Annotated in this window: 96 protein-coding genes, 1 tRNA gene and 1 riboswitch (1 of these 98 running past the window's edge); of the genes, 33 read left to right on the top strand and 64 right to left on the bottom strand. The window is 64.5% G+C overall.

Going from position 1 to position 115,343, the window contains the following annotated elements:
• The 3 genes from QQM37_RS07875 to QQM37_RS07865 form a co-directional block, all read right to left on the bottom strand.
• Positions 1-1,090, bottom strand: partial view of an NAD-glutamate dehydrogenase gene (locus tag QQM37_RS07875; RefSeq protein WP_285726286.1) — the beginning only. The gene continues 3,908 nt to the left of window position 1, outside the view; the window shows 1,090 of its 4,998 coding nt (coding positions 1-1,090); the start codon lies at positions 1,088-1,090; its stop codon lies off the left edge, out of view.
• A gap of 102 nt (positions 1,091-1,192) precedes the next feature.
• A complete protein-coding gene (locus tag QQM37_RS07870) occupies positions 1,193-2,635 on the bottom strand; it encodes a CpaE/TadZ family protein (protein WP_285726285.1) in 1,443 nt (480 codons plus the stop codon).
• Positions 2,632-3,291 (bottom strand): hypothetical protein, encoded by a 660-nt coding sequence (locus QQM37_RS07865; protein WP_285726284.1) that lies wholly within the window; start codon positions 3,289-3,291, stop codon positions 2,632-2,634. The genes QQM37_RS07870 and QQM37_RS07865 overlap by 4 nt, the downstream gene beginning before the upstream one ends.
• Positions 3,292-3,512: 221 nt before the next feature.
• Here QQM37_RS07865 and QQM37_RS07860 point away from each other — a divergent pair, with 221 nt between their 5' ends.
• Positions 3,513-3,746 (top strand): helix-turn-helix domain-containing protein, encoded by a 234-nt coding sequence (locus tag QQM37_RS07860; protein WP_285726282.1) that lies wholly within the window; start codon positions 3,513-3,515, stop codon positions 3,744-3,746.
• Positions 3,747-3,752: 6 nt separating this feature from the next.
• Here the strand turns inward: QQM37_RS07860 and QQM37_RS07855 are convergent, their stop codons facing one another.
• Complete coding sequence (locus QQM37_RS07855; RefSeq protein ID WP_285726280.1) at positions 3,753-4,334, bottom strand: hypothetical protein; 582 nt, start codon at positions 4,332-4,334, stop codon at positions 3,753-3,755.
• Positions 4,335-4,534: 200 nt separating this feature from the next.
• Between QQM37_RS07855 and QQM37_RS07850 the strand changes: the two genes are divergently transcribed.
• Positions 4,535-5,362, top strand: coding sequence for a LysM peptidoglycan-binding domain-containing protein (locus QQM37_RS07850; protein ID WP_285726278.1), 828 nt, complete (start codon positions 4,535-4,537; stop codon positions 5,360-5,362).
• 46 nt (positions 5,363-5,408) lie between these two features.
• The gene (locus QQM37_RS07845; RefSeq protein ID WP_285726276.1) at positions 5,409-5,885 is read left to right on the top strand and encodes an Rv3235 family protein; all 477 of its coding nucleotides are present in this window, start codon (positions 5,409-5,411) and stop codon (positions 5,883-5,885) included.
• 35 nt (positions 5,886-5,920) lie between these two features.
• On the opposite strand, the gene secA is transcribed toward QQM37_RS07845, so the two are convergent.
• The 7 genes from secA to mtrA all read right to left on the bottom strand — a co-directional run bounded on the left by secA (position 5,921) and on the right by mtrA (position 16,321).
• Complete coding sequence (gene secA, locus QQM37_RS07840) at positions 5,921-8,743, bottom strand: preprotein translocase subunit SecA (protein ID WP_285726274.1); 2,823 nt, start codon at positions 8,741-8,743, stop codon at positions 5,921-5,923.
• A gap of 183 nt (positions 8,744-8,926) precedes the next feature.
• Positions 8,927-10,198, bottom strand: a complete 1,272-nt coding sequence (locus QQM37_RS07835) for a winged helix-turn-helix domain-containing protein (protein ID WP_285726273.1) — start codon at positions 10,196-10,198, stop codon at positions 8,927-8,929.
• Between the two features lie 99 nt (positions 10,199-10,297).
• Positions 10,298-11,017 carry a ribosome hibernation-promoting factor, HPF/YfiA family gene (gene hpf / locus QQM37_RS07830; RefSeq protein WP_285726271.1) on the bottom strand — a complete coding sequence of 240 codons (720 nt, stop codon included), beginning with the start codon at positions 11,015-11,017 and terminating at the stop codon, positions 10,298-10,300.
• Between the two features lie 116 nt (positions 11,018-11,133).
• On the bottom strand, positions 11,134-12,015 hold the full coding sequence (locus tag QQM37_RS07825; RefSeq protein ID WP_285726268.1) for a ComF family protein: 882 nt from the start codon (positions 12,013-12,015) through the stop codon (positions 11,134-11,136).
• 104 nt (positions 12,016-12,119) lie between these two features.
• On the bottom strand, positions 12,120-13,892 hold the full coding sequence (locus QQM37_RS07820) for an LpqB family beta-propeller domain-containing protein (RefSeq protein ID WP_285726266.1): 1,773 nt from the start codon (positions 13,890-13,892) through the stop codon (positions 12,120-12,122).
• The gene (mtrB, locus tag QQM37_RS07815; protein WP_285726265.1) at positions 13,889-15,643 is read right to left on the bottom strand and encodes an MtrAB system histidine kinase MtrB; all 1,755 of its coding nucleotides are present in this window, start codon (positions 15,641-15,643) and stop codon (positions 13,889-13,891) included. The genes QQM37_RS07820 and mtrB overlap by 4 nt, the downstream gene beginning before the upstream one ends.
• A 3-nt stretch (positions 15,644-15,646) precedes the next feature.
• Positions 15,647-16,321, bottom strand: coding sequence for an MtrAB system response regulator MtrA (mtrA, locus tag QQM37_RS07810; RefSeq protein WP_285726263.1), 675 nt, complete (start codon positions 16,319-16,321; stop codon positions 15,647-15,649).
• Between the two features lie 434 nt (positions 16,322-16,755).
• Here mtrA and QQM37_RS07805 point away from each other — a divergent pair, with 434 nt between their 5' ends.
• Genes QQM37_RS07805 through QQM37_RS07785 form a run of 5 tightly spaced genes read left to right on the top strand, consistent with a single transcriptional unit; the run spans position 16,756 to position 22,145 of the window.
• Positions 16,756-17,862 (top strand): DUF7847 domain-containing protein, encoded by a 1,107-nt coding sequence (locus QQM37_RS07805; RefSeq protein ID WP_285726261.1) that lies wholly within the window; start codon positions 16,756-16,758, stop codon positions 17,860-17,862.
• On the top strand, positions 17,859-18,602 hold the full coding sequence (locus QQM37_RS07800; RefSeq protein ID WP_285726259.1) for a DUF4129 domain-containing protein: 744 nt from the start codon (positions 17,859-17,861) through the stop codon (positions 18,600-18,602). The genes QQM37_RS07805 and QQM37_RS07800 overlap by 4 nt, the downstream gene beginning before the upstream one ends.
• On the top strand, positions 18,599-19,828 hold the full coding sequence (locus QQM37_RS07795; RefSeq protein WP_285726258.1) for a DUF4350 domain-containing protein: 1,230 nt from the start codon (positions 18,599-18,601) through the stop codon (positions 19,826-19,828). The genes QQM37_RS07800 and QQM37_RS07795 overlap by 4 nt, the downstream gene beginning before the upstream one ends.
• Before the next feature lie 9 nt (positions 19,829-19,837).
• Positions 19,838-20,845, top strand: a complete 1,008-nt coding sequence (locus QQM37_RS07790) for an AAA family ATPase (RefSeq protein WP_420030139.1) — start codon at positions 19,838-19,840, stop codon at positions 20,843-20,845.
• 7 nt (positions 20,846-20,852) lie between these two features.
• Entirely contained in the window at positions 20,853-22,145 is a 1,293-nt protein-coding gene (locus QQM37_RS07785) for a DUF58 domain-containing protein (protein WP_285726254.1), read from the top strand.
• 87 nt (positions 22,146-22,232) lie between these two features.
• Here the strand turns inward: QQM37_RS07785 and QQM37_RS07780 are convergent, their stop codons facing one another.
• The 10 genes from QQM37_RS07780 to QQM37_RS07735 all read right to left on the bottom strand — a co-directional run bounded on the left by QQM37_RS07780 (position 22,233) and on the right by QQM37_RS07735 (position 34,488).
• Complete coding sequence (locus QQM37_RS07780) at positions 22,233-23,327, bottom strand: uroporphyrinogen decarboxylase/cobalamine-independent methonine synthase family protein (RefSeq protein WP_285726252.1); 1,095 nt, start codon at positions 23,325-23,327, stop codon at positions 22,233-22,235.
• A gap of 40 nt (positions 23,328-23,367) precedes the next feature.
• Positions 23,368-23,763: a chorismate mutase gene (locus QQM37_RS07775; protein WP_285726250.1), complete on the bottom strand. Its 396-nt coding sequence runs from the start codon at positions 23,761-23,763 to the stop codon at positions 23,368-23,370.
• A gap of 80 nt (positions 23,764-23,843) precedes the next feature.
• Positions 23,844-25,568 carry a dipeptide ABC transporter ATP-binding protein gene (locus QQM37_RS07770; protein ID WP_285726248.1) on the bottom strand — a complete coding sequence of 575 codons (1,725 nt, stop codon included), beginning with the start codon at positions 25,566-25,568 and terminating at the stop codon, positions 23,844-23,846.
• On the bottom strand, positions 25,565-26,623 hold the full coding sequence (locus QQM37_RS07765; RefSeq protein WP_285726246.1) for an ABC transporter permease: 1,059 nt from the start codon (positions 26,621-26,623) through the stop codon (positions 25,565-25,567). The genes QQM37_RS07770 and QQM37_RS07765 overlap by 4 nt, the downstream gene beginning before the upstream one ends.
• Position 26,624: 1 nt before the next feature.
• The gene (locus QQM37_RS07760; RefSeq protein WP_285726244.1) at positions 26,625-27,710 is read right to left on the bottom strand and encodes an ABC transporter permease; all 1,086 of its coding nucleotides are present in this window, start codon (positions 27,708-27,710) and stop codon (positions 26,625-26,627) included.
• 110 nt (positions 27,711-27,820) lie between these two features.
• Complete coding sequence (locus QQM37_RS07755; RefSeq protein WP_285726242.1) at positions 27,821-29,461, bottom strand: ABC transporter substrate-binding protein; 1,641 nt, start codon at positions 29,459-29,461, stop codon at positions 27,821-27,823.
• A gap of 246 nt (positions 29,462-29,707) precedes the next feature.
• A complete protein-coding gene (locus QQM37_RS07750) occupies positions 29,708-30,943 on the bottom strand; it encodes a hypothetical protein (protein WP_285726240.1) in 1,236 nt (411 codons plus the stop codon).
• Between the two features lie 342 nt (positions 30,944-31,285).
• Positions 31,286-32,002, bottom strand: coding sequence for a type 1 glutamine amidotransferase (locus tag QQM37_RS07745; RefSeq protein WP_285726239.1), 717 nt, complete (start codon positions 32,000-32,002; stop codon positions 31,286-31,288).
• Between the two features lie 6 nt (positions 32,003-32,008).
• Entirely contained in the window at positions 32,009-33,208 is a 1,200-nt protein-coding gene (gene mnmA, locus QQM37_RS07740) for a tRNA 2-thiouridine(34) synthase MnmA (protein WP_285726236.1), read from the bottom strand.
• Positions 33,205-34,488 carry a cysteine desulfurase family protein gene (locus QQM37_RS07735; protein ID WP_285726234.1) on the bottom strand — a complete coding sequence of 428 codons (1,284 nt, stop codon included), beginning with the start codon at positions 34,486-34,488 and terminating at the stop codon, positions 33,205-33,207. Before QQM37_RS07735 ends, mnmA begins: the two co-directional genes overlap by 4 nt.
• Before the next feature lie 117 nt (positions 34,489-34,605).
• Here QQM37_RS07735 and QQM37_RS07730 point away from each other — a divergent pair, with 117 nt between their 5' ends.
• Positions 34,606-35,835, top strand: a complete 1,230-nt coding sequence (locus QQM37_RS07730; protein WP_285726233.1) for an MFS transporter — start codon at positions 34,606-34,608, stop codon at positions 35,833-35,835.
• 23 nt (positions 35,836-35,858) lie between these two features.
• Here QQM37_RS07730 and QQM37_RS07725 read toward each other — a convergent pair whose 3' ends face one another.
• The gene (locus QQM37_RS07725) at positions 35,859-36,584 is read right to left on the bottom strand and encodes a hypothetical protein (RefSeq protein WP_285726230.1); all 726 of its coding nucleotides are present in this window, start codon (positions 36,582-36,584) and stop codon (positions 35,859-35,861) included.
• 84 nt (positions 36,585-36,668) lie between these two features.
• On the opposite strand from QQM37_RS07725, the gene QQM37_RS07720 reads away from it, so the two are divergent.
• Positions 36,669-37,469 (top strand): SGNH/GDSL hydrolase family protein, encoded by an 801-nt coding sequence (locus tag QQM37_RS07720; protein ID WP_285726228.1) that lies wholly within the window; start codon positions 36,669-36,671, stop codon positions 37,467-37,469.
• Between the two features lie 26 nt (positions 37,470-37,495).
• Here QQM37_RS07720 and metX read toward each other — a convergent pair whose 3' ends face one another.
• Entirely contained in the window at positions 37,496-38,656 is a 1,161-nt protein-coding gene (gene metX / locus QQM37_RS07715; RefSeq protein ID WP_285726226.1) for a homoserine O-acetyltransferase MetX, read from the bottom strand.
• A complete protein-coding gene (locus QQM37_RS07710; RefSeq protein ID WP_285726224.1) occupies positions 38,653-40,032 on the bottom strand; it encodes a bifunctional o-acetylhomoserine/o-acetylserine sulfhydrylase in 1,380 nt (459 codons plus the stop codon). The genes metX and QQM37_RS07710 overlap by 4 nt, the downstream gene beginning before the upstream one ends.
• Before the next feature lie 74 nt (positions 40,033-40,106).
• Positions 40,107-40,219: riboswitch (SAM riboswitch) on the bottom strand.
• 196 nt (positions 40,220-40,415) lie between these two features.
• Here QQM37_RS07710 and QQM37_RS07705 point away from each other — a divergent pair.
• Positions 40,416-41,054, top strand: coding sequence for a VOC family protein (locus QQM37_RS07705; protein WP_285726222.1), 639 nt, complete (start codon positions 40,416-40,418; stop codon positions 41,052-41,054).
• Positions 41,055-41,073: 19 nt separating this feature from the next.
• Here the strand turns inward: QQM37_RS07705 and QQM37_RS07700 are convergent, their stop codons facing one another.
• The gene (locus tag QQM37_RS07700; RefSeq protein ID WP_285726220.1) at positions 41,074-41,874 is read right to left on the bottom strand and encodes a CPBP family intramembrane glutamic endopeptidase; all 801 of its coding nucleotides are present in this window, start codon (positions 41,872-41,874) and stop codon (positions 41,074-41,076) included.
• A 157-nt stretch (positions 41,875-42,031) separates the two neighbouring features.
• Between QQM37_RS07700 and QQM37_RS07695 the strand changes: the two genes are divergently transcribed.
• Entirely contained in the window at positions 42,032-42,709 is a 678-nt protein-coding gene (locus QQM37_RS07695; protein WP_285726218.1) for a histidine phosphatase family protein, read from the top strand.
• Between the two features lie 18 nt (positions 42,710-42,727).
• Here the strand turns inward: QQM37_RS07695 and QQM37_RS07690 are convergent, their stop codons facing one another.
• Genes QQM37_RS07690 through QQM37_RS07670 form a run of 5 tightly spaced genes read right to left on the bottom strand, consistent with a single transcriptional unit; the run spans position 42,728 to position 47,278 of the window.
• The gene (locus QQM37_RS07690; protein ID WP_285726216.1) at positions 42,728-43,534 is read right to left on the bottom strand and encodes a DeoR/GlpR family DNA-binding transcription regulator; all 807 of its coding nucleotides are present in this window, start codon (positions 43,532-43,534) and stop codon (positions 42,728-42,730) included.
• Between the two features lie 2 nt (positions 43,535-43,536).
• Positions 43,537-44,373, bottom strand: a complete 837-nt coding sequence (locus QQM37_RS07685) for a class II fructose-bisphosphate aldolase (protein ID WP_285726214.1) — start codon at positions 44,371-44,373, stop codon at positions 43,537-43,539.
• Positions 44,374-44,399: 26 nt separating this feature from the next.
• Positions 44,400-45,341 (bottom strand): 1-phosphofructokinase family hexose kinase, encoded by a 942-nt coding sequence (locus tag QQM37_RS07680; RefSeq protein WP_285726212.1) that lies wholly within the window; start codon positions 45,339-45,341, stop codon positions 44,400-44,402.
• Positions 45,338-46,339, bottom strand: coding sequence for an ROK family protein (locus QQM37_RS07675; RefSeq protein WP_285726210.1), 1,002 nt, complete (start codon positions 46,337-46,339; stop codon positions 45,338-45,340). Before QQM37_RS07675 ends, QQM37_RS07680 begins: the two co-directional genes overlap by 4 nt.
• A gap of 21 nt (positions 46,340-46,360) precedes the next feature.
• Positions 46,361-47,278, bottom strand: a complete 918-nt coding sequence (locus QQM37_RS07670; RefSeq protein WP_285726208.1) for an SIS domain-containing protein — start codon at positions 47,276-47,278, stop codon at positions 46,361-46,363.
• Between the two features lie 164 nt (positions 47,279-47,442).
• Between QQM37_RS07670 and QQM37_RS07665 the strand changes: the two genes are divergently transcribed.
• Positions 47,443-47,595, top strand: a complete 153-nt coding sequence (locus QQM37_RS07665; RefSeq protein WP_285726206.1) for a hypothetical protein — start codon at positions 47,443-47,445, stop codon at positions 47,593-47,595.
• A gap of 2 nt (positions 47,596-47,597) precedes the next feature.
• Entirely contained in the window at positions 47,598-48,158 is a 561-nt protein-coding gene (locus QQM37_RS07660; protein ID WP_285726204.1) for a hypothetical protein, read from the top strand.
• Positions 48,159-48,160: 2 nt separating this feature from the next.
• Here the strand turns inward: QQM37_RS07660 and QQM37_RS07655 are convergent, their stop codons facing one another.
• Together QQM37_RS07655 and tdh are read right to left on the bottom strand one after the other, a co-directional pair.
• Positions 48,161-49,378 (bottom strand): glycine C-acetyltransferase, encoded by a 1,218-nt coding sequence (locus QQM37_RS07655; RefSeq protein ID WP_285726202.1) that lies wholly within the window; start codon positions 49,376-49,378, stop codon positions 48,161-48,163.
• Positions 49,379-49,425: 47 nt separating this feature from the next.
• The gene (gene tdh, locus QQM37_RS07650; RefSeq protein WP_285726200.1) at positions 49,426-50,472 is read right to left on the bottom strand and encodes an L-threonine 3-dehydrogenase; all 1,047 of its coding nucleotides are present in this window, start codon (positions 50,470-50,472) and stop codon (positions 49,426-49,428) included.
• A 124-nt stretch (positions 50,473-50,596) separates the two neighbouring features.
• Between tdh and QQM37_RS07645 the strand changes: the two genes are divergently transcribed.
• Positions 50,597-51,550, top strand: a complete 954-nt coding sequence (locus QQM37_RS07645; RefSeq protein WP_285726197.1) for a LysR family transcriptional regulator — start codon at positions 50,597-50,599, stop codon at positions 51,548-51,550.
• 13 nt (positions 51,551-51,563) lie between these two features.
• Here QQM37_RS07645 and QQM37_RS07640 read toward each other — a convergent pair whose 3' ends face one another.
• The 17 genes from QQM37_RS07640 to QQM37_RS07560 all read right to left on the bottom strand — a co-directional run bounded on the left by QQM37_RS07640 (position 51,564) and on the right by QQM37_RS07560 (position 70,841).
• A complete protein-coding gene (locus QQM37_RS07640; protein ID WP_285726195.1) occupies positions 51,564-52,565 on the bottom strand; it encodes a DMT family transporter in 1,002 nt (333 codons plus the stop codon).
• A gap of 172 nt (positions 52,566-52,737) precedes the next feature.
• Complete coding sequence (locus QQM37_RS07635) at positions 52,738-53,511, bottom strand: SseB family protein (RefSeq protein WP_285726193.1); 774 nt, start codon at positions 53,509-53,511, stop codon at positions 52,738-52,740.
• 207 nt (positions 53,512-53,718) lie between these two features.
• Complete coding sequence (locus tag QQM37_RS07630) at positions 53,719-55,158, bottom strand: GntP family permease (RefSeq protein ID WP_285726191.1); 1,440 nt, start codon at positions 55,156-55,158, stop codon at positions 53,719-53,721.
• An 83-nt stretch (positions 55,159-55,241) separates the two neighbouring features.
• Positions 55,242-55,721: a LacI family DNA-binding transcriptional regulator gene (locus QQM37_RS07625; protein WP_285726189.1), complete on the bottom strand. Its 480-nt coding sequence runs from the start codon at positions 55,719-55,721 to the stop codon at positions 55,242-55,244.
• A gap of 199 nt (positions 55,722-55,920) precedes the next feature.
• A complete protein-coding gene (locus tag QQM37_RS07620; RefSeq protein ID WP_420030138.1) occupies positions 55,921-57,102 on the bottom strand; it encodes a Gfo/Idh/MocA family protein in 1,182 nt (393 codons plus the stop codon).
• A 55-nt stretch (positions 57,103-57,157) separates the two neighbouring features.
• A complete protein-coding gene (locus QQM37_RS07615; RefSeq protein ID WP_285726185.1) occupies positions 57,158-58,903 on the bottom strand; it encodes a DUF4091 domain-containing protein in 1,746 nt (581 codons plus the stop codon).
• Between the two features lie 40 nt (positions 58,904-58,943).
• Positions 58,944-59,792, bottom strand: coding sequence for a carbohydrate ABC transporter permease (locus tag QQM37_RS07610; protein ID WP_285726183.1), 849 nt, complete (start codon positions 59,790-59,792; stop codon positions 58,944-58,946).
• Positions 59,785-60,741 (bottom strand): carbohydrate ABC transporter permease, encoded by a 957-nt coding sequence (locus tag QQM37_RS07605; protein ID WP_285726181.1) that lies wholly within the window; start codon positions 60,739-60,741, stop codon positions 59,785-59,787. The genes QQM37_RS07610 and QQM37_RS07605 overlap by 8 nt, the downstream gene beginning before the upstream one ends.
• Positions 60,738-62,054, bottom strand: a complete 1,317-nt coding sequence (locus QQM37_RS07600; RefSeq protein ID WP_285726179.1) for an ABC transporter substrate-binding protein — start codon at positions 62,052-62,054, stop codon at positions 60,738-60,740. The genes QQM37_RS07605 and QQM37_RS07600 overlap by 4 nt, the downstream gene beginning before the upstream one ends.
• Positions 62,055-62,257: 203 nt before the next feature.
• The gene (locus QQM37_RS07595; protein WP_285726177.1) at positions 62,258-63,256 is read right to left on the bottom strand and encodes a LacI family DNA-binding transcriptional regulator; all 999 of its coding nucleotides are present in this window, start codon (positions 63,254-63,256) and stop codon (positions 62,258-62,260) included.
• The gene (locus QQM37_RS07590) at positions 63,256-64,110 is read right to left on the bottom strand and encodes a hypothetical protein (protein WP_285726175.1); all 855 of its coding nucleotides are present in this window, start codon (positions 64,108-64,110) and stop codon (positions 63,256-63,258) included. Before QQM37_RS07590 ends, QQM37_RS07595 begins: the two co-directional genes overlap by 1 nt.
• Before the next feature lie 7 nt (positions 64,111-64,117).
• Positions 64,118-65,626, bottom strand: coding sequence for an Asp-tRNA(Asn)/Glu-tRNA(Gln) amidotransferase subunit GatB (gatB, locus tag QQM37_RS07585; protein WP_285726173.1), 1,509 nt, complete (start codon positions 65,624-65,626; stop codon positions 64,118-64,120).
• Positions 65,626-67,152: an Asp-tRNA(Asn)/Glu-tRNA(Gln) amidotransferase subunit GatA gene (gene gatA / locus QQM37_RS07580; protein WP_285726171.1), complete on the bottom strand. Its 1,527-nt coding sequence runs from the start codon at positions 67,150-67,152 to the stop codon at positions 65,626-65,628. The genes gatB and gatA overlap by 1 nt, the downstream gene beginning before the upstream one ends.
• Positions 67,153-67,155: 3 nt before the next feature.
• Complete coding sequence (gene gatC, locus QQM37_RS07575; protein WP_285726169.1) at positions 67,156-67,452, bottom strand: Asp-tRNA(Asn)/Glu-tRNA(Gln) amidotransferase subunit GatC; 297 nt, start codon at positions 67,450-67,452, stop codon at positions 67,156-67,158.
• A 205-nt stretch (positions 67,453-67,657) separates the two neighbouring features.
• The gene (locus tag QQM37_RS07570) at positions 67,658-67,846 is read right to left on the bottom strand and encodes a hypothetical protein (RefSeq protein ID WP_285726168.1); all 189 of its coding nucleotides are present in this window, start codon (positions 67,844-67,846) and stop codon (positions 67,658-67,660) included.
• A 571-nt stretch (positions 67,847-68,417) separates the two neighbouring features.
• Positions 68,418-69,203, bottom strand: coding sequence for a hypothetical protein (locus QQM37_RS07565; protein WP_285726166.1), 786 nt, complete (start codon positions 69,201-69,203; stop codon positions 68,418-68,420).
• A 180-nt stretch (positions 69,204-69,383) separates the two neighbouring features.
• Positions 69,384-70,841, bottom strand: a complete 1,458-nt coding sequence (locus QQM37_RS07560; protein WP_285726164.1) for a CitMHS family transporter — start codon at positions 70,839-70,841, stop codon at positions 69,384-69,386.
• A gap of 186 nt (positions 70,842-71,027) precedes the next feature.
• On the opposite strand from QQM37_RS07560, the gene QQM37_RS07555 reads away from it, so the two are divergent.
• The 6 genes from QQM37_RS07555 (at position 71,028) to QQM37_RS07530 (ending at position 76,897) form a co-directional block, all read left to right on the top strand.
• A complete protein-coding gene (locus QQM37_RS07555; RefSeq protein ID WP_285726162.1) occupies positions 71,028-72,788 on the top strand; it encodes a sensor histidine kinase in 1,761 nt (586 codons plus the stop codon).
• Positions 72,785-73,471 carry a response regulator gene (locus tag QQM37_RS07550; RefSeq protein ID WP_285726161.1) on the top strand — a complete coding sequence of 229 codons (687 nt, stop codon included), beginning with the start codon at positions 72,785-72,787 and terminating at the stop codon, positions 73,469-73,471. Before QQM37_RS07555 ends, QQM37_RS07550 begins: the two co-directional genes overlap by 4 nt.
• A 66-nt stretch (positions 73,472-73,537) precedes the next feature.
• Positions 73,538-74,539: a J domain-containing protein gene (locus QQM37_RS07545; RefSeq protein ID WP_285726159.1), complete on the top strand. Its 1,002-nt coding sequence runs from the start codon at positions 73,538-73,540 to the stop codon at positions 74,537-74,539.
• 71 nt (positions 74,540-74,610) lie between these two features.
• On the top strand, positions 74,611-75,084 hold the full coding sequence (locus QQM37_RS07540; protein WP_285726157.1) for a tRNA (cytidine(34)-2'-O)-methyltransferase: 474 nt from the start codon (positions 74,611-74,613) through the stop codon (positions 75,082-75,084).
• Complete coding sequence (locus QQM37_RS07535; RefSeq protein WP_285726155.1) at positions 75,084-75,968, top strand: class I SAM-dependent methyltransferase; 885 nt, start codon at positions 75,084-75,086, stop codon at positions 75,966-75,968. The genes QQM37_RS07540 and QQM37_RS07535 overlap by 1 nt, the downstream gene beginning before the upstream one ends.
• Before the next feature lie 140 nt (positions 75,969-76,108).
• Positions 76,109-76,897, top strand: coding sequence for a MerR family transcriptional regulator (locus tag QQM37_RS07530; protein ID WP_285726152.1), 789 nt, complete (start codon positions 76,109-76,111; stop codon positions 76,895-76,897).
• A gap of 36 nt (positions 76,898-76,933) precedes the next feature.
• Here QQM37_RS07530 and QQM37_RS07525 read toward each other — a convergent pair whose 3' ends face one another.
• The 3 genes from QQM37_RS07525 to QQM37_RS07515 all read right to left on the bottom strand — a co-directional run bounded on the left by QQM37_RS07525 (position 76,934) and on the right by QQM37_RS07515 (position 80,679).
• Positions 76,934-77,914, bottom strand: a complete 981-nt coding sequence (locus QQM37_RS07525) for an electron transfer flavoprotein subunit alpha/FixB family protein (RefSeq protein WP_285726150.1) — start codon at positions 77,912-77,914, stop codon at positions 76,934-76,936.
• 87 nt (positions 77,915-78,001) lie between these two features.
• Positions 78,002-78,808, bottom strand: a complete 807-nt coding sequence (locus QQM37_RS07520) for an electron transfer flavoprotein subunit beta/FixA family protein (protein WP_285726314.1) — start codon at positions 78,806-78,808, stop codon at positions 78,002-78,004.
• A 191-nt stretch (positions 78,809-78,999) separates the two neighbouring features.
• Entirely contained in the window at positions 79,000-80,679 is a 1,680-nt protein-coding gene (locus QQM37_RS07515) for a S1C family serine protease (protein WP_285726148.1), read from the bottom strand.
• A 352-nt stretch (positions 80,680-81,031) separates the two neighbouring features.
• Here QQM37_RS07515 and QQM37_RS07510 point away from each other — a divergent pair, with 352 nt between their 5' ends.
• From QQM37_RS07510 to QQM37_RS07495, 4 genes are all read left to right on the top strand, one after another.
• Positions 81,032-83,128, top strand: coding sequence for a TPM domain-containing protein (locus tag QQM37_RS07510; RefSeq protein ID WP_285726146.1), 2,097 nt, complete (start codon positions 81,032-81,034; stop codon positions 83,126-83,128).
• A gap of 164 nt (positions 83,129-83,292) precedes the next feature.
• A complete protein-coding gene (locus QQM37_RS07505; protein ID WP_285726144.1) occupies positions 83,293-84,093 on the top strand; it encodes a PspA/IM30 family protein in 801 nt (266 codons plus the stop codon).
• A 166-nt stretch (positions 84,094-84,259) separates the two neighbouring features.
• A complete protein-coding gene (locus QQM37_RS07500; RefSeq protein WP_285726142.1) occupies positions 84,260-84,589 on the top strand; it encodes a hypothetical protein in 330 nt (109 codons plus the stop codon).
• A 152-nt stretch (positions 84,590-84,741) separates the two neighbouring features.
• Entirely contained in the window at positions 84,742-85,512 is a 771-nt protein-coding gene (locus QQM37_RS07495) for a YidC/Oxa1 family membrane protein insertase (RefSeq protein WP_285726140.1), read from the top strand.
• A gap of 957 nt (positions 85,513-86,469) precedes the next feature.
• Here QQM37_RS07495 and QQM37_RS07490 read toward each other — a convergent pair.
• From QQM37_RS07490 to QQM37_RS07465, 6 genes are all read right to left on the bottom strand, one after another.
• A complete protein-coding gene (locus tag QQM37_RS07490; protein ID WP_285726138.1) occupies positions 86,470-87,444 on the bottom strand; it encodes a class C sortase in 975 nt (324 codons plus the stop codon).
• 99 nt (positions 87,445-87,543) lie between these two features.
• The gene (locus tag QQM37_RS07485; RefSeq protein WP_285726136.1) at positions 87,544-89,013 is read right to left on the bottom strand and encodes a SpaH/EbpB family LPXTG-anchored major pilin; all 1,470 of its coding nucleotides are present in this window, start codon (positions 89,011-89,013) and stop codon (positions 87,544-87,546) included.
• Positions 89,014-89,089: 76 nt separating this feature from the next.
• Positions 89,090-91,534: a hypothetical protein gene (locus QQM37_RS07480; protein ID WP_285726134.1), complete on the bottom strand. Its 2,445-nt coding sequence runs from the start codon at positions 91,532-91,534 to the stop codon at positions 89,090-89,092.
• Between the two features lie 304 nt (positions 91,535-91,838).
• Positions 91,839-91,912: transfer RNA gene (locus QQM37_RS07475), tRNA-Met, on the bottom strand.
• A 106-nt stretch (positions 91,913-92,018) separates the two neighbouring features.
• Positions 92,019-95,051 (bottom strand): UPF0182 family membrane protein, encoded by a 3,033-nt coding sequence (locus QQM37_RS07470; protein WP_285726132.1) that lies wholly within the window; start codon positions 95,049-95,051, stop codon positions 92,019-92,021.
• Positions 95,052-95,108: 57 nt separating this feature from the next.
• Complete coding sequence (locus QQM37_RS07465; RefSeq protein ID WP_285726131.1) at positions 95,109-96,245, bottom strand: YlbL family protein; 1,137 nt, start codon at positions 96,243-96,245, stop codon at positions 95,109-95,111.
• 268 nt (positions 96,246-96,513) lie between these two features.
• Between QQM37_RS07465 and QQM37_RS07460 the strand changes: the two genes are divergently transcribed.
• The 5 genes from QQM37_RS07460 (at position 96,514) to QQM37_RS07440 (ending at position 100,499) form a co-directional block, all read left to right on the top strand.
• Positions 96,514-97,893, top strand: coding sequence for a zinc-dependent metalloprotease (locus tag QQM37_RS07460; RefSeq protein ID WP_285726129.1), 1,380 nt, complete (start codon positions 96,514-96,516; stop codon positions 97,891-97,893).
• Between the two features lie 56 nt (positions 97,894-97,949).
• A complete protein-coding gene (locus QQM37_RS07455) occupies positions 97,950-98,549 on the top strand; it encodes a helix-turn-helix domain-containing protein (RefSeq protein WP_285726127.1) in 600 nt (199 codons plus the stop codon).
• A gap of 200 nt (positions 98,550-98,749) precedes the next feature.
• Positions 98,750-99,442 carry an EamA family transporter gene (locus tag QQM37_RS07450; protein ID WP_285726124.1) on the top strand — a complete coding sequence of 231 codons (693 nt, stop codon included), beginning with the start codon at positions 98,750-98,752 and terminating at the stop codon, positions 99,440-99,442.
• 69 nt (positions 99,443-99,511) lie between these two features.
• Positions 99,512-99,925, top strand: a complete 414-nt coding sequence (locus QQM37_RS07445; protein WP_285726122.1) for a hypothetical protein — start codon at positions 99,512-99,514, stop codon at positions 99,923-99,925.
• Between the two features lie 7 nt (positions 99,926-99,932).
• Entirely contained in the window at positions 99,933-100,499 is a 567-nt protein-coding gene (locus QQM37_RS07440; protein ID WP_285726120.1) for a hypothetical protein, read from the top strand.
• Here the strand turns inward: QQM37_RS07440 and QQM37_RS07435 are convergent.
• Genes QQM37_RS07435 through nudC form a run of 3 tightly spaced genes read right to left on the bottom strand, consistent with a single transcriptional unit; the run spans position 100,496 to position 104,287 of the window.
• A complete protein-coding gene (locus tag QQM37_RS07435) occupies positions 100,496-101,104 on the bottom strand; it encodes a M48 metallopeptidase family protein (protein ID WP_285726118.1) in 609 nt (202 codons plus the stop codon). The two genes, QQM37_RS07440 and QQM37_RS07435, sit on opposite strands and share 4 nt — an antisense overlap.
• Complete coding sequence (locus QQM37_RS07430) at positions 101,101-103,236, bottom strand: ATP-dependent DNA helicase UvrD2 (protein ID WP_285726117.1); 2,136 nt, start codon at positions 103,234-103,236, stop codon at positions 101,101-101,103. Before QQM37_RS07430 ends, QQM37_RS07435 begins: the two co-directional genes overlap by 4 nt.
• A 28-nt stretch (positions 103,237-103,264) precedes the next feature.
• On the bottom strand, positions 103,265-104,287 hold the full coding sequence (gene nudC / locus QQM37_RS07425; RefSeq protein WP_337250244.1) for an NAD(+) diphosphatase: 1,023 nt from the start codon (positions 104,285-104,287) through the stop codon (positions 103,265-103,267).
• Between the two features lie 171 nt (positions 104,288-104,458).
• Here nudC and QQM37_RS07420 point away from each other — a divergent pair, with 171 nt between their 5' ends.
• Positions 104,459-105,595: a phosphotransferase gene (locus QQM37_RS07420; RefSeq protein WP_285726113.1), complete on the top strand. Its 1,137-nt coding sequence runs from the start codon at positions 104,459-104,461 to the stop codon at positions 105,593-105,595.
• A gap of 20 nt (positions 105,596-105,615) precedes the next feature.
• On the opposite strand, the gene QQM37_RS07415 is transcribed toward QQM37_RS07420, so the two are convergent.
• Genes QQM37_RS07415 through QQM37_RS07405 form a run of 3 tightly spaced genes read right to left on the bottom strand, consistent with a single transcriptional unit; the run spans position 105,616 to position 112,675 of the window.
• Positions 105,616-108,894, bottom strand: coding sequence for an ATP-dependent DNA helicase (locus QQM37_RS07415; protein ID WP_285726111.1), 3,279 nt, complete (start codon positions 108,892-108,894; stop codon positions 105,616-105,618).
• Complete coding sequence (locus tag QQM37_RS07410; RefSeq protein WP_285726109.1) at positions 108,891-112,241, bottom strand: ATP-dependent helicase; 3,351 nt, start codon at positions 112,239-112,241, stop codon at positions 108,891-108,893. The genes QQM37_RS07415 and QQM37_RS07410 overlap by 4 nt, the downstream gene beginning before the upstream one ends.
• Complete coding sequence (locus QQM37_RS07405) at positions 112,238-112,675, bottom strand: MGMT family protein (RefSeq protein WP_285726108.1); 438 nt, start codon at positions 112,673-112,675, stop codon at positions 112,238-112,240. The genes QQM37_RS07410 and QQM37_RS07405 overlap by 4 nt, the downstream gene beginning before the upstream one ends.
• Before the next feature lie 571 nt (positions 112,676-113,246).
• On the opposite strand from QQM37_RS07405, the gene QQM37_RS07400 reads away from it, so the two are divergent.
• Positions 113,247-113,990, top strand: coding sequence for a 3'-5' exonuclease (locus tag QQM37_RS07400; protein ID WP_285726106.1), 744 nt, complete (start codon positions 113,247-113,249; stop codon positions 113,988-113,990).
• Positions 113,991-114,240: 250 nt separating this feature from the next.
• Positions 114,241-115,167, top strand: a complete 927-nt coding sequence (locus QQM37_RS07395) for an ABC transporter substrate-binding protein (RefSeq protein WP_285726104.1) — start codon at positions 114,241-114,243, stop codon at positions 115,165-115,167.
• Positions 115,168-115,343: the final 176 nt, after the last annotated feature.

Genomic DNA, 115,343 nt, shown 5'->3' with positions numbered 1-115,343 from the left:
AGGAGTTATAGGCAGTAGAGGCGAAGAGGCCGATGAATCGCCGCTCCCCGGTCACATTGCCCTGGGCGTCAAAGGACTTGACGCCCACATAGTCAAGGTACCCACTGCGGTGCACTGTGGAGCGGGAGTTCGCTTTCGTGATCACCAGAGCCTGACGCTCCCGGGCCTTGCGACGCCCCGCCTCGGTCAGTCGATGCACCTGCTTGGCGGTCGCGGCCGCCTCCGCCCGGCTCTGGTGCAGCACACCGAGTCCACTGCCTTGCTTGGTGACCAAGGCGTCCTGGCCCTGATCACTGATCAGCTCATACTCGCGGTACCCCAGGAAGGTGAAGTTGCCCGCTTCCATCCAGCGCAGCAGCTCCTGGGCTTCGCCCAGCTCGGCAATCTGGTCCCGGCCCGGCGCCTGTTCCAGGCTCGCTGCGCACTCCAGCGCCATCTGCCGCATGGACCGCCAGTCATCCACTGCAGCACGCACATCGGCAAGCACATTCGTCAGACCGGTGGCGAGCTGCTCCCGGCGTTCCAGGCCCAACGGTGCCAGTTCGATGGCGATCCAGGACTCCAGGGCCGCCGAGCCTCCAGCCTGGGGCAGGACGGCGGCCAGGTCAGGCAGCGCCGCAGTGTCACCGCTCGCCATTCCGCCCTGGGACGGCACGGGAATGACCTGTTCCAGAGCACCGTCCTGGTCCCGTCGAACCACAAACACCGGATGGACCACCAGATTGATCGCCCCGTACTGACGCACGATTTCGGCGGTGACCGAGTCGACCAGGAAGGGCATATCGTCCGTGACGACGTAGACCATGCTGGCCAGCGAGACTCCGCTGCCGCTGGCATCGGGGAGCTGATCTTCCACTACCGAGACCATCGCAGTGTGCGGCAGGCGCCGCGCAGCCAGTTGCCGATGTGTAGCAGCGCGACGGTCCAGTGTCTGCGGATCGAAGTGGGCAAATTCGTCCTGGGCCACCTGTGCGTAGTACTCATCACGGAAGCGTGCATTCGCCTCGGGGCTCAACCTCGTTTCCGACGGAACGGTGCTCTCCGAACTCGGGGTGGAACTCGATGCGGCCTCGCCGGACCCTGTGGACATGTCAACGCCTCCATAGGTGGTAGTCAGCCGCGTCATTGCAGCCCTCTTCACTGTAGTCCGTGAACGCCCAGCCGATTGATGGGCATATGACCTACAAAATTCTTATTTTTTGTTGATCTGCCCAACGGCCTTGACGAGTTGTCGCTGCTGCCGTCGGCGACCTCGCCCGGCGGAGGCAAGGCGCCCGGTATCGGCGGCTGTTTTCGCACCGGAAGTACCGGCACCCGAAACCTCCGCCGCCAGTCGGAGAAGTGCCTGTCTCAACGGAGCATCCGCCGCAGCCTCCAGCAGGACCTGACCGCTGAGCAAGGCTCTGTCCATGGAGGCCGGATCCCAGGGCAGGAAGTGGACGATGTCCCGCTGCGGGCCGAAACGGGCCCAGGCCTCGCGCAGCGCCGACTCCGGTGAACTCCCCACGGATCCGGTGCGAAGCTTGTTGACCACCACACTGACCTGGTGCGCTGGAAAGAGTTGATCGAGCTCATTCAGGGCTCTGATCATCCGCGGAATTCCGATGCTGTCCGCGCCAGCGACAGCCACAATCTGATCTGCCGCATTCAGTACGGTGAGAGTGGCGGCGTTGCGGCGCGGCGCCATCGTGTCATAGCTGAGTTCTTCATCATTTTCGAGTGAAAAACCGCAGTCGATCACCACATGACGGCAGAGCTGCCTGGCCTGTTCAACCACCTCAGTCAGGGCTGCAGAGCGCAGTTCAGGCCAGCGATCCATCCGGGTCAATCCCGTGAGCACCCGGAAACTTCCGCCCCGGAACATCACCTCGGGCGCAATCCGGGCCAGCGTATCCGGCGCCAGGACACCTTGATCAGCCAGCCGACAGGCCTGCGCAATTCCTGCAGTTTCATCGAGCAGGCCGAGTGTGCCGGCCACACTGGCTCCATAGCTGTCGGCATCCACCACCATCACCCTACGACCCGTGGCCGCCAGCTCAGCTGCCAGGTTGACCGCGACCGTGGTGCGACCGGGCGAACCGATCGGTCCCCAGACCGCGATGACGCGACCCTGCGCGGGCTCCAGAGCGCCGCCCCCTCCCGAGCCGGCCGGGGCGTCAAGCGGTCGGTGAACCTGCGGACCGGCCTGCGGGTACGCCGGGAGCTGCGCTGTCCTGACATCAGCATGCCCCCAGGCCGCGCCGTGCGGTCCCGCGAGGTCCCGGCGTTCAGAGTTCGCGGCCGCAAAGTTTCTGTGGGAGACCGTGTCGCTGATGCTCGCCGCCAACTCCTCGGCCCTAGCCTCGCAGGCGATAACCACCGCGCCCAGCGAGGTGACCCGCTTCGCCTGCTGGACGTCATCGGTCATCACCAACAGACTGACACCCAGCGTGGCCAGCTGTTCCAGCAGCGTCGCTGTCAGGTCTTCCACGCCATCTGCGATCACGGCAGCCTGGGCCAGGCCGCTCTGGCAGGCCGCCACCGCCTCCGCCAGATCGGCGCAACGGCGCACCACAGTCACGGGCCCATGCAGTCGTTCCAGGCCACCGACCATCGGAGCGATGGCCTCGCCGACGGTCACCACTGGAATGGTCATCCGCGTGCGCCCGCCGGATTCCAGACCACGGAAATGGTTGCCTTGCTGGCGAGCGCCGTCAGGATCTGGGGTAGCTGTTGTTCAGGCACGAGGACATAGATCGTGGTGCTGGAGTCCGCCCCGAGGCCACTCCCCGCCGCCTTGATCTCGCTGATTTCCGCAGCATTGAGCATCTTCTTCGACTCTGAGGAGGCAGATCCGGCCGGGCTACCCGCTTTAGCATCCGGTCCAAGCACCCAGACGTCCACCAGGCTGCCCTTACGGACCCCGGTGGGCAGTGGGGTTTCCAGTTTCAGCGCCACCGGCTTGCGGTGGAGCGCATCCGTCTGGCCCACGCTGTCCCTAGCGACCAGTTGCCCCTGACGAATCGCCTGCACGGCGACAGAGTCGGTGGGAACATCCTCGGCACTCAACAGGTACGAACCCTGGAGATCGCCGAGTTGCACCTTGACCTTGAGCAATACGCTTTGATCGAGCTTCTGCCCGACGCCGATGTCCTGGGCGGCGGCGTACACGCTGACGGTACGGTCCACGTTGCCTACCAGGGCGACGACGCCCGCCACCGAGGCCAGAACCAGCAGAAGACCGATCAGCAACCGTGGGTCCTTCCACGAAGGCCGCTTCAGCCGGTTAGCCGGGTTTGCACCGATCGTCATGCCTGCATCCTTTGCGCCATCAGTGCAGGGGCTTCCCAGAAAGTCCCCGCACTCCATCCAAGAGCAGAGCCAGCATCACACCGACCCTGTGAAACGACTATGCGTCGAATCTCCGACATCAGGATAAGGCCACACGTCTGAATAATTAAGTGTTGCCGGACCACTTGTGGATAACTTGGTCAAAGCTACTCAAGTGAGTACAAAAGTGACAAAATAAGACCATGCCTCGATTCCTGACCCTCGCCGACGTCTCCGAGCAACTGCAGATCTCCTCCCCTGCGGCGTATGCTCTGGTGCGCAGCGGCGAGCTCCCGGCGATTCAGGTGGGTGGACGCGGCCAATGGCGCGTCGAAGAGACCATGCTGGAGCAGTACATCCAGGATCGGTATGCAGATACACAGCGGCTGGTGGCACAGCATCAGGCAGCACAGAACAGGGACCCCGCCACGCACTGATCGGAGCTACGCCTCGCGAGGAGGCGAAAGAAGCGTCTGGATGCCGGAAAACGGCACCGTGCGCCGGGTCACGATATGCCCCTCCCGCCGCAGTTCGCCATCACGCAGCACGGCTACATCACAGTGATCCGACCCCACACCGTCAATGACTGCGGTGAATCTCTCCGGCACCGACCCACCTAGCTGGAACGTCACCACGGAACGATCCCGGGCCAGAAGGCGCAGGATCGAGGCAAGGCTGCGCCGAATCGCACCCGATGGGCGGATGGCCGTCCGGCCAAGCCCTTCCACACTGAGCACAGCATTCAGCGGGACGACGGCTGAGCGCTGGTCCACCCGCAGCATGAGCCAGTCGTCTCCCACCAGATGCAACACCCCAGCCAGGGCGGCACTACCTGCAGAACTCGCGCCAGCCGCTCCACCGAAACGGAGCTCGAGCCGGTCGCCTACCGCGCCACGCAGGCGATCCAGCAAGGTCACCGACGCCGCCTCCGCGCGTGCCCGCTCGGCAACTTCCGCCTCCCAGTCCAGAATTCGCGCGGCATCAACCTGCGCCTCCATATCGGCAAAAAGTGCTTCCCATCGCATCAGCACAGAGTAGGGCGCACAGCAGATCGGGTCAACCCACAAAAAATCAGATCAAATACAACTAAACATAGACAAATAGAATCTATGGTGCTTCACTTAGCTTTATGAACATCAAACACGTTCAAACAGCATCAAATCGAAGGAAAGCTATCGAACATGCCCGGGGAACAGCCCGGCAACACTTTGCTGCCGATCTGGGCATGACCCTGAGCATCCTGCTGCTGGGTGCCGCTCTCCTGTTCTGTGGCTCGGTGACGATGCCCAGGTTTGGGCGCACGAATCTCTGGAACACACTCGAGCTGGCTGACGTCGTCGCGGCGATCGCCATCGTGAGTGGACTCGCCGTCACACTCTGGTGGGTGCTGTCCCTGATTGTCTCGCTCAGTTGGGCGATTGCCGCGAAGCGTCATCCGGGCCGGAGTCCCAGGGTTGTACGGATAGCGCCGACCTCCATGCAACGTACCGTTGCCGTGCTCGTCGGCCTTCAGCTGGCTTTGGCGCCCAGCGCACAGGCCGGCATTCCGACTCTCGCGGCACCCACCTCTCCCGCCTGGACCGCCAGTTCCAGCGACTCCTCGAGCTATCCCCTGTGGAAACCGAGCCCCAGTGGAGGGACAGATCCCAGCTGGCATCTCGCTCCGCAAGCGAATCCCAGTCCCAGCTGGAAGCCAAGTCCCGGCGAAGCATCGTCCCCTGCCCGGCCGGCATCGCCGTCCACACCCCCGAAAGCGGACACCAACCCAGCCGTGGGAGCCAGCCCGCTCTGGCAGCCTTCAGCCCCTGCTACCACACCAGGTCTCCTGGCGCCTGCCCCACAGCGCCCCGTCATCGGCGCAGAGCAGAGCCATGTGGTGCGTCCCGGCGACTCGCTCTGGTCCATCGCGGCCCGGGCGCTGGGTCCACTGGCGGACGATGCCGAAATCGCCCGGGCATGGCCGCTCTGGTATGCGCTCAACCGATCAGTGATCGGCGAGGACGCCCATCTGATCCAACCCGGACAAATTCTCCTCGCCCCACCTGCACGCTGATGAACGCTGTGCATCCACCTCAACCCATCTCACACCAGGAGGCATCATGTCCGCCGTCACCGCTGAAGAATCATCCTCAGGACCGGAACCCCGGCGACTGCGGGTGGCTGGAAATTCAGCAGAATCCGCTCGTGAACAGCCCCAGGGCGAGGTCGTTGACCTTGCCGCTTCAGAGGCCCGCAAGGTGCGCCAGTTCGCCGCCACGGTGGCCCAGGCCGCCCTTGAAGTACTCGCCGGAGTTCGCCCGGTCTCGCAAGTGCGCCCGTACCTGGACTCCAAACCCCTGCGGAATCTGGAGATCAGGCTAAACCTGACGCAGCGAGCCTTGCGAACCGCCCGCCCACCACTGGCAGACAAACCGCATCACGCGCTCAAACTGCGCAGTGTTCACTACTGCAAGCTCGCACCCGGTGTCTACGAACTCAGCGTCGTCATCGCTGAACGGATTCGCCACCGTGCAGTGGCGCTTCGGGTGGAGCAACGGGCAAATGCCTGGCGCGTCATGGAGTTACAGATCATCTGAAGGTGCCAGACGCTGTCCCCACTGGGGCAGCCTCGTCAGCGGCGCTTCTTCCGCTTGGCGTTCGTTCTGGTGGTCTTCCGGGCCGATGGCGGCAGATTGGTTGAGGAGCCCTTGCCTGCCGATTCCTTAGCCGCAGCGGTGCGCTCCACCCGGGTCTGCGCTTCGCCCGAGGCATCGGGCGAAGTGAAGCTCAGTGTGGTCGGCTGGGCTGGGGCCTGGAGCCCCGGTGCGCTCAGAATTGCCGACGCTCCAGAGGACTTTCCCTCAGCAGGCTCAGCATCCCCGGACGATGTCCCGGCCACCCGGTCCGCCAAGGCGGACTGCTCCGCCTGGACGCCCACCGAGGCGGCTGGCGACTCTTCGACCTGAACGTCGAGGTTGAAGAGGAAACCGACGCTTTCTTCCCGGATGGCTCCCGTCATCGCCTGGAACATCAGGAAACCCTCGCGCTGGTACTCGACCAACGGATCACGCTGTGCCATGGCGCGCAGTCCGATGCCCTCTTTCAGGTAGTCCATCTCGTAGAGGTGTTCCTGCCACTTGCGGCCCACCACCGAGAGCACCACCCGACGCTCCAGCTCTCGCATGGTCTCCGAGCCCAGGGACTCCTCCCGGCGCTGGTACGCAAGCCGGGCATCGGAGAGGATCTCATCACGCAGGATCTCAGAGGTGATCGCGCCCTTACCGCCCACCTCTTCAGCGATGTCATCGATGGTCAACGAGATCGGGTACAGGGTGCTCAGATTGGCCCACAGCGCCTTATAGTCCCAGTCTTCGCTGTGCCCTTCGGCCGTTACTGCATCGATCGACTCGGTAATCGTGTCTTCGAGGAAGTGCTGCACCTTCTCGTGCAGATCATCGCCTTCCAGAATATGGCGACGATCGCTGTAGATCGCCTCACGCTGACGGTTGAGCACGTCATCGTACTTGAGCACGTTCTTGCGCTGCTCAGCGTTGCGGCCTTCCACCTGTGCCTGCGCCGAGGCGATCGCCTTGGAGACCAGCTTGGACTCCAGCGCGGCGTCATCGGGCATCACCGAGCGGCCCATCAGTCGTTCAGCCGCACCGGAGTTGAACAAGCGCATCAGATCGTCGGTCAGCGAGAGATAGAACCGCGATTCGCCCGGATCGCCCTGACGACCGGAGCGGCCACGGAGCTGATTGTCGATGCGCCGCGACTCATGGCGTTCGGTGCCCAGCACGTAGAGACCGCCGAGTTCAACGACCTCGTCGTGCTCAGCCTTGACGTCTTCCTTGGCCTTCTCGAAGGCCTCTGCCCAGGCCGCCTCGTATTCTTCGGGTGTCTCTTCAGGGCTCAGCCCACGCTTGGCCAACTCCGCCACAGCATGGAATTCAGCGTTGCCACCGAGCATGATGTCGGTACCACGACCAGCCATATTGGTGGCAACCGTCACCGCGCCTTTACGCCCGGCCTCCGCGACGATAGCGGCTTCACGAGCGTGGTTCTTGGCGTTGAGCACCTCATGCTTCACGCCACGCTTGGCCAGCTGTTTGGAGAGGTATTCGCTCTTTTCAACGCTCACCGTGCCGACCAGCACCGGCTGACCCTTTTCGTGACGTTCCACGATGTCGTCCACCAGAGCTTCGAACTTCACGACCTCGTTTTTATACACCAGATCCGGCTGATCGATCCGGATCATCGGCTTATTGGTCGGGATCGGCACCACACCGAGTTTGTAGGTGCTCATGAATTCTGCAGCTTCGGTCTCTGCGGTACCGGTCATCCCCGAGAGCTTTTCGTAGAGCCGGAAGTAGTTCTGCAGGGTGACGGTGGCCAGCGTCTGGTTCTCCGCCTTGATCTCGACGCCCTCTTTGGCCTCGATGGCCTGATGCATGCCTTCGTTGTACCGACGGCCCGCCAGAATACGGCCGGTGTGCTCATCGACGATGAGGACTTCACCATCGAGGACCACGTAGTCCTTGTCCCGCTTGAACAGTTCCTTGGCCTTGATGGCGTTGTTCAGGAAGCCGATCAGCGGGGTATTGGCGGATTCGTAGAGGTTCGTGATGCCCAGGTAGTCCTCGACCTTTTCAATCCCGGGCTCCAGCACACCGACGGTGCGCTTCTTCTCATCGACTTCGTAGTCCTTCTCCTCGGTCAGCCGGAGCACCACCTTGGCGAATTCCCCGTACCACCGGTTGGCGTCCCCGGACGCCGGGCCGGAAATGATGAGCGGAGTCCTGGCCTCATCGATCAGAATGGAGTCGACTTCATCGACGATGGCGAAGTGGTGGCCGCGCTGAACCAGTTCCTCCGCGCTCCACGCCATGTTGTCGCGCAGGTAGTCGAAGCCGAATTCGTTGTTGGTTCCATAGGTGACGTCTGCCGCGTACTGTTCGCGACGCACCGCGGGTTCCTGCTGGGAGAGGATGCAACCGCTGGTCAGACCCATGAAGCGGTGAACACGACCCATCAGCTCCGACTGATAGCTGGCCAGATAGTCATTGGTGGTCACAATGTGCACACCTTTACCGGAGAGTGCGTTGAGGAAGGCCGGGGCCGTGGCCACCAGCGTCTTGCCTTCACCGGTCTTCATTTCAGCGATGTTGCCCAGGTGCAGCGCGGCACCACCCATCAGCTGAACATCGAACTGTCGCATACCCAGGGTGCGGCGGGAGCCCTCTCGCACCGCGGCAAAGGCTTCCGGAAGTAAGTCATCCAGGGATTCACCGTCGGCATGACGGGCCTTCAGCCGATCGGTCTCCTCGCGCAGCTCAGCGTCCGTGAAGGTCTCGAAAGACTCTTCCAGCGCGTTGATGGCGTCCGCGTAGACGTGGAGACGCTTGAGCGTCTTGCGGTCGCCCGTACGGAGGATCTTCTCAAGCAGTGAAGCCACGTGTCTGTACTCCCGGTTAGCTGCGGTTGTGCGGCCCAGGCCGCTGCCGGAGCCCTGCGGCTCCCGGCGGTCAATAGTCTACGTGAGACACGATTAGCCGGGCGCATGCGTTCCCCGAGCTGGCTGACAGGCAGGTGGAAGACCGTGAGGTGGAAGATCATGAGGGTGAGGACAGCACAGCGCTCAGCCTGCGGCGACAACCGCCCTCGCCAGGTCCGGTGCAAGGTCACCGACCTGTTCGACCAGCACATCGTTCAGGCCCAGCCAGTCGGCCATCAGCCGAAGTTCGGCAGCCAGCTCGATGGCGGTATCCACCGGAGCCTCCGGCTCGCGGAAAGCGGTGCGAACGATCAGTCTGCCGTGCGTCCGGTCAGCTTTGAGGTCCACCCGGGCCACCATCTGCTCCCCTAACAGGAAAGGCAGCACGTAGTACCCGTGGGTGCGCTGCCCGGCCGGGGTGTAGATACCGATGCGATAGTGCATGCCGAAGAGATCAGCGAGCCTACGACGCTCAAACACCACCGAGTCAAAGGGGCTCAGCAGCGCCCGGGCCCTGCTGAAACGCGGCCGGGCAGCCTCTCGATGAAGGTAGAGTCGGGCATCCCAGCCACGAACCACGACCGGTTCCAGCACACCATCACCGACCAGCCGGTCCACCGCCTGTGCAGCACTGCGCACCGGCAATCTGAAGTAGTCCGCAAAACAGCGCGCCGTTCCGATTCCATGCGCCCTGGCGGACGCCTCGATGAGCATATCCAGCGCCTGCTGACGCTCGGCATCATCGAAAGACGCCACCTGCAGACTGTGCGGAGCAGGATGGATGACCCGTTCAACCGGCGTGTATAAGCGCTCGAACTGTTCAGTACGACCCGCCACTCCGACGGTGCCGGCGATGAACAGTTTTTCCAGGATCTGCTTGACCGGATGCCAGTTCCAGCCCCAGCCGCTGCGATCTACCTCTGCCTCATGGCCGATCCGATCGCTCACCTGCCGGGCCGTCATCGCGCGCCCTGCAGACAGCGCCGCGAGGACGTCGGCAGCCAGGGCTTCCTCCGAGGTTCGATCGAGCGGGTTCCGGCCGAACCAGGACCGCCGCTGCCACTGCTGGACGGCGGTGAAATGCCCGGGGTGAATAAAACTGGCCTCATGAGCCCAGTACTCGACCATCTTCCGCGGGTGCCGTGAGGCCAGCCGGTCCAGCGCAGAACGGTCATAACTGCCCAGACGGGCAAAGAAGGGCAGGTAGTGGCTGCGGGAAAGCACGTTCACTGAGTCGATCTGCACCAGTTGCAGAGTGTCAAAGGTCTTGATCAGGGCCCGGGTTGATGCCCCACCCGATGCCGCAGGCTTTCCCCGATGCAGACCCTGCGCGGCGAGCGCGATTCTTCGGGCCTGGCCCAGGGTCAGGGGTGCGGAAGCGGTCATCTGTCCAACGCTCATCAGGCCAGCACTCATGAGGCCAGCCTAGGAGCAAGGGCCGACAATCAAGAATCTCTCGAACCCTACGCCCCCAGGCTGGCCTGGTGGTTGTTTACTTCATGTGGTCAATGCTGATCAACCGACGCTGGCCGCCCGGTCATCTGAGCGATACGCCAGGATCTGCTCACTCACGGTGGAGCTACTCGGCATGGTGCCGTCTGCATCATTGAGCGAGATGACCCCGTAGGTCCAGCCACGACGGCGGTACACCACGGAGGGCGCATTCGTCGTGGAGTCGACGAAGAGGTAGAAATCGTGGCCGACGAGTTCCATGTTGTCCACCGCGTCATCGACGCACATGACCTCCGCCGGGAAGATCTTCCGGCGGATCAGGACCGGCGAATCTCCGGCAGGGACGTCGGCTTCACTCTCATATGGCTCCGGGGCGGCCACGGGGGTGGGCGCGGGCTCCGGATCCGCCACCAGGCCGAGGGGCACTGTGGGCAGGCCGGCCGTCGCTTCGTGAACCGCCACAGGTGTATGGCGACCACGGTGAATTTTCTTTCTGTCCTTGGCGCGACGCAATCGTTCAAGGAGCTTGGCATAAGCGGCGTCAAAAGCGGCGAACTTGTCATCGCCATGAGCTTCTGCGCGAATCACCGGACCACGACTCTGCACCGTCAGCTCGACTGCGAGCACCTGACTGGCTGAGCGCGATGCCGCAATTTTGGAGATTTTCGCGTCAATGCGCTGGATCTTGTCGGCAAGGACTTCCAGTTTGGAAATCTTTTCCGAGGCGTACTCCCGGAAGCGATCCGAGATGGAGAGGTTGCGTCCGTTGATGGTGAATTCCATAGTGCCCTCCAGAGATCTTGGTGACACAGCGGTCGACATTTCGGTGCATACACCGGACCGCCGACGGGTCCCGATCCTCAAGGGATGCCCGTTCACCCACGTTAGTCCAAAGCGGGTCAGGAATCACGCAGATCCCGGGAAGGGTTTTCCTGGGTTTTTGGTATGTCCGGTTCCCAGGCCGCTCCGCCAGCAGAAACTGCCCCGGAAACCGCTGCCACCACGGCTCCACCGAGAACCTCGCACCCCGTGGCAGAAAGGACCCGATGCGCCTCAGCCAGGGTTGCCCCAGTGGTCAGGACGTCATCGATCAGCACAATTGGCCTGCCGCGCAGCCGTGGGATCTGGTGCGAGCGCACCGCCAGACTGCCCCGGGCATTGCGGCCACGCGCCGCGCGGCCGAGCAGTTTCTGGCTGTGCCGGGCCCAGGCAGGCCGCCATCGCGGGCGCAACAATCGCACCGCGTCCAGGCCAAGATGCCTGATCGCCGGTTCGGCCAGGATGAGGGCCACCGGATCATAGCCGCGTCGGCGAAACGCTGCGCCCGTGGTCGGAATCGGCACCAGTACGGGCGCCGGGCATGCATGATCAGGAGGCAGACAGAGCTCCTGAACCGCCACCTCCACGGCACGGGCCAGCGCAGGCGCAAGCTGCCGTGCCAATACTGTTCTGCCCTGCTGTTTGAACCCGAGGAGGACGGCAGAGACCACCGCGCCGTACCGGGCCGCAGCGATCACCGGCAGAAGAGGCTCTCCGTTCAATTCCTGCAGGGCAGGAGCACCGTGCGAAGCCTGCCAGGGTTCCCGGTCAGCCTGACGCAGATGCCGGGCACAGTCCTGGCATAACGATGCGTCGGCCGCCTCGCAGGCGACGCATCGCATCGGAAAGACCACCAGACTCAGCTCCGTCAGGAGCCTGCACACCGTTTCCACCAGCCACGCCCATCCGCTGGTGGGCGGGGAACGATGCCCGCGCACCGGCATCGTCGGGTCCAGATCCATTCAGCCATCCTGGCCCGCGGATGGTCCGGTACCGGGAGAACCACCCGCCTCCGGGCCCGCTTGTGAACAAAAAGGCGCTCAATGGCCACTGTGGAGGAGGAGTCTCAGCCCGGGAAAGCCAGCTGGGTGATCCCCTGGGCGGGCTGCTGCTGCCAGACATTACCCACCCTCAGGTAGAGCGCCCCGGAAGTGCTCTGGGTGTACACATCGTTGAAGGAACTGCCCACGCTGAGCCAGCTGGTGTCCGCCAGCGTGGGCATCACCACTGGATCAGCGGCAAGCGACCACTCCAATAATGCGGGTGCGGTGGTGCCCGGCGTCAGCAGCACCACCGATTCCGGTCCGGACCAGAAGGCCTGGCTGACCTGAGCGGCTGGGTAAAGGATCATCGGTGGGGCCAGGTCCCGCGGGGTGCTCCCCGCACTTCCGTCCTGCTTGAGAATCCCGGCAAATTCGAGAGTGGTCACCCCATTCGCTGAAGAGACCACCAGCAGTCGGGTGCCGTCACGGGAGACCCGCAGGGAGGAAACAGTACGGCCCTTGAGCCAGTCCGGGGTGAGCGTCACCACCGCCCCCTGACCTGCCGGCTGCGCTGCGAAAACCCGACCGCTGCCGTCGGTGGCAGCCGTCCAGACCCATCCGCCGGGTGAAAACGATGGCGCCGACAGCGGGACGCCGTCGATCTTCCGGACCGGTTCCTGCCCGGGCACCATGGTGTACAGCGACCGCAGCTCGGCGGTGAGGAAGGCGAGCGCGACGCCCTTGTCATAGGACTGGGCGGGCTGGGCTGGGTGCAGCGCCGCCACCGACGGGAACCCCGTCAGCGATGACACCGCTCCACCCTCCAACCAGGCGAGTTCCCCCTTCGAGATACCGACCTGACGGGCCGCGACCGTGGGCTGATGAGCCACGCCGGTCGTCGTCGGATCCGCGCTGTCCGGGGTGATGCTGGTGGTGTCGGCGCGCATCTGCACGCTGGTCACCGTATTAAGGCCCTTCTGCAAGGTCTCCTGCAGCTGAGCCTGCATCTGTGCGCGCGCTGCCGAGCTGGCTTCCAGAAGGGATTTGGCGGTCAGATCGACGGTGGCCTGCGAATTATTGATCGGTACGGTGGGCCGCAGAAGATCGGTGCCGTCCGGGAAGGCGCTGGCCACGGCACCCTTCAGATACGGTGCGGGGCCGCCCAGCAGCGCGCGCACCATCGCCGTGGCGCGGGAGTTGCCCTGCGCCACGGAACTCTGCCCGGCAAACCAGCGCAGGTCGGGAACGAGGTAGCTGAAGGTCGGATCGTAGAAGTAGATATCGCGCGGGACGAAGAGCGAATTGAAGTAGTCCTGGGACAGCAATACCCCATTGGGTGGCGAGCTGATCCGCCACTGGCCGTCCACCTTGCTCAGGCTCAGGCTCATCGATTCCACGGCTCCGGTGGAGGCTGCCGTCATCACTCCGGTCGAATCCACCACGCCTTTGACGTCGACATCGACCTTGTACTGCGTATCAGATCCGTCACGGGAGATCCGGGGGTCTCCCTGGTAGACCACCGTGCGGTTATTGCCCTTCCAGGTGTTTCCCAGATCGGTGGTCAGGTACGTCCGTGCCACCTGGAAGTTATTCACCACGCCGCCCACCGAGGCTGCGATGAACCCACTGATGATCTGGGTCTGATCAGCGTTGTCTGCCGGAGGAACCGCATTGAACACGATGTCCTGCGCCTGCTGATTCTGCTGGTCAGCCGTCACGTCGCTGCGGCTCACCGGCCCGCCGGTGGGAATGCTGGAGCAGGCCGTGAGCATGGCCAGGAGAAAACAGAGGACGCTCAGAACGCAGGCCAGCCACGGCACACGATGACGTCGGGCGGCGGAGAGGGGCCGATTCATCGCTTCTCCTTCGATGCAGACGTGGTCCCTCCCTGTGGAGAGGCGGTCCCGGAGGTCAGCTCAGCCAGAGCTGAGAACGATGGCGCCCGGGCCACGGTGGCCAGAATTCCGGTGGGCGGAAACGCGATGGGTCCGCCCGCTTCGGTACCGGGTGGCATATCGAGCAGCGTGTGGTCGATGACGTCGCCCTGATGTCGGGGCAAGGTCAACCGGAAGCACGAGCCCTTGCCGGGGCTCGCCCAGACTTCGAGCCGCCCCCGGTGGAGGTTGGCGTCCTCGGTGGCGATGGCCAGTCCCAGGCCGCTGCCCCCCGTGGTACGTGCGCGGGCCGGATCGGCACGCCAGAAGCGGTCGAAAACACGCACCAGATCTTCTTCGGCCATCCCGATGCCGTAGTCCCTGACGGCAATGGCTGCGACCTCCTCATCGGCAGCAATATGCACTTCCACCGGGTGTCCCTCACCGTGCTCGAGCGCGTTAACCACCAGGTTGCGCACGATCCGTTCGATCCGGCGCGGATCCATTTCGACCACACAGTACCGATCCGACATCGAGCTCAGAATGCGCAGTTCCGAACCGATCTGCTCCGCGAGCGGTGCAGCCTGGTCCACCACCTGTTGGATGACGGCAAACAGATCGCCGGGCTCCGCATCCAGCAGTGCCGCACCAGCGTCAAACCGGGAGATCTCCAGCAGGTCCGCCAGAAGCGCCTGGAACCGCTCCACCTGGTGGTACATGAGTTCCGCCGAGCGCTGGCTGACCGGGTCGAAGCCGTCCCGGGCGTCGTAGAGCACCTCTGCGGCCATCCGGACGGTGGTCAGCGGGGTCCGCAGCTCATGCGAGACGTCAGAGACAAAATTGCGCTGCATCTCGGAAAGCGCCGCCAGCTGGGTGATCTGATCCTGCAACGCAGCCGCCATTTTGTTGAAGGACAGCGACAGGCGGGCCATCTCATCCTCGCCGCGGGCATCCATTCGTTCCTGCAGACCGCCGGCGGCCAGCTTTTCCGCCACCGTGGCAGCGGCACTGACCGGGGTGACGACGCTGCGCGTCACATACCAGATGATGCCGCCGATCAGCAGCAGCAGTGCAGCACCGGAGATGAGCAGCACCGACTGGATGTAGTTGAGCGTGTCCTGCGTCTTGTTCAGGTCATAGACCATGTAGAGCTCATACGTGGTGCTGGAGAGCCGGACGAGAGTACCGATGGCGATCGCCGGATGCGTGCCGCTGCTGCCGACCGGAAGGGCGATCGACTTCCAGAGCTGGACGCCGAGCTGATTGGTGGGCAGCGCCCTGACCTGACTACGCAGATCGTCCGGGATGGCTGTGGCGGGAAATCCGTCGCTGGACAGCGAGGCCACGGACAGCGGATTGGTCTGACCGGGCACCACGGTCATCAGATACAGACGGCTGTTATCCGACTCGCCGGTGTTCAGGGAGCTGAGGACGCCGCGGGCCAGCACTGACAGGCCGGCCTTGTCCGAGACCTGGGCGGCATCGAATGCGTCCTGCACCATGGTGACGCCGCGCAGGTTATCCGTGGTCGCCTGCTGCAGTCGCTCCTTGAAGAGCCCCTGGGCGATCTGGTTGGAGAGGAAGATCCCGAGCACACAGAACACCAGAAACGCTGCCAGCATCGTCACCGAGACGGTGCGGAACTGCAGTGACCGGCGCCAGCGGCTGAAGACCCAGGCGAATTCGCGCTTGGTCCAGGCCCAGCCGCGTCGCCACCACGACGGAACAGCCATCAGTTACTGACCTGCTTTGTACCCAACGCCGCGAACTGTGAGCACGACCTCGGGAGCCTCGGGGTCGCGTTCGATCTTGGAACGAAGACGCTGGACGTGCACATTGACCAGCCGGGTGTCGGCAGCATGCCGATATCCCCAGACCTGTTCCAGAAGCACCTCACGGGTGAAAACCTGCCACGGTTTGCGAGCCAGCGCCACCAGCAGATCAAACTCCAGCGGGGTGAGGGAAATGCGCTCCCCGGCACGCGTGACGGAGTGGCCGGCGACGTCGATCGTCACGTCGGCAATGGTCAGGGTTTCCGGCGGCTTCTGGTCACCGGGGCGCAGACGGGCGCGGACCCGCGCTACGAGTTCCGCCGGTTTGAAAGGCTTGGGCACATAGTCGTCGGCACCGGATTCCAGCCCGCGGACGATGTCGGCCGTGTCCGATTTGGCGGTCAGCATCACCACCGGGACATCGGACTCGTTGCGGATCTGACGGCACACTTCAATGCCGTCAATGCCGGGCAACATGAGATCCAGGAGCACCAGGTCCGGTTTTGCGCCACGGAAAACGTCCAGGGCCTGACTGCCGTCGGCGCAGAAAACGGGATCAAAACCGTCGTTGCGCAGAACGATGCCGATCATCTCCGAGAGTGCCTCGTCGTCGTCGACCACCAAAATACGAGCCTTCATATACCTATCGTCGCCTATCGAGTCAATCTTCGCCCCATCGACCTGCCCGGAGGGCGCAAATAACCTGTCACCGGGCCTGATGGCCCGCCATCGATCCTTTGGATAGGCTGTGTGCACCGGCAACAGGTCGCCCCGGCTCGCACCGAACGCGATCGTGTGGAACGTCGTCGTCGTCAGGAGGCTGTGTGAGCGATCAGGGAGGTGCGCCTTTCCAGCCACCACTGCCACCACTGCCACCAAATGTCGCACCCGGGTCCTCCTCTGCACCGGTGGCACCGGCGCCATCCGCGGGCTGGGGTGCGCAACCACAATGGGGGCAGCAAGCGCCTCCCGCATCCGCCTGGGGGCAGCAAGCGCCTCCCGCATCCGCCTGGGGGCAGCCAGCCCAGTGGGGCGCTCAGCCACAGTGGGGCCAGCCCGTCGCGGGGTCTCCGATGAGCAGCCCCCAGGGCGGCTACATCGCACCACCGAAGCCAGGGACCGTTCCACTCCGCCCGCTGGGGGTTGGAGAACTTCTGGATGGGTCGTTCCAGACCATCCGGCGCAATGCTGCGGCCATGATCGGATCCTCGGTCCTCTTAAAGCTCTTGAGCACGATCATCACCACGATCTGCCTGGCTCTTCTTGCCGGTCCCTCGCTCAACACTCTGCTGACCGCTTCCACGCTGGGCTCCCGCAGCAACTCCTCACTCCCACAGCTGGGAACTCTTCTGGCAGGGGTGGGGATCAGCTCGCTCCTGTCCGTCGTACTGACCCTCATCATCGGAACCCTGCTGCAAGGCCTGCAAGCCATACCCGTCATGCGCGGAACGCTGAACCAGAAGACCAGATTCGGCCTTCTGTGGCGTCTGGCCAAGCCGACACTCTGGAAGCTCATCCTGCTGGGACTGTTCTACGCTGTGGCGCTGCTGATCGGGATGGGCGTGGTGGTGGGAGTGGCCTATCTGACCTTCAGCGCGGGTGGGGTTCCGGTCGGGTTCCCCGTAACGATCATTCTTGCGCTGGCAGCGATTACTCTCGCCGTCTGGGTGGGAAACAAAATCGCGCTGGCCCCGGCCGTGATGGCGGTCGAGGGCGCCGGGGTGGGCCAGGCGCTGCGACGTTCCTGGCGGCTCACCGACCGCAACTTCTGGCGAGTATTGGGGATGCTCCTACTGGCAGGACTGATCGCGAGTGTGATCGGCTCGATCGTCACAACCCCGCTGTCGCTGGTGCTCGGCCTGCTCACACCGGTTGTGGCGCCGTCGATGGACACCTCGGGCGCGGTGACCGCGGCCCTCGCGCTGCAAGCCATGAATATCGCGATTGCTTCTCTGGTCAGTGCCATTACCAGTGCTTTCCAGACCGGCGTCCTGGCGTTGCTGTATGCGGATCTGCGGATCCGTAAGGAGGGCCTGGATCTACAGCTGCTCAAGGAACTGGAAGACCTGAGCCTGCAGGCACAGTACGGCGCACCCGCAGGAACTGTCCCGGAACGCATCCCGGGCTCCGCCGCACCGTCCGCGGAATCGGCTCCGAGTGACTACCGGACGGTGCCATGAGCGGCGTAGCCTGCGTCCCTTTTCCGGTCACCGCACTGAGCAGTCTCTGGCACGCCCCGAACGGATCCTGGGACGTTCCGGTCAGCCCGGATGCCGAGCAGGCGCGCCGTTGGGCCAGCGAGGAGCTCGCTAAAAGGGCCTATCAGGATGCCAAACCGGGCTGGCTGGAGGCTGCGGGTAAGTCCTTCACGGATTTTCTCCAGTGGCTGGCAGAGCATGTGACCGGCATCGGCAACATCAACCCCGGACTCATCATGCTGGCCATCCTGATCCTGGCAGGAATCGCAGTCACCGCTGTGGTTCTGATCGTCCGGCCACGTCTGCGTTCCGCCGCGCATACCGAAGAGGGCATCTTCGAAGGAGGCGACGCGGCCGATGCCGCACGTCATCGCACGCGGGCTGCGGAGGCCGCAGCTGCCGGAGACTTCGATACGGCCGTCATCGAACTGTTCCGGGCCATGATCCGAGCCACTGCCGAACGCACCATCTTCGATCCCGAACCCGGAATGACCGCCAGCGAGGGTGCCGCCAAGCTCAGCACGGCGTTCCCCTCCGACGCCGCCAGCCTGGGATGGGCTGGTGAGCTGTTCAACCGGGTCAGGTACTCCCGGCATCGTGCGGACCGTACGGTAGCTGCCGCGGGAGACTACGAGCGGATGCGCTCGCTCGATGCAACTCTCGTGGCGAGCCGACCGAGCGAATTCAGTGGAGCCAGCCTGAACTGGGTGAGCCCGGCGTGAACGCAGTTGCCCCTGGACCGACCGGCTATGCCGGGGGTGCCGTTGAGCCGCTGGACCCGGTTCAGCCTCCCAGAACTGGCTGGCTCAAGCGCCAGCGGCTCCGGATTTTCCTGGGCCTGGCTGCGGCACTGCTGATCGGCATCGGACTGGTCTCCGCACTGTCCGGGCAGGGTCCGCGCGGCGTGCTGGATGCGCAGAATCCAGCACCAGAGGGCGGCATGGCGGTGGCGCACATCCTGCAGCAACAGGGGGTCACCGTCACTGCAACCAGCACTCTGGCTGAGACCATCAAGGACGTTTCCTCCGCCCCACGTGGCCGCACTACGGTTCTCCTGTTCCAGCGCGACATCGCCCTGACGTCCAGCCAGCTGCGCGAGTTGGCCGCCAGCGGTGCCCGGCTGGTGCTGATCACTCCGGGCCCGCTGGCGGTGCAGGCGCTCAGCCCCGAGCTGCAGGCAGCCGGCGTCATGGGCAATCCCACCGGTTCCCCTCCTGCGGGCCCGCTGACAGCTCAGTGCACGATGCCGGATGCCCAGGCTGCGGGCACCATCACCAGCCTCCACCCCCAGCTCTATACCGGTCCGACGGTCTGCTTCCCGGGTCCCGGCACCGGCGCCGGGGTGGTGGCGCAGAACGCCGGAGGGACGGTCACAGCCGTGGGTAGCCCGGAGATTCTGATGAACCGGTATCTGGATCAGGAAGGCAATGCGGCGCTGGCGCTGCGCCTGCTCGGCCACACCGACCGACTGCTCTGGTACATCCCGGGACCGGGGGATCTGCCGGAGAGCCAGCATCCCGTCTCCCCGGCCAGCCTGCTGCCACCCTGGGTTGCTTTTGTCAGCCCGTGGCTGCTGCTGGTGGGTGTTCTGGCCTGTCTCTGGAAGGGCCGGCGCCACGGACCGGTGGTGGAAGAGCCGCTCCCAGTGGTGGTCAAGGCCTCCGAGACGGCGATCGGCCGTGCCCGGCTCTACCAGAACGCGCGGGCTCTTGACCGGACGGTCGCCAGTCTGCGCACCGGGTCGCTGCGTCGACTGGCCCGGCGATACCGGCTGCCCAGCTCCGCCTCAGCCCAGGAGGTCATTGCCGCCGTCACGCTGGCGGCCCCGGCTCGTGAATCCGAGATCCGGGCGCTGCTGAGCGAAGAACCACCCCATAGTCAGGCGGCCATGGTCAGCTGGTCGCAACGCCTCGACACTCTTGAACGCCAACTTGAGAAGGAATCCTGAGCCATGAGCATGCCCGACCATCCAGCGCAGCCTCACCCTGCCCTGCAGCCTCACCCTGCCCTGCAGCCTCACCCTGCCCTGCAGGCGCTGCTTGCCGTCCGAGCCGAAGTCGCCAAGGCCGTCGTGGGCCAGGATGCCGTGGTCACCGGGCTGCTGATCGCTCTGCTCTCCCGTGGCCATGTGCTCCTCGAGGGCGTCCCGGGCGTGGCCAAGACACTGCTGGTGCGGGCGCTCTCCGCCGCCCTGAGCCTGGACACCAAACGGGTGCAGTTCACCCCGGACCTCATGCCCGGTGACATCACAGGCTCGCTAGTCTACGACGCGCACAGCTCGGAATTCAGCTTCCGGGAAGGCCCGGTGTTCACCAATATCCTGCTGGGCGATGAGATCAACCGGACGCCTCCGAAGACTCAGGCCTCGCTGCTGGAAGCGATGGAGGAGCGCCAGGTCTCGGTCGATGGCGTAAGCCGCGCGCTGCCGGTTCCGTTCATGGTCGCAGCGACCCAGAACCCGGTGGAATACGAGGGTACCTATCCCCTGCCGGAAGCGCAGCTGGATCGTTTCCTGCTCAAACTGACCATGCCGCTGCCTCCACGCGAGGAGGAGATCGAGGTGGTGCGTCGGCACAGCCTGGGCTTTGACCCGCGCGACCTTCGCGCAGCCGGAGTACAGGCCGTCGCCGGGGCCGCGGAGCTGGCCGAGGCCCGCGCCGGAGTCGCCGCTGTCGATATCGCGCCGGAAATCGTTGCCTACATCGTGGATCTGGTGCGGGCAACCCGCGCCGCACCGTCCTTCCAGCTCGGCGTCTCGCCGCGCGGTGCCACGGCGCTACTGAACACCTCCCGGGCCTGGGCCTGGTTGTCCGGCCGGAGCTTCGTCACGCCGGATGATGTGAAGGTACTGACCCTCCCGGCACTGCGACACCGGGTGAGTCTGCGCCCCGAGGCACAGATGGACGGTGTGAAGGTCGATGACGTCCTGCTAAGTATCCTGGCCACCGTGCCGGCCCCGCGCTAAGGCTCCCATGGTCATCACCGGACGGTTCGTGCTGCTGGCCGCTGCGGGTGCGCTGGCATTGTTGCTGGCGCCATCGTGGACCACGGTGTGGATCCTCTGCGCCGTGTTGGTGCTGCCGCTGGTGGTCGACGCGCTGCTCGCCGCCTCACCGCGCAAACTGCGCTTTGCCCGCCAACTGCCCGGTTCGATCCGGCTGAGCCAGAGTTGCACCGCGGAACTTTTCGTCGCCAATAAGGGCCGCCGGACGGTACGCGGCAGCCTGCGCGATGCCTGGCAGCCCTCTGCCGGGGCGACGCCAGGGCTGCTACGGCTGAGCGTCCCGAGGGGTGAGCGCCGTCGGCTGAACCTGAGCCTCACCCCGACTCGCCGCGGCGATCTACACAGCCAGACGATCACCGTCCGGTCCTTAGGCCCGCTCGGTCTGGCCGGACGGCAGCGAACCGCGGTGGTTCCCGGCCGGCTCAGAGTGCTCCCGGAATTCCGTGCCAGAAAACATCTGGCCTCCAAACTGCGCAAACTCCGGGAACTTGAAGGGCTCTCCGCCGTGCAGATTCGTGGCGCAGGCACCGAGTTCGATTCGTTGCGTGACTATGTGCGCGGCGACGATGTGCGCTCGATTGACTGGCGGGCCACCGCGCGTCGGCAGGCTGTGGTGGTGCGGACCTGGCGGCCGGAGCGGGATCGGAGGGTGGTGATCGTGGCGGACACCTCACGCACCTCTGCCGCCCGGATTCTCGACGAGCCGCGGCTGGACAGCTATCTGGAAGCGGCACTGTTGCTGGGAGTACTTGCCGATCGGGGTGGGGACCGGGTGAGTTTCCTGGCCTTCGACCGTCGGCCACGCGCCCAGGTGACGTCGGCGCAGAAGACGAATCTGCTCGGTGCCATGGTTCAGGCCATGGCACCGCTGACCTCCGAGCTGATTGAGATGGACTGGACCCAGGTTCCGAGCCAGGTCCGCCAGATGACGGCACACCGGGCCCTGGTGGTGCTGCTCACCAGCCTCGACTCCGGCGCGCTCGAGGAAGGCCTACTGCCTGTCGTCGCCCGCTTGAGCCGGGACCATGTGGTGGTAGTGGCCTCCGTCAGTGACCCGGCGCTCGAGGCGATGCGCGCTCAGCGGAAGAACAGCACCGAGGTCTACGCCGCAGCCGCCGCAGAGCGTTCTGTCCTGGACCGGGCGGCCGTGATCGCGCTGCTCAAGCAGGCCGGTGCCGAGGTGGTGGAGGCCGAACCGCAGGAGCTGCCGCCGCGGCTTGCCGACCTGTACCTGCGTCTCAAGGCTGCCGGACGGCTCTGAAGCACCTTGAACCAACTCTGGCGCCATCGAGTGCTGCATTATGTGCCGATTTTCGCCGATTTTCGGCACATAATGCAGCACTCGATGTCAGGATTGGGCCAGCTCAGTCAGCGCGGCGGCGACGGCGGTGCTGTGGCCAAGTGCAGCCTGCGCCTGTGCGGGCGTCCCCAGGCTCAGGTCCCCCGCCTCCACCAGTCGTAGCGCACCGAGGGTCTCGGCACCGAGTCCGAGTTCCCGCCAGAGTCTCCAGAAGGCGCGTGCGGTCTCCGCCACACCAGAACCACCGGGGAGACGCCCCACCGCGGGACGCGCGCCTGAGGGACGACCACCCGATGAGTTCATGCCCGGCAGGCGCAGCGTCAGTTGACGCCCCTGATCCAACCAGGCGGCCAGAGGCTCCCAGCTGGCCGGATCCCAACGGTGGGCACCCCCTTCGGCCGGATCGACCTGCACACTGTCCAGCCCGGCCTCCCTCGCCTGAGCCAGCACCTCCAGCGGGACGGCCAGGCACACCTCGCTGGCACCGGCATTGAGCAGGGCTGTTCTCATCTCCCGCCAGAGCAACTGGGCCTCAGAGCGCGGCACGGAGCGCAGGCTGCGATACCCACTGACCGTGGGAATCATACCGGCCAGGGCGCGGGCAGCCTCGGGTTCATCCACCACGACGGTCAGCCGGGTGCCCGGTGTAGCCTCGCGCACCGCTCGCAGCTGCTCCGGAAAGCCGTCGCGCTGGGACTGTGCCAGATCGCGCCGGGCCCCGGGATCCGCCAGAGCACGCTCGCCGAGCGGAAGGTGGACTCCTGCCGCAAGCGTCAGAGGTCCCACCAGATGCAGGGCCAGATCGGGTACGGTCGATTCCCGCGCACCCACGACGTCGGCCAGCGCATTGACGTCCGAGCGGAGAAAATTCCTGGCTCTGCGCCCGTCTGATCCCTCCCGCGAGGTGAGACGCCATCCGTAGGACTGCAGATCCACCGGCATCTCGACGAGCATGGCGGCGGTCCGACCAATCGGATCGGCGACGGGCCCCCGCCCGGGCAGCAACGGCAGGCTGGGCAGATGCGGGGCGCCCAGCTCTCCGAGCTGAATCCGGATCGCCTCAAGCACTTCACCGGTGGCACCACCACCGGACTCTCCACCGCCGGGCCAGAGACCTCGCGAACCCGCCCTGACCTCAGCCACCAGTCACCTCAAACACCCGTGGCCTCAGACATCTCTGCCTTCAGGCATCAGTGTGAGCCCCCGCTGCAGCCGCACCTGCGGCAGATCCCGCATGCGACTCAGAGATCGCCTGATGGTTGCGAATCACCTCGGAGATGATGAAGTTCAGGAATTTCTCGGCCAGAGCTGGGTCCAGATGGGCCTGCTCCGCCAAGCTGCGCAAGCGCTCAATCTGGGCAACCTCCCGGGCCGGATCGGCCGGGGGCAGCTGGTGCAACGCCTTGAGCACACCCACCCGCTGCGTGGCTTTGAACCGCTCGGCCAGCAGAAACACCAAGGCGGCATCGAAGTTGTCGATGCTGGATCGCATCGCCAACAGCTCCGCCATCACCTCAGGGGCCACGGTCCCGGAGAGGGAACTGGCGGTGGGGTCAAATTCGTGCTGGTTCGCGCTCATGCTTCCCAGTCTACGGAAAACCGGTCCGCGGAAAATCCGCCGGGGAATTTTTCGGTTGGCGGATTGCCCGTGAACCCCTGTCAGGCCGCGGAGTCTCCCCGACTGAGCTGCCGCCGCTCCTGGCGTCGGGCCGCCTGCTGGCGAGGATCCGGCACCGGCAAGGAGGCAATCAGACGTTTGGTGTACTCCGCCTGCGGGTTGCTCATCACCCGGGAGCCGATTCCCTGCTCCACCAGGGTTCCCCGGTACAGCACGCCCACCCAGTCAGCCAGCTGGTCCACTACGGCCAGGTCATGGCTGACGAAGAGCGCCGCGAAGCCGAACTCCTGCTGGATCTCCTTGAACAGCTCCAACACCTTGGCCTGGACGGACACATCGAGGGCGGACGTCGGCTCGTCGGCAATCAACAGCTTGGGATTCAGCGCCAGGCTGCGGGCCAGCGAGGCGCGCTGGCGCTGACCACCGGAGAGCTCATGTGGATAGCGGTCAGCGAACCCCCTGGGCAGCTGGACCGCTTCCAGAAGGTCCCCCACCCGTTTGCGCACCTGCACGGGCGAATCGGTGGTGTGCACCTGGAGGGGCTCCGCCACACACTCCCCCATGGTCAGCTGAGGATTGAAGGATGCGGCCGGGTCCTGGAAGACGAAGCCGATATCTTTGCGCAACGGTTTGAAGGTGCGCTCACGAAAATCACGCATCTCATGACCCAACACCGTCAGCGAACCGCCCGTGGTCCGGTTCAGGCCCGCAATAGCCCGTCCGATGGTGGTCTTTCCTGAGCCGGATTCGCCCACCAGGCCGAAAACCTCGCCGGCGGAGATGGTGAAACTCACCTCGTTGACCGCGCGGAAACCCGACTGCCCCAGCCTGCCGGGGTATTCAATCACCAGATCGCGTGCTTCCACCAGCACTGGTGCGTCCTGATGTGCTCGCTCTGTGCGACCGGCCGAGGCGGAATAACGCCCCAGATGTGGGACCGCCGCAAGCAGCTTCTGCGTGTATTCCTGCTGTGGGGCCGAGAAGAGCCGCTCCGCGCTCGCTTCCTCCACAACCTTGCCGTGATACATGACCACCACGCGGTCAGCCAGATCCGCCACCACGCCCATATTGTGAGTGATCAGCACGATGGCGGTACCGAAGGTATCCCGGACCTCGCGCAGAAGTTCCAGAATTTCGGCCTGGACGGTGACATCCAGTGCCGTGGTCGGCTCGTCGGCCACAATCAGCGCAGGATTGAGCGCCAGTGCGGCCGCAATCACCACCCGCTGTTTCTGCCCTCCGGAGAACTGATGCGGGTAGTAGTCCACGCGTTTCTCCGGCTCGGGAATCCCCACCTTGCGCAAGGCCTCGATCGCCGCGGTCCGGGCTTCTTTGCGGCTGACCCGGCTGCCGCCACCCATCGCACTCTGTGCAGCCCGGTGGGCCCGCAGGCCCTCTGCGATCTGCCAGCCCACGGTATACACGGGGTTGAGTGCCGTCGAGGGCTCCTGGAAGACCATGGAGACATCACGGCCGCGCACGCGGCGTAGCTCCCGGGCGGGAATGCTCACGACGTTGTGCCCGCTGACCAGCACCGCACCGGAGGCCAGTGCGGTTTCCGGCAGCAGGCCCAGGATGCTCTTGGCGGTCACGGTCTTACCGGACCCGGATTCGCCCACGATGGCGACCACCTCGCCGGGAGCGACCGACAGGGCGACATCGTCCACGGCTTTCACCTCGCCCTGGTCCGTGGCGAAGGTGACCCGGAGGTGTTCGATGTCCAGAACGTTCTTCGCGGTGCTCTCGTTCATGGCGCTGGAATTCATGCCAGTGATCCTTCTGCCGGGTTGACGGTGGCTGCCGCAGCAGATGCTGGTGACGCATCACGGTGTTTACTGGGACGGCGCCTGCCACGGAGCCGGGGGTCGGCTAGATCGTTGAGGCTTTCACCCACCAGGGTCAGCCCGAGTACCGTGAGCACAATCGCTGCGCCCGGGAAGACACCGGTCCACCAGATACCACTCGTGGCATCGGCAAGCGCCTTATTGAGGTCGAAGCCCCATTCGGCGGCTGCGGTGGGCTCGATGCCGAATCCCAGGAAGCCCAGGCCCGCAAGGGTCATGATCGCCTCGGAAGAATTCAGCGTGAAGATCAAGGGCAGCGAGCGCGTGGCATTGCCGAAGATGTGCCGGGTGATGATCCGCCAGGTAGAGGCACCGATCACCTTGGAGGACTCCACGAAGGGTTCGGCCTTGAGCCGGATGGTCTCCGCCCGGATCACCCGGAAGTACTGCGGGACGAAGACCACCGTGATGGAGATCGCCGCCGCGAAGATCCCGCCCCACAGGTCGGAGCGGCCGCCGCTGATCACGATCGACATGACGATGGCGAGCAGCAGCGAGGGAAAAGCGAAAATCGCATCCGCCACGACCACCAGAATCCGGTCGAGCCAGCCGCCCAGATAGCCGGAGAGCAGGCCCAGGATCACGCCCAGGAAGATCGAAAGCAGTACGGCGATCACGATAACGGCGATGGCGGTCTGGGCACCCCAGAGAGTGCGGGAGAACACGTCGTATCCGCCCACCGTTGTCCCCCACAGGTGCGCCGGGGAGGGCGGTGCCTGGGTGGGGAAATTCCCGTGGGCGTCGCTGATCTGGTTGAAGCCATAGGGCGCCACCAGTGGGGCGAAAATCGCTGAGAGCAGGAAAAGCCCGGTCAGCACGACGCCCACCACGAGCATGCCGCGTTGCAGGCCGACGCTGATCCGCAGTTGTGAAATGATCGGCAGCCGGGCGAGCAGGCTGCGAGTGCGGTGCCGTGCCTCTGCGGCGTGCGCAGAAGTGTTCTGCGAAGGAGTGGACGGTGTCGTCTCAGAACTCATCTCAGTACCTCACTCGGGGGTCGATCAGCGCAGCGATGACGTCCACGATGAAGTTGGTCACAGCCACCAGAACGGCAAGCAACGCCACGATGCCCTGCACCGCAACGAAATCCCTTGTGCCCAGGTACTGGGCGAGCTGGAAACCGAGCCCCTTCCATTCGAAGGTCGTCTCGGTCAGCACGGCCCCGCCCAGCAGCATCGCGATCTGCAGGCCCATCACGGTGATGATCGGGATGAGTGCCGGCTTATAGGCGTGTTTGGTGACCAGCCGGAACTCACTGACGCCACGGGAACGCCCTGCTTCGACATAGTCGCGACCCAGGGTGCCGATGACATTGGTGCGCACCAGCCGAAGGAAGATACCTCCGGTGAGCAGGCCGAGCGCCACCGCTGGCAGGATCGCGTGCAGCAGGACGTCGCCGAGCGCTGTCATATTGCCGCTGCGGATCGCATCGAGGAAATAGATGCCGGTGGGTGCGGCCAGCTGCTGGAGGGCCAGCGCGTTCTGAGTGTCGGCACGTCCGGCCACCGGGAGCCAGCCGAGCCAGACGGAAAAGATCAGTTTGAGCAGGAGCCCGGCGAAGAACACCGGGGTGGCATAGCCGAGGATGGCGAAGATGCGCAGGACGGCATCCGGCCAGCGGTCCCGAAATTTCGCGGCGACCAGGCCCAGCGGGATGCCGATCAGCAGGGCCACGATGAGCGAGAAGAAGGCCAGCTCCGCGGTGGCGGATCCGTAGGTCAGCAGAACCTGATTGATCGGCTGGTTGTCCAGGGTGTGGCCGAAGTTTCCGGTCGCGATCTGGCCAAGATACTCGAAATACTGCACGATGACGGGCCGGTCGTAGCCTGCCTCATGGATTTTGGCCTGGAGCTGCTCGGGTGGCAGCTTGCCGCCCAGCGCAGCCGTCACTGGGTCTCCGGTGATCCTCATCAGGAAGAACACCATGGTGACCAGAATGAAAATGGTGGGAATGATCAACAGGAACCTGACCAGCAGGTATTTTCCTAGTCCGCCTGAGCTGCTGCGGGCCCTGGTGGGACCCGGCTGTGCAACCTCAACGTCTGTCTCTATCAGCGCCGTCATGAGTGCGTATGCCTTTGTCTGGGCTTCATCTGGGGGCCTCTGTGGTGGAAGCCTGAACAGGCTCGGGGTGAGACGCCACTGAGCGTCTCACCCCGAGCCTGGAATGGTGACTACTTTTTGGAGATGACCGCAGCGCGGAACTTGAAGGCAGCATCAAGCGTGGTGTCCACGCCGCTGACGTTGGTTCCGGAGACTGCCACCTGGTTGCCCTGGAGCATCGGCAGAGTCGATAGGTCCTTAGCTTCCAGGTCCTGGATCTGACCAATCAGATCAGCCCGCTTCGCCTTGTCCGTCTCGACGCGCTGCTGCTGGATCAGCGTCTGCACCTGCGCATTGTCGTAGTGGTTGTGCAGGAAGTTGTCCTTGCTGAAGAACGGCGAAAGGTAGTTGTCTGCATCCGTGTAATCCGGGAACCAGCCCAGCTGGTACACCGGGTACAGATCCGCCGTGCGGTCCTTGGAATACTGGGTCCATTCGGTGGACTGCAGGTTGACCTTGAACAGGCCAGACTTGTCCAGCTGGTCCTTGATCTTGGCGTATTCGTCGCCGGAGCCAGGGCCATAGTGGTCCGGGTTGTACTGCAGATTCAGGGTCACCGGCCCGGTGACGCCGGCATCGGCCAGGACTTTCTTGGCCTTGTCCAGGCTGGGGCCGCCGGATCCGTCGCCGTACAGCGACTTCAGCGGTTCCTTCGCCCCGGGCAGGCCGGAGGCGACCGGCGAATAGACCGGGGTGTAGGTGCCCTTGTAGACATCGGTGGAGATGGCCTGGCGGTCGATCAGGTCCGCCACTGCCTGGCGCACTGCCAGAGACTTCTGCGGGCTGGCCTCCGGTGTCTTGGCGCCGAAGGGCATGGTGTTGAAGTTGAAAACCAGGTAGCGCAGCTCGCCACCGGGTCCGGTCTGGACCTTGACGTTGCTCTTGGTCTTCAGATCCCCGATGTCGGTGGCGCTCAGGCTGCGCCAGGCCACATCGATCTTGTTGGTCTGAATGTCCAGCTTGAGGTTGTTGGCGTTCGCGTAGTACTGGACGTTGACCACATCGGTCTTCGCCTTGTCGACCAGGCCTACGTAGTTGGGATTGGCCTTCAGGCTGACCAGCTGGTTCTTGGTGTAGCTGGTCACGTCGTAGGCACCGGCGAAGGGATGAGCCTTGGCGATGTCCTCATCGGTCATCAGCTTGTCCGCCGGGAAAACAGCATGATCGACAATGGGTCCGGCCGAGGAGGTGAGCACCCCGGGGAAGGTCTGGTCATTGGGCTGCTTGAGCGTGAAGACCACGGTGTTCGGATCCGGAGCCGCAACGCTGGAGAGGTTCTCCAACAGCGAGGCCGGGCCGTTTTCGTCGTTGATCTTCACGATGCGGTCAAAACTGAACTTCACATCAGTCGAATCCAGAGTGTGGCCATTGGCGAACTTGAGATTGGGCCGCAGTTTGACCGTGTACTCGGTGGGCGAGGTGAAGGAGGCCGAGGCTGCAAGGTCCGGTTCAATCTCATTGCCCTGAGGTTTGACGTTGAGCAGGAATGGGTAGACCTGGGTTTCCATGAAGAGCGAACCGTTGTCATAGGAACCTGCGGGATCCAGCGCGGTCACCTTGTCCGTGGTGCCGATGGTCAGGGAACCTCCTGACCCCGAACCAGAGCCGCCACTGCCGCTGTTCCCGGCGGGGCCGGTGCACGCAGTCAGTGCCAGCAGGGATGCGCCGGCCACCACTGCGAGGGAACGCAGCTTGAGAGTGTGTGTAGACATCGCAAACTTTCTTTCGTCGGGTATGACGCGCAGAAATCCCCCCGGCGACGCCTCGATGAGCGCAGCGCCATGTGATCCAGCACACGTACATGCTAGAGCATGCCTGCGCCGCTACTGAACAGTAGTTCGGTTTACACACGGCAAGAGTGGCGCTCCCCCGAGGTTGATTTTCCTAGGGAAACGCCACTCTAACCGAGTGCCCGGGGGGCTCACTGACCCCCCGGACTTCACCGTGTTAAGTCCTGGTTAACTCTTGCGAGACGACCGATGACGGGCCATCAGCACGGTGGTCAGACCACCGAACATCAGGAACGCTGCCGCGCCCGCAGGCCAGGCCAGATTCGTACCGGTCTGTGCCAGCACCGGAGCAGCTGCAGGTGCAGCCGCTGGAACCATGACGGTTACCGGAGGTGTGGTCACATTCACCGTGACCGGTGGAGAAGTGACCGTGACGACCACCGCCGGACAGACCGTGAATGCCCCTACCGAGCCGGTGAAGGTCACCGTCTGCGCACCGGTGAACTTGTACGCAGCACTGGCCGGAGTAGCCACTACGGTGTAGTTGCCGGTGACCTTGTCAAAGGTCACCGCGTAGGCGACTCCTGTGGTCATGGCAGGTGTCACGCTGCCATAGGTTCCACATCCACTGGTAGTGACCAACGTCGGCGCAACCGGAGTGACCACCGTGGCACATTGCAGGCCCGTCAGCTTCGCCATGACAACAACGGTGAAGATGGTCTGGGTATCTTCGTCGAAGAAGAATCCGGGCTTTGCTGTTGCTGTGGCGTAGTAGGTACCTGGCCCGTTGAACGGTCGGTTCCAGCTGAAGGTGTAACCGTCAGCCGTAGGCAAGGCAGGCAAAGAACCGTCTGCCGTACACGTAGGCGGGTTAGCTGCTCCTGGAGGAGTGACATGCTCAATCTCATGCCGACATGGCTTGGATTCACCACTCCATGTCTGACTGACCTCCGAATTCCAGGCACGTGCTTTCACCACGTAGCTATGGGAATCCGTCGGATCTCCCAGGAGATAATTCTTGTCGAAGGTGCTGCTGAAACTCTGGGTGTCAACCAGCGTTCCATCAATCCACACCCACACGGTGTTCCATTTCGGCGGCACAGCCGGCGATCCGGGTGTTGGTGCAATATAGGGCTGGCCGGGATTGTCGATCACCAACTTGGTGACGGCAGGGACGGCCGGCGTCAGAATGACGTTGGTGTCGCGATGCGTATAAGGGACGACATACGCCCAGCCCTTACCATGGTCCACGCCACGAACGATTCCGTTCCAGCCTTCCGGCTCCCACTTCAGAGCGCCAGTTTCGTGCTGGATGTACAACCACTCCTGGACATACGTGGCAGGCACAGCCGGGGTCACGATGATCGTCTTGTACGTGGGTGCGATGTACGGCTGACCGGGCGTCCCTGGGACGGCATCTTTGCCGGGAACCATGGCCGGGTAGCCTGCGAGATCTACAAACAAAGTTGAACAGTTCGACTGAACAGTTCCATGTGGTGCGATTTCCACTGCATTCGCTGCGCCTGCGCTCCAGGAAACTGAAGCGACCATCAGACCAGCAATTCCGACAACCGTCGCAAGACGCTTGCCTTTTCCCCCCAATAGGTGACGCAAAGCGTCACGCAAAAAAAACATGAAGAGCCCCCCAACTCTTTCAAAATATGGAATTACCAAGACGGCAGTAGGGGGCTGCAATCAATCCATCCGGCTCCCCCTGCCTTCTGTAGGTATAGCAGAGACGCCTTGGGTTGTCTATGAATTTAGCCAGAAAACTACAGCAATTTTGAATCGCTTCACTGCGAGATATTACCCTTGCAATTGTCTTATCTGGCGAGCTTTAGCTACCAGGCACTCACGGGAAAATTGCTGGAATATTTCGCTCGCAGCACGAGTTCTGGCGTCAATTCCCTGCATAAAATCTTTGCGGATCTTTTCTCCCTCGCCTTCCGCCAAATCCTCTGCCATCCCGCTGGCGAGCCAGGTGTCCAGCAGTTCGGCATCGAGCTCCAGATGAAACTGCAAACCGAGTGCCGAACCGTGACGAAAGGCCTGCGTACCGCAATCTTCCGTCCGGGCCAGAGAGGCCACCCCTTCGGGAAGCACGGCGTTATCGCCATGCCAGTGCACGACGTCCAGCCCGTTCAGCGCTGTCAGCTCGCCGGTGGCGGAAATGGCCGCTACACCGATCTCACGGGTGGCGGCGTGCTGCAGCCCTCCGCCCAGAGCCAGAGCGATCAACTGATGACCCAGGCAGACTCCCAGCACGGGAATCTCGCTGGCCACTGCAGCGCGGATCAGTTTCTGCTCCAGAGCCAGGGCAGGGTAGCGATCAAGGTCATCGGCATCCATCGGACCACCCATGAGCACCACGCCCGACAACTCCTCGAGGGGTGGCAGCGCCGGGTCCAGCTCCTGGAGGAGATTCCGGATCCGATACTGCACCCCCGCCAGTTCCAGAGCCCGGGCAATCAAACCCGGGCCTTCCACCGCCAGATGCTGGAGGATCAGAACATAGCTCGCCACGGGCTGCTACTCGGCGGTCAGCTGGGTAGATGCAGGCTCCGCGGAAGCCCGCTGCAGCGAGCGGGCGGCATCGATCGTCGCCTGACCCAGAACACGGGTCCCCTGATACAGCACGACCGTCTGCCCCGGCGCCACCCCACGTAATGGTTCCTTCAACCGGACCACCAGCTGCGGTCCGGTTTCTGCGACATCCCCGGACCCGGCATCCACGGACCCGGCATCTCCGCTGCCCGGCTCCATCCAGGCTGTGGCCGCCACTGGCTCGCCGTGGGCACGGACTTGGGCCATGCAGTCGAATTCCTCGCCTCGGGCCACCGCCGGAATCGGCTCCCCAGCCCAGGAGACCTTGATGCCGCGGAGGTCATCGATCGCCAGCAGCTTCTGAGGGCCCACCACCACAGTGTTGTCCTTGGGACGGATCTCCAGCACAAAGCGCGGCTTCCCGTCCGCAGCCGGGGTGCCAAGCTTCAGGCCCCGCCGCTGACCCACGGTGAACTGGTTGGCTCCCGTATGGGCACCAACGGTCGCGCCTGTTTCGTCGACGATGGCGCCCGGTGTCATCTCGATCTTCTCGGCCAGCCAGCCGGCGGTGTCGCCGTCGGAGATGAAACAGATGTCATGGCTGTCCGGCTTCTTGGCCACGGACAGGCCTCGCCGCCCGGCCTCCGCGCGTACCTCCGCCTTACTCTGGGCATCGGCCAACGGGAACATTGAGTGCTTCAGCTGCTCGTGGGTCAACACGCCCAGCACATACGACTGGTCCTTGGCCCAGTCGTTGGCGCGGTGCAGTTCAAAGTTTCCCTCGGCATCCTGCGTCACCCGGGCGTAGTGACCCGTGCAGACCGCATCGAAGCCCAGCGCCAGCGCCTTCTCCAGCAGGGCCGCGAACTTGATCCGCTCATTGCACCGCATACAGGGATTCGGGGTGCGGCCCGCAGCGTACTCGGCAACGAAGTCCTCCACCACGTCTTCTTTGAAACGCTCAGAGAAGTCCCAGACGTAGTAGGGAATGCCCAGCTTCTCGCAGGCCTTCCAGGCATCGGTGGAATCCTCGATGGTGCAGCAGCCCCGGCTGCCGGTGCGCAGGGTGCCGGGCATCCGGGACAGGGCCAGATGAACACCGACCACCTCATGCCCGGCCTCGACGGCGCGCGCCGCAGCCACCGCGGAGTCCACCCCGCCACTCATTGCCGCCAAAACCTTCATCGTTGTCCTTCGTGTCTCTGGGAGGCGTATCCCCGGGTGGCCGCCGTCTCAATCCGGGAGACGTGCCCTGCCATTCCCGCAGCGAGTGCCTGCTGATAGGCCAGCGGAAGTGCCGCCATCAAGGCGTCAACGTCCGCGGGGGTGGATGTATGCCCCAGGCTGAACCGCTGGGCCCCGCGGGCGTCCTCCTCGCTCAACCCCATCGCCAACAGAACGTGAGAGGGTCGGGGAACACCTGCTGTACAGGCCGAACCGGTGGAGGTTTCGATGCCTGCCATGTCCAGCAGGAACAGTAGCGAATCGCCCTCGCAGCCGGGGAAGGTGAAGTGGACGTTTCCTGGAAGTCTGGTGTCTGTTGCGGAAGTGGCAGGTGCGGCATCCGGCAGATCTGCCGCAAGCGGATCGGGGCCTCTCAGCACAGCAGCCGGAATCTCCTTGCGAACCCGCCGAATCAGCTCATCGCGCAGCGCGGAGATCCGTGGCAACTCCTCGTTCAGCCCGGCCACGGCGTCCTGGGCCGCAGCGGCAAAGGCTGCGATCGAGGCAGTATCCAGCGTGCCCGAGCGCACGTCGCGCTCCTGGCCACCGCCGTGTTGCACGGGAGTCACCGTCACGGAGCGGCCCAGCAGCAGGGCTCCCACGCCGACCGGACCGCCCAGTTTATGTGCGCTGATCGACATCGCAGCCAGCCCGGACTCGGAAAAACTGACAGGAACGGAGCCAAATGCCTGGACGGCGTCGGAGTGAACCGGGATGCCGTAGCTGGCGGCGAGTGCGGCAACCTCGGCCACAGGCTGAATGGCACCCATTTCATTGTTCGCCCACATCACGGTGACCAGTGCAATCGACTCCGGTTCGGCATCGAGCGCGGCACGGTAGGCCTCAAGATCCAGAACACCCTCGGCAGTGACCGGCAGCCAGACCACCCTGGCCCCTTCATGGCGCTCCAGCCACTCCACGGTGTCCTGCACCGCGTGGTGCTCAATCGAGGAAACCAGGATGGTCCGCCGTTGCGGGTCGGCCGCGCGGCGCGCCCAGTACAGGCCCTTCACCGCAAGATTGTCCGCTTCGGTGCCGCCAGAGACGAAAATCACCTCGGAGGGGTGGGCTCCGGCCGCCCGGGCCAGGTCCTCGCGCGCCGTCTCCACCACCATCCGGGCACGACGACCCGAGCCATGCAGCGACGAGGGGTTACCGCTACGGCTCAGTTCCTGGGTGAGTGCGGCCAACGCAGGCCCGGAGAGGGGTGTGGTTGCCGCATGGTCAAGGTACACGGGCACCGGACAATTCTACCGTCCAGTCCATGGACGGGATGGAAATCTGCCCTGGCGGGGTCTTAGCCTCAGAGTAGTCCATCATTCAAGACGCATTTCTCACCATATGAGATGGAGTGACTCATGCAATCCCCCGCCCGTTCTGGAGCCTCTGCACGATGGATGATGCTGGGCATCGTCGTGTTCGCCCAGGCCGTCAGCTCACTGACCGTCAACGGTACGGCGTTCCTGCTCCCGGAGCTGGATCGGCAGTGGGGGCTCGGGCTGATGTCAGCCGGCTTTCTGGTCTCCATGCCGCTGGCCGGAACGCTGTGCACGCTGGTGCTATGGGGCGCCGTCATCGACCGTATCGGTGAGCGGGCTTCGCTGACCCTGGGGCTGGCGGCTGCTGCCCTGGCGCTGGGCGCAGCCGCCCTCAGTGGTGGCCCCGTTGCTGCTGGCCTCTGGCTGTTCCTCTCCGGGGTAGCTGTCGCCTGCACCAACGCAGCCGGGGGTCGCATTGTGGTCGGCTGGTTTCCCGTTCAGCAACGCGGACTGGCCATGGGAATCCGTCAGATGGCACAACCGCTCGGCGTGGGCTGGGGGGCACTGATGCTTCCGACAGCGGGCGCGGCAACGCTCAGTACGGCCTGGTGGGTGGTGGCACTGCTGTCGCTGCTGGCAGCAGGACTCTGCTGGTTCTGGCTGCGCAATCCCGAACGCCGCGCCCGTCGTACAGACCCGGCGACGGAGAATCCCTACCGCGGCAGCAGTTTCCTGCTGCGCATCCATCTGATCTCAGCACTGCTGGTGGTGCCGCAATTCACCCTGTGGACCTTCTCGCTCATCTGGCTGCTGACCGGCCTTCACCTGGATGCTCCCGCGGCTGGCGCGGTCATCGTGGTGGCGCAGCTGACCGGGGCACTGGGACGGATAGGCGCGGGAGTCTGGTCGGATCGCTGGGGCAGCCGGGTGGCACCGCTGCGCTGGGTATCGGTCAGCACCACGGTGGCGCTCCTGTTGCTGTCCTTGAGCGCGCTACTGGCCCAGAGCGGTCCGGCGCCCGCTCCGCTGACCGTTCCCCTGGCCGTCGTTGCGCTCGTTCTGGCGTCGGCGCTCACCGTCGCGGACAACGGACTGGCCTTCACGGTGGTGGCTGAGGCGGCAGGGCCGTACTGGTCCGCCCGCGCTCTGGGCATTCAGAACACGGGGCAGTACCTGGTCTCCGCCATCGTGCCCCCTCTGGTCGGCGGTCTGCTCGGCGTGCTGAGTTTTCCGGCGACCTTCGCGCTGATCGGCATCATTCCGGCCGTGGCGACGCCGCTGGTTCCCAGCCGGGACGAGGAACGACGGGCCGTCGTCGCGGCTCACTGACACTCACTGACAGGAGAGCGTGCCTATTGGCCCGGCGGGGCGACGCTGAGCTTGTTCAGCAGCGCGGCATACGTGGCATCCAGCAGGGCATCCGTGGGGCAGGAGAGGGTGAAGACCAGGCCGGTCCCGGCGTGGTTGAACATCCGTGCGTTGTACAGGATGGCGGGATGGCCAGCGGCCGCGTTCTGCCGCCAGGACAGGAACTGCACCGAGGGCGTGGGCTTGGACAGGTCCTGCCCCCAGCGCATCGTGGTCTCCTTGAGCACCTCGGGCAGCACCGACGGCATCAGGAAATGGAACAAGGCCCTGGTGGAGGCCAGATCGTCCTCGGCCGTCATGAGCGGCTGCTGATTGACCGTGAACCAATGGCTCTCGGTGCAGCTATTGACGTTCTGATATTCCGTCCATCCGCCTTGGTTCAGCCGGGCAGCCTTCCATTCGGCGGGCGGCGTCTCGTTTCCCGTGGATGTCACCTCGGGGACGTGATCGTTCCAGCCCACCGGGACGCCGATCGACAACGTGTTGCCCGCAGCCCATGTCATGTCCTTGGCGGCGACCGCGGCGGCATCGTGCCCCGGAAGGATGGTCGGTGCAGCATACGATGGCGTCGGGCTGGCCGATCGGGACGAGGTGTCCTCCGGTTGATTGACCCGGATGGTGCAACCTGCCAGGCCCACCAGGGCCAGCGCAGCGAGAACCACCAGCAGTAGCCTTCGAGGTCTGGTCCGGGAGAAACGACTGAATGTCACTGCATCAGTTTATCCCGATACACCCAACGATGGCGTAACACCGATGGCACTGCTCACCCACTGCCGGTGCGGCAGGATAGGGGTGTGACTGATTCTGAAATTTCACCCCGTCATCCATGGAATCGTTATGTGGCCCTGGGCGATTCTTTTACCGAGGGGATCGGCGATCCCGAACCCCGCAGCCCGGGCGGGCACCGCGGCTGGGCCGACCGCCTCGCAGAGGAACTCGGGCGCGGGCACACAGATTTCGCCTACGCCAACCTGGCCATTCGCGGCCGACTGCTGCATCAGATCCTTCAGGAACAGCTGGAGCCGGCCATCGCTCTGCAGCCCGATCTGGTCACCGTCTCTGCCGGTGGGAACGATCTGATCCGCCCCGGTGGCGACCCGGATGCCCTGGCAGAGGCGCTCGATGCCGCCGTGGGACTGCTCTCCGATGCCGGTGCCACGGTGCTGATCTTCAATGGCCCGGACGTACGGCAGACCCCGGTCCTGAACCTGATCCGTGGCAAGGTCGCCATCTACAACGAGAATCTGCGCACCGTCGCGGCCCGCCATGACGCGATCGTCGCAGATATGTGGTCGCTGCGTGAGCTGGCGCTTCCCACCATGTGGGCCGAGGACCGTCTGCACTTCTCCCCGTTGGGCCACCACCGCATTGCGATGATGGCCCTGGATGCGCTCAACGTTCCCCATCAGCTGGAGCCGCTGACGGCAGCTGAGCTTCCCGAGAGGACCTGGCGGGAAGCCCGATCAGAGGACCTGATCTGGGCCAGGGAACACCTGATGCCCTGGGTGCTGCGGCGACTCCGCCACCAGTCTTCCGGGGACCGGATCAGTGCCAAACGCCCCACTCCGGGACCTGTGTTTCACCCCGAGGCCTGAGCACCGTTTCCGGGGGAAGATCTCATTCAGCGCAGAGCTGCGGCCACCAACGGCGCCAGCTGCTCCGTCTCGGTCAGGAATCCATCGTGGCCGATTCCCGAGTCGATCCAGTGCACCGGCTGCGGCTGAGCCAGCGCTGCTGCCAGTTCCTCACTCTGCTGAGGCAGATACAGACGATCTGACCGGACGGCCGCCAGGATGAACTTCACTCCGGCTGCGCGGGTCAGGGCCTCCGGGAGCGTCCCGCGTCCGCGGCTCACATCGTGACTCATCAGGGCCTCGGTCAGCACAATGTAGCTGTTGGCGTCGAAGCGGCCCACCAGCTTGCGGGCCTGGTGATCGAGGTAGCTCTCCACCTGGTAGCGGTGCTCCCCCACATCCTGTGCCCGTCGGGCGGACACCGGATGCTCCCCCGGCTGGGCTGAGCGGCCAAAACGGGCCGCCAGCTCAGCCTCCGAACGATAGGACAGATGAGCGATCCGACGCGCCAGTCCCAGGCCGGCCTGAGGTTGTTCGCCACCGTAGTAGTCGCCGCCCTCGAACGCCGGGTCCTGCCGGATGGCCAGCACCTGCGCCTGCGCCAGCGCGATCTGCTCCGCCGTACTCGCCGCACCCACCGCGATCACCACCACGGCTCGCACGCGCTCCGGGTAGGTGACGGCCCATTCCAGCGCCCGCGCACCACCCATCGAACCGCCGATGACGGCATACCAGCTTTGAATACCCAACGCATCCGCCAGCCGGGCCTCGGCGTAGACCGAGTCACGCAGCGTGACGAAGGGGAACCGCCCGCCCCAGGGTGCGCCGTCGGCGGCAATCGATGAGGGGCCGGTGCTTCCGTAGCAGCCGCCGATCAGATTGGCAGCCACCACAAAATACTGATCGGTGTCCAGGGCCCGCCCGGGCCCTACCAGTCCTTCCCACCAGCCGTCCTCGTCCGAATCCCCGCGACTGACGTGCGTGCTGCCGGTCAGTGCGTGGTGCACCAGAACGGCGTTGGAGGCATCAGCATTCAGCGTCCCCCAGGTCTCATAGCCCAGCGTCACGGAGGGCAGCGTCTCCCCGGATTCCAGCTCCAGCGAACCGATCTGGGCGTGAGTCAGCACTCCGTCTACCCGGCTGCTGGCCGGTGCCGGCTCGACGGTCCCAAGGTGCTCCTGGTGGCTGGGATGCACGGAAAGGCTCATGCCTGAGCTGCCTGCACCAGCTCAGCCTCGGCTGACGGCGCCGATTCCGCATGGTCCGCACGAGCGCCCCGGGCGGCTTCAAAGCCCTGGGAGAGGTCATCGAGGATGTCGTCGATGTGTTCCAGACCCACAGAGAGGCGCACCAGCGATGGCGTCACCCCGGCCACACGTTGCTGCTCTTCGGAGAGCTGGGCGTGGGTGGTAGAGGCGGGGTGGATCACCAGTGAGCGCACATCGCCCAGATTCGCCACATGCGAGTGCAAGGTCAGCCCGTCGACAAAGCGCTTGCCCGCCTCCAGACCACCCTTGATCTGGAAGGCGACCACCGCGCCGACGCCCTTGGAGCTGTACTTGCGGCCCCGCTCATACCAGGGACTGGAGGGGATGCCCGCGTAGGCAACCGAGTCGACGTCATCGTGCGCTTCCAGCCACTGCGCCACCTTGATGGCGTTCTCCACATGTCGCTCCACCCGCAGGCTCAGCGTCTCGATGCCCTGCGCGATCAGGAAGGCGTTGAACGGCGAGACGGCGGAGCCCAGGTCACGCAACAGCTGGACGCGGGCCTTGAGAATATACGCCAGGTTGGCACCCAGGATGCCGCCGACGCCCAGATCGCGAGCGTAGACCAGACCGTTGTAGGACTCATCCGGAGTGTTGAAGCCGGGGAACTTTTCCGGGTCCTGGGCAAAGTCGAAGGAGCCGCCGTCGACGATCACACCGGCAATCGCGGTACCGTGGCCGCCCAGATACTTGGTGGCCGAGTGCACCACGATGTCGGCACCCCACTCCAGCGGGCGGATCAGGTACGGGGTGGCCAGCGTGTTGTCCACGATGAGCGGCACCCCGGCCTCATGCGCCACCGCGCTGACGCCTTCGATGTCCAGAATGTCCTGGCGCGGATTGGACACGACCTCGCCGAAGAACAGTTTGGTGTTGGGCTGCACCGCTGCACGCCAGTGGTCCAGATTGTCCGGATCCTCCACAAAGGTGACCTCGATGCCGAAGCGCTTGAGCGTGTGAGCCAGAAGGTTATAGGTGCCACCGTAGAGACTCGGGCTGGACACCACATGGTCCCCGGCCTGAGCGATATTGAGAATCGCGAAGGTTTCGGCAGCCTGGCCGGAGGACAGCAGTAGCGCGGCAAGGCCCCCTTCGAGGCTGGCGATCCGCTGCTCCACGGCATCCTGGGTGGGGTTGCCGATCCGGGTGTAAATCGGCTCCAGCTCTGCGAGGGCGAAGCGGTTCGCCGCGCTCTCCGCGCTTGGAAATACGAAGGACGTGGTCTGGTAGAGCGGCAATGCCCGTGCACCCGTCAATGGATCGGGGGTCTGGCCTGCATGGATCTGACGTGTTTCAAAGGACCAGTGGTTGCTCATAATGGCTCCTCAGCCGTTTCCGGGTACGACCGACGTCCGCACCGCCTGAGGCAGGCACAGCAGATGAGGGATCGTCCTCGCGCTTGCACTTGATCGGTTGATCAAGGCCCGGTTTTCACCCAGGGCACCCCGCCGCGATGGAGGGTTGCCGTCCAACATGCTGGGGCACTCGCCGCGTCCGGTGATCCGGACGGTACGGCAACGTTGGAACTCGAAACCTGTCACCAGTCTGGCCAGCAGCCCGGGTGCTGACAAGTCCATGACTGCATATGACGGCGGATGGCGCATGGAATCGTTTTTCTGACCGTTTCTGGCCGCGCACCGAGCTGAAACTTAGGGGAGCCTAAGTCGAGCTGGATGCCCATTGATGCAAAGATGTGGACATGCGCATGGACCATGTTTCTTACGCTTGCGAACCTGACGGTTTGGCTGCCACGACGGAGCGAATCGCCTCAGCACTCGGTGTCCATGCAGTGCGTGGCGGGGTCCACCCCCGGTTCGGCACCCGCAACATGATCATCCCGCTCACCGACCGCCATTATGTCGAGGTGGTCGAGGTTCTCGATCATCCTGCCTCTGACAAAGCCCCTTTCGGCCAGGCCGTCCGCGCACGCTCAGATGTGGGTGGCGGATGGATGGGCTGGTGCGTCGAGGTGGATGATCTGGCGATCTTCGAAGAACGCCTTGGCCGCTCCGCGGTGCCCGGCAACCGCAAGTTCCCCGACGGACGCGAACTCGTCTGGCAGCAGATCGGCATCAAAGGCCTGATCGCCGATCCGCAAGTTCCATACCTGCTCAAATGGGAAGGCGATGCGGGGCTGCATCCCTCCCAGGCCGCTGCGAGCACTGCCCGTCTGGCCAAGCTGACCATCGCCGGTTCTGCGGAACGGGTGACCGAGTGGCTCGGTGAATGCGTGGAGAAACCGCTGGAAGACGTGGCGGTCGAGTGGCTCGCCCCGCACGGCACCCCCGGAATCCTCAGCGTGACCTTCGAAACGCCCCAGGGCTTCGTCACCGTCTGAGCGTTCAGTCAAACCCCAGTCAGCCAAACCCTAGCTGGCGGCCAAAGACGAAGGCCGCAATGTCCAGCAGACTGTGTGCAATCACCAGCGGCATGACCCGTTTGGTCCGCGTGTAGAACCAGCCGAAGACCAGCCCCATCGCGACGTTACCCACAAACGGCCCGATCCCCTGGTACAGGTGATAACTGCCACGCAGCACCGCGCTGGCCACAATGACCCACCAGACGCTCCAGCCCATGGCACGCAACCGGGTGAACAGATAGCCCACCACCACAACTTCCTCCAGCACCGCATTGCGCACGGCGGAGAGGATCAGCACGGGCACCGTCCACCAGTAGGAATCGAGCGCATTCGGAACGATCTGCACCGTCACCCCCAGCGCGCGTCCGGCAGCGTACAGCCCCAGCGAAGGTGCCCCGATCAGGACAAAAAGTCCGAATCCCCAGAGCAGATCCCGTAGCGGTTGGTTCCAGACGGGCCTGCCCGGTGTTGACCGTGGCACGTCGAAGCCGATCGCCGCGAAGCCGCTGCGACCCGGCTTCCACAACAGGAACAGCACCAGAGCCACCGGCACCAGGGCGAAGAAGTTGCCCAGCAGCTGGTAGGTCAGATCGAAGTATTCGCTGCTCGTCGTGGAGGCATTGAGCGTGGCAGTCGCCTGGGAGATCGGTTTCCTGCTGGCCACCTCAAGCAGGTTGACCAGGGCGTACACCCCGGATTTTCCCAGTGAGAGCCCGATGACGATCAGCACCTCGGCGGCCCAGCGGCGCCTCAGGGAACTCCGCACGGGCAGCTGGTGGGGTCCGGCGGCATCGGGCATGTGCTCATCCTGCCTGAAAGCCTCCCCCAGCTGGAAATCAGCCGCTGCGTCGAGTGTCGAGATAACGCTGGAATACCGCAGGAAAACAGCATGAGCTCAACACTCGATGCGAGTTGGACGGGCCATCGAGCGGACCCGGAATCGATAGACTCTCTGAATGAGCGCTCCACGCCAGATTCTGCTGTTGCGGCATGGCCAGTCCCAGGCGAATATCGATCAGGGCCTGTACAACCGGGTGCCGGATTACCGGATCCCGCTGACCGAGCTGGGCCTCGCCCAGGCACGTGAGGCTGGCGAGGAGATCAAGCGCAGGCTGGAAGGGCAGAAAGTCTGTGTTTACGTCTCCCCCTATTTGCGCGCTTACCAGACCCTGGAAGCGCTCCAGCTCGGTGACCTGGCCGAACGGGTCATTGAGGAGCCCCGGCTACGCGAACAGGACTGGGCCAACTTCCAGCGCCAGGAAGACATTGCCGATCAGAAGGAACTGCGCAACGCCTATGGGCATTTCTTCTATCGATTCCGTGATGGCGAATCCGGTTCCGATGTCTACGACCGGATCAGTTCCTTCATGGAAACCCTGCACCGCCACTGGCAGAAGCCGGATTATGCGCCGAACACGCTGCTGGTCACCCATGGGCTCACCATGCGACTGTTCTGTATGCGCTGGTTCCACTGGTCTGTGGAGTACTTCGAATCACTGAACAACCCGGACAATGCCACCATCCGGGCGCTCATCGGAGAAGGCGGTCGGTATACTCTCAACGAGCCCTTCGCACAGTGGAAAGATGCGATCCCCACCCAGAGTGTGCTGGACGCGCCCACGCTGTACTGGTGAGCAGCGCGACCCCACGGTTTACTCGGAAAGTTCCTCCGCGTCCGGAGCCACCGTCACCTTGATGCCGCGCTCCGCGAAGGCTGCGATCTGCTCCGGGGTGATCCCCTGATCGGTGATCAGGCGCTCAAAGTGGTAGCCCTCCATAGTGGCAAAGGCCCGCTGACCGATCTTGGAGGAGTCCGCCAGCATATACGCCTCGGTGGCCCGCCGCGCCATCAGCGAGTTCACGGTGGCCTCCCCCTCATCGGAGACTGTGGGACCAACCTCGGGGTCGATGCCGTTGACCCCGATGAACGCCAGATCGAGCGCCACCTTCTGCAGAATGATGTCCGTGTACGGGCCCACCAGCTCATAGGAGCGGGGATTGACGATGCCGCCACACACCATGATCTTGAAGTGCGGCCGCACGGCGAGCTGGGCGGCAATATTGATCGCGTTCGTCACCACGGTCAGCGTGGGCTTATTGGACGGCTCCGCCAGATCCTCGCGGGTGGAGAGCACCTGGGCCAGTGCGGTGGAGGTGGTCCCACCGCAGAGGCCGATCACCGCGCCGCGCGGAATGATGGCACTGGCAGCGAGAGCGATCCGGTGCTTCTGGGCGGCATGATCGTCACGGTTGTAACGTCCCGGCAGGTCGTAAGCCACCGAACTCGCCACGGCACCGCCACGGGTCCGGCTGAGCAGGCGCTCGGCAGCCAGGGAATCCAGGTCCCGCCGGGCGGTGGCCGGGGAGATCTTCAGATCGCGCACCAGATCGTCAACCTCCACCTGCCCGGTCTGAGCGAGCAGATCCATGATTGCCGTCAGGCGTTCGGTGCGGTTCATTCTTACCCCTTCGCAAAAAGCGTCAGCAGCCGGGCCACCTCGGGGACAAGTGCTGCCCGTCCTGCGCCCAGGTACTTTCGCGAATCTACCACGGTGGGGTTCTGCGCAAGATACTCGCGTACGGCGTTGGTAAAGAACCCGTTCAGATGCGTCGAGACGTTGATCTTGCGCATCCCCAGTTCAATGGCCCGGACAATCGAGGCATCGGATACGCCCGAAGAGCCGTGCAGCACCAGCGGAACGTCCAGGGCCTGCGCCAGTTCGGCGATCCGGTCAAAGTTCAGTTCCGCACTGCGTTCCTGCATGGCGTGCGAGGATCCCACCGCCACAGCGAGCGCATCCACCCCGGTAGCCGCCACAAAGTCCCGGGCCTCGACCGGATCGGTCAGCACACCGGGCGCATGGGCGCCGTCCTTACCGCCAACCTTGCCCAGTTCCGCCTCCACATAGACGCCACGCTCGTGGGCGTACTCGACGACGCGCGCCGTGGTGGCGACATTCTCCTCGTAGGGCAGGTGAGCGCCGTCGTACATCACGGAGCCGAAGCCGAGGTCGATGGCGGCCAGGGCCAGCTCCGCACTTTCCGCATGGTCCAGGTGCACCGCCAGCGGAACGGTGGCCGCCCGGGCTGTGGCAAGCGTTGCGTCGGCAATGGGCTCCAGCCCGCCGTGGTACTTCACGCAGTTCTCAGAGATCTGCAGGATCAGGGGAAGCCCGGCCGCCTCGGCACCGGAGACCAGGCCTTCGATCGTCTCCAGATGCAGCACATTGAAGGCGCCCTGGCCACGGCCGGCAGCGACGGCCTGGTCCATGAGCTCACGGGTGGGAGTCAAAGGCATAGCGATTCCTTCCTCAGATTCTGGTTTCAGTCGACCGAGCGGTGATGGCTGAGCTGAAGAGTGGACTCGAGCTCGGGCCAGCTCGGAGAGATCTCCCCCGCGCCCGGAGTCAGCACGGCGGCGGAGCCCCAGGCTGCGGCGCGGGCCAGAAGGGCCTCCGGGGCCACGTCCACCCCCTGACTCGCTGCCACAGCGAGGATCGAGGCGGCACCGGCAACGGCGGCATCGCCCGCTCCGGTGGGATTGCCCTGCAAGGGCTCGAGGAGCCGGGCGGACCAGTACCCCGGAACGCCCGCAGTGAACAACAACATGCCCTCTTCACCATTACTGACCAGCAGGCTGCGGGCACCGAGCCCCAGCAACACCCGGGCCCCGGCAGACACCTCACGTTCTCCGGTGGCCTCGGCAAGTTCGGCGCGGTTGGGCTTGAGCAGATCAGCCCCTGCGCTAGCTGCGGAGAGCAGAGCAGCACCAGAGGTATCCACGATCACCGGAATTCCGGCCGCCCGACCCAGCGCCACCACACCCGGGAAGAAGTCACCCGGCGCCTTCTGCGGCAGCGACCCCGAGGCCACCAGCACTGTTGCACCGAGGAGCTCCTCGGCCAGAGCGGAGGCCAGGGCACGCCACTCGGCAGCCTCCAACGGGGCACCGTATTCGTTGAAAATACTGGTCTGCCCGTCATGGTCATCCACCAGCGCGATGGTTCGCCGGGTGGGCGCCTGCACTGGGACCAGCCGGTGGTCGAGCCCGGCCAGCCCTTCGCTTAGCTCGCGGCCGGTATCGCCGCCAGCCGTGGCCAGGACTTTGGTCGGAACGCCCTGGCTGTGCAGCACCCGGGACACATTGATGCCCTTGCCACCGGCGCGGCTGAGCGGTGCGTCCACCCGGTGGGAGCTGCCCCGCACCAGCTCGGCCACACCATAGGTGAGGTCGATGGCGGGATTCGGCGTCAGCGTCAGGATCATGGCTGCGCTTCGAGCGCCTGCGCCTGGCGCTGAACGTGACTATGCTTCGAATGGCGCTGCTGGGCCTTCATCGCGGAACCGATCAGCCCGGCATCCTGCCCCAGGCTGGCCTTGACCACCTCAGGGCGCGGCTGGAAAGTGAGCAGCTCATCGATCCGTGCCCGCAAAGGCTCAAAAAGCGCCTCGCCGGCCTCGGCCAGACCGCCACCGATCACCACCCGGGTGGTGCCCATAAAGGCGACCGCCTGAGAGATGGAGAAGGCGATGGCGTCCACCGCATCCGCCCAGAGCACCCGGGCCTGGTCATCACCGGCCTGCATTGCGGCCAGCACTTCCCGCGCACCGCCGGTGAAATCGGTGTGCAGCGCGCGGTAGCGCCGGGTCAGACCGCCTGCCGAGCCGATGGCCTCCATGATGTGGCGCTCGCCATTGGCCAGTGGGACGAGCGCATGCCCAACCTCACCGGCAAAGCCCCCGCCCTGCAGCCGTCGGCCGTCCACATAGAGGGCGGCCGCCACTCCGGTGCCGATCACCAGGATCATCACATCGTGCGCATTCTGGGCCGCCCCCAGGGCCACTTCGGCATCGCCTGCGGTGCTCACATCATGGCCAAAGGCCACCGGAACACCCAGGCGCTGCTCCAGGACTGCCCGGAAGGGGAAGCCATGCCAGCCGAAGTTGGCGGCGTAGACACCCACGCCCTCGGTCTCGTCGACCAGCCCGGGTACCGTGACGCCGACGGCGTTCAGATTCACTTCGGGATGGGCGGCACGGTAGCGCCCGGTCAGCTCAGCCAGGAAGTCGACCAGCACCTCACCGGGCCGCTCGGCATCGAGCGCGGTGGGAAACCGCTGGATGTCGACAATATGCGGGATCTGCCCGGGCTGGGCAGCCAGCACAAGCCCGGCTTTGGTATCGGTACCACCCACGTCGAAGGCCAGAACAGCGGAATTCAGCTCGGTTTCGGGCATCGGCGATGGCACGGAGAAGGAGGACATAGCTAGAAGCCTAGAGGTTGATCAGGCGTCCAGAATGACTGAGCGGGTCAGGTTACGCGGCACGTCCGGGTTGAGCCCACGGGCACGGGCGCGTTCCAGGGCCAGCCGGTGAACCCGGGCCAGCTCAGCCAGCGGATGTACCGGTTCCGCAACAAAGTCAGCCCCGGTACGTTCCACCTCGGCGCGCATGCCCTCGGGTGCTTCGCCGAACATCCAGGTCACCCGGCCGGGTGCCGCAATAGAAATCGGTCCGTGACGGTATTCCATCGCAGGGTAGGACTCGGTCCAGCCCTGCACAGCTTCGCGCATCTTCAGGCCGGCCTCGTGAGCCAGGCCCACCGTCCAGCCGTGCCCCAGGAAGGTGAACTGTTCTGCATCGAGCAGTTCGGTGGGCACGGGCGCCTCCACAGCGCTGCGTGCATCCTGCACCGCGCCGGTCAGATCCACGCCGAGGTCGGTGAGCAGGTAGGCCAGGGCCGAGGTGGCGAACCGGGTCTGCACCACGGAGTGCTCATCGGCATACGGCAGGGCGATCACGGTATCGGCAAGCTCCACCGCCGGCGAGGAAGCGTCGCCCACGATCAGGATGGTCGGAACCTTACCCTTGAGGCGCTCCAGCACTTCCAGCACCTCAGTGGTGGTGCCTGAGCGGGTCAGCGTGATCACGGCATCGTAGCCGCGGTCCAGGAAGGACTCGGTGGCGGTGAAGGCATCCGACTCGCCCAGACCGGCAGCTTCGCGGGCGGTGGCGTAGCTCTGCGCCATGAACCAGGAGGTTCCGCAGCCGACGACGGCGATCCGGGCGCCGGGTGCCGGGAGCAGGCGTTCGGTGGGGCTGGGATTCTCCGCACGCGATTGGGCAATCGCCCGTTCCCAGACGTCCGGCTGGCTGCGCAGCTCTTCTTCCATGAAGGCTCCGGACACCACGTTTTCGCTCATATCACTCACTCCTGGTCGATGGATTTCCTGAGGTCCAATCTACCAGCAGATGACGGAATCTGACTTAAGATGACTAAATTCAGTGAGAAATAATCAGTTCAAATGAAGCTTTGATCATTCCTTCCACCGTTCCGAGAAATCCGAGAAAAATGTAAGGTGACTGGATGATTGGTTTCAACGGATTCATGACCATGCTCCCTGCGCTGTTGCTTGGCACCGTCGTGTCCATGGCACTGGCGTGGGTCGTCATCCGCTCGGCGGTGTTGTCCGCGCTGCGCAAGCACGCGGCGGAACAGCGTGCGGACACTGAAGGCTGACGTTGTTCCGCAGGCGTTTCGTCACCAACGCTGCACTGGGCGACTGGGCGCTGGCCGTCGTCACTAGATCTGGCATCGCCGGATGTGGCGTCGCAGGATCGCCGGTCACCGAATTAGCGCTCAACCAGACCACGGCGGCCACCTGGTCCAAGGCCATGGGGCTGGACCAGGAGCCCTGTCCGTACATCGGCCGCGTGCTGGATGCTCTGGCCCAAGCGGCATGCCGGGACCAGATGCTTGTGCCTCCGGAACCCGGGCTGGTCGGCATCGCTTATGCTCTTCGGGACACTGAGACAGAAAGTGAGACGGCCCTCGGCTGGGGGTTCAGACCCGATGCGAATCCTGACAGGCCGATGATCGCCACCCGCGCTCTGAGGTTCGACCAGCTGGCCGGTTCACCCGAGGCCATCGGCGCAGGCGCAGTGGTCGCGGTGGTGCGGAACGCCGCACGAACGCTGAACTGGCGGCGACCCGGCGCGCAGACCGTAGTGCAGTACACGAGCCGCAGCACGCCCGTGCCACCCACCGCGTGGACCCGTCCCGCAGCGATCGGCGGGAACTGAACTTACCCCTGAACCGCCCGGCGACTGTCGGCAAAGGCCTGGACGCAGCGCTCAATCTCCTCCGCCGAATGGGCAGCCGAGAGCTGAACCCTGATCCGTGCGGCGCCACGTGGAACCACCGGGAAGCTGAAGGCGGTCACATAAACGCCGCGGCTGAGCATCTCTTCCGCCACTCTGGCCGCCAGCACGGCATTGCCAAACATGACCGGCACAATCGCATGCTCGCCATCGAGCAGCTCAAAACCCTCCTCCGTCATCCTGCGTCGGAACAGCTCCGCATTGGCAAAGAGCCGGGTACGCAGATCCACACTGTCCTTGACCAGATCCAGCGCCGCCAGGGTTGCCGCTGCGATGGAAGGTGCCACCGAGTTGGAGAACAGGTAGGGGCGTGCCTTCTGGCGCAGCATGGCAACAATTTCCGCACGCCCGGAGACATAGCCACCGGAGGCGCCGCCCAGCGCCTTGCCGAAGGTCCCTGTGTACAGGTCCACCCGGTCGGAGACCCCTGCGTGTTCCGGAGTGCCGGCCCCGGTGGCACCCATGAAGCCCACGGCATGGGAATCGTCCACCATGACCAGCGCACCGTACTGATCCGCCAGATCACAGATCGCCGCCAGCGGTGCCAGGTAGCCGTCCATCGAGAAGACGCCGTCCGTGACGATGACCGTCCGGCGCGCGCCCTGCCCTTCGCCGCCCTGGGTCTGAGCTTCCTGCAACCTGGTCTCGAGCTCGGCCATATCCCGGTTGGCATAGCGGTACCGGCTGGCCTTGGACAGCCGGATGCCGTCGATGATCGAGGCATGGTTGAGTGCATCGGAGATGATCGCGTCCTCGGGCCCGAAAAGTGCCTCGAACACGCCCCCGTTGGCATCAAAGCAGGAGGAGAACAGAATGGTGTCCTCGGTGCCCAGGAAGGCCGAGAGTCGCCGCTCCAGCTCCAGGTGCAGATCCTGCGTGCCGCAGATGAAGCGCACACTGGCCATGCCGAAGCCGCGCTCATCGAGCGCTTCTTTGGCGGCGGCGATCAGCGCGGGGTGATCTGCCAGGCCCAGATAGTTATTGGCACAGAAGTTCAGCACCGAGGCGGAGGCGCCATCACCCTGGGCGGTGGTGATCTGGGCGTTCTGTGCCGAGGTGATGGTGCGCTCGGCCTTGAACAGGCCGGAATCGCGCAGCTCGGTGAGTTCTGAGGCCAACTGTTCTTTGAGGGTGGTGTACATCGGGAAATCCTTCGCTGCTGTGCTGAGTCGGGTGGGTGTCTGGCCGGTCAGAGACTCGTCCAGTCGAGGACGATCTTGCCGCCCGTCCCGGAGCGTGCGGCAGCGAATCCTTCCTCCCACCGCTGCGCCGGGACCACCTCGGTGATGATCGAGGTCAGGGCCGCGCGCAAAGCGGGGCTGGAGGAGAACATGGCGCTCATGGCGTACCAGGTTTCAAACATCTCGCGCCCGTAAATCCCTTTGAGCGTCAGCATATGGGTGACGACCTTGGCCCAGTCAATATCGATGGAGGCCGCGGGCAGTCCCAACATGGCGATCCGCCCACCGTGGTTCATATTGTCGATCATCTCCGGCAGAGCCCGCGGGTTCCCGGACATCTCCAGGCCGACGTCAAAGCCTTCGCGCAGGCCCAACTCCCGTTGCGCATCCTGTACCCGGGTGGTGGAGACGTCGATGGCGGCATCGACGCCCAGCGAACGCGCCAGCTCCAGCCGCGAGGGTGAAACGTCGGTGATGGCGATTTTGCGCGCCCCGGCATGGCGGGCGACGGCGATGGCCATCAGCCCGATCGGCCCGGCACCGGTGATCAGCACGTCCTCGCCGAGCACCGGGAAGGCCAGCGCGGTGTGGGTAGCGTTCCCGAAGGGGTCAAAAATGGCGCCCAGCTCCGGGGTGACCTGCGGGTCGTGATGGACCCATACATTGGACTCCGGGATCACCACGTATTCGGCAAAGGCACCCGGGCGCTGCACCCCGACGCCAAGGGTGCGGATGCACATCTGGCGACGGCCCGCGCGGCAGTTGCGGCACAGCCCGCAGACGATATGGCCTTCACCCGAGACCCGGTCCCCCACCGCGACATCGCGGACGGAGCCGCCGACCTCCACCACTTCGCCATAGAATTCGTGGCCAGCGATCAGCGGGGTGCTGATGGTCGACTGCGCCCAGCTGTCCCAGCCGTGAATATGCAGGTCGGTGCCGCAGATTCCGGTGGACATGACGCGGATCTTGACCTCGGCATCGCCGACCGAGGGCTCGGGGACCTCCGCCCAGTCAAAACCGACGCCTGGCTGGGCTTTGAGTAACGCTTTCATCGGGAGACCTCTTTCGCAGGCTGCTGCGGTGATGCTGGCAGCAGCTCCATTACACGCCCAAATTCCTTGTAGCACCATCTCAAATACTTGAATGCTTCTTTTAGTTTTGCTTTATGGTTGTGCCATGGAAGTGCATCAGCTTGAGCTCCTTCGCGAACTGGGCGAACTCGGCAGCGTGACGGCCGTGGCGAACCGCCTGTTCGTCACCCCCTCCGCCGTCTCACAGCAGTTGGCTCAGTTGCAGCGCGGGGTCGGGATTCCACTGACCCGCAAGGAAGGACGCGCCCTGGTGCTCACCGATGCCGGAAGAGTCCTCGCCGAGGCAGGTGGCCGGGTGGTCCAGGCGATGGCGGAGGCCCGGGTTGCGGTGAAAACGCACCTGGACGATCCCTTGGGAGTGGTGAGCGTCTGTGCCTTCCACAGCGCGGGTCAGGCACTGTTCGGACCACTGGCAGCCGCGCTCCACACTGGCGATGGCCCTGGCCTGCGGATGGCCGACGAGGACGTGGCGGAGGCCGATTTTGCCCCGCTCACCGGTCAGTACGATCTGGTGCTGGCGCACCGGATGTCCCACAGCAGCCACTGGGCCGCAGCTTCTCCGACCACTGCCTCACTGGTGGCCACGACGCTGCTGGAGGAGCCTTTCGACATCGCCGTCCATGCCGGGGATCCGCTCGCTGCCCGCACCTCACTCACGCCCCAGGAGGTGGCCTCCCGCAGTTGGGTCCGTGCCCATCAGGGCTTCTCGCCATCGGACATCCTGGACGCCGTAGCCGTGGTAGCGGGCCAGCCCGTGGACGTCGCCCACCGGGTCAACGACTACGCGACGGTGGCCGCGCTGGTGGCGGCCGGTGGCGTCATCGGCCTCATGCCCCGCTATCTGCGCGCCGCCACGCTGCCCGACGGCGTGGTGCTGCGGCCACTGCGTGGAGTCAAGGCAACCCGACGGATCGATGTACTCAGCCGGCCGGAAAATCTGGCCCGACGCTCGGTGCGGACGGTGATCGAGACCCTGCACAGCGTGACCGGTACGCTGATGGCATCCCACGATCTGGCGGCCCAGGAGGCGGCTTCCTGATCCGCGAGGTACCTCAGTCCGCCAGTTTGCGGGTTCCCTGGCGGATAACCGCAGCGACCCCTGCCAGACACGCCAGCATTCCGATCAGCTCGATGGCGTTGGGCCAGGTTTTCCAGCCCAGCAGCACCTCAGAAATGCGGATCACAAAGGGTGTGGCCAACCCCAGCGTGGCGGTGAATACCGCACCACGGTCATGGATCAGTCGGTGTTGGATGATGTAGACCGGAACGTAGATCACCACGCCGAGTACGAAGAACCAGAGCCAGTCGAGGGCAGACAGGGTGAGGTATTCGCCCAGCGATCCGGTCGCGGCGGTGAGGATGAGGAGCACAATGGCGCCGAATCCGAAAATGCCCAGCAGCAGGTCGGTGGGCCGATGACCCCGGGAAATCCGGGCGTAATGCTGGCCGTACAGCGCGATCGAGGACACCGCGACGACGGCGGCCGCCACACCCCAGAGGTAGCCTGCACCGCCAGCCGCCCCGCCCGGCACAGGGTCACCGAAGGAGCCCAAAACGTAGACCGCCGCACCCAGCACGGCCAGAAGGACCGCCGCAGCGGCAAACCAGCTGGAGCGTTCGCGGAAGAACAGCACGCCAAAGACCAGGGTGAAGGCCGGGGAAAGCGTGATGACCAGATTCGTCACCGAGGTGCCCACCAGCGACATAGCGGCCAGCGAGAACCAGGCGTAGATGGCGACGCCCAGCAGACCGGAGATCAACAGGGCCCAGGGCCGCCGGACCACCTCCTGCACCGAGCGCCTCAGCGCCCCACGGCTGCGGCCCGCAATCAGCAGCAGACCCAGGCAGGTGAACAGCGTCCGCCCGGTGGCCACCACCTGAGGACTGTGATGATCGATCAGCAGACCGGAGAAGATCCAGGTTCCGGCAAAGAGCAGGGTCATCAGGACCGAGAGGCCGATCACCGCACCGCGGCTCAGCGGTTGCTCCTTGGCCTCTGACACATCGGGAATCGAGGCATCCAGCCTGGAATCGGGGGGCATCTGGCGGCTCACGGTGACTCCTTGGCTGAAGGAAGGCGTAGGGGGAGCGCCGACCCGCACTGTGGTCCGGGCTACGCCGTGGTCCGGGCTACGAGGGCGAAAACTGCCTCACCAGCCCAGAACAGTCTAGTCAGGCCAACCAGACTAGACAGGCCAGTCAGAACGGTCCACGCGGGATGGTGGCCTACCTGCTGATGACCTCCGCGAGAATCGGGGCGGGAATCGTCACCGCGGGGCCAGCCGGATTGATCACCAGTCCGGACTGGTGATCCTCCAGCAGGGCGCGGACCACGTTGTCCAGGCCGGTCCGTTGGGCGCCCGAACCGGGGCTCCAGGCCCAGATCTCGGCTGGCGAGGTTCCTGCGACCGCAAAGCGTGCCCCGTCCGGTCCGGACACGCCAGGAACGACGATGCCGGTCTCGGATCCGGCGGCATCCCGCTGGACATCAAACGGGATGAACAATGGACCCTCGCGCAGCGCGTCCAGGTATTCGCTGAAGGGAAGCGAGCGGGTGACCGTCGCTTCCGCGAGGCGTCCCAGGCTGTCAGGCTTGCCGTCGGAGCCCTGGACAATTTCCCCGGCGTAGGCGATGAACGCGCCTGCCGAACGCCCATCGATGACAATGCCCTCAAAGTCCTGAGCAGCCTGGGCCAGGACCGCACCCGCCGGTTGCACCAGGGACGTCCCGGGACGGCCACGGTAGCGCGCCAACTCGTCATTGTCGGTGAAGGCCAGCAGTAGGTTCTTTCCTGCATTATCGGGCTGCGCGGCGATCGACAGAGTGTCGCCGGGCTGGAACCCGAGCTGAGGGTTCGCGATCCTGGAATCGGTGATGTCCAGCAGTAGCTGCCCTTGCATCGCCCAGCGCAGCACCTCCGAGAAGGTCTGGTGGTCCTTGCGCTGAGCCCACCGGGTGAGAGCTCCCTGCACCTGCGTGTTCACTACGTTCTCCGCCATTCCCCGAGCCTATCCTGAGGCGTGGATTGCGCGAACCGGAGGTGGCTGACCCTCAGGATCCGGTTCAGTCAGAGTCCGGTTGAGTGTGCACCGTTGCAGGGTGATTTTTCTCTACACCCTGCAACGATGCACACTGAACCTCGCGCTCGATGCCGTGTAAGCCCGCAAGGGCCCGGCAGCGCGCCCGCGGTTTTCAGAGCGCGCCTCTCAGAGAATCAGGGACAGCAGCAGGACCATGCCGAGGCCGAACACGCTGACCAAGGTCTGTACCACCGTGTGCAGCCGAGTCGCCTGCCCCATCGACATCCCGAAGGATTCCTTGACCAGCCAGAAACCCGCGTGGTTGACGTAATTGAGGCCAATGGAACCCGCACCGATAGCCACCACCAGTAGCGCCACCAGCCAGGGATCGGCTCCTGGCGGAACGATCTGAGACACGATGCCGGTCGCGGAGACGATCCCGACGGTCGCCGATCCCGTAGCGGTGGAAAGGATCAGGGACAGCAGCCAGCCCAGGAACAGGACATTCATCTGCCAGTGCTGGGCCGCAGTTCCAATGGCGTTGCCGATGCCGGAATCGATGAGCACCTGATTGAAGGCACCACCCGCTCCGATGATCATCAGAATGCCCACCACAGGCTTGAGGCTTTCGCCGACGGCCTGGCGGACCTGTTCACCGGACCGGTTCCTGGCGAGCACCAGGAGAGCCAGTGCTACAGCACAGAGCATCGCGATGACAGGATTGCCCAGCAGTTTGAGGGCGCCGAGCACTGGGTCTTTGGCGTTCAGAGTGACCTGCCCAATGGACAGCGCCAGCATGAGCACAATCGGCAGCAGGATGCACACGAGCGCCCAGACGATCGAGATTCTGCGCGGCTTTTCAGGCAGCGCACCAGAGAGCGCGGTGGAGCCCCCTGAGACAGCGACGCCGGCGCCTGATCCGACCGCCGCGGAGCTGGTGGCGTGAGTGAACTGGGCAATCAATGCGGGATCCGGCTCCACTGCCATACGCCGGGAGAGCCAGCGCGCGAAGACCGGGCCGGACAGAATGACCGTGGGAACCGCGCAGATGAAGCCGACGATGATCGTCTTGCCGAGGTCAGCATGCAGACCGCTCACAGCAGTGAGCGGGCCGGGATGCGGCGGGACCATGCCGTGCAGGGTGGCCAGCGCGGCAATGGCGGGAGTCACCACGAGCACATAGGGTTTGGCGCTCGGATCCAGTTTCCGGATCCGCTCCGCCACACCGAAGATGAATGGCAGCAGAATGATCAGGCCCACCTCAAAGAACATCGGAATGCCGATCACAAAGGCGGCGAGCGTCATCATCCACGGGTAGGACTTCATGCTTCCCCTGGAGACAATCAGCTCCGCGATCCGGTCTGTTGCACCGGAATCAGAGAGGAGCCGTCCGAGCATCGCCCCCAGAGCCAGAGTGATACCGACGTTTCCCAGCACGCCACCGGCGCCCTTGAGAATCGAGGCGGCAATGCCATCACCGCTCTGACCCGCAACGAGCCCGGTCAGCACGGAGACGATCAGCAGCGCGATCAAGGGGTGCATTCTCAGTCGACTGTTAATCAGCCCGACCAGCAGCACCACCGATGCCACGAGGACAACAATCAGAAACCAGGCGTGAGCATCCATTGGTCACCATTTCCGGATCAGGGCGGAACGTCGGAAACGTTCCGGAATCGTTTCCGGTAGCATGCCATGTGGCCGCCGTCAGGTCAACTGTGCAGGTTCCCCAGCCTCGCCACCAGACGGTCCACCGCTCGCTGGGCAGCCTCCGTCAGCTCCTCCGGCGACAGTCCCCCGACGTCGAGCGTTTCAGCCCGTTCGTCCGATTCCGCAGGGTTCCGGGTGCCCAACACAATCCTGCCGTCCACGGCGGGTGGCGGCGCCAGGTCCGCGCTGAGGCTCGAGGGTCTGGTCAGCAGCAGGTGGTAGCCATGGCTCTCGCAGGACTCAAAGATACTGGCCACGAGGCCTTCAGGCAGCGGCCCCGGTACCGCCAGTTCAATCAGTGAGGTTCGCCCGGCCCGCAGTGCCTGACCAGCCAGGCTGGGCCGGTACCCCATCTCGGCCGCCGTTTCGAGAATTCTGGCCCGGGTCGCCGCCCCCACTTCGGAGTTGCCGGTCATGGCACGGGAGGCAGTGGACAGAGCGACACCCGCAGCGCGAGCGACGTCGCTCAGAGAGACCCTCATTCATACTCCTGTCCGCTGGAGGCAGCCGTGCGCCGCTAGCCATGATTCTCCCGGAGCGGAGGAGTTTCGTCATCTCGGCAGCAGGGCTTCGGGCGCGGACGTGGGCAGCAGGTCCCGCTTCATCCCCTCCTGACCCGGGATCTGTCAGCAGGTCCCGGTTCAGACACCACCGAACCGGGACCTGCTGACAGGCATTGGTTCAGGCGCGGACCTGGCCGCCGTCGAAGTATGCCACCATCTCGGCGGGCAGCGCCGGGACCCTGCGGGCGCCGCCATCACTCCGCAGGGACTCAGCTGCCAGTACGCCAGCCGCCACCGCCTGCCGGGCCGCGATCGGCGAGGTGTCGGTCAGACCGCCATCGCGCGCAAATCGCAGGAACTCAGCGATCAGCAGAGGATCCGCACCACCGTGACTCCCCTCGTCATCTTCACCACCCTTGATCTCCACTTCCAGATCCGGGGTGGCATAGCCGTGCGTGGTCCGGGTGTTCCAGACCTTGATCCACTCCCCCGGGCCATCGCCATAGTTCTCGATGCGGCCGCGGGTCCCGATCACGGTGTAGTTGCGCCAGTAATCCGGCGTGAAATGGCACTGCTCGTAAGAGGCCAGCACGCCATTGTCCAGCACCATGTTCATCATGGAGATATCCTCGACGTCGATCACCTCGGCCAGATCCGTCTGCTCGGTGGGCGGCCAGTTGTCCGCAGAGAACCAGTCCCCCATCCTGCGGTCGGAGTTATCCCGGCGACTCTCCACCTCGCCATAGACCGAGAGCGAACCGATCGCAGACACCCGCTCCGTGTACCCGCCGGCCAGCCAGTGGATCACATCGACATCATGCGCACCCTTCTGCAGCAGGAGCGTATTGACGTTCTTCTGCTGGGCATGCCAGTCCTTGAAGTAGTAATCGCCGCCATTGCCCACGAAGTGGCGGCACCAGACAGCTTTGACCTCGCCGATGGTCCCCTGTGCAATGAGCTCGCGCATCTGCCGGACCACCGGCATATGGCGCATATTGTGCCCCACGTAGAGCCGGGTGCCGGTCTCGTAGGCAGCCCGCAGCACGGAATCGGCCGCCTCCAGTGTGACGTCGAGGGGCTTCTCACAGAAGGTCGCAATGCCTGCCCGGAGCGTCTGAACCGCGACGGCGGCATGCTGGTTGTCCGGAGTGAGCACCAGGACAGCGTCAATGCCGCTGGTCAGCAGGACGGAGAGGTCGTCGGTGATGGTGGCCTCCGGCAGCGCCCTGGCGGCATCGGCCCGGCCTCGCTCACTCGTATCGCAGACGATGGTGACTTCCGAACCCTCACCGGGCCGGTGCGCATGCCTCCACAGTCCCGCGCGCAGGCCAAAGCCGACAATACCGATTTTCAGATCCACTGTTCTCAATTCCTTTATTCCTCCGGTGTTGATCTCTGGTGCAGTGTGCCGACCGTCAGATCCTGCTCAACTGGCTGATCCGCTGATTGATCTGCTCCCGGACCCGGCGGTAGTACCCGGGTTCGTAGCTGAAGTTATCCATGGCGAGCGGCCCGCCCGCACCGTTGGAATCGAGCAGACTCACCACGGACTCCCGGTCGGACAGCCCGGCCAGCAGTTCAAAAGCCCGGTGATCGGCCATGGCCTGCGCGAATACCCGATGCCGGATCGATTCCCAGGGCTCACCCTCCGCTCCCGGGTACACCACAAAGGAGTCACCACCTGGAAAACCGCCACCGGCGCAGGTGTCCTCGAAGGGATTCAGTGCACTCACCGAGTACTGCGTGTTGTAGAAGTTGAACCCCCAGTGCAGAAAGCCGGTGAAGCCGAGGGCAAAGAGCTGATGCCCGATGACGCGATTGCGCACCGAGGGCATGGCGATGAAGCGGTTGGCCACCTTGTGGTCCTGTGAGACGCAGTAGTACGTCCAGAGGTCCTGGACCCCGGCCGCCAGGAAGGGGCCGACGGCATCGCTGGCCACCACGGGATGCGGCACCACGCCGGAGGAGTAGAACTCGAAATCGCTGAGCGCATCGACTACCCGGCAGCCGTCCAGAAGGTCGGACACGGCGTCCTTGGCACGACGGTAGCTCGCCAGCGCCTCCTGGCCGTGGGGCTCGTCCGAGATGTGGAAAATCACCTTCTCCAGTGACCAGTGTTCCTCCAGAACCGCGCGCAACGCCGGGATCAGTTGCTCGGTCAGGGCACGGTATTCCGGCGAATCCGCAGCGACGTCCCAGCCGAACCGGCGTTCCAGGACGCCATCAGACTCCACATAGATGGCCGGCGTCCAGGCCGCACCCCACTGAGTGAAGAGGTGGGCCACCTCGAGATATTCGATGCCGTGCCGCCTGCACAGCTCCATCCAGCGGATCAGTGCGGAAAAGTCGAAGTGGTACACCCCGGCGTCGTCGGTGCTGATGCCGATCAGCTGGGTGGGCAGTCGATAGCCGTCCACCTGGGTGTCCAGCGGCGGCGTCCAGGTGGGAGTCAGGATCGAGTTGACGCCCATCCGCGCGGCGGAGGCCACAAACCGGTCGATGATCGCCCAGTGTTCCTCACCGAAAACCGGCACCTGGTAGTACTGGGCCAGGCCGTCGCAATGCAGCCAGTGGGTGTTCACGATGCCCAGCGGCGGCGCCGCCACTGGCAACACCGAGATCTGCACCTGATCACGGAACAGGACGGTTCCGGTGCTGTCGGCAACCGTGACCGTCAGTTCGTAGTCGCCTGCCCGCTCGATGCCTCCGGCAGTGGGCACCGTCAGATCCACCCAGAGGGCAGTCCACTGGCCGTACAACGGACGGACCTGTCCGCTGACGGCATCGGGCTCCGTCTCACTGCTCTCGACACCCTGCGCCAGCGGCTTCAGCAGATCGGGGTACAGGCCGGGGGTCACCCGGTCATAACCCTCGGTGCGCTCAGGGAACGCCGGGAGCAATACCGGCACCAGCTCAGCCTGGAAAAGGCTCAGACAGTCCGGCCGGGCACCGCTCACCGTGACGGTGAGCGGGCCGGCCAGGCGGAAATCATGCCGTTGCGGAGGCCTCAGCGCGATCTGGAACGAAGCGGTCTCCCCCAGCAGCACGCTGTGCGGGATCGATCGGTCCAGCGGACGGGGATCCTGGTCCGGATACACCTTCTCCAGAGAGTCGGTCAGAACAACATCCCATCCATGCCCAGTCTGGGCCTCCTGCGTCACCGGTAGATTCCCTTCGTTGTCAGTGTCAGTACTGCGTGCGTTATTTCAGTCCCGATCGCCCGATGCCGGCCATCACACGCTTTTGCATCGCGATGAACAGAATCAGAATCGGTGCCATCGCCATGAGCGAGGCAGCCATCAGGATCGGATAGTTATTGGCGTGCTCACCCTGCAGATTGGCCAGGCCCACGCTCAGCGGGGCACTGTTCTGCGTCGAGGCGACGACCAGGGGCCAGAGCAGATCATTCCAGGACCACAGAATCGTGATGATCACCAGAGCCCACAGGCCGTTGGCGGCCAGCGGCATCATGACCTTGGTGAAGATCTGGAAGGGATTGGCCCCATCCAGCCTGGCCGCATCCTCCAGCTCATCCGGCAGACCCATGAAGAACTGGCGCATCAGGAACACTCCGAAGGCGCTGAACAGACCGGGCGCCACGATGCCGGGAATGGAGTTGAGCCAGCCCAGACTCTGAATGATCTGGAACTGCGGGATCAGGAAGAGCTGCGAGGGCACCATCAGAATCGAGAGGATGACGCCCAGGATCAGCCCGCGACCGCGGAACCTCATCCGGGCGAAGGCGTAACCGGCCAGTGAGCACAGAATGACCTGCCCGACCACCCGGATCACGGTGATCAGCACCGAGACCATCAACGAGGAGCCGAAGTTCATGTTGCTGAACACATCGGCAAAGTTGTGCCATTGGATCTCGGTCGGCCACAGCGTGGGCGGAGTGCTCTGCACCTCCGCATTGGTGGAGATGGACATGATCACCTGGTAGAGCAAGGGGGCGATCATGAGCAGCCCTCCGATGCTCAGCACCACGTGGGCCACCGTGTTGTTGCCCCGCTTGACCCGGCGTCCGGCCCGTACCGTCAGATCAGACATAGTTGACCCACCTCCTCTGCACCCGGAACTGAATGGCAGTCAGGGCGCCGATAATCACCAGCACCAGGATGCCGACGGCTGCGGCATACCCCTTGTTGTTCGTGATGAAGGCCTGGTTGTAGAAGATGTAGACCAGACTCTGCGTCTGCGGCATGGCAAGATTCGCCTTGCCCATCATGACGTAGAGCAGGTCGAAGAGCTGGAAGCCGCTGATGACGGTCACCACCGAGACGAAGAAGATGCTCGGTGTGAGCAGAGGCACCGTGATGTTGAAGAACTGGCGCAGCTTCGAGGCACCGTCCACTTCAGCAGCCTCGTAGATCTCCCGGGGGATTTCCCGCAGCCCCGCGCTGATGATGATCAGGTTGAAGCCCAGAGACATCCACAGACCCACGATGGCGACCGCAACCAGAGCGAAGCCTGGCGTCGAGGTCCAGTAGGGCCCTTTGATGCCGAAGAGGCTCAGGAACCAGTTGATCGGGCCAAAGTCACCATTGAAGATCAAACGCCAGACCAGGCCGACGGCTGCAGGCATCGTGACATACGGAATGAAGTAGAGGGTCCGGTAGAAGCCTGCAAAGCGCAGTCCGGGCCGTTCGATCAGGGCCGAGAGGATCACCGCGATGGGAATGCCCAGCAACACAATGAGCGTGTAGATCAGCGTGTTGAGGATCGACTGCGGGATCGTGCTGTCAGAAAAGAGCGTGATGTAGTTCTCGAGCCCGATGAATTTAGCCCCGCCGAAAACGCCCCATTTGGTGAAGCTGTAGTAAAAGGTCTGCACGATCGGCCAGAGGTAGAACAGGGCGATGCCGGCCACCGTAGGCAGAATGAAAAGCCATGGCCAGAAGCCGTCCCCCCGGGCAAGGAACCGCCGGCGCGGGGCCGGGCTGTTGCCCGTTCCCGCGCCGCCGGTCCCGGCATCCGTGGTGCGGAGCGCCCCGCTCATGACTCTTGCGACAGCGCCGCGTTCATCTTGGTGGCCAGGTCCTTGGCGACATCGGCCACCGGCTTGGTACCGGCGAAGGCCTGCGGCAGCAGGTCATTCTCCAGGTTGTTCCAGGCGGAGGTGTTCTTGGAGATCGGGTAGGGCGATGCCGTCTGGGCAGCGTCCAGGAAGACCTTCAGGCCGGCGTTCGGAACGGCGTCGACCCAGGCCTGCTGGGTGCCGTTGAAGGCTGGGATGACGGTACCGGTCTGTGCCTGGATCGTCGCGGCATCCTTGGAGCCGAGGAAGGCAACGAAGGCACGGGCGGCGTCCGGGTTCTTGGCGTTGGCGGGAATCACGTTGGCCAGGCCGTGGATCACGCACTGGTTGCTCTTGGGGCCCTTGGGCAGAGCGACGACACCAAGGTCATCACCGATGGCGGCGTGGGCAGGATTGACCGTCCAGGAGCCGTCGATCGTCATCGCGAGCTTCTTGGAGGTGAACATATCCGAGGTCGAAGTATCGGTCAGCTGCTGCATATTCGGGGAGACACCGGAGGTGATCAGGTCACGCCAGAACTGCAGGCCGGTGACCGACCCGGGGTCGTCGTAGCCACTCTTCTTGCCGTCCGGGGAAATGATAAAGCCGCCCGCGGCCAGCATGGTGTTGTAGTAGCTGGTCTGGCCACCGGTCAGGTCACCGGCAAAGCCATAGATGCCCTTACCCGCATAGAACTTGGAAAGCTTATCGCCCGAGGTCTTGACGTCGTCCCAGGTCCAGGAAGACGTCGGCTCGGCCACGCCAGCAGCCTTGAGCAGCGACTTGTTGTACATCAGGGCGATGGTGTCGAAGTCCTTGGGAACACCGTAGAACTTCCCATCCACGGTATAGAGATCAACCAGCGCCTTGGGGTAGTTGCTGGTATCCACGGCCTTGGCCTGAGCCAGGTCGTCAAGAGGGAGAAGCTGGCTGTTCTGGGCGTACAGCTTGATGTGCGGGCCGTTCATCCAGAAGACGTCCGGCAGGGTGTTGCTGGAGGCCAGGGTCTGGATCTTGGTCCAGTAGGCCGATCCTTTGGAAGGCGTGACATCGATGTTGACCGTGATGTTCGGGTACTGGGCGTTGAACTGCTCCACAATCTTCACCATGGCCGGCTTCTGGGCAGCATCCCAGATGGCATAGGTCAGAGTCGCCTTGAGGTCCTTCGCCGGCGGAGTGTAGGTGCTTCCGCCTGAGGTGGGCGAATTGGAGCCGCTGCCGCAGGCAGCGAGAGACACGGTTGCGGCGCTGAGGGCCGCCATGGACAGGAACGAACGTCGATTGAGGTAGGTCACGGGAGAAGTCCTCCAAATGGTCTGGCCGCAGCGGGTTGCACTGGAGGCAGAGGGCACGCCAGCGCAAGCGGTGAAGTAGATCACATCACGTTAACCGATTAAATGCAAGACTGTGAGTGATCGATTTGGGTAAATATCAATCAATTTACGTCACCGAAACATGCGGTGCAGGTGACTGTGCGGATGACAGCACCGGAATGCGCTCAGGCCGAATCGCGCTTAATCAGTTCCCAGGGAAACTCCAGAACCGTAGCCGGTGCCTGGGGATCGGCGGCCCGCTCCACCAGGAATCGGGCCACCGTGTCAAAGAAATCCATCGGGCCTACCGTGGTCAGCGCCGGAGTCATCTGCTCCCCCTCGGTCGTATTACCGATACCGATCACTTCCACATCCTGCGGCACCCGCAACTGCAAGCTCTGTGCTGCCTGGATCGCTCCGATCGCCGCGTAGTCAGTGGTGGCGTAGATCGCAGTGGGCCGATCGGGCAGGCTCAGTAGTCTGATCGCCGCATTGAAGGCACTCAGCGCGTCCAGCCCGTGATCGGCCACATAGTCGGGCCTGAACGGCAAGCCCGCCTGCTGCAGACCGTCACGGTAGGCCGCAATACGCACCGCTCGTCCGGCCGAACTGTCCAAGGTCGACTGCAGCAGCCCGACCCGCTGGTTTTTGGCCAGCAGATGATTCACCGCCCGATGGCAGGCACTACCCGGCAACGAACGCACCACATCAAAGCCCTCGGGCTCCAGAACCTCGCTGAAGACCATCAGACGCTGTCTGCGGGCCGCAGAACGGAGCAACTCGCGGTCCCCTTCCCGCTCCGGGCCATCGATAAAGGTCACATCCGCATTCTGCCGCCGGAGCGCCAGCCGCCAGTCGGCATCAGCCAGGATCATGGCCGTCAGTCCCTTCTCCGCAGCCAGCGAGCCCACCGCACGGCTGAGGTCCAGAGCCCACGGGTCGGAGATCATGGTCAGCGACAGCATCAACAGATTGGTCTTGCCAGTGCGAATCGTCCGGGCCGCCTGGTTGGGTCGGTAGCCCAGGGCTTGCGCAGCGTCACGGACGCGTTCGGCGGTCGCAGCGGAAACTCCGGATGCGCGGGCGCCGCCGCGTCCGGAGAGCACGTAGGACACCGTGGCCGTGGAAACCCCCGCAGCCTGAGCTACTGACTTGATCGTCGGACGTTCGTTCCGCCCGGACATCAACGCACCGCCAGAACCAGAACCGTGGCGTCATCGGCCTTTTCGCCGATCTCCGCCTGACGCCTCCGCAAGGCTGTCTGCAGTTCCAGGGCTGCGACAGGGCTCGCCACGGCCGCCAGGAATTCCCCCGGGCCGCTGACCAGGCCTAGGTCCACAGCCCGCCAGGCGCCATCGCTGGCCAGCACGATCAGCTCCGGAACACCGCAGCTGGTCACCAGAGCATGCTCCGCCGCTTCAGCTTCACGGCGCGCCACCCAGAGGCCTACCGGTGTGTTCCGACGACGGCGAGACTGCGCCAGCTGCTCCGTTTCCAGGCTCGACGCGCCCAGGCTCAGGCCGGGATCCGCCAGCACCGAGACGATATGGTGCACCGCACCCGTAGCCGCTTCCCGCACCACCACGTGACAATCGGCCAGCGACAGTACCTCAACGCCGGTCAGCTCCCCCGTAGTCGAACGGCTGAGCTGCGCCACCGACAAGGCTGCAGAGGGGAAGCGGATGCGTTCGGGACCCACCAACTCCTCGGCCCGGTGATCGAGGATCCGCAAGGCCTGACCCACCGTGTCGCGGACGCCGGATGCAGCGCATTGGGATGCCTGCTGCCCGGAGCTCTGCTGCCCGGAGGCCACGGTGGCCAGTGCGCCGCTCAGCTCCGCGGCATACCAGCCCGGATCGCTGGAGCCCGGCAGGCCCAGTGGCGGCAGCACGGACGTCGCACCGTCGACCACCCAGGCGGCATCACCGGCCAGGCCACAGGCATCCTCCATCGGGTGGTTATCCCCTTCGGAGAGCACTCTGGCAACGATGGCCCACCCCCGGGCGTCCCGGTTCTGCAACGGCAGGCTGCGGGCCATCGGAACGCTAACCTTCGATGCCGAGTGTCTTCAGGATCAGCTCCTGGACGCGTCCGGCATCGGCCTGGCCGCGGGTCGCCTTCATCACAGCGCCGACGATGGCGCCCACCGCCTGGATCTTGCCACCGCGGATCTTCTCCGCGATCCCCGGCTGTGCGGCGAGGGCTTCATCGACCGCAGCCTGCAGGGCGCCGTCATCGGAGACCACGGCAAGGCCGCGGGCTTCCACGACTTCCGCGGGCGTTCCTTCGCCGGCCAGCACGCCATCGAGCACTTCGCGGGCCAGCTTGTCATTGATCTTGCCGTCATCGATGAGCTGCTGAAGCTCCACCACCGTCGCGGGGCTCACGCCCAGCTCTGCCGGCTCCACCTCCGCCAGCTTGGCACGACGCGCAATCTCGCCCATCCACCATTTACGGGCCACCGCGGCCGTGGCACCCGCGGCGATGGTCGCCTCGAGGTCATCCAGGATGCCGGCATTGACCACGTCACGGAATTCGAGGTCGGTGTAACCCCACTCGGCCTGCAGGCGCTTGCGGCGTTCGGCGGGCGGTTCGGGCAGCGTGGCGCGCAGTTCCTCCACCCACTCGCGGGAAGCGACCACGGGAACCAGATCCGGCTCCGGGAAGTAGCGGTAGTCGTCCGCATCGCTCTTGGGCCGGCCGGAGGTCGTCGTGCGCGTGTCCTCGTGCCAGTGGCGCGTCTCCTGCACCACCTTCTCCCCCGCGTCCAGGACGGCGGCGTGACGCTGCATTTCGAAGCGCACCGCGTGCTCGACGGCGCGCAGCGAGTTCACGTTCTTGGTCTCCGACCGCGTGCCGAACGCCTCCTGCCCGATGGGCCGCAACGAGACGTTGGCATCGCAGCGGACGTTACCGCGCTCCATGCGAGCGTCGGAGACACCGAGGTTCTTCACGATCTCGCGGACCGCGGCCACATAGGCTTTGGCCAGCTCGGGAGCACGCTTGCCCGCACCCACGATTGGCTTGGTGACGATCTCCACGAGCGGCACACCGGCACGGTTGTAGTCCACCAGCGAGTAGTCGGCACCCTGAATGCGGCCAGATGCACCGCCCATATGGGTCAGCTTGCCAGCGTCCTCCTCCATATGCGCACGCTCGATCTCGACCCGGAAGACCTCGCCGTCCTCCAGCTCGATGTCCAGGTAGCCGTCGAAGGCGATCGGCTCATCGTACTGAGAGGTCTGGAAGTTCTTCGGAGTGTCCGGGTAGAAGTAGTTCTTCCGGGCAAAGCGGCAGGTCTCCGCGATCTGGCAGTTCAGCGCCAGGCCGATCTTGATGGAGGACTCCACGGCGGCCTTATTCACCACGGGCAGCACGCCGGGCAGGCCCAGGTCCACCTCGTTGACATTGGTGTTGGGCTCGTCGCCGAACTCGTTGGGCGCGGAGGAGAACATCTTGGTCTTAGTGTTCAGCTCCACGTGCACCTCGAAGCCGAGCACGGGCTCGTACTTCTCGAAAACAGCGTCGTAGTCCACGATCTGGTCCGTTGACATTACTTTGCACCTCCCAGAAGGGTTGATCCCAGCACGGGAGCCTGAGCCAGCAGCGGCCCGCCCCACCTGGTTTCCAGCAGTGTTTCCAGTGCACCGGCCGCCCGGTACAGGCGGGCATCCTGCCGGGCCGGAGCCAGGAACTGGATGCCTACGGGCAGACCATCCTCTTCCGCCAGACCACCGGGGATGGAGATGCCGGGGATGCCAGCCATATTCGCCGGAATGGTGGCCACGTCATTGAGATACATGGCCAGCGGGTCATTGAGTTTCTCGCCCAGCCTGAACGCTGTGGTGGGCGCCGTCGGGGAGATCAGCACATCCGCCTGGGCAAAGGCGGCATCGAAGTCGCGCTGAATGAGCGTGCGTACCTTCTGGGCCGAGCCGTAGTAGGCGTCGTAGTAGCCGGCAGAGAGGGCATAGGTGCCCAGAATGATGCGGCGCTTGACCTCCGGGCCAAAGCCAGCGGCGCGGGTGGCACCCATGACGCGTTCAATCGTCATCGGCCCCTCCTCCGGCAGCACGCGCAGACCGAAGCGCACGCCATCGAATTTGGCCAGGTTGCTGGAGACCTCGGACGGAAGGATCAGGTAATACGCGCCCAGAGCGTACTGGAAGTTGGGGCAGGAGACCTCGACGATCTCGGCACCGGCATTCTTCAGCAGCTCCAGCGCCTCATTGAAGCGGTTCTCCACGCCGGCCTGGTACCCCTCGCCGTGCAGTTCCTTGATCACGCCGATGCGCATGCCCCGGACGTCACCGTTACGGGCCGCGGCCACCAGATCCGTCCAAGATTCCTGCAGAGAGGTGGAATCGTAGGGATCATGGCCGCCGATGACCTCGTGCAGCAATGCGGAGTCCAGCACCGTGCGTGAGACCGGGCCGATCTGGTCCATCGAGGAGGTCATCGCGATAGCCCCGTAGCGGGAGACGCCGCCGTAGGTGGGCTTCACCCCGACGGAACCGGTCACAGCGGCGGGCTGGCGGATGGAACCGCCGGTATCCGTGCCGAGCGCCAGCGGGGCCTCGAAAGCTGCGACGGCGGCCGCAGAGCCACCGCCGGAACCACCGGGAATGCGATCCAGATCCCAGGGATTGTGGGTGGGTCCATAGGCCGAGTGCTCCGTGGAGGAGCCCATGGCGAACTCATCCAGGTTGGTCTTGCCCAGAATCGGCATCTTTGCGGCGCGAAGCTTTTTGACGACGGTGGCGTCATAGGGGCTCATCCAGCCCTCAAGGATCTTCGACGCCGCCGTGGTCGGCTGTCCGACGGTGACGATCATGTCCTTGACCGCAATCGGCACACCGGCCAGAGCGTGCAACTCTTCTCCAGCGGCACGGGCGGCATCGACCTCTGCGGCGACAGCGAGCGCCTCCTGACCGTTGACGTGCAGGAAGGCGTGCACCTCGCCATCGACGTCGGCAATACGATCCAGGTGCGCCTGGGTGACCTCCACAGCGGAAAGGTCCTTGGCGGCCAGCCTTTCGGCGAGCTGGGCAGCGGTGGAACGAATGATCTCCTGGCTCATGGCTTACTCCTCATCCAGGATCGCGGGGACCTTGAAGCGGAATCCATCCGCATCCGGCGCGCCGGAGAGGGCTTGCTCGGCGGTCAGCACGTGACCCACCACATCCTCACGGAACACATTGCTCAGCGGGATTGGGTGGGAGGTGGCGGGCACATCGGCACCGGCGGCCTCACTGACGGACTGGACGGAGTCGACGATCAGGGCCAGTTCCCCGGCCATCCGGTCCAGCTCCTCAATACTCATGTCGATATGCGCCAGTTGCGCCAGATGCGCAACCTCGTCACGACTGATCTCAGCCATGGATCTCCCCTGCAACGTTCAAATGGTTTTCCGCTCCAGTCTACGTTGCTTCCGTTCAGTGCCCGGCGCTGCACAACTCGCAACCAACCTTGTTGCCGCTCTCCACAACTCAAACGCACACCCCAGCACCTCCGAATCATCACCGGGCTGTGAGGCACTCATAGATCTAACGATTCTCATACAACATGATCGTCGGATTTACCCCCTATGGAGGCTGACCCGCAGCCTGCTTCCCGTCATGCAGATCCAGCGCGATGAGCGCCTTCTCCGCAGTGTCGCCGCGGGCCTCACGTTCAGTGTTAAGGGGCGCCATACCGCGGGCGCGGCATGACCCAGTGGCGACATTCAGGTCCTGCTCCCCCGGCACGATGGCGGCATCATCAAAACCATTCATGTCAAAGAGCTCTCTGCAGGCACACCAACCCGAACACATCACCGCAGCTCAACGCGTTGGCCGACCGCGAAACCACGACCCGTGAGCCAACTCAGGTCCGACATCCGGTGTCACAATAGCCACAGCCGTCACGACCAAGGGGATTCCGCCGTACAGAGTGAAAGCAGATGCCAGCTTCGCTCACCCTGTACGGCGAGCAACTCACTGACGCGTTCACCATGCGGCTAGGTCAGGTCAAGCATCTAATCTACCGAGGCATACTTCGCTGCCTTCAGAGTGACGCAACGACCTGTGAACCTGGCGATGCTCGGATCCAGGTTCACAGGTCGTTGGGTCACTCTGAAGGCAAACTGACTATTTGGAATCCAGCGACCTACATTCCTTCGGTCGCTCGAGTTCGATCCTTGCCCTGCGCGCCCGCCGAACGTAGCGAATCAACATCCAACAACCCGCTAGCACGACTCCGATGATCACAGCATAAAGGGAAATCAAAATCCAAAATTGCTGCCAAGTTGAAGTGAATATCATTATACTTTTCGCACCAATCGCCTCGATACCATGGATAGAAATGTCATGGTGAGGTATCCCAGGCATTGGTGTAGCTCAGATGAAGAGTAACTGCAGCAAAACCCGAGACAAACGGGGCATCGAAGTTGTATTGACCTGTCGCCTTGGCCTCTCCATAACCATCCTGCTGTTTTAATAAGAACAGCGATGGATTGCTCATGGTGCCAACAACCGAACTCCCGCCGAGCCCCCGCAGATTGTTTATCTGCGAATAAAAGGTCCCCCCAGCCCCCTCATAGAGATCCGCGTAAAACCACACACTAAAAAAGGCTTGATCAGTAGCAATCCTACAATTGTCGACGCGCCAATACCCAGCCCCTGCATAGCTCTGACATTGCGTAATTGAACGCATGGAAGTGTTGGGGTTGGTTACAGACGCAGCCGAATTACCAGTAACTTGATTACCAGTAACTTGGACTGGCAACTCGACCGTCGACTTCGAAGCGGAACCATCCGAAAAGTGTCTGACCGTCTGCGAGTATCCACCCACCTGGCTTGTCACAGTGGAAACAGGTGTTCCGCCGGTCATCGATTCGGGAAGTCTCCCATTTAGGAAATTCTGGATGACTCTGTCTTGGTCGTCCTTTGGAACCCCCATTTGATCATAACTCGCCCTCACTGAGGCTTCTGCTTCAGCCGATAAATGACCGCCTTCCCCGTGAGTGGTCGGCCCAAGAGCAACAGCTGCACCGCTTGTAGTCGCAAGCATTAGCGTTGCAGCCAGAATACCGCCGATTGAGGCACGTCGTATGATGCGAAATTTTGACGGCGCCTTCCAAGCAAACCTCATGCTCATTTTCCTGACCTCCGAAATTGAACAACATTGTCCAAACCCAGATGGGTCATGCAGATCACCGAAACTCCGCATTCCTTGCGACCCGATGGGCTCTTGATAACATCCTGCCCTTGCGCCCCTTCCATTGTCAACACATAGGTGGGACTGAGCCGAACTTACAATTACGAATCAGGTCTAGTGACCGACCCCGATGGCTCCCGTCAGCATGCCGATTGCCAACATCACCAGAGAGACTACGGCAGAACGCCAGAGTACCTTTTTGTGGTGATCGCCCAGTTCCACAGAGGCCAGAGAGACCAGGAGCAGAATCGCCGGAACCAGTGGAGACTGCATATGGAAGGGCTGCCCGGTGATGGATGCGCGCGCCATGTCCGCCGCACCGAGGCCGTAGTGGCTTGCGGTCTCGCTCAGAATCGGCAACACCCCGAAGTAGAAGGCGTCATTGCTCATGAAGAACGTCATCGGGATGCTGAGCAGACCGGTGATCACGGCCATCAGGGGACCCATGCTCGGTGGGATGATCGCGACCAGCCACTCCGACATGTCTTTGACCATGCCAGTTCCGTTGAGCACGCCGGTCAGCACCGCAGCGGCCATGACCATGCTCACCACGGCCACAATCGACTGACCATGCGCCACCAGAGCCTTCGCCTGATCCTTCACACGCGGGAAGTTCACCAGCAGGGCGATGGCTGCGCCGACCATGAACACGTAGGGCAGAGGCAGCACGTCCATCACCAGCAGAACCATGATGGCGGCGGTCAGGGCAAAGTTGACCCAGATCAGCTGGGGGCGCAGGGTGGCACGGTTCGGATCCAGCGCAGTATCCGCCAGAGTCCCGGATCCACTCCCGGAACCACCGGCGAGCGCGGGCGTGATCTTCTCCATCAGCGCCGTCCGGGTACCGACCCGTCCGCCGCTGGCCTTGGACAGTGCGGAGCCGTTCTTCAGTTCCATGACATCGATGGCGGTGCCACCGGCGAAGGCTGCCGCCGCACCCCAGCGCTCCGGCTCGGCGACCATGAGGCGCTTGCGTTCCATCAGACCCAGCACCCAGGAGAACAGCAGCACCACGACCAAGCCAGCAATCAGTGCAGGCACCATCGGCACGAAGACTTCCGAAACGTTGATCTTCAGTGCAGAGGCAGCACGGGCCGTGGGCCCACCCCAGGGCAGGATGTTCATGGTGCCATTGGCCAGACCGGCCACACAGGTCAGGACGACCGGGCTCATCTTCAGCCGCAGGTAGACCGGCAGCATCGCCGCCGTGGTGAGGATGAAGGTGGTGGAACCGTCGCCGTCCAACGAGACGGCCATCGCCAGAACGGCGGTCCCCATGACCACCTTGGCCGGGTCGTTGCCCAGCTTGCGGAGAATGAACCGGACCAGTGGGTCAAAGAGGCCCACATCGATCATGGTGCCGAAGTAGATGATGGCGAACATCAGCAGGGCGGCCGTGGACGTCATCGAGCCCATGGACTTCATGATCATGGGGCCCAGGCCCAGCCCGGCACCGGCGAAGAGCCCGAAAATAGTAGGGACGAGGATGAGCGCCAGCACCGGCGTCATCTTCTTGGTCATGATGAGCACCATGAACACGGCGATCATGGCGAAACCGAGCAGGACAAGCATCCTTGCGCTCCTTGGGTCAAAGTTTTTGGCGCACCACACCACTGTGATGCTCGTCATAGAAGGTAGAGTGGCGCAGATCACCTCGAGGCCTTAAGTCCCCTTGATGGCGCTTGTGCTTGTTGATCGCGTTCTGCGCATTTAGCTCACACACAATCTGGGGTAGGCTCGCCTGCCGAAGGGAGTGCCATGCGAACACTGAAGTTCTCCACCCAGACCCTGTTGCTGCAGATGGCCGTGGTGCTCCTGGTGGTGTTCCTCTTCGCTCTGGCCTTCGGGTTCATCATGGTGGAGCGGATCACGCAGGATGCCGAACAGCAGGCGCTCACCCTGGCCCGGACCATCGCGGCCCAGCCCCAGGTGCGCGAGGAAGTGGCCACGATCAGCGCCCGGGACGGCACTCCCCCACCCAGCGTTCTGGACGACGGCCCGCTCGAACTACTCGCCGAAGCCGCCCGCCAACGTACCGACGCACTCTTCGTCGTCATCACCGATGAGATGGGTGTGCGACTGGCGCACCCCGACCCCCAACGACTCGCCGAGAAGGTCAGTACCGATCCCTCGGATGCCCTGGCCGGTCGCGAGGTGGTCACCCGTAATACCGGGACGCTGGGGCCTTCCGCCGGCGCCAAGGTGCCCATCTATGCCCCGGGCAGCGGGCCCAGCGGGAACGCCGGCGTCGTGGGTGTGGTGAGCGTCGGTTTTGAACGGGAGCCCCTGGGCAGCGCCCTGCTCAACGCAAGCGGGCCGGTGGCACTGACCGCGCTGGGTGCGCTGGGAGTCGGAGTCTTAGCCTCCATGCTGCTCCGAAAGCGACTGCGGCGGCTCACCCTCGGCATGGAACCGGAAGAGCTCACCACCTTGGTGCAGGATCAGGTGGCCGTGCTGGAGACCACCCACGAGGGCGTCATCGGCGTCTCACCTTCCGGGCGAGTGACGCTGGTCAACGCCACGGCGCAGAAGCTTCTGGATCTGGATCGCCAGGGACGGCAGCACCCGGGCTGGCCGGGACTGCCAGGCACCGACTGGAGGGAGGCTCCCGTTCCCGCGGCCCTGCGGGCGCTGACCCGTGAGAACGCCACCGAAGACGAAGTGCTGGAGCTGGTCACCGGTGCCCGCGTGGTCCTCGCCACCGCACGCAAAGCGGTGCACGATGGCGAGGACCTGGGCTGGGTGATCTTCCTCCGGGATCGCACCGAGCTGGCGCAACTGAGCCGGCAGCTGGAGTCGGTGAGCACGATGAGTTCAGCCCTGCGCGCTCAACGGCACGAGTTTGCCAACCAGCTGCACACCATCTCCGGGCTGCTGGACCTCGGGCACACCGCCCGGGCCGCCGAGTACGCGCACCGACTGGTGGAGACCGGCCCGCTGGAATTCCCGGTGGAGGGACTGGAACGGTTGCGCGAGCCGTATCTGCAGGCATTCATCGGGGCCAAGGGCGTCCGCGCCCGCGAGCGCGGCGTGACCCTGCGCGTCGGCGAAGACACCTTTGTCCGCGGCTCGGTGAAGGCACCGCACGATGTCACCACCGTACTGGGGAACCTGATCGACAACGCGATCAATGCCGCTGTCTCCGCCACCAGCGGCGAGGCTGGAGCGGAGCGCTGGGTCCGGGTGGATCTGCTGGATGAGCCAGATGCCGGCACGGTTCACGGGGCTGATACTGGCCATGAGGCAACAGTGCGGGGAACGCTGCATGCCGTCGTCGCCGACTCTGGTGACGGTGTCGCCGAGCCCGGTCGGCTATTCGAGGAGGGCTACACGGCCTCCGCGGTGCCCGGCCAGGGTCTGGGGCTCAAGCTGGCCAGAGAACTGGCGCTGCGTCGCGGAGGGGATCTGCAGCTTCTGGATCCCGGCAGCCCGGACGCCACCGGAGCAGTGTTCACGGTGAGACTGCCCACCGCCATGAGCTTTGATCTCACTCCTGACGAGTCCGAGGAGGACGTATGAGCCGCGGTTTCCCGGTTCTGATTGTGGACGATGATTTCCACGTGGCGACCCTGCACGCCAGCTATGTGGAGGCGGTGCCGGGCTTCCGGGTGGTGGGGCATGCCGGGAATGCCCAGCAGGCCTTGCAGGCCTTCCACTCGCTGCGGCCGGAACTGGTGCTGCTGGATGTTTACCTTCCGGACGGCTCAGGGCTGGACGTCCTGCGCCAGCTGGATTGCGATGTGATGATGCTCAGCGCCGCGGCGGATGTCACGTCCTTGCGCATGGCTCTGCACCGAGGGGCCCTGGCCTACCTGCTGAAACCGTTTGGCCAGGAGGATCTGGCTCAACGGCTTCGCTCCTACGCCAGGTACCGCCGCCTCCTGGAGAAGTCCATTCAGCTGGATCAGGACATCGTGGAGCGAGCCCGACGGTCCCTGCTGGGCACCGAGACATCTGCCCTCTCCTCACCCGCCCGGACGCGCAGCGCCACGGAACAGTCCATTCTGGAAGCGCTGACCGGCGCTCAAAGCGCATCCGGTGGAGCTGCGCTCTCGGCCCTGGAGGTAGCGGAGCAGGTGGGAGTCTCCCGTGCCACGGCGCAGCGCTACCTTTCCTCCCTGGCCGATGACGGCGCCGTCGACATCCAGCTGCGCTACGGGACCACGGGGCGGCCGGAACACCGGTACGCTAAGCGTCGTTAATCAGCACGAACCGCCGTTCTGAGCACTGGACTCTGAACCTTCTGAACTCCGCCTGAAAGTAGCCCTGTGTCTGCGCTGAACATCACCCACTATGAGGTGTTGGGCCTTGCCGTGACCGCGAGTGAGCAGGAGATCAAAGCCGCCTACCGCAAGGCCGCGCGGGCCACCCATCCGGATCACGGCGGCCGGGCCGAGGACTTCCGGCGGGTCACCGAGGCCTACCGCGTGTTGGGCGATCCGCTGCTCCGCGCTGGGTACGACGCCGCCTATGCCCGGCCTCAGGCCCAGAACCGCCGGGAAGGCGCCGGGAATGGGGCGTTCAGGACCGACCCCTGGGACGCTGGGTCCGAGGCTGGATACGGCGAGGCCGAAGACGCCGAGAACCGGCATCCCGAAGCCAGCGCCTTCACCCGCGGGCAGGCGAAGTCCCGCGAGGCCACGGGGCTGCCAATTTTTGTCCCGCCCTTCGGCGCGGACCAGGCTCCCCTGCTGCCCCTGGAGCTCGCCGCTCGCCAGATTCACGGTGCCCCACGCAAACAACGGCGCAGCCTCTTCGGCGCACAGGCCCGGCTGGTCCGGGAGGCCCGCACCATCGAGCTGCTGCAAGGCCAGATCCTGGCCCGATACCCCGCGAGCCGTCTGGTGAACGGGCTGGTCTCCCCGGTGGAGGCGGGCGGCATCGACCATGTGGTGCTGCAGGGCTACCGGATGGCGGTCGTCGGCTCCCTGATGGTGCCGGAGGGCGCGTACCGCTGGACCGGACGGGAGCTGGTGCACGGCGGCAGGCCGCTGCTGCCACCGAGCATCCTGCCCGCAGCCCATGCCCTGGGCCGGCTTTTCCCGGAGTGCACCGTCTCCGCATGGCTGGTGGTGCTCAGCCCCGGCAACAATCCTTTCGAACCGGTGATCGATTACCCCACCGGTGCCACGCCCGATGGCGGCGCGGGCCTGTCGGTGGTGGGCGCGGCGCGGCTGGGCCGTCAGCTCGGGTCATTCCTGGCCGCTGGCACCAGCCCGCAGGTGGTGGACCTGCGAATCCTGGCGCGCCTGCTGGGTGCGATGTACTGAGGACCGGGTGCTGAGGTTCGGCCCGGTGCCGGTCAGCGGGTTCAGCAGACAGCCTGGGTTAAGCTGAGGTGGTGCCTACGCCGCTGCGAATTCTGTTCTATACCCCCGAGATCCCCGGAAACACGGGCAACGCGATTCGCCTTGCCGCCGTCACCGGCGCCGAGTTGCACCTGGTGGAGCCGCTCGGCTTCGATTTTGAGGACGCCAAACTTCGCCGGGCGGGCCTGGACTACCACGATCTGGCCGTGCTGACCGTGCACCCGACGCTGGACGCCGCCTGGGAAACCCTGGCCCCGGAGCGGGTTTTCGCTTTCACCGTCGATGGCGAGACGCCCTACACCGAGATCAACTACCGGCCTGGCGATGTACTGCTCTTCGGCCCAGAATCCGTGGGCCTGCCCGCCGAGGTCAAGGCAGATCCCCATGTCACAGCCCGGGTCCGCGTGCCCATGGTCCCCGGGCGTCGCTCGCTGAACCTGGCGAACACCGCCTCTATTGCTGTCTATGAAGCGTGGCGGCAGCGCGGATTTGAAGGAGCTATCTGATGAGCAATCCGAACACGGCCAGCCAGGCATCACCAGCGCAGGCCACAGCCCCCAGGCCGCCCCAGTTCGCTCACCGGGATCCAGGCCTGGCCTTTACCGATGGGGCTGCGCAGTTCAACAGCTGGTCGGAGCAACTCTGGGATCCGGCGGCACGGATTGTCGTGGAACGCGCGGCTCTGACCCCGGGGCAGACCGTTCTGGACGCCTGCTGCGGAGCCGGAGCTGCCACCCTCCCTGCTGCTGAGTTGGTGGGGCCGGAGGGCGCGGTGGACGGCGTCGACCTCTCCTCGGGCCTGCTCGCCCTCGCTGGCCGCCGCCTGGCCGAGCGCGGAATCCTGCACACCACGCTGACCGAAGCGGATGTGACCAGCTGGCGTGGCCATCGCCGGTATGACGCCGTGCTGTGCTGCTACTCGGCGTTCTTCTTCAGCCCGATGGCTGCGGGGGTGGACCACCTGGTCTCGATGCTCGCAGCCGGCGGGATCTTCGTGATGAGCACCTGGGCGGAGGGCGCACTCTCGCCCCTCGCTGAGGTCATCCTGGAGGCTGCGGTCACGGAACGCCCGCGGCTGGCCGGAGTCACCCCGGAGCCCAACCGGAATATGGCCCTGATCTCCGATGTCGACTCACTGGAACGCTGGCTTCGCGCCCGCGGGCTCGTGAACGTGGCGGTCAGCATCGAACCCCTCAGCCTCACGGTCAGCGCCGAACTCGCCTGGGCGCTGGTCATGGGCAGCGGCTGGCGCACGCTGTTGCCGCGCGATCCGGAGGCCATCGCCCGCGTGCGTGCTCAGTTCCTGAAGCGCATCGCCAAGCTTAGTGATCCCCAGGGCCTCATTGCTTTCAACTCAGACACCCTGATCGGCAGCGGTCAGCGGGGCTGATCTTCTGCCTCGCTGTGTTCTCCTTATTCTGCTTCTCCTACCCTGCCGCTTGACCTTGACGTAACGTCAACTTTTATCGTGGAGTGTGAGCCGGAGGTTCGGGCTCACCGACAGGGTCAAAAGCATCCGGAGGCGGGATCATGGCACACATCAGCACCGACGACGCCGACCGCGCCCTGGGCCACTCAGACGCTCTGGGCATCTCAGAGGTGGCGCGTGCCGCTGGGGTATCCTCACGGACGCTACGCCACTACGCAGCCATCGGCCTGTTACAACCTGCCTGGACCGCATCGAACGGCTACCGCTATTACGAGCGGCCGCAGTTGCTGCGGCTTCAGCGGATTCTGCTGTTGCGTGAGCTCGGGCTCAGCCTGGACACCATTGCGGAGGTCCTCGCTGGCCAGCGCGATGCCGAGGAGGCCTTGCGCGTCCACCGCCGGTGGCTGCTCGCCGAGCGTGACCGGATGCAGTTGCTGGCCCGGACCGTGGAATCCACCCTGTCGGCGCTGAAAGAAGGAGGAATCATGAACACCGATGACCTGTTTGCCGGGTTCGAACAGAACGCCTATGAAGAAGAAGCCATCCAACGCTGGGGCAAGGACGCGGTAGAGAAGGCCAATGCCCGCTTTGCGCGGATGAGCCCAGCCGAGCGGCGGGACGTCGCCGCAGAGGTGGCTGCTATCAATGCCGGGCTGGCCCAGTGCCAGACGCTGGGACTGGCAGCCGATGACGATCGGGTTCAGGCCGTCATCGCCCGCCACTATGCGTGGATCGAATTGAGCTGGACGCCCACGGCGGAGGCGTACCGGGGACTCGGCCAGATGTACGTGGACGATCCGCGATTCCGCGCCTACTACGAGAAGGCCGGGGTGAGCCCGGAGTATCTGCTGAACGGCATCGAGCTCTACGCCGAACGGAATCTCGGCTAGCGCAGTTCGTCTAGCGCCAGTTTCGCCGGGCTGGATCTACCCCCTGCGGCGCAGGATCTCCTCGGTGGCCTGAGGCAGGACGGCGAAGAGATCGCCGACGATGCCGAAGTCGGCGATCTCGAAAACGGGTGATTCGGCGTCCTTGTTCACCGCGACGATGACGCGTGAGGTCTGCATTCCGGCCTTCTGCTGAATGGCCCCGGAGATGCCCACCGATATGTAGAGCTGCGGTGAAACAGTCACGCCGGTCTGGCCGACCTGTGCCGAGTGATCGATCCAGCCGGCATCGGTGGCAGCGCGGGAGGCTCCCACCGCGCCTCCCAGGGCGTCGGCGAGCGCCTCCACCGGCCCGAAGTCGCCGTCCACGCCGCGTCCGCCGGCCACGACCACCAGGGCTTCCGCCAGGGCGGGACGTGCGCTCTTGACCCGCTCGGTCACACTAACGATCCGGGTGCCACGAGCTGCCGGGGAGAAGGTGACCTCCACCGTCTCGAGGGCGACGTCGGAGGGGCGCTCCTCCTCGGCCACGGTTGAGGCCAGGACGCTGGTGGGCTTGAGCGTGAGCACTGCTACCGGAGAGTTCACGGCGGCATCGACCGTGTAGGAACCGGCGAGCACGGACTTCTCAGCCAGCCACCCGGCGGGTGTGTCCACGCCCGTCTTGAGGCCGACGACGTCGGTCACGATCCCGGCGTCCAGCAGCACGGCCGCACGGGCCGCCACGTCCTTCGCTTCGGGGGAATTCTCGGTCAGCACCACGACTGCTCCCAGCTGGCCTGCTGCCTGTGCAAGAAACTCTGCGGCGGGAGCCACCGAGTAATCGTGCAGCTCAGGCTGGGTGGAGAGCACCGCACGGGCCACACCGTAGTCCGCCAGCTCCACCAGCAGCCCAGCTCCAGGCTCCCCGCTGAGGATGGCGACCGGGTCGCCGAGCTGGCGTGCGGCGGTCAGCAGTTCCCGGCTGGCGGAACGGAGCGAGTCGGTGGGCTGGTCCAGGAATACTGCAACGGCACTCATCTCAGGGGCCTTTCTGACAAATTTTCTGGCAAATCACGGGGAAAGCGTCGGGAAACGTTCCAGGAATTCAGGGGGCTCAGAAGCGACTTAGAGCAGCTTCTGCTCGGCGAGGAAGTCGACCAGGCGGATCCCGGCGTCGCCCTCGTCGGTGATGATCGTCCCTGCCACCCGGGCTGGCCGCGGGCTGGCGTCCACCACGCTGGTCAGCGCGCCCGCACTGCCCACCTGACCGGGGTCGAGCTGCAACTGGGCCAGGTCATAGCTCGTGATGGTGCGCTTTTTCGCGGCCATGATGCCCTTGAAATTCGGGTATCGCGGGTGGTTCGCCTGATCGGTGACCGAGACCACCGCAGGCAACGTCACCTCGAGCTGCTCCGAACGATCGGCGTGATCCCGGCGGCCCTTCAGCGTGGTCCCCTCCAGCTCGAGCGACGAGGCGAAGGTCAGTTGCGGCAGGCCGAGCCGGGTGGCCAGCTGGGCCGGAATCACGGAGGTTTCGCCGTCAGTGGAGGCCATACCGGTCAGGATAAGGTCCAGGGGGCCAAGCGCGCTCAGCAGTGCAGCCAAGGCCCGGGAGGTACCTGCCGCATCGGATCCGGCGAGCGCCTCATCGCTGAGATGCACCCCTTCATAGGCGCCGATCTGCAGGGCCTTCTTCACTGCGGAGACCGCACCCTCTGGGCCCATCGTCACGGCGATGACGCGGTTCCCGGCGGCTTCGCCACCGCGCGCCTCGGCGATCTGCAGCGCGGCTTCCAGCGGGTACTCGTCCAGTTCGGAGAGGATGCTCTCCTGGCGGTCCAGTCGATAGTCCTGGGAATCGACGTCCCTGGAGCGCAGGTGCCGGTCAAACTGGGCGTCCGGCACCTGCTTGACCAGAACGGCGATGCTCAGCGGTGCAGCTGCTTCGCTCACGGGCTTCCCTTCATGTGGACGGAACTTTCGTGGTGGGGCTCTCCCTAGAGCTTAAGTGATGTTCGCGGCTCACCCCCACCCCACGCGACGTCGGAAGACACGGAATCCCGCCTCACCGGGTGGCAAGACGGGATTCCGTGCGCGTGAAGATGCTGCGTGGTGAAGATACTTCAGTTGGTGCTGGCGGTGCCCAGCGTCACATCCACTGACTGGCTCTTCCCGTTCCGCAGGAAGGTGACCTTGACGGTAGCCCCACCGGCCTGTTCCCGGACGGCAGCGGTCAGCGAGCTTGCGTCATCAATGACCCGGCTGCCGACGTTCGTGATGACGTCGCCCACCTGAATTCCTGCCTTTCCGGCAGGGGAACCCGAGTCCACCGTCGACACCAGGGCGCCGATGGTGAAGCTACTGGAGGAGCCATTCGCGGAGGAGCTGCTGTTGCTGCTTCCATTGGCCGCCTGCGGCTTGACCGAGACTCCCAGCTGACCGTGAGTGGCCTTACCCGTGGCGACGATTTCCTGCGCAACGCGCTTGGCGGTGTTGATCGGAATCGAGAAGCCGACTCCGATGCTGCCGGAAGCGCTGGAGCTGGAACTGGAACCGGTCCCGGCAATCGCCACATTGATACCAATCACCTGGCCCTGGCTGTTCACCAGCGCACCGCCGGAGTTACCGGGGTTGATCGCGGCATCGGTCTGGATCACATTGAGGCTGATCGAGCTCTGTGCCGTGGAGTTCGGTGACTGAGAGCCGCCGTTCGGCGGTGCGAATTTATAGGGGCTGGTGCCACCGCTGTTGCCACCGCTGTCCTGCCCCTGCGGTGCTGCCGAGGATGCGACAGAAATGGTGCGGTTCAGCGTGGAGACGATGCCGTCCGTGACCGTTCCACTCAGTCCCAGAGGCGCGCCGATCGCGATAGCGGTGTCCCCGACATTAATCTTGGAGGAGTCCCCCAGCTCCGCTGGGACCAGGCTCGGTGCATCGATCTTGATCACGGCCAGATCGTTGAGCGGATCGGTTCCCACCACCTTGGCGGCGAAGACCCTTCCGTCATTGAGCCGAACCTCGATGCTCGGGTTGGCCACCTGACCATCCAGCGTCACCACGTGGGTATTGGTCAGGATATTGCCGTTGGTGTCCAGAATGATGCCAGAGCCGGTACCGCCGGAACTGCCACTGGTCACTCCGATAGTGACGACGGAAGGCGAGGCTTTCTGAGCTGCCGCGGTGACCGCGTTGACTGCCGCAGTGTTGTTCACGATCAGCGGCGCATTTCCGTTCTGCGCTGCCGGCGTCGAGGTACTTGCCTGGGCGCCGAAGAATGCGGTGCCTGCTGCAGCGGTGCCACCGCCGACCAGCGCAGCAATGATCATGCCCGCCACCACGACGCCTGCACCATAGCGTTTCCGCGGCGCACGCTCCTGCTGCGGGCTGGGCGCGACAGCCACGCCATACGGACTGGTCTGCGGGTAGGTCTGCGGGTAAGTCTCAGGGTAGGTACTGCCCTGGTGTATGGCGGTGGGGCCGAAGGCCTCCCCTGTGTGGCCCTGACCGGTATGGCCCTGGTAGTGCTGTCCGTCCTGGGGCCTGTCATGGGAGGGCACACCGTGCTGCGCATGCAGGGGCTGCGAGGACGGCAGCGGCTGTGTCTCATGGGCACCGCCGAAAGACTGCGTAGCCAGCGGCGGGGCCGGGGGCACCGACGGGGCAGGCGGGAGGTTGGAAGACTGACCGGCATCGTGCGCGGGCATTTCCACTGTCTCGGCCGGTGTCTCGGCCGGCATATTTGCGGGCTGCTGGGGATCGTGGGGGTCGGGGATCCCGTGTGCTTCATTCTGATGCTCGCTCATGGCTGCGCTACTCCTCGTGGTGTTCTTGCGGTGTAGCGGGCGGCACCGATGTGAGGTGCGGTCCGCTGCCGGAGTCGTCGGTGTCCCGGTTGCTCCTTGGTGTTGCCTCTACTGTTCCGGGTCCAGATAAGCCCGTCGCGAAAGTTCGCTGGAGGACCGCTGTGAGAACGCCGGACATTTGCCGCACCCCAATTGTCCCGCACCGAGGCCATCATTTCGCCAGAGGCGTAGCGAGGAGGTTGGTACCGTTCGGGGGCGGACCATAGGATGGAAAAAAGCGTCAGCGCGGTCCTCATGGCCCCCTGTGGTCATCCCGTTCGGGGGCCGCCTATGCCGGTGGGAGGGCCTTCGAATGCGATCAGTTCTACGGACAGTGGGGCGCCTGGTCGGTGCCCTGGCGCTTGCGGGGGCACTGGCGCTGCCAGCCACCGCAGCGACGGCTGCGGTCCCTGCCGAAACTCCTGTGACCATCGGTGCCGGGCAGAACATTGTGGACCCGAACAACGCCCTGGGCAGCCGGACCTCTGAGGTGCAGTCCGCGATCAGTAAGCTCTTCACGGACAAGAAATACAACTTGTATGTCGTCATCGTGAAAACTTTTGACAACCCCTCCGACCCCACCGCCTGGGCCACCCAGGTGGGCGACACCAAGGGCATGAGTAAGTTCGATGTGCTGCTCGCCATCGCCACCGATCAGGGCAAGGCCACACTTCAACGCGGCAAGAACAGCGCCATCACCACCGCCCAGCGGGACAGCATCAACCAGAACGCCGTCGTGGCAAACCTGGCCAACGGCAAAAAGGACTATGCGCAGGCCGCCATCGACACCGCAGCCGCCGTCGGGGATGCCGCAGGGGGCGGCAAAGGCACCGTTCCGACGGCCGCCAGCGCTGCCGGCGGCATCATCACCGTCGTGGTACTCCTGCTGCTCGCTGGCGGTCTGGTGACCTTTGTCATCTTCCGGCGCAGGAAGAAGCAGCGGGCCCTCGTCACGGCGCAGGCCTCCGGCTACGGCCCCCAGGGCCAGCAGCTCGATCCGATGGCCGGTGTCAGCGTGGAAGAGCTGCGCAAGCGGGCGGGTTCCCTGCTGATTGCGGCCGATGACGCCATCAAATCCAGCGAGCAGGAGATCGGTTTCGCTCAGGCCGCCTATGGCGACGAGGCGGTCAAGCCCTTCCAGGCGGCCCTCGAGGCGGCCAAGGGCCATATGGCGGAATCCTTCAAACTGCAGCAACAGCTCGATGACGAGATCCCGGACACGGTGGAGCAACAGCGCGCCTGGTACGGCGAGATCATTCGCCGCTCCGAGGCGGCACATCAGGCGCTCGCGGAGCAGAAGGGCAACTTCGACTCGCTGCGCGAGCTGGAGCGCACCGCTCCGCAGGTTCTGGCTCAGGTGGCCGCCAATGCGCAGAGTGCCCGCAGCGCGCTCGATGCCGTACAGGCCTCCCTGGTGTCCCTGCACGCCCGCTACCCGGAGTCTGCGCTGAGCCAGGTCCGGGACAATGCCGCCCAGGCCAAAGAGCGTCTGGACTTTGTCGACACTGCTGCGGCTAATGCCTCCCAGCGCCTCGCCGCCGGCGATCATTCCGGCGCGGCAGTCGGGGTACGCGCCGCAGAAGAAGCCCTGCATCAGGCCACGGTGCTCGAGGACGCGGTCAGCAAGGCGGCGGCAGATCTGCAGAACGCGGAGCAGGCGCTGCCCGCAGCACTGAACAGCGCCACCACCGATCTGGCTCAGGCCAGAGCAATGGTGGCCAATGATCCTACCGGTCAGGCTGCGGCACAGGTGGCGGCTGCCGGTGCGGTCTTTGGCCAGGTACAGTCCCAGCTGTCCACCGGAAGCTATGATCCGGTGGCCCTACTGCACCAGGTGGAGCAGGCCCACACCAATCTGGATCAGTTGCTGACCGGCATCCGGGACCAACAGCAGCAGGCTCAACGGGCCCAGGCCTCGCTCCAGCAGGCCGTGATGAGCGCTCAGGCCCAGATTTCCGCCACTCAGGACTTCATTGCCGCACGCCGTGGCGGGGTCGGCACCGAGGCACGCACCAGGATTTCCGAGGCGCAGCGCAATCTTGACTATGCCCTCTCGATCCAGCGTACCGATCCGGTGACCGCGCTGGCTTACGCCAACCAGGCGACGTCGCTGGCCCAGCAGGCGGCCCAGGCCGCGCAGAACGACGTCAATCAGTTCTCGCTGGCCGACTCCGGCTACGGCCGTGGATACGGCAACTACGGTGGGGGCGGCGGTGGTTTTGGTGGTGGCTTTGGCGGTGCCATTCTGGGCGGAATCCTGGGCGGCATGATTTCCGGCGGACATCATGGTGGCGGCGGATTCGGTGGCTGGGACTCTGGTGGTGGCTGGGGTGGTGATTCCGGCGGTGGCTGGGGCGGTGATTCCGGTGGCGGCTTCGGCGGAGACTCTGGCGGCGACAGCAGTTTCTGATGACTCCCACGACTGACTTGATTCTCGACGCGGCTTGATTCTGGGCGTTGCTTGATTCCAGGTCTGGCCATCAAGTTGAATTTTTGACACAGTAAGTACCAGATTCCGCAAGCTCCCCGAGCTGTAGCGGATTGAACCGCACTCCGTACTGAAAGGCAGTACCCATGGCAAAGCAGTCCATCTTTGGCCGCATCGCGCAGCTGGCCAAAGCAAACATCAATTCAGTGCTTGACAGTGCCGAAGATCCGCAGAAGATGCTGGACCAGATGGTGCGCGACTACACGAACAACATCGCGGAAGCGGAATCGGCCGTCGCACAGACCATCGGCAATCTGCGGATGCTCCAGGACGACTACAACGAAGACCTCCGCAATGCGCAGGACTGGGGCAATAAGGCCCTCGCCGCGAGCCGGAAGGCTGATGAGTTCCGGGCCGCAGGTAACGCCACCGACGCCCAGAAGTTCGATGATCTGGCCAAGGTCGCCCTGCAGCGTCAGATCTCCTCGGAGAATGAGGCGAAGACCGCTGCACCGAACATCGCCTCGCAAGAAGCGGTGGTGGAGCAGCTCAAGACCGGTCTGAACCAGATGAAGACCAAGCTCACCGAGCTGGCGTCCAAGCGCAATGAGCTGGTGGCCCGGGCCAAGACTGCGCAGGCGCAGTCTCAGGTCAACCAGGCCATCGGCAGCATCGACATCATGGATCCGACCAGCGAGGTGGGCCGGTTCGAAGACAAGATCCGTCGCGAAGAAGCGCGGGTCCGTGGCCAGCAGGAACTGCAGGCCTCGAGCCTGGACGCGCAGTTCAACTCCCTGGAGGATCTGGGTGAGCAGACCGAGATCGAAGCACGTCTGGCAGCCCTCAAGGCGGGCTCGGCCCCAGCGGTGACCGCCAGCGCACCGGCCGCGGCAGCCAATCCGGCAACGCTGCCCACGGTCAATGAGGATGACTTCAAGACCCTCTGAGTCAAAGTCCGGATGGGCTGACAAGCTGGGGTGGGAACGTTCCGTTCCCACCCCAGCTTTTTTGCGCCGTCTTTTCCGGTCGGCTTTCCGGGGGTGTTCGCTCCCGGCGGAGCCATATCTGCCGTTTTCCCAGGCCGCTCCCCCACCGCACTGATAGGCTCGAAAGATGACAACCTCAGGGCTGCGCACTCCGGAAGCACGGGCTTCCCTGCTGCGTGCTCTGCTCGGATTCTTCATTCCGCTGAGCATTCTGGCCGCCGTCGTCATGCCTCTGCTGGGCAGCCCCAGCCTGATGACGGCTCTGGTCGCGACTGCTGCGGTCTGTGCCCTCTCAGCGAGCGGTGCCATGCTGGTGACCCGCTCCGCCGCACGGCCTGCCGCGGTGCGGCTGGTCAACCGGGATTACCCGGGCCCTGAGCGATTCCGGGTTGCCGATGATCCGCACCTTTCCGGGCGGCCCCGGCCCCGCGCTCCGTCATCCTCCTGCTCGCAGTAGCAGGAGGATTTTCGCTGGCCTTCGGGTCATTGGCCTTCGGGCGTCGGCCTACAGGCCAAGCGCCTACAGGTCTTCACTTCTCTCCTCCTCGCTGCTGCCTCTGACATGCCTGGTCATTTCAGTCACATCAGTTTCACCTCAGCGAGGACACCATGAATATCTATGCTTTTGCACCCATTGCCTGGGCCCTGGATCTCGGCTACACCTTCCTTCAATGGCTCAGCAGCCTGCTGGCACCCCTGACAGGTGAGCTCTCCGCGGGGCTGGCCGTCATCGTGCTCACCCTGGCCGTACGCACTCTCCTGATCCCGGTGGGTCGCTCTCAGGTCAGGGGTGAACTGGGCAGAGCCCGGATTGCGCCGCAGCTGGCCGACCTTCAACGGCGCTACGCCAAGAGACCGCAGGAACTCAGCGAGAAGACGCTGGAGCTGTACCGCTCCGAAGGCGTCTCCATGTTTGCTGGCATCGGCCCGGCCATCCTGCAGGCACCCGTGCTGATCACGGTATATGGGCTGTTTGTGCTGACTAGCATCGGCGGCCATGCCAATGCGCTTCTGGACGCAAGCCTGGCCGGGGTACCGCTTGGGCAGTCGCTGGTGCATCTTCTGAGCACAGGACCGGTCTTTCCCGGCGTCATCATCTACGGCGTGATGCTCGCGGTCATCGTGGCCGTGGCCGAATACAACCGCCGCCGGATGATCCGGTTGTCCCGGAGTGCATCAGCAACCACCGGGTCCCTGGCCACGATGACCCGGATCATGCCCTGGCTGTCCTACGTGAGTGCCGTCACTGCGATCTTCGTCCCGCTTGCCGCGGGCCTTTACCTCGCCACGACCACGCTGTGGACCGCCATCGAACGCGCGGTACTGCACCGGCGTCTGTCCTTGCGCTCAGTGCCTCACGTCAAGATACTCGCAAAATGATGTCCTTGACCGCGGCCCGCTCCAGTGGCAAAGTGAGTACGCCCGCACGCACCAGCATCACCGAGGCCCATCGTTCGATCGAGAAGGTGCAGCCCACGTGAAAAAATCATCCTTGCCATCCTGGGAATGACCGTTGCATTGACAGTATCGTTCCTCGGCTCCCTCCCGGCACAGGCCTCTGTGCCGACACACATCAGTGGTTCCTCTGTTGCTTCCATGGCATTCAGCGCCCTAACGGGGAGTGGCATTTCTCAGATGGATCTGCCGTCACCCATCCAAAGCCCCAGCGGAGGAGCCGCCAGCCCCATGGACGTTGCTGGGCAATATTACCGATATTGTGAAGGTTCGAATGGATCTACGTGGGCATGGCCTGACTGGCAGGATCCCGCATTGTGCCAAGGCATGATGGATGTCTATATCAGCGGCAACCAAGTGGCTCATTACAATGCCTATCTCTACTCTCTGGGCAGCGATCGGAACCCCATTACTCTTACTTGTATGGCTGGCTTGACCTACCTGTGGATGACTGCTGGTGGCGACGTTACACCCCTCGGCTGGGTGAATGATGCGGTCGCTGGATCCCTCACCATCCTCGGGTGTTTGGGGTACTAGCCGCGATGGTCAAATACCGAAACTCGTTCCTTGGGATGTTGGCGACCGGGCTATTTTTCACGGTGATCACCGTGATCCCCGACGGTTCTGTCAAGGTCTCAACTTGGGTCGCTATCTGTTGGTCAGCCCTGGCAGTTGTTCTACTCCTCGTTTCAATGATTGAAACGAGTCGGAAGAAAGGCAACAAGTAGGCTCAGAATGATCGGTGTGAGCCATCCTGCCTTTGGCAGCTGACCTGCAATGCTGGACCTGTTTTGCCGCCACTCCTTCGAAAGCGCACTGAGTAGCAGAAGTTGCTGAGTGGAACAGCTGAGTGGAGTCGTTTCCACGTGCAACTTCTGCTACTCAGTGAGGAGAGAGGGTTGGGAGTGGGAGGACGTCGGGCCCGGAATCCGCTGGCTCCGGCGAGGTGCGGGATCGGCCGGAGGCCCAGACGTAGGTACTCAGCAGCAGGCATGCGCAGCCGATGACGACAATCCACCACGGAAATCCCGGGCCGGCAGGAGCGGCCGCTGCACTGGCGGCGTCCCGGGCCGGCGTGGGCAGTACTCTTTCTCCGGTCACCAGAATTCGCTGGCTGTTGATGCCCAGCGGTGTGCAGGTCACCAGGGTGACGAGGTCCTTGCCGGGAACCGGGTCAAGTGCGCTGGTCTGATCCGGGTCCACGACTTTCGTGTCGACCACCCGATAGGTCAGCACTTCCTGGAAGACCGTGACGGTGAACGTATCGCCCACCTTGACCTTGTCCAGATTCGTGAACAGCGTCGAGGTGGGCAACCCCCGGTGTCCAGTCAGGACGGCGTGCGTTCCGACTCCGCCAACGGGCAGCGCCGTTCCTTCGAGATGCCCCACCCCCTGGGCGAGCACGTTGTCGCTGGTACCGTGAAAAATCGGCAGATCGACATCGATCGACGGGATCTTGATCCGCCCCATGGTGCCGTACTGATCACTGGCCAGCAGCTTGTTGTATTCAAAGCCATTCGAGACACCGGTGCCGAGCGCCTCAGGCTTTCGCTCATTGGCGGCGAAGGTGGCTGTACCGCTCAGAGCGGCGTTGTAGCGTTGAGCCTCGGTCAGTGCACCCTCTACCACCGAGGGCGCCAGCACCGAGACGCCCTGGCCGTAGGTGGTCAGTTGCTGAGCCTGCTGGACTGAACTCACCCAGGCTGCGGCTGTCGGATAGAGCAGGACCAGGACGCCCACCAGACACACCGTCGCGATGAAGAGTGCGAACTTTGGCAGCCGCCAACCGCTACCCGCCGGGTGCCCGGCAGGCACCGCTGTGGCGAATCGCCGTCCTACCCTGCTGTTCTGCCGCACCAGATTCTCCTCTGACCGATCGTCATCCGACAGGGGTGGGGCCGCCCCCAAGCGGTCCCACCCCTGTCTCGTCGTGTGGCTGTCACCACCCGACTGGGATCAGTGCTGCGCTCCGCGCTTCCGGCGAGCCCGGACCAGCGCCGCACCGCCTGCCACCGAGATCAGGCCGATGCCGCCAATCAGGAACATCGCTGCCCCGCTGCCACCGGTCAACGGCAGGGAGAACGGTGGGACCGGCGGATCGCTGACCTGCACCACGGGAGCATTCGCCACCGAGCCCGTCTGCACCGTCAGGGTGTAGGGCGAGGACGGCGTGAATCCGGCGGCCACCTGATAGCCGACCGGCGCCTGGGTCTCCACCAGGTAGTAGGTGCCCGTCTTCAGGCCCGGGATGGTCGTGTTACCTGAGGCATCGGTGGTGAAGGTCGTTGCCTTCGTCCCACCGACCAGCACACCCACCGGGTTAGTGCCCGCTGCGGCATCGGCCGTGCTCAGATACACGCTGAATACCGCGCCCTGAAGCGCCTTCTGGGTGTCGGCGTCCTGCTTGTGGATGCTCGCTGCACCCCAGGTCGTCTGCACCGAGCTGCTCGGGAATGACGTGTTGTTGACATTGACCGATGCGGTGTTCTGGATGGTGCCGGAACCGATCGAGTTCACCGTGGTGGCGAACGCCAGTTTGACCGTGCCGCCTTGATGCGCCTTCAGGTTGGTCAGCCCCTGAGCGGTGAAGGTCACCGTGAGGGTGCCGCCGTTGAGCGCCACTGTGTAGTCCCCCGAGGCCAGTGTGACCGGGTTATTGGCAGCATCGGTGAAGGTCACCACGGCCGACGACGGCGTGTAGGTCAGTCGCGAATCCAGCGGATCCGTGAGGGAGAAGGACGTGAGATCCTGCCCGCTCGGGATGTTCGGAACCTTCGCGGTCACCGTCCAGTTCACCGTATCGCCCAGACCGTGCGCCGCAGAATCGTCAACAGTTTTGGTGATCGAGGTGGTGGGGTTCTTCGGGTAGACATTGACGGTGCTCAGCCAGCCTGCACTGCCCGTGGTCGGAAGCGGGACGCTCACCAGGAACGGCGGTGCCAGTTGCGTGATCTGGTTGGATCCGGCGGACACCTCCGTGACGACGTAGACGCCCATCTGGGTGATGCCGCTGAAGTCCGCAAGGCCGTTCACATCGGTGACCTTCGTGGTGCCGGTACCGAGTGTGTAGGTGGTCGTTCCATCGGAGACGGTCCCGTTGGAACTCACCGTCAGTTTGCCCGCGGTCGTCCAGCCGGCGTTGGTGCTCAGATCGACGTTGTTCACCAACTGGATCTGGTAGGTGACGCCGGCCAGTGGTGTGAGGCCTGCCGTATTGACGGCTGTGCCGTCGTGGGCCAGATTCGTCGGCGTCGCGGGCTGCACAAATTTATGAATGGCGATGTCGTACGGTCCCGGCGGCAGGTTGGGTGGAGTGGCCGCAGAAGCAGCCCCTCCCCCCAGTAGCGCCCCGAGCAGGCCCAGTACGGTGACTCCCACCAGTTGCAGCGAGCGTCGTGCCCCCCACCTGCGAGTCGTCGTTGTCATGGTGTTCCTTTCCCCCAATGGTCTTCGCCAGAATGCGAAGAAAATATGTGACGTGAAGTCGTGTGAATGACGCAGTTCAGCGGCGTGCGGCCCGGACCCGGTGGATCTGCCACAGAGCCATCAGGGCCAGGCCCAGCAGGAGCAGCCCACCACCGCCAATCCAGATCGAGTCGGCACCGATACCGCCGGTGAGCGGCAGCATCGGAGCAGGGACGCTCTGATTGACGAAGCGGTAGTACACGTGTTGCCCCGCGGGCACCGTGACGTCCGTACTGGCGACGTCCGTCCAGGTGGTGCCGTCGGTAGAGATCTGAAGGCCCAGGGCGAGATACGGCAGGTTTGCGGCAACCGACGTCTCAGACAGGGTGTACTTCGTCCCGGGTTTCACCTCGAAGGTATTGGCGGCCGCTGTGGTCTCCGAACCGGCGATGCTGTTCTGCGCTGGCAGCGTGTTGTCCGAGGGAACCAGCTTCAGTGTGAACTGGCTGGCCGTCAGACCGGTGCCTGAGATGTGTTTGAGTACCGTGATCTGAGCAGTGGTGTTGGTGATCGTGCAGGTGGCGCTCTGCCCGTAGGCCAGCGAGACCGCCCCGCCCGCTGGAGTCACCGTTCCCGTACTCGCCACACACTGCCAGCCTGCCGCCGTGGGCACGTAGACATTGGGCCCGCCGCTCTCCGCGAGCGCGTATGACGCCCCCGGGGTCAGTGCCGCCGTCGCAGCGCTGGTGCCACTGGCACCGTTAGGTCCGGCCAGGGTTCCCGCTGGTCCGGTGGCGCTCAGGGTCCAGGCGGTGACTGCGGCCGAACCGACATCAACCTTCTTGACCAGGGTGAGATTCTGCGTGCACGTCACCGCGTTGGTGATCGTGTAGGTGTTCGGCGAAGGATTCCTGACCAGCGTCGAGGAGTAGGGCAGCGCTGCGGACACCGCCGCGCCGTTGGCGGAGGTAACGGTCGATGACGCCACCGTGCAGCCCGGCGGGACGGTGATGGCGCGCTCATTGATGCTGACCGACTGGCCCAGCGAGTATCCGGTGCTCGCCACACCCCAGGTGACGTCGGTGCCGTTGACGGTGGCGGTGGCGCCAAAGCCCGCGGGCAGAGCGTTTGCCGTATCCCCTGCCTGGGCCGGCACGTGGAACGTCCCGATCGGATGGCCCGCGGCATCGGCAATCGACCAGAGCTTATTGACCAGCACCGACTGGGCGGCCGGTGTGTTGCTCAGGGTGCAGACCACGGCGGTTCCGGCCTGACCGGCCGCCGGCAGCGGTATGGTGACCGAGCCCGAGGTGCCGGTGCCCGATCCGCCGGCACCGGTGCAGGACCAGGAGGTGGAGTAGTCGGACAGGGCCGAACCTGAGCCCGCGGCCATCAGCTCAGAGAATTGGTAGGTGGAACCGGCCAGAACGGGCAGGGTCAGCTGCTTGGCCTGAACACCGTTCGCGCTGCCACTGGTGGTCGTCGAACCAATCGTCGCCCCGGCTTTCGCAAGGTTCAGCGTGAACTGATCGGTGGCCGTGGCCCTGCCCACCACGTTCTTGCGGATGGTCAGCGTGGCCGGCGAATTGCAGCTTGCCAGGTCCGTGCTGGAACCGCCCAACAGATTTGCCGCTGGGGTGAGCTGAGCCCAGCTCGTCGGATCGTAGCGCGCCAGCTGGCTGGTGTTGCCCAGGTAGACCGAGCCGTCCGCATCGAAGGCCATACCGTTGACCGCCGTGATGGAGATGGCTCCGGGGGTGCTCGACGCGGCATTGATGGCGTTGCCGGGATGAGCTTCCGCTGCCGCGAGGTCGGCTGCGGTAACCGAGTAGATATTGGTGGTGGATGCGGCCCCTGAGCCGGGACTTCCCGAACGCACCAGGAACAGATTCCCGGCCGCATCGAAGGCCATATCACCGTTGTTGTTGGCATCCGAGGCGGTGATTCCGGTCGGCACAAAGCCCAGGTTCGTGATGGCCTGCGTCGCAGGATCGTACTGGTACAGGGCATACACCCACTGGTTCGCGTAGGTGCCGGTGGTCGGGTAATTGGTTCCGGCGAAGAGGAACTTACCGGTGGCCAGATTCACCGCACCCGTGACCAGAGAAGAGGTGTTGCCTGTCTTGTAGGACAGCTGCGTCCTGGTCCAGGATCCGGTCGAGGCGCTCCAGCTGAGAATGCTGTCAACGTCCTGGGACGCACTTCCGGCCCGGGTGTAGGCGTACATGGCGGAGCCATTTGCCGCGATGGCCAGGCCGTTCACCGCAGTGGGAAGGTTTGCCAGCGTGCTCCACCCGTCATAGGTGGTCGCCGTGGGTGAACTCGTATTGGCACCGGCGACCTGGATGATGTGCCCGTCACTTTGGACGGAGTACACATAACCGCTGCTGCAGACAGGTCCGCCGGTCAGCTGGGCGGCCCCGGCCGGCCCGGCAGTGCCGCCGATCACCAGGAGCGCGAGCATCACAGCAAGCCCGGCGCCCAGCACCGAATGCCATCGTGCGGTTAGACGGTGCGCGTCAGGCACAGCGGCATGACGCATAGAAATTCCAAACTGCATTCTGTGCGACCCCCCAAAGTCGTCCACAGATTTTCAGCAGGAGCGCACTGTCAAAGCAGCCCCTACCGAATTTCCCCCAATATTCAAGCTATGCGAGCGGCACGCCATCGGCGACCGATTGTCACATAGTACACACACCCAGGCAATCTGCCTAAGACCGGTTCTTGCGTGACATCTGGAAGTGTAGGACAGTCAGGGGATTAAACACCACTCAACCGGAGCTTAATACCGAGTTAAAGCAAAGTGGTCCTGACCGGCATTTCTGCTGGTCAGGACCACTTTCTCGTTGCGGGGACAGGATTTGAACCTGTGACCTCCGGGTTATGAGCCCGGCGAGCTACCGAACTGCTCCACCCCGCGGCGCCTGATCAACATTACCCGCTTTGTCCCGCAGAGCCAAATCGACTCCGCGGGACGGGTTTTTGCGGACCCGAAAGGGCCTACTATGGCGGCTGACGAGGTACTGCTATTTGCTCGGCGAAGGGCTGGATGAGCTCGATGGCGAGCCGGTCGAGCTGCCGGACACGGGAGCGCTGGGTGCCCCGGTCGAGGCGCCTGTGGACGCGCCGGTGCTCGTCCCGGCACCGAGCTTGCTCTCGGCATCGAGCGCGGCGGCCACCGCGTCGCTGAGCCGTTTCTGCGCGGCACCGTAGGCCGTGAAATCGCCCTTGGCCAGAGCGTCCTGCCCATCCTTGATGGCCTGCTGCGCATCCTGCAGCGCCTTGGTCAGCGCAGCCTGAGCATCGGAGGCCCCCGGCTGCGTGCCCGAAGAGCCCGATCCGGAGGTCGGCGTTCCGTTATTGCCGCTGTTCTTATCCCCCGCGCTCGCCCCGGAGTCACCCCCGAAGAGTTCATCCAGAGCCTTGTCCAGAGTGGCAGCGAAGGCGATCTTGTCGCCAAAGGCCACCAGCACGCGCTGCAGCGTGGGATAGCTCGCGCCGCCCCCCGTGGACTGGACGTACACCGGTTGCACATAGAGCAGGCCACCGCCAACAGGCAAGGTCAACAGGTTACCGTTCACAATCTGCGACTGGCCCAGCTTCAGAATGTTGAGCGAATTGGACACGTTCGGATCGGAGACAAAACGGTTGAAGACCTGCCCGGGCCCGGGAATCTGGGTACTCGGCGGCAGCGTCAGCAGCCGCAGCTTGCCATAGGAATCCGCCTTCACGCCTGCTGTGGAACCGGCATCGGCGTCTGCGGCGAGGTATCCGTACAGCACATTGCGCGACTCGGTGCCCACCTGCTGCGGAATGAAGTTGGAGGTCAGCGAGAAGGCCGGCTTCGTCTGCCCAGGGACCTGCAGCGACATGTAGTAGGGCGGCTGCTTGACGGTATCCGAGGTGCTGGTCGGATCGTTAGGCACGCTCCAGGCATCACTGTTGTTGTAAAATGCCCCGGCGCTGGTCACATGGTAGCGGCCCAGGAGTTCACGCTGAACCTTGAACAGATCCTCCGGGTAGCGCACATGACTGATCAGGTCCGCAGACATCGCGGAGATCGGCTTCAGCGAACTCGGGAACACCTTCTGCCAGGTCTTGAGCAGCGGGTCGTTGGTATCCCAGGCGTACAGGTTCACGGACCCGTCAAAGGCATCCACGGTCGCCTTGACCGAATTCCGGATGTAGTTCACCGAGCCGGACAGCGCCCCTCCGGCGCGAGCGGTCTGCGAGTCGGTGGTCGCTGAGTCCAGCTGCTGCTGTTGCGCGTAAGGGTAGGCATTGGAGGTGGTGTAGGCGTCCACGATCCACTTCACCTTGCCATCCACCACCGCGGGGTACGGCTTCCCATCGATGGTCAGGTACGGTGCAACCTTCTGGACCCGTTCCACCGGTGTGCGGTCGTAGAGAATCTGCGACTGATCGTTGACTGCATTGCTCAGTAACAGGTCCGTTGACTGGAACTTCAGTGAGTACACCAGCCGGTTGAACCAGTTGCCCACATTCGGACCGCCGTTGCCGTCAAAGGTGTTCTTCGAATCCGAGGTGGTATCGGTGCCCTGGGGCCGGTCCAGCTCCACGTGATTGTTCTGGTCCCCGCCGACAATCGAATAATCCGTGGTGTTCTGGCCAAAATAGATCCGCGGCTGGTAACTGGAATCATTGCCCAGTTTGCCCATGGTGGGCACCCCGGACTGCATGAAGACCGGCTTGCCGTCCGCCGTCGCCGTGTTGCCGTAGGCCGCCACCACGCCATAACCATGTGTGTAGACCAGGTGCTTGTTGTACCAGCTCTGCTGCGAGACCGGAATGCCCTGCGGATTGAGTTCGCGCAGACCGATCACGGTGTCCTGAACCTTGCCGTCCACCGTGTAGCGATCCACGTTCAGGGTCTTCGGGAAGCCGTAGTAGGGCCGGTACTGCTCCAGCTGCTCAAAGGTCTTGGTCATCAGCGCCGGGTCCAGCAGACGGATGTTCGCCGTCGTCGTCGCATCCTGCCGTAGTGCACCCTGGGTCGCTGTCGTCGTCGCCGCATAGGGGATGACCTGCACATCGGAGAGGCCAAAAGCGGCCCGCGTCATATCGATGTTGCGCTGCACATAGGGTTGCTCAATGGTCTGCTCGGAGGGCTTCACCTGGAAGGTCTGGATTACCCAGGGGTAGATGCCGCCAGCCACCACGGAGACGATGACGAGCATGGCGGTGCCGATCAGCGGCAGACGCCAGCGCCCGATGGCGGCGGCCACCAGGAACAGCACGGCCACCACGATCGCGGCAACGGCCAGAATCGCCTTGGTCGGAATGACCGCATTCACATCCGTGTACAACGCGCCCGAGGTGTAGCCGGAGGTGTTGAGCAGCGTGTTGTACTGGTCCAGCCAGAAGTTCAGGCCCAGGACCATCAGGAAGATTCCCGCCGTCACAGCCAACTGGACGCGGGCGGAGCGGCTGATGAACAAACCCCGCTCCTGCAAACGCACCGCCCCGTACAGGTAGTGCGTGAGCAGCGCGGCAATGCCGGAGATCAGCACGATGGCGATCAACAGGCCCACCACGAATCCCAGCAGCGGCAGGGTGCTGGTGTAGAAGGAGATATCCATCCCGAACTGTGGGTCCTTCGTCCCGAAAGGCTCCTGGAACAGGAAAAGCAGCACCTTCTGCCACTGACCCACCGCAGAGGCTCCGGCGAAGATCCCGAAAACCACCGGAATCACGATCATCGCGCCCCTGCGGATCGGCTCCAGCTGCGCCTGATACTGATGCAGATTCTGCTGGACCGGGTTCTCCGTCGAGTACACCGGGCGGGATCGGTAAGCCACCCGGAGCGAGAAGTACACGGCCACGGCCATCAGCACAAAGGCCCCGGCGAAGGAGGCGATCCGGGCCAGATTCGTCTTCCAGAACACCTCCTGGAAGCCCAGCTGGTTGAACCACAAAACCTCCGTGTAAATGCTGGCGAAGAAGGCGAATCCAATCACCGCCACCACCAGAATGATGATGGTCGGTAACAGCGCTCCGCGACGTCGTGGTCTGGCAGCGGGTCTTTGATCCTGGCTCACGATGTTCCTTGTCAGTTCTGCAACGGGTCGGTGGTGCGGGTCGGTACGTCGGAAGGTCTAGGAGGCGGTGCAGCTGGGGAACGCTGACAGGTCTTTGCCTGCGCCGTAGGCTGCGACGGCATCGTGCGCCTGGCTGAGGGTATCCACCCGCATCACCTTCAGGCCTGAGGGCACATGCCCAACAACCTCATTGCAGTTGCTGCTGGGCGCGAGGAACAGCGTGGCACCGTCCTTGGATGCGCCGATCATTTTCTGCACGATCCCCCCAATGGGTCCAACGTTCCCGTCCGCATCAATGGTTCCCGTCCCGGCAACGTGCTTGCCTCCGGTCAGATCATCCGGAGTCAGTTTGTCGATGGTGGCGAGCGCAAACATCATGCCGGCGCTCGGGCCGCCCACGTTGCTGAGCGCGAAGTCGATGGTGAAGGGGAAGGTGAAGTCATATTTGAGGCCGATGCCGAGCAGATACCGGCCGCTGGCGGAGTCAAAGCTCGGCTGGATGCTCAGCGTCACCGGCTGACCGGAGCGGAGCACCTCGACCGCGACCGTAGCCCCCTTACTCTTGGCCAGCGCTGCGGTGAGCACCGCGCGGCTGGTCACCGGGGCGCCATCGACCGCGGTCAGCACATCACCGGGCTTGAGCTTGCCGTCCGATCCGGTCCCCCGGCCCACCTGTGCGACGGACAGCTTCTGGGTGAAGGGGATCTTGAGGTAGGTCAGCGCTGCGGCGCGCGCCATGTCCTGGGAATCGACCATATCCGCGACACTCTGCTGGTTGATCTGATCCGCGGTGGCATCCGGCGGGTAGATCAGGTCCACCGGGTACAGCGCGGTGTCCGGGTTGAGCCAGGCCTGATACAGGGCGATGGCGCTGAGCTGATTCGCCGGGCCGCCGTCCACGTACACCGTGAGCATGTCCAGCTGACCGGTAGAGGGATAGCTGGTGGCACCGGTCACCGTGATGACGCTCTTGCCGGAAGACTTGCCCAGAGTATTGAAGACCGGCCCCGGGGATTCCACCACATACGGTGCCGGAAGAACGAGCGCCAGCACGGTCAGCGCCAGGGTCAGCAGACCGGACACGGTGAGCACGATGGTGCGACGGCGCTGCTGACGTTGAGTGGGCGTGTGTTCCGGTGACACGTCAGAGAGTTGACCGGATGTCCCATGGGGACCGGTCGACAGATGACTCATGGGTGCTCCTCATCGCCTGCGGCGCTGACCGCAGCCGGAACGCCGTCGCACTCCCGTGCGTGTTCTGATTCCCAGCCTACGCGGTCTGCGGCACGGCGGTGTCGGGGCGCCGGGGTGACGGACTTGGCCTAGAGCGAACGACGCACCCGGCCGCAGACAAGCACTGCCCGACAGCGGTACCGTGAGAGTCCTAGTCGAGTGCGCATCAGACCCCTGGTCCCGGTGGACACTTACGGATGAATACCGCCGATCCAGTGGAGGAAGTGCCATGAGCAACGAGCCTGAGAAGCACGATGACGAAGGCCCGCTCGACCCCTTCCAGGAGATGCTTGCCAAGCTCTTCGGCAGCGAGGGCCTCAGCGGCGTGGACGCGGCTGAACTCGCCAAAGCCGCAGGCCTGCCCAATGATCCTGCGGTGCTGGCCAATATGTTCGCTCAGTTCCAGACCATGATGGCTGGGAACAGCAACGACGGCCCGGTGAACTGGACCATGGCCCATGATCAGGCCCGTCAGGCGGCAGCCGGTGACGACCCGTCCATCTCGGCACCCCAGTCACGATCGGTGGATGAGGCTCTGCATCTGGCCGAGCTGTGGCTCGACCCACTCACCGATCTCTCCAGCACCGGCTTGATCGGCAAAGCGTGGTCCCGTGCCGAATGGGTCGAAGAGACCATGGGCACCTGGAAGCGGCTGACCGAGCCGGTGGCCACCAGCGTGGCCCAGGCACTTTCCCGCACCCTCCAGGAGCAGGCTCCGGAGGAGATGCAGGCCATGCTCGGCGGGGCGGCGTCCATGCTGCAGAACGTCGGTGGGGCGCTTTTCGGTATGCAGTTGGGGCAGGCGGTGGGCGCGCTGGCCCGCGAGGTGGTATCCGCCTCGGATATCGGAGTGCCGCTGGCTGATCTTCAGATGGCTTTGTTACCCACCAATATTGCCGCGTTCAGTGAGGGCCTGGAACTTCCGGCCGCCGAGATCCAGCTTTTCCTGGCGTTGCGCGAAGCCGCTCACGCGCGGCTCTTTGTCCAGGTGCCCTGGCTGCGTGGGCATCTCCTCGGCAGCATCGAAGCCTACGCCCGCGGCATCCACATCGACCTTTCCCGGATGGAGGAGGTGGCTCGGGATCTCGACCCGAGCGACACCGACCGCATCCGCCAGGCGCTCTCCGAGGGTGTGTTCATGCCTCAGCGCACCCCCGCGCAGGATGCCGCCCTGGCCACACTGGAGACCGCGCTCGCCCTCGTGGAGGGCTGGGTGGACGAGCTGACTTTCGAGGCCGCCGCCCAGCTGCCCAGCGCACCGGCGCTGCGTGAGACGGTGCGCCGTCGTCGAGCCACGGGTGGGCCTGCCGAGCATGCTTTCGGCTCCCTCGTCGGGTTGGAACTGCGCCCCCGCAGGCTGCGGGAAGCGGCAACCCTGTGGGCGACCCTGAAGAAGGAGCGCGGCATTGCGGGCCGCGATGCGATCTGGAAGCACCCCGATCTGCTGCCGACGGCGGAGGATCTGGACGATCCCGAGGGTTTCAGTGCGCGGCGCGCGCTGGCCGAAGCATCGGACGCCTCGGTGGACCAGGACCTCGAGAAGCTGTTGTCCGGCGGCTATGACACCCCGGAATCCGGGGATTCTTCGGCAGACCCGGGCGATCAGTAAGGATAAGGCGTACCACCCCTCACTTTCATGCATTTTTCATGCATTATGATGCACTAATGGATGAAGAGGCAGAGTCATTGGCACGCGTGATTGGCGAGCGCGTCCGCCAGGAACGGAAAGCCCGCGAGTGGACTCTTGATCACCTCTCGGATGCTGCGGGTGTGAGTCGTCGCATGGTGGTCAATGTGGAGCAGGGTTCGGTGAACCCCAGCATCGGAACGCTACTGCGTCTCAGCGAGGCCCTCGGCGTCGGCCTGCCCGCACTGGTGGAGCCACCCGCATCCCAGGCAGCGAAGGTGACCCGGCATCATGAGGGTGCCGTGCTGTGGGCTGGACCGTCGGGCGGCCAAGGCGTGCTCATGGCCGGAACCGAACCGCCCAACGTCCTGGAGCTTTGGGACTGGACCCTGGCCGCGGGCGAACGCCACGAAAGTGAGGCTCACACCGCTGGTACCCGGGAACTCCTCCAGGTGCAGCAGGGCTGGCTCATGGTCGAAACCGACGGGCAGACTGTGGAGCTCGGCGCCGGAGACGCACTGACATTCTTCGGCGATACTGTCCACGCCTACACGAACCCACGCGACGAATCCGCCAGGTTCCTGCTCGCTGTCTATGAGCCAGGAGTCGGAAATGCACACACCAGGGAGCAGCACTGAAGCTCCAACTGCGGGTCCCGGCATGGTCGATGGCGATCACGGCAATGCTGATGATTCAGGTGTCGAATGCACTCTCGATCGGGGTGGTCAGCCACATCGGCCCTACTGGCACAGCGTGGCTCAGAATGTGCTTCGGTGCCGGGTTTCTCCTGTGCATCGTCAGGCCGTCGCTTCGATCCGTACGGAAACAGGATGTCCCGATGCTGCTGGTGCTCGGTGTGGTCACGGGGCTCATGACGACCTTCTTCCTCGCCGCCGCCGAGCGGATTCCACTCGGAACCGCCGTCGCAGTGGAGTTCCTCGGCCCGCTCACCGTTGCAGGTCTCGCGACAAAGCGCCTGAAGGCACTGATCTGGCCGCTGCTCGCGCTCGCCGGGGTGCTGCTCCTCACCGAGCCCTGGCAGGGGAACAGTGACCTGATCGGCATCGGCTTCGCTGCGCTCGCGGGCACCTGCTGGGGCTTGTACAACGTGTTCACACAACGCGTCGGCGATCGCTTCTCCGGCATCAGTGGCCTCTCGCTGACCCTTCCCATCGCCTCGGGAGCGACCGCCCTTTTCGGCGTTCCCCAAGTCCTCGGCGGCGACTTCAGCTGGGGTGTGCTGGCGTCTGCGGCCGGAATCGCCCTCATCACCCCCGTGGCTTCCCTGGCGCTCGAAATGCTAGCCCTGCGCCGTATGACTCATGCGGGGTTCGGCACACTGCTGGCGATCGAGCCCGCCTTCGGGATCCTGGCCGGTGTGCTGCTCCTCAGCCAGACACCCACCGCCCTGCAGTGCATCGGAATCACGCTGGTGGTTCTCGGGGCCGGGGCCGCACAACGCTATGGAGCCCGCTCTCCCGGAGCGGTGACGACTCATGCCACTCCCGCCCGGGAGGGACAGCTAGAGTAGCTCTCACCATCGGTTGTTCCGCGCCGTCAGTGGTTCCGGCCGAGTCTCACCCCTGAGGAGTGTGAGGGCATGCGCTTCGCACGTAGCGTTCTCCTGGCTGCCAGCTTTTCGGCCCTACTGGCTCTGACCGCCTGTCTGCCACCTGGGCCGACCCCGGAGACCATGAACGACTTTGCCCAGCTGGTGATCACGACGGCTGCGCACGGGAAGGCCAGCGAGGTCGCGCAACTTGCCGGCCCCGACTCAGTGGACACCGGCCCACCGTCCGAGGCTCTGGCGTCCTTTGCCAAAGGCTGGGACCCGAAGACGGACAAGCTTTCGGTGTCCGCGGATTTTGCCTCGCTTGCCACCGTGACTGCCACCAGAATCAATGGTGCCACCAGCAGCTACCGCATTGTCTGGTCCACGACGCAGTGGACTCTGTCCATTGGCCATCGGGCGTCCAGCGGAATCCCGGCGAGCCCGACGGCGAAACCTCGGTAAGCCGCTGTTGGGCGATGCGACTCAGGTCACGATGCTCGCGAAAAATGCACCCTGGACAATCCTCCCCACTACCGTTGATACTGGTGTCCACGCCGCCGTCGACAGCGGCGAGCAGGGCACCGATGGCCCCTTCAGACCCCTGCAGGTTGATCAGTGGCCGGACGCACCTGCTACGACGGCTGATGATTCCCTGAGGCGGATGATCATGTTCCATATCGGGTGGGCGCAGATGGATGCAAAGCTCATCGACAAGCGTTTCATTAAACGGACGTCGGACAACATCCAGGTGGCCTCCACTCAGGTGTGGGAGTACCTCATCGAGTTCACCGGACCCGACGGGACCGCGATTCGACTGCCGATCAGAGAAGAGACGTTCAAACTGCGGGATCCCCACATCGGCAGCAAGGTGCCGATTCTGGTGAACAAAGCCCGATCGAAGGCGGCGTTCAACCTGAAAGATCCGAGAATCAACGCGATGACTCACCTAAAATCCCGGGAAGCCGAGCAGAAGGCCGCAGACAAGGCGAGGTTCGAGGCCAGGCTGAACGAGATCCGGCCCCCTGAGGACCCCTAAGGAATAGCTCCGACCTCGTCACCATCGTCATCCTCGTCGACATCATCCTCGCCCGGTTGGCCGTGGCTGTGCGCGAAGCTGACGCCCGCCAGGAAGGCTTTGGCCGTCTCGGTGCGTGGGTAGGCCGTGAGCAGTGCCCAGAAGGCGGCACCGTGACCCGCCACCAGCAAATGGGCGAGCTCGTGCAGCAACACATAGTCCACCACCCATTCGGGCATCCCGCGTAAGGCCGTAGAAAGCCGGATGCTCCGGTCCGCCGGCGTCGCAGAACCCCATCGGTTTTTCTGATTGCTGACCCAGCGAACCGACGACGGTTCAGCCCGCCCCTGAAGATAGCGGGCGGAGAGCTCGCTGGCCCGCCGCATCAGGTCATCGTCGCTACGCCTGCGCGAGGCACCTTGCGGCTCCTCCAGCCTGGCGACCATCGTGGCCACCCAGCGGCGCTCCTCTGCACGGCTGAAGTGCGCCGGAATCGCCACCACCGCCTTGCCATCCTCCCAGAAGGCTGTCACGGTGCGCCGTCGTCGTCGGGACCGACGAACCAGTACCTCCCGTCCGTGGGCGCTGATGCCGACTGCCGGGTTATCCCAACGCTCGGCGGTCATGAGGCGGCTAACAACTCAAGCACTGCTTCACCATAGGCCTCCAGCTTGGTCGGGCCGATGCCGGCAACGTCCGCCAGTGCTTTCAGGGAGGTGGGTTTGCGCTCGGCAATAGCCACCAGAGTGGCATCGGTGAAGATCATGTAGGCGGGCAGCTGCGCCTCGCGAGCCGTCTCCAGCCGCCAGGCCCGCAAGGCTTCAAAGGTGGTCTCCTCGTAGCTGGCCGGGCAATTGGCACAACGGCCGATTTTGCGTTCCGCAGCCGTGGACAACAAGGTCCCGCAGACCCGGCACGCGGTCAGCGCTGGGCGCTCGGTGCGGTTACGCCGTTTGGCAGCTGGACCCGCTTGCGCCGCAGAACCGGGCCGGATTCCTTCCAGGAACCGGGAAGCCTTCCGATGTGCGCGACCACCGGGCGTCCGGGAAAGAGACCAGCTCAGGTGCAGGAACGCCCGGGCCCGCGTGGCACCCACGTAGAGCAGCCTTCGCTCCTCGTCCACCGCCTCCGGGGTGTCCGCGAAACTGATCGGCATCAGCCCTTCGCTGAGCCCCACCAGGAAGACCGCATCCCATTCCAGGCCCTTGGCTGCATGCAGGGAGGCCAGGGTCACGCCGTTCACGGTAGGCACGTGCTGTGACTGGGACCGCTCCTGCAGCTCCGCCACAAAGCCTTCCAGATCCAGCCCGGGGCCCCGGCTGAGCACGAGTTCCTCAGCCAGATTGACCAGAGCGGCCAGGGATTCCCACCGTTCACGGACGGCCCCGCCCCCGGCGGGAGCCTCCTCGGTGTAGCCGATACTGGCCAGAATATCTTTGACCTGTTGGGCCAGCGGCGGTGAGTCGGGCCCGGCACCCTCTGCATCGCCGTCGTGCCCGGTCCCGGCCGCACGGACCGCAGCGCGAAGCGACAGAATGGCATCCCGCACCTCTTTGCGGGTGAAGAAACGCTCGCCTCCGCGCAGCTGATATCCGATGCCGGCACCCGCCAGAGCCTGCTCAAAGGCCTCGGACTGGCCATTGGTGCGGAACAGCACCGCGATCTGCGCTGCCGGGGTTCCGGCGGCGATTCGCTCACCGACCAGGCGGGCGACGGCGGCAGCTTCCGCCTCGTCATCGGGGCATTCGAGGAACTGCGGGGCCTCCCCCGATGCCTGCTGCGAGCGCAACTCCAGCGGCGTGGCCCAGAGCGCATCGGCGACTTTACCTGCGGGGCGGCGCTGAGTCAGCACCGCGTTGGCCAGACCCACCACCTGCGGAGTGGAGCGATAGTTGCGCACCAGCCTGATCACCTGCGCCTGCGGGTGCGTGCTGGCAAAGCGGAGCAGATGCTGGGGTGTGGCCCCGGTGAAGGAATAGATGGTCTGGCTGGCGTCGCCCACCACGCAGAGCTCTTCCCGCCCGCCCAGCCACAAGTCCAGGAGCCGCTGCTGTAGCGGCGAAACATCCTGATATTCGTCCACCACGAAATGGCGGTACTGATCCCGGACCGTGGCCGCGATGCGTGCGTCTTCCTGCAGAATGCCCACGGTGACCAACAGGACGTCCTCAAAGTCGAGCAGGTTGCGGTCGGCCTTGAGCTCCTCATACGCTCCGAAGACCCGGGCCACCGTGGTCAGGTCGAAGCCTGCAGGAGTTCCCCGCTCGCTCGCATGAGCCAGGTAGCTGTCCGGGGTGAGCATGCTGACCTTGGCCCATTCCAGTTCCCCGGCCAGATCCCGCACAGTGGCCCGATCGGTGCCCAGGCGCAGCCGTCGTGCGGCCTCCGCCACAAGTTGCGCCTTATGTTCGAGCAGATTCGGCAGAGCACCGCCCACTGCCTGGGGCCAGAAAAACTGCAACTGTCGTAGCGCGGCGGCATGGAAGGTGCGGGCCTGCACCGCCCCGACACCCAGATCACGCAACCGGGTGCGCATCTCCGCGGCGGCCCGGGCGGTGAAGGTGACGGCCAGGAGCCTGGAGGGCTGGTAAACCCCGCTGTGCACACCGTAGGCGATCCGGTGAGTGATGGCGCGGGTCTTCCCGGTGCCAGCGCCTGCCAGCACACAGACCGGCCCGTGCAGCGCGGTGGCCACCTGGCGTTGTTCCTCATCGAGGCCGGAGAGCACCCGCTCTTCCAACGAGAGATGGTCCTTCATCGGCCCAGCATTCATCAGCACCGTGCCCTCAGGCCTCGGGAGCATCATGGATCACGCCGCCATACCAGTGCTCAATCAGGGAGCGCGCAATCGACATCCGGTGCGAGATGACCACTTCGCCGCTGCTCACCGCCGCCTGGAGTTCGGGGCGGGTAAACCACCGTGCACGGGTCACCTCAACTCCATCCGGAGTGGCGTCAACATCATCGGTGCGCGCCGTGAACCCCAGCATCAGGGAGGCAGGGAAGGGCCAGGACTGAGAGCCCAGATAATCCACGGTGTGAATCCGGATGCCCACCTCCTCCCCGATTTCCCGTACGACGGCCTGTTCCAGGGATTCACCCGGCTCCACAAAACCGGCCAGCGTGGAGTAGCGGTTGGACTCCCAGCTGGCACCTCCGCCGAGCAGCAGACGATCATCAGCACCCACGACGGCGACGATGATCGCCGGGTCGGTGCGCGGGAAATGTTCGGAGTTGTCCTGCGGGCAGCGGCGCACCCAGCCAGAGACCTCCACCCGGGTCGGCGCACCACAGCGCGGGCAATGGGTGTGTGCACGGTGCCAGTTCAGAATCGCCAGCGCCTCAATGAAGAGTTGCGACTCTGCCGCGGGCAGCTCCGTCGCCACCTCGCGGAAGGTGCGCCAGGTGGCCTGCGCGCCGAGTGCGGTGGCGGCATCGTCCGTGCTGTGCACCGCGAACAGTTCATCGCCGGGCTGGAGGGCTACTCCCGGCTGGCCCGCGTCAGCGTGGCTGGACTCCTCAGAGAATGGCCCCTGATAGCGGCCCAGATAGACCGTAGGCCCCGCGCTTCCGGCCTCATCCTGCAACGGCACCGGATCGGCCCAGGCGCGCGCGTCAAAGAACACGACGTGTCCGTCGCGGATCAGCGTCTGCCCCTGATGAATGACGATCAGCCGCGCGTTGCTCTGTGCGAGGGCCTCGGCTGCGAAACCCGGAGCAGCCCGGCGCTCACTCCCCCGGTCCACCACCGACTGCTGCCAGGGCAGGCCCTGAGGTCGCAGATTGTCGCTGGTGATGCTGCCCGTCATTGTCATGTTTCTACCGTACCGATGCGCTCTGACAATTCACATTCGGATCACCTTCGGATCGGCTTCGCCAGCGCCCGCCGCCTGCCCATTCGCGGCCCATTCAAGCGGGAGTTCGGACGACTCGCCGCCGGAGCTCGCCGCGAATCGCGGGCACCGCCGTACCGTGGAATGGTGAGACGAACACCTATGGAACTTGCGGCTGTGGCCAGCGCAGCTGTGCCCGGCCTGATACCGACGGCGGTCGCCCACGAACCCGATGATTCCGCGGATTTTGATGCGGCACTGCTGGTTGACAGCGATCGGCGACGGTGGCGGGTGCGTTCGCCCCGGCATCCTGAGGCCAGCGCCCGGCTGGAGACCGAGCGCGAGGTACTGCGCGCTTTCAGCCCCGGCGTCCGGGCCGAGCTTCCCTTTGTGCTGCCCACCGTGGCCGGAACCGTGCGACTGGGTGAATTGACGGCCTTCGTGTACTCGCATGTGGATGGCGCAGTCCAGTCCACCCAGACGCTGAGCAGCGGCGGCGCGGTCGTGGCCAAGGAAGTGGCTGCCGCCATGGCCGCCATTCATGAATTGCCCGCCGAACTGGTGGAGCGCGTCGATCTGCCCGTGTACAGCGCCAATGAGTTCCGGCAGCGTCGGCTGAACGAACTTGATCAGGCTGCCACCACCGGGAAGATCCCCTCCTCGCTCCTGCGGCGCTGGGAACAGGCGCTCGAAGACACCACGATGTGGAATTTTGCGCCCACCGTGGTTCATGGCGATCTCCATGAGGACAATCTGCTCTTTGTCGGATCCCGTCTCACCGCAGTGACCGGCTGGACCGATCTGCGAGTAGGAGATCCTGCCGATGATTTCGCCTGGCTTACCGCGGTGGAGGACACGGCGTTTGTGGCTGCCGTCCGCGAAGCCTACGCCGAAGCCCGCACCGTGGCACCTGACAGGCATCTGCAGCGCCGTGCGGCGCTCTCCGCAGAATTCGCCCTGGCCCAGTGGCTGGTCCGCGCGATCGCTTCCGGGGACACGGCCATGATCGCCGATGCCGAGCAGATGCTCCGTGCTCTGGAACGGGATATCGCGCTCTATGGTGGCCAGCAGATCTCTGCCGCCGAAGCGGTCACGATCTCCCCCGCACCGGTCTCCTCGACTGAAGCATCTGGACCGTCGACGTCTGCTTCCGAGATCTCCGAGGATGCAGCGGCTCAGGACGGTCAGGGCAACGTACCCGGGGGTGGTTCCGCACCGACCTCTGCACCTACGCCGGAAGCCACCACGGCCGCAATCTCAGTGGTACCTACCTCTCAGAGATAGACCGCTCAGAAGTAAGCCGCTCAGTTGGTCAACCCGAGTCCCTGGCTGACCAGCTGCTCCAGCTCCTCTTCGGTCAGGGGATTCTCGATCCGCACTGTGGCATTGTGTTGCACATAGTAAAAAGCCAGGCGGATCCGTTCTGCCGGTACCCCCATCAGGCGAGCCCAGGCCAGCCGGTAGAGCGAGAGCTGTACCGATTTCTGGCGCAGTTCCTGACCGTGGGGTGGATGTCCGGTCTTCCAGTCCACCAGCTCCCAGTCCTGCCCGTCCTGGAAGACCGCGTCGATGCGACCCCGCACCGGGATCCCCGCGATCGTCGTTTCCAGTGGTACTTCCAGATAGGCGGGCAGACGCGTGGCCCACTCAGAATTCCTGAAGTTATCCCGGAGCACGTCAAGATCCAGCAATTCATCCAGGTATTCGTCGGCGCGCGGAGCTTCCTCGAGGTCCAACTGACCGGCCATGCCATAGTGATCCTCCACCCAGCTATGGAAGGCGGTGCCGCGACGTGCGGAAACACTGGGCCGTCGCGGCACCGGCCGTCGAAGCTGGCGGAGCACTGCGTCGGCGTCGATACCCAGCTCCACCACGGCCGATGCCGAAAGGTGCGCCGGAGGCTTCCCAGCTGACTGCGATGCGGCCGGTCGCGGGGTGAGCAGGAATTGAGCCTCGGAACCCCACCGGGGGCTCCGGCCCAGTGGAACCGGCTCAGCCATCGCGGAACGGACCAGTCCGGCAGCAGCCTCCAGAGCCCGTCGTCGGCCGGGCACCGGATGCCGGAGCACCTTCTCACCCGCAGCGATCAGGGGACCGGCCAATGGGTCATAGGGCCATTCAGCGCGCAGAGCTGCCGCTCCGGCAGGGTTTTCGGCGGGCGGCTCCTGGTCCAGGCCCCGCTTCAGCACGCCAGCCAGAGCGGGTGCCTCGGCGACCTCGGTCAGGAATCGGGACGCCTCCCGCGGCTTGGCTCCTGTTCCTTTCCAGGCCGCTCCACTGATCATCAGGAAGGTGCGCGCCCGGGTGAACGCCACATAGGCCAGGCGGCGTTCCTCCTCCTGCGCATGGACCAGGGCATCATCCTTGTACGTCTCCTGACTGGCGATCCAGGATTTCTGGTCGGTCCCACTGATATCCCAGACCGGCAGATCGTCCCGGTCACCACGGAGAGGCCAGGGCAGACCCTCATTCGTCCAGCGGCGCGCCCGATTGGACGGAAAATCGTCCTCAATCATTCCGGGAACATACACCTCGTCCCACTCCAGGCCTTTGGACGCATGCACGGTCAGCAACTGCACCGCATAGGGGTCCGGTTCCAGGGTGGCGATCTCCAGACCTTTCTCCTGGTCTGCTGCAACTTCCAGCCAGGAGAGGAAAGCATTCACATCCACCCGGCTGGCGGAGGCAATGAAGCTTGCAGCAGCGTCGCTGAGCGCATCCAGATGATGACGCGCACGCTGATAGCTCCGGCCTGGCCGGGCAGCAAGTTCGATATCGATCAGGGTGGATCGCTCCGCCTCCACCAGAAGGGTCATCACGTCATCGGTGATGCCGTGGCGCAGGCGGCGCAGTTCCGCGCGGAGGGCCAGTAACCGGGAACGCCCCTCGGAGCTGAGCGGGCGGGCAGATTCCGGCCAGAAATCCTCGGGCAACTCATCGAGCGCCTCGATCAGATTCGCACCCTCCACCAGATCCTCAGGACGATCCTGAGCTGCCCCACTGTCCCCTCCGGCCTCGGACTCCGTGGCCTTGTCTCCCGGCGATGCCTCGCGGCGTCGTCGTGCAAGGTACTTCGAGTAGTCAGCCAGCGCCATCAGATCCCGGGGGCCGATCCGCCATCGGGCCCCGGTCATCAGCCGGAAAAGGGCGTCATTGCGCGTCGGGTCAACTACCACGCGCATGGTGGCCAGCACATCGATCACCTCTGGTGTGCTCAGCAGACCACCCAGACCCACCACCTCATACTCAACGCCCCGCGCTTCAAAGGCATCGCGGAAGGAAGCGAACTGGGAACGAGTCCGGCAGAGAACGGCCACCGTCGTCGGCCCGGCTTCCGCACGTCGGCGTCGCACGATGCTCTCGGTCACCGCCGCGGCCTCCTCCTCGTCGGTGCCGAACCGGGCAATCTCCACCTCTCCGGCGGGGGCGCCGGGCCGCGGGGCCAGCGCCTTGAGTTCCACCCCCGAACTGGCGTGAGCGGAGGCTGCCAGGCGGTTGAGCTCAGCGGACATGACATTCGCGGCATCCAGCACCGCCAGTGAGTTACGCCAGGCCACACTCAAGGTGGCGACCGCAGCTGGCCGGCCATCGATGCGACGGAAAATTTCCGGAAACCGGAACAGCTGCCCGGCGGAGGCACCACGGAATCCATAGATGGACTGGTGTGGATCCCCCACCGCGGTGACCGCATGTCCCTGACCGTACAGCGAGGCAAAAAGAGTCAGCTGGGCGTGGGAGGTGTCCTGGAATTCATCCAGCAGCACCAGGGCGTACTTGCTCCGCTCCTGAACCGCCACCTCCGGGATCTCGCGGGCCAGCCGGGCGGCAAGGGCCACCAGATCTCCGTAGTCCAGCAGGTTCTGATCCGTCTTGGCGCGTTGGTAACGCTCCACCAGCCCCGCAATACTGGCCCGGTCGCGGAGCATGGCCTCGATTTTGTCGGCCGCCCCCTGGGCATCGCGGCCCTTTCCCTCGCGATGGGGAAGGGCCATGAAGCGATCCAGCAGTTCCGTGAGCCAGATCTGCACCTGCGACGGATCCTGGAGGTGCTCCGAACACTCCCCCGCAATGCTCAGGACGGCGGCGACCAGGGTGGACAGTGCTCCCGAATACTGGCTCAGATCGCCGTCGAAGGATTCCACGACGCGATGGGCCAACTGCCAGCTCTGCGCCGGCCCCAGCACCACGGCATCGCGCTCCACGCCCAGCCGTAGGCCGTAGTCGGACACCAGCGTGTTGGCGTACGAGTGGTAGGTGGAAATGGCTGGCTCCAGACCGTGACTGCGGGCGATCTGTGCCACGCGCGGGTCAGACTCCGCCGCCTGCATTAGTTGAGCCCGGATCTTGGCAGAGAGCTCCCCCGCAGCTTTTCGGGTGAAGGTCACACCCAGCACCTGATCCGGACGCACCAACCCCTCGGTGACCACATGCACCACCCGGTCTGCCATCGTGGTGGTCTTTCCGGAGCCAGCACCGGCGATCACCAGCATAGGTTCCAACGGAGCCTCAATGACCCGTTTCTGCTCCTCGGTGGCCTGTCGCACCGCTGGCGACCGGGTTCCCTTCGACTCGACAGCACTCACTCTGTCACCTGCTTTCCGCTGCACAAGGGGCAGACCTCGGGAAGTTTGCACTGCGTCCGGCCGCCCTTCTGCGGATCGTGAATCGAGGCGAAGTCGGCGGCGGACATGACCTGAGCGGCGCGGTCCAGTTGATCCTGAGCCCACTGATCGTCTGCCGTCAACGGGTCCTGATGCTGGATCGGGACGCTTTTGACCTTGTCGCCCAGCTGAACGAGGGCGGCTCCTCCACTGCGCTCCAGCTCGGACGTCAGATTCGGCTCAGTCCTCAGGCCCTGTTGCTCGGATCCCTGCTCAGCAAATGCCCCGTGCTGAATGGCCGTCTGGTACGCGGCCAGCTGGGGATGTTGCTTCACGGCTTCCGCCGTCGGCTTGACCTTGCCGGTCTTCAGGTCGATGATCACCAGACGACCTTCCTCATCCCGTTCCAGACGATCCACCTGTCCGCGCAGCCGGGCCAGCCGCCCGCCGGCAGGAAGCTCCACCGCAAAGTCGCGCTCGACCCCGAGCAGCATCCGGTGTGACTGGTTCAGGGACCGGATATACTCCGCCAGATAGGCCAGCATCGATGCCCCACGGCCCTTCTCTGCCGCGCTCACCCAGGTGTCCGGCAGACCGAGCGAAGGCCAGTCCCATTCCAGGTCTGCCAGATACTCCTCCAGGGTTCCGGCAGGGCGTCGCTGGGCGATGGCGTGGACCAGTGTGCCCAGGCTCTGCGCAAAGTTGCTCGGCGCCTCCCCGCCGGCCGCCTGAATGAACCACTTCAGCGGTGAATCAAGGGCCGTTTCAATCCGCGAGGGAGAGATGGACACCACGTCGTCCGGATCGAGAATCGCCTCCGTGGTGCTCAACGGCGCCAGCCCCCACCAGCTTCTCGGATCGGCACCGGGGGCACCGGCGAGCGCCGCCTGGCCGAGCACGCCCGAGGCCTCTATGGCCACCGTCCGGTCCAGCGGACCAGCCTCCGCACTGAACGACAGCTGCCCGGGGAAGGTCTCCGGATCGGCATCGGTCAGGAATCCCTGCACAGTCTTCTGGCGAAGCTCGCCGACCAGGGAGCGCAGGTTCTTCGGCCGGGCCACCTCGGTGAGGGGCCGGGCGGCGGGCTCATCCGTGGATGCTTCGCACCCCGAGGCAGAGGGCACCCAGGGGTCCACCAAATCCAGGAAACCGGAGGGCTGCTCGTCTTCCGAGGACACGGCACAGCAGATCAACCTCTCAGAGGCACGGGAGATCGCCACGGAGAAGCTACGAAGCTCGTCATAGCGGATGTCCCGGATGCGCTCCGCCGCGGTCAGCGTGATGGACTGGCCGGGGCCACGTTCCAACAGCTCCACCAGTTCCTGGCTGCCCAGCAGCTCGCCGCGGAGGCGGGTGTTAGGCCAGATGCCCTCCTGGACGCCTGCCACCAGCACTATGGGCCATTCGCGGCCGGCAGCGCTGGCCGGAGTCAGCACCTCCACCGAATCCTGATGCGCAGCCCGCGCCGCGAGCGTGTCCATCGGGAGCTCCTGGTTCTTCAGATACTCCACAAAGGCCGCCGCCGGTGCGGCCGGTGCCTGATCCGCATACCTTTCAGCAATCTGGAACAGTGCCATAAGTGCATCCAGATCACGGTCCGCCGCGGCAGCCAGGGCATCCCCCTGAAGCGCCGCGGAGGCCCACTGATCACTGAGTGCAGTCGCCTCCCAGAGCGCCCAGAGCACCGTCTGCGGATTAGCCCCTGACTCGCTCAGCGCCGCGCGACCGGCAGCCAGCATCCGGGCTGTCCGTGACGCCAGTCGGCCGATGGGGCCAAGGAGTTCCAGTTGCGCAGGCCGTTCCAGTACCTCCACCAGCAATTCATCACTGGAACGACGTCCACCTGAGGCGCGTTCTTCCATTCTCAACGCCTGCCGAAGCCTCCGCAGCTGAACGGAGTTCAGACCTCCTATCCGCGAGGTCAGCAGGTCCACCGCTTCCTCGGGAGTGAGCGGAGTTGGTCGCACTGCCAGCTCAAATGCCAGCAGCAGTGGACGGACTGCAGGTTCGTCCCGGATAGCGCTCTCTGCGCCACCCACCGACACAGGCACACCGTGATTGGCCAGGTACCTGCTGATGGTGGAAACCATGGCACCCGTGGGAACGATAACGGCGAGGTCTGCAAAGGATCGTCCCTCCGCCACATGAAAATGCAGCAGACGCTCCACCAGGTAACGGCGTTGTTGAACCTCAGAGCCGAGCAGTACGCCCAGCGGTTTGGCTGGCTCCTCCGAAATCTCAGCCGACCCGCCGAGCCGTTCCGTTTCCCCGTGCAGTTCTGACACCTCAGCTGGTTCCGGGAATCGCAGCTGTCGCGCCTGCTGCGCGCCACTGCTCTGGCCGATCCTCTCCGCCACCCGCTGCCAGGCTGCCGTCATCGGCCGCGTCAGCCGATGCGAGACGCTCAGCGACGCCTCCTGCGCCATCAGAGAATCCCGCAACAGGCCCACCGCATCGGGCCGCGCACCACGGAAGCCCTGCACCACGGCATCGGGGCAGGCCGTCATCACCAGATCTCTCTCTGCTCCCAACTGGCGCAACAGCGTGTGGACCGACCAACCGGCTTCCGGGACATCATCCACCAAGACCAGGCTGAACCGCTCGCGCTCGCGTTGCAGGAAATCCGGGTGACGGGCCAGCACGTCGCTGGCCTCCCGGACAATTCCCGCAGGGTCGAAGGAACCGGCGGCCTGCAGTTCGATCAGATCCCGGTATTCGGCGAACAGCGTAGCGGCAGCCCGCCAGCTCTGGCGTCCGGTCTCCTGACCCCAGTGATCCAGGTCCTCCGGCAGCAGGCCGTGATCGATCACCCGGTCGAAAAGTTCTCTGATTTCCTGGCGGAAGCCCCGGGTGTCGAGCGCCAGAGACAGGTCCTCCGGCCAGTCGGGCCCGGCGCTGAGCCCCAGGGCGTGACCTTCCAGGAGTTCTTTGAGGTAAAGATCCTGTTCGGGACCGCTGATCAGCCGCGGGCGCCGCTCCATTCCGGGGAACAGCCCTTCCGCCTGGGCCCGGCGCAGCACATCAAAGGCGTAGGAGGTCCAGGTGCGTGCTGGCGAGGCCATCATGGTCCGGGCCAGTCGAGCTGAGATCTGGTCTCGCAGGCGGGTGGCGGCACTTCTACTGGGCGCCAGCAGCAGAATGCCTGAGGGATCCAGTTCTGTCTGCTCCACCCGGTGTACCACCAGCTCCACCAGCAGGGTCGATTTTCCGGTGCCGGGCGCGCCCCAGACGATCAGTGGCCCGTGCCCTGCAGGAGCACGCACGATGGCGGCCTGCTCCGGGCTCAGGGCGGACCCGGGAAGGGTGGGGTGAAGCATGGCTTCCGTCATGAATCCATCTCATCACGCGGCTCCGACAATACAGATCGATAGGACCCTTCAGACGGATCGCACAGTTCAGACGGATCGCACAGCCGCGCAGCCAGGGCATCGAGGCGTGCCCATTGGTCCTGGGCGGGGCGCCATCTGGCCCGGGCGATGTCCACCCGCCAGGAGGAATCCTGCCCAGTGGTCTTGCCGCGCAGCGGAGTTTCCTCTTCGCGATAGCGCAGCAGTGCCTGTTCCTCGTGTCCCGACGGGGCCAGGCCGCTCGCCCGGAGCACCCGCCACCATGGTACTGAGTTGCCATGGTGGGCCATCACGGCCCCCACTTGGCGTGGTCCGCCGACGCCCAGAAGCTCGGCGATATCGCCATAGGCCAGCACGGAACCCGCCGGGATCAGAGCGGCGAGCTCCAACACCGCCTCAACATACTCTTCCCGCATAACCCCCCAGCGTAGTGCGCGAGGGACCCGCGCCGAGCCTGTGAGGGGTGGGAGCGCGCGGAGCGGTAGAGAGCGAGGGACCAGCGCCCAGCCGCTGAGGGGAGGGAGCGCGCGGAGCGGTAGTGCGCGCGGGACCCGCGCCGAGCCTGTGAGGGGGGGGAGCGCGCGGAGCGGTAGAGCGCGAGGGACCCGCGCCGAGCCTGAGAGGGGTGGGAGCGCGCGGAGCGGTCGTGCGCGAGGGACCCGCGCCGAGCCAGTGACGGGTGGGAGCGCGCGGAGCGGTAGAGAGCGAGGGACCAGCGCCCAGCCGCTGAGGGGAGGGAGCGCGCGGAGCGGTAGTGCGCGAGGGCCCCGCGCCGAGCCTGTGAGGGGTGGGAGCGCGCGGAGCGGTCGCGAGGGACCGCCATCGAGCACCTGCCGCCGTTGAGTGTGCACTGTTGCAGAGTGTTTTTCACATATACCCTGCAACAGTGCACACTGGATCGCCATCGCCTCGTTGATCCGGGCCGCAAAGCACGCCGAGTGGGACGTGCACGCGGAAACTGTCGGTGAGCTCCGCTAGCCTGCGAAGATGACAAACCTGACGGATAGGCCCGACCAGGCCCATCAGACTGGCCAGGATCTGGCTGGATACGCCTGGACCGCTCTCCCACGGGCCGCCTTTGACCTGGAGACGACTGGGCCGGATCCTCAGTCTGCACGGATACTCAGTGCATCCGTGGTGATGGTCGATGCCGCCGGAGGAATCAGCGAGCAATGGGACTGGCTGGCCGACCCAGGGGTGCCCATTCCTGAGGCATCGACGGCGATTCACGGAATCACCACGGAACGCGTCCGGAAGGAGGGCCGACCACTGCGTGAGGTGGCTTCGGAGTTGGCCGCCGTGCTGCGAGGCTGCGCTCTTCAGGGCACTCCCGTCGTGGCATTCAATGCCAGCTACGATTTCACGGTGCTGGATCGCGAATGCCATCGACTGGGTCTGAATCCCCCACCGACGGGGCCGGTGATTGACCCGTACATTCTGGACAAGCAGGTGGACCGGTTCCGCAAGGGCAAACGCACTCTCGTGGCGCTGTGCGAGCAGTACGGCATCGACCTCGAGCAGGCACACACGGCCTCCGCCGATGCACTGGCAGCTCTGCGACTGGCCGAGGCACAGGCCGCCACCTTCGCCGAGCTTCGGATACCTGCAACCGGGCTACACCAGCTCCAGAAGATCTGGGCCCGGGAGCAGGCCGCAAGCTTCCAGTCCTATCTGCACCGCCAGGGACGCCTTGACGCTGTGATCGACGGCACATGGCCTGTGCTGCTCTGAACAAGATCGGCCGACAGCAACAGCATGCCGTCACATCGAGTTCACAGCGAAGCCCCTGCTGAAACTCATCTAGATGACAGAATTATGTTCACCACAACATCTTGTATGACGAATATAATTCTCAGACTGAGATCATTTCAGTCACATGGAAGAATGTTCTTCTGTTGCCACCAGTGTGGCGTGAATCCAGCTTCGGCGTCCCGTGCCGTCCTGTGCCGCCGTAAGCCGCCCGATCAGAAGTGAGTTTCCCATGAAGTTGAAAGCCGTTACCTGGCTCAAAACCGCCTCCGTCGCAAGCCTCATCGCAGTGAGCCTGGCAGCCTGCGGCTCCCCCGCAGCGAGCAGCGGCGGCAGCAGCTCCGCTGCCCTCGCCGGCGCGGACCAGGCCTCGACCGATAAGTACACCACCGCCAACGTGGTGCCCCTGGACAAGATCGACAAGTCCAAGCTGGGGCTGGGTACTGACGGTACTCTGCGCGTGGGAACCCTCTCCGATGCCCCGCCGAACATCTTCCTCAAGGACGGTGTGTTCACCGGCTTCGACAACGAGCTGCTCAAAGCCATGGCAGCCAAGCTGGGTCTGAAGACCGAGTTCGTCGCCACTGACTTCTCCGCTCTGCTGGCCCAGGTGCAGAACAAGCAGTTCGACGTCGGCTCCTCCTCCATCTCCACCACGGACAAGCGTCGTCAGAACGTGGGGTTCACGAATGGATACGACTTCGGCTACATGGCCGTAGTGACCAAGAAGAACTCCAGCATCAAGGGATTCAAGGACCTGACCAAGGATCTTCGCATCGGTGTGGTTCAGGGCACCGTGCAAGACGATTACGTCACCAACACACTGGGCTTTGAACCGGTCCGCTTCCCGGACTACAACACGGTCTACGCGAATGTGAAGAACGGCCAGGTTGATGCCTGGGTCGCTCCGTCGCAGCAGGCCAGCGGACAGGTCAAGGATGGCGATGGAACGGTCATTGCGGAGAGCGTGATCAACACCCAGAACTTCACCGCTTTCGCCGTGAACTCCAAAAACCAGCCGCTGATCGACGCACTCAACTCCGCGCTGGACGCTGTAGTGGCGGACGGTACCTGGGCCAAGCTGGCCAAGCAGTGGTACCCGGACCGGCAGACGCCGACCACCTGGAAGCCCGGCAGCAAGGCCTCCAAGCTCGGCTGATTCTTTCAGTTTCACCGGCGCCGCGCCCCTTCGGAGCGTACGCTGGCCCAGGCGTTGGGGTCACACACTTCAAGTGTGTGACCCCAACGCCATTGCACGTCATGAGCCTCTGAGAGTTCTTCACGGACACCGAACGAACAGGAACCCCGTATGGACGGTTTTCAGCAATTCCTCGA

It is taken from the genome of Psychromicrobium xiongbiense (assembly GCF_030271165.1).
Taxonomy (GTDB): Bacteria; Actinomycetota; Actinomycetes; order Actinomycetales; family Micrococcaceae; genus Renibacterium; species Renibacterium xiongbiense.
The sequence above is the reverse complement of the archived record's forward strand: the minus strand, read 5'-3'. Positions and strand labels throughout refer to the sequence as shown.

Bases quoted from the DNA above. Each gene is read 5' to 3' on its own strand.
- QQM37_RS07870 (WP_285726285.1), bottom strand. From the start codon at position 2,635: ATGACCATTCCAGTGGTGACCGTCGGCGAGGCCATCGCTCCGATGGTC.
- QQM37_RS07865 (WP_285726284.1), bottom strand. From the start codon at position 3,291: ATGACGATCGGTGCAAACCCGGCTAACCGGCTGAAGCGGCCTTCGTGG.
- QQM37_RS07630 (WP_285726191.1), bottom strand. From the start codon at position 55,158: ATGGATGCTCACGCCTGGTTTCTGATTGTTGTCCTCGTGGCATCGGTG.
- QQM37_RS07445 (WP_285726122.1), top strand. From the start codon at position 99,512: ATGCGCTTCGCACGTAGCGTTCTCCTGGCTGCCAGCTTTTCGGCCCTA.
- nudC (WP_337250244.1), bottom strand. From the start codon at position 104,287: ATGACGGGCAGCATCACCAGCGACAATCTGCGACCTCAGGGCCTGCCC.
- QQM37_RS07430 (WP_285726117.1), bottom strand. From the start codon at position 103,236: ATGAAGGACCATCTCTCGTTGGAAGAGCGGGTGCTCTCCGGCCTCGAT.
- QQM37_RS07595 (WP_285726177.1), bottom strand. From the start codon at position 63,256: ATGTCCGGGCGGAACGAACGTCCGACGATCAAGTCAGTAGCTCAGGCT.
- QQM37_RS07685 (WP_285726214.1), bottom strand. From the start codon at position 44,373: ATGCCTTTGACTCCCACCCGTGAGCTCATGGACCAGGCCGTCGCTGCC.
- gatA (WP_285726171.1), bottom strand. From the start codon at position 67,152: ATGAGCCAGGAGATCATTCGTTCCACCGCTGCCCAGCTCGCCGAAAGG.
- QQM37_RS07665 (WP_285726206.1), top strand. From the start codon at position 47,443: ATGATTGGTTTCAACGGATTCATGACCATGCTCCCTGCGCTGTTGCTT.
- QQM37_RS07700 (WP_285726220.1), bottom strand. From the start codon at position 41,874: ATGCCCGATGCCGCCGGACCCCACCAGCTGCCCGTGCGGAGTTCCCTG.
- gatC (WP_285726169.1), bottom strand. From the start codon at position 67,452: ATGGCTGAGATCAGTCGTGACGAGGTTGCGCATCTGGCGCAACTGGCG.
- mtrB (WP_285726265.1), bottom strand. From the start codon at position 15,643: ATGGCTGTTCCGTCGTGGTGGCGACGCGGCTGGGCCTGGACCAAGCGC.
- QQM37_RS07770 (WP_285726248.1), bottom strand. From the start codon at position 25,568: ATGAATTCCAGCGCCATGAACGAGAGCACCGCGAAGAACGTTCTGGAC.
- QQM37_RS07590 (WP_285726175.1), bottom strand. From the start codon at position 64,110: ATGGCCCGCAGCCTGCCGTTGCAGAACCGGGACGCCCGGGGGTGGGCC.
- QQM37_RS07625 (WP_285726189.1), bottom strand. From the start codon at position 55,721: ATGAGGGTCTCTCTGAGCGACGTCGCTCGCGCTGCGGGTGTCGCTCTG.
- QQM37_RS07670 (WP_285726208.1), bottom strand. From the start codon at position 47,278: ATGAGCGAAAACGTGGTGTCCGGAGCCTTCATGGAAGAAGAGCTGCGC.
- QQM37_RS07760 (WP_285726244.1), bottom strand. From the start codon at position 27,710: ATGACGGCGCTGATAGAGACAGACGTTGAGGTTGCACAGCCGGGTCCC.
- QQM37_RS07860 (WP_285726282.1), top strand. From the start codon at position 3,513: ATGCCTCGATTCCTGACCCTCGCCGACGTCTCCGAGCAACTGCAGATC.
- QQM37_RS07675 (WP_285726210.1), bottom strand. From the start codon at position 46,339: ATGTCCTCCTTCTCCGTGCCATCGCCGATGCCCGAAACCGAGCTGAAT.
- QQM37_RS07460 (WP_285726129.1), top strand. From the start codon at position 96,514: ATGAGCAACGAGCCTGAGAAGCACGATGACGAAGGCCCGCTCGACCCC.
- QQM37_RS07435 (WP_285726118.1), bottom strand. From the start codon at position 101,104: ATGACCGCCGAGCGTTGGGATAACCCGGCAGTCGGCATCAGCGCCCAC.
- QQM37_RS07530 (WP_285726152.1), top strand. From the start codon at position 76,109: ATGGCACACATCAGCACCGACGACGCCGACCGCGCCCTGGGCCACTCA.
- QQM37_RS07400 (WP_285726106.1), top strand. From the start codon at position 113,247: ATGACAAACCTGACGGATAGGCCCGACCAGGCCCATCAGACTGGCCAG.
- QQM37_RS07480 (WP_285726134.1), bottom strand. From the start codon at position 91,534: ATGCGTCATGCCGCTGTGCCTGACGCGCACCGTCTAACCGCACGATGG.
- QQM37_RS07775 (WP_285726250.1), bottom strand. From the start codon at position 23,763: ATGAGCGCGAACCAGCACGAATTTGACCCCACCGCCAGTTCCCTCTCC.
- QQM37_RS07635 (WP_285726193.1), bottom strand. From the start codon at position 53,511: ATGGCGGAGAACGTAGTGAACACGCAGGTGCAGGGAGCTCTCACCCGG.
- tdh (WP_285726200.1), bottom strand. From the start codon at position 50,472: ATGAAAGCGTTACTCAAAGCCCAGCCAGGCGTCGGTTTTGACTGGGCG.
- QQM37_RS07465 (WP_285726131.1), bottom strand. From the start codon at position 96,245: ATGAGTCATCTGTCGACCGGTCCCCATGGGACATCCGGTCAACTCTCT.
- QQM37_RS07550 (WP_285726161.1), top strand. From the start codon at position 72,785: ATGAGCCGCGGTTTCCCGGTTCTGATTGTGGACGATGATTTCCACGTG.
- QQM37_RS07395 (WP_285726104.1), top strand. From the start codon at position 114,241: ATGAAGTTGAAAGCCGTTACCTGGCTCAAAACCGCCTCCGTCGCAAGC.
- QQM37_RS07500 (WP_285726142.1), top strand. From the start codon at position 84,260: ATGACAACCTCAGGGCTGCGCACTCCGGAAGCACGGGCTTCCCTGCTG.
- QQM37_RS07820 (WP_285726266.1), bottom strand. From the start codon at position 13,892: ATGAATCGGCCCCTCTCCGCCGCCCGACGTCATCGTGTGCCGTGGCTG.
- QQM37_RS07405 (WP_285726108.1), bottom strand. From the start codon at position 112,675: ATGCGGGAAGAGTATGTTGAGGCGGTGTTGGAGCTCGCCGCTCTGATC.
- QQM37_RS07565 (WP_285726166.1), bottom strand. From the start codon at position 69,203: ATGAGGTTTGCTTGGAAGGCGCCGTCAAAATTTCGCATCATACGACGT.
- QQM37_RS07825 (WP_285726268.1), bottom strand. From the start codon at position 12,015: ATGGATCTGGACCCGACGATGCCGGTGCGCGGGCATCGTTCCCCGCCC.
- QQM37_RS07800 (WP_285726259.1), top strand. From the start codon at position 17,859: ATGAGCGGCGTAGCCTGCGTCCCTTTTCCGGTCACCGCACTGAGCAGT.
- QQM37_RS07790 (WP_420030139.1), top strand. From the start codon at position 19,838: ATGCCCGACCATCCAGCGCAGCCTCACCCTGCCCTGCAGCCTCACCCT.
- QQM37_RS07850 (WP_285726278.1), top strand. From the start codon at position 4,535: ATGACCCTGAGCATCCTGCTGCTGGGTGCCGCTCTCCTGTTCTGTGGC.
- QQM37_RS07570 (WP_285726168.1), bottom strand. From the start codon at position 67,846: ATGAATGGTTTTGATGATGCCGCCATCGTGCCGGGGGAGCAGGACCTG.
- QQM37_RS07765 (WP_285726246.1), bottom strand. From the start codon at position 26,623: ATGAGTTCTGAGACGACACCGTCCACTCCTTCGCAGAACACTTCTGCG.
- QQM37_RS07845 (WP_285726276.1), top strand. From the start codon at position 5,409: ATGTCCGCCGTCACCGCTGAAGAATCATCCTCAGGACCGGAACCCCGG.
- QQM37_RS07705 (WP_285726222.1), top strand. From the start codon at position 40,416: ATGCGCATGGACCATGTTTCTTACGCTTGCGAACCTGACGGTTTGGCT.
- QQM37_RS07855 (WP_285726280.1), bottom strand. From the start codon at position 4,334: ATGCGATGGGAAGCACTTTTTGCCGATATGGAGGCGCAGGTTGATGCC.
- QQM37_RS07605 (WP_285726181.1), bottom strand. From the start codon at position 60,741: ATGAGCGGGGCGCTCCGCACCACGGATGCCGGGACCGGCGGCGCGGGA.
- QQM37_RS07655 (WP_285726202.1), bottom strand. From the start codon at position 49,378: ATGTACACCACCCTCAAAGAACAGTTGGCCTCAGAACTCACCGAGCTG.
- mtrA (WP_285726263.1), bottom strand. From the start codon at position 16,321: ATGAAGGCTCGTATTTTGGTGGTCGACGACGACGAGGCACTCTCGGAG.
- QQM37_RS07450 (WP_285726124.1), top strand. From the start codon at position 98,750: ATGCTGCTGGTGCTCGGTGTGGTCACGGGGCTCATGACGACCTTCTTC.
- QQM37_RS07455 (WP_285726127.1), top strand. From the start codon at position 97,950: ATGGATGAAGAGGCAGAGTCATTGGCACGCGTGATTGGCGAGCGCGTC.
- QQM37_RS07535 (WP_285726155.1), top strand. From the start codon at position 75,084: ATGAGCAATCCGAACACGGCCAGCCAGGCATCACCAGCGCAGGCCACA.
- QQM37_RS07785 (WP_285726254.1), top strand. From the start codon at position 20,853: ATGGTCATCACCGGACGGTTCGTGCTGCTGGCCGCTGCGGGTGCGCTG.
- QQM37_RS07730 (WP_285726233.1), top strand. From the start codon at position 34,606: ATGCAATCCCCCGCCCGTTCTGGAGCCTCTGCACGATGGATGATGCTG.
- metX (WP_285726226.1), bottom strand. From the start codon at position 38,656: ATGAGCCTTTCCGTGCATCCCAGCCACCAGGAGCACCTTGGGACCGTC.
- QQM37_RS07680 (WP_285726212.1), bottom strand. From the start codon at position 45,341: ATGATCCTGACGCTGACGCCGAATCCCGCCATCGACCTCACCTATGGT.
- QQM37_RS07505 (WP_285726144.1), top strand. From the start codon at position 83,293: ATGGCAAAGCAGTCCATCTTTGGCCGCATCGCGCAGCTGGCCAAAGCA.
- QQM37_RS07710 (WP_285726224.1), bottom strand. From the start codon at position 40,032: ATGAGCAACCACTGGTCCTTTGAAACACGTCAGATCCATGCAGGCCAG.
- QQM37_RS07555 (WP_285726162.1), top strand. From the start codon at position 71,028: ATGCGAACACTGAAGTTCTCCACCCAGACCCTGTTGCTGCAGATGGCC.
- QQM37_RS07610 (WP_285726183.1), bottom strand. From the start codon at position 59,792: ATGTCTGATCTGACGGTACGGGCCGGACGCCGGGTCAAGCGGGGCAAC.
- QQM37_RS07510 (WP_285726146.1), top strand. From the start codon at position 81,032: ATGCGATCAGTTCTACGGACAGTGGGGCGCCTGGTCGGTGCCCTGGCG.
- QQM37_RS07690 (WP_285726216.1), bottom strand. From the start codon at position 43,534: ATGAACCGCACCGAACGCCTGACGGCAATCATGGATCTGCTCGCTCAG.
- QQM37_RS07495 (WP_285726140.1), top strand. From the start codon at position 84,742: ATGAATATCTATGCTTTTGCACCCATTGCCTGGGCCCTGGATCTCGGC.
- QQM37_RS07645 (WP_285726197.1), top strand. From the start codon at position 50,597: ATGGAAGTGCATCAGCTTGAGCTCCTTCGCGAACTGGGCGAACTCGGC.
- QQM37_RS07560 (WP_285726164.1), bottom strand. From the start codon at position 70,841: ATGCTTGTCCTGCTCGGTTTCGCCATGATCGCCGTGTTCATGGTGCTC.
- QQM37_RS07805 (WP_285726261.1), top strand. From the start codon at position 16,756: ATGAGCAGCCCCCAGGGCGGCTACATCGCACCACCGAAGCCAGGGACC.
- QQM37_RS07410 (WP_285726109.1), bottom strand. From the start codon at position 112,241: ATGACGGAAGCCATGCTTCACCCCACCCTTCCCGGGTCCGCCCTGAGC.
- QQM37_RS07835 (WP_285726273.1), bottom strand. From the start codon at position 10,198: ATGAGTGCTGGCCTGATGAGCGTTGGACAGATGACCGCTTCCGCACCC.
- QQM37_RS07485 (WP_285726136.1), bottom strand. From the start codon at position 89,013: ATGACAACGACGACTCGCAGGTGGGGGGCACGACGCTCGCTGCAACTG.
- hpf (WP_285726271.1), bottom strand. From the start codon at position 11,017: ATGGAATTCACCATCAACGGACGCAACCTCTCCATCTCGGATCGCTTC.
- mnmA (WP_285726236.1), bottom strand. From the start codon at position 33,208: ATGAAGGTTTTGGCGGCAATGAGTGGCGGGGTGGACTCCGCGGTGGCT.
- QQM37_RS07515 (WP_285726148.1), bottom strand. From the start codon at position 80,679: ATGAGCGAGCATCAGAATGAAGCACACGGGATCCCCGACCCCCACGAT.
- gatB (WP_285726173.1), bottom strand. From the start codon at position 65,626: ATGTCAACGGACCAGATCGTGGACTACGACGCTGTTTTCGAGAAGTAC.
- QQM37_RS07525 (WP_285726150.1), bottom strand. From the start codon at position 77,914: ATGAGTGCCGTTGCAGTATTCCTGGACCAGCCCACCGACTCGCTCCGT.
- QQM37_RS07755 (WP_285726242.1), bottom strand. From the start codon at position 29,461: ATGTCTACACACACTCTCAAGCTGCGTTCCCTCGCAGTGGTGGCCGGC.
- QQM37_RS07695 (WP_285726218.1), top strand. From the start codon at position 42,032: ATGAGCGCTCCACGCCAGATTCTGCTGTTGCGGCATGGCCAGTCCCAG.